Raw genomic sequence first — 94,906 nt, 5'->3', positions numbered from 1 at the left:
TTTCTCGTCATAGACGTTGCTGCCTGAATAAAATAGTGTGGCTAACCCGGGGACGGGCAGCAACACGTGCTGCCCGTTTCACTCAGTGAGACATGATGTTTTCAGAGAACCACTGACGCCATTCAGCGGTTTTCTCAGCACGCAGTTGCGGGTCAGTATTGATAGTGGCATCCCACTGCGCCGCCGTAGTCAGCATGCCGGGCAGCTTCGCCAGATCCGGATCGATATGGGCGTTGGTTACCGTTGGACTACCACGATAGATTTTCGCAACCTGCTCCTGAATTTCTGGCTTGAGGGCGATATTCATGAACTTGTAGGCCAGCTCGCTATGCCGGGTGCCTTTGTTGATGCCGATAGTATCAACACCGAGGATCGCACCCTCTTCCGGGACCGCCAGCTTAATATCGACCCCTTCAGCAATCATGTTGTAGGCATTCATCGACAGCATCACCTGCACCGGCGTTTCTCCGGTTGAGATTAACTGCTGACTGTTAGCGTCATCGGTATAGAAAGATTTGATGTTGGGCATCAGCGCTTTCATTTTCGCCTGGCCCTGTTCCCAGTGCGCCGCATCGGTGCCAGCCAGTCTGGCAGTAACGGCGATAATATGGCTGGGATCCCAGTCAGGCAGCGCCAGTGTGCCTTTCAGTTCCGGGCGCCACAGATCATTCCAGCTCGCGAAAGCTTCGCCTTCAGGCACCAGGTCCGGACGATAGCCGATGGTATAGACATAACCCCACACACCCAGGTGAAACGGGCTGACTTTGGCCTGCTGCACCAGATTGACCGCGTTAGGGATCTTGCTCATATCGAGCTTTTCAAATAACCCGCTGTTAGCGTACAGGTAGCCGACATGCGCGGTGGTGAAGGTCACATCGGTTTCCGGCGAGCCGCCCGCCAGTTTGGCTTTGTTCAAACGGTCAATAGTCCCGCCGGTGACAAACTGCACTTCTACACCGGTTTCTCTGGTAAATTCTTTGGCAATTGTTTTTTCGATCAGATCTTTAAAATTCCCACCCCAGGTGCTGACAATCAGCTTATCTGCGGCCACCGCATTACCGGCACTCAACATACCTGTCGTCAACAACGTTAAGGCACAAATCTCACGCAACATATTCTCGTCCCCACTGAATAGAATGATTGTTGTAGATGCTTTGAACCACTGTCGACGCCCTTACAGCGCGCTGCGCCAGAATGGTGCGAAAGTGGGACCCTGGTGTGAAAATGATAGTGCCGGTGTGGCGTACTTCGGTAAAACAGCATTTCCCTCGCCGTTGCGTCGGAATTTCTGACGCTACAACAAGCGCTGTGGTGCAGTGGATTTCCTGAAGCAGCGGTAAGGCAGAAGCGAAGAAGCGTGGGGGCAGAAACGGATGACACCAGGCTGAATGGCATGATAAATGCATTATATTTCCTGCTATCAGAATGACTGGCATGACATGATCGCGCCAGCAACACAGGAGAACCTGTATGCTTAGTCGCATTACCCAGCGTCAGCTGGAATATTTTGTCGCTTCCGGGGAGGCGGGCAGTATTATCGGAGCATCAGAGCGTATCCACGTTTCGTCTCCGTCTATTTCTGCCGCCATTACGCATATTGAATCTGAGCTTGGCGTACAGCTGTTTGTACGCCATCACGCGCAGGGAGTGTCGCTCACCACTATCGGTCATCAGGTCTTGAAAGAGGCAAAGCTGATCCTGGAGCAGATGTCCAACCTTTATACCATTGCTTCGGAATCACTGAATCATGTGCGCGGTCCACTGCGTGTGGGCTGTCTCGATACCCTGGCTCCGATGCTGACGCCAGAACTGGTGTTTGGCTTTGGCCGCGCTTTTCCTGGCGTGCGCGTCTCTCTGGTGGAAGGCAATCATGAGCAATTGCTGAAACAGTTGCGTTCCGCCGATATTGATATTGCGCTGACTTATGACCTTGTCCCGGCCAGCGATATCGCGTTTCAGTCACTGGCGCGGCTGCCGCCCTATGTGATGGTGGGTGAGCATCATCCGTTTGCCACTCAATCAGCAGTGACGATACAGGACTTAGCTGCCATGCCAATGGTGCTGCTGGATATGCCCTGGAGCCGCGAATATTTTCTTGGGTTGTTTAGCGAGGCGGGTGTAACGCCGGATATCGTAATGCGCTCGAGGAATATTGAAGTGGTGCGCGCCATGGTGGCGAATGGCATCGGCTTCAGTATTGCTAACGTACGGCCAAAAGCGAATCTGTCACAGGATGGCAGGCGCGTGATTCGTGTACGACTGGCAGGGGTGAATAAACCGATGTTGCTCGGTTACGCCACGGTGGCTCAGGTTCAGCAGTCGATGGCGGTGAACGCATTTGCGGAGCGCTGCCGGATGTTTATTTCGGATCAATATATTCCCGGCATGGCGGCACCCAGCTATTTTGATCCTCAGGTCGTTAAAGTGGCTTAAGGTATTCTGCCCATCGTTTTCACCATGGGCGTTTATTCAGTAGCCGCGCTCCGGGAATACCTGATTCAGCACCGGCTCACCACGCGTAATCCGCAGAATATTATCCGCTACCTGGCGTGCCGCGGTAGCCGGGATTGCGACCGAGGCCAGATGTGGCGTAATCAGCACATTATCCATCGCCCATAGGGGATCTTCCGGCGGTAGCGGTTCACGATCAAATACGTCCAGGGTGGCTTCCGCAATCTGACCACTGCGTAACGCCCGGGTCAGCGCGACCTGATCGACGATCGCACCGCGCGATACGTTGATAAAAGCGCAGCCTTGCGGCAAGCGTGCCAGCCGTTCTGCGCTGAGCAGACCATGTGTTTGCGGCGTTAATGGCAGCATGACAACCAGAATATCGCTGCTGGCGAGAAAATCATCCAGAGCCGCCATGCTGTAGCTGCAGGTTATGCCAGCGAGGGATTTCGGCGAACGTGACCAGCCGCGCACATCAAAGCCCTGACGTGCCAGCTCTTGTGCAGCACAGGCACCCAGTTCGCCTAACCCCAGCACACCGACACGTACACTGGACGGCAAACGCGGATGCAGGTAGTACCAGCGGTGCGCACGCTGCGCACGTTCAAAGGCCGGAATATCGCGTGCGTAGCGCAGGACAGCAAACAGCACGTATCCGGCCATCATGCGCGCCATATTGGGATCGGACAGCCGGGTAATGGGGATATCCGGCAGATCATCACGTCCTACCAGCGAATCAACTCCGGCACCAAGATTAACCAGTAGCTTAAGATTGCGATAGGGCGCAAAAAAACCACGCGGCGGTTTCCACGCCAGCGCGTAATGGACCGTATCAGCATCCTGCACCTGTTCAGGACGACAAAGAGTAATGCCGGGCAGCAGAGGTGCCAGTAAGGCTGACCACGCTTCAAAGCTATCGAATTCGCTGTAAAACACTAATGTCGTCATCGGTTATCCGTCCTGATAAGTGCGACCAGCGCATCAATGGCCAGTTCATAGCCCTGCACACCCAGTCCGGCAACCACACCGGTCGCCGCTTTTGACACCATAGAGTGATGGCGAAACGACTCGCGCTGCCAGATGTTGCTCATATGTACTTCGATGATCGGGCCATCAAACATCAGTAAAGCATCCAGAATCGGCACCGAACTGTAGGTTAACCCGGCAGCATTGATGATCACGCCATCCGCCTGCTGACGCGCCTCCTGAATCCAGTCAACCAGCACACCTTCGTGATTGCTTTGACGAAACTGCAGCCCGATGCCATGCGACTGAGCACGTTGCTGACAGCGCTCACCGATAGTGGCAAAACTTTCCCTGCCATAAGTGCCGCTTTTATCCATGCCGTAGAGGTTAGCGTTCGGTCCATTAAGGAAAAATATATGCTGTGACATGCTATCTCCTGACTAAACATACGGACGCGTAGCGGCCATCGCCGGATGCGCATCAAAACGCGCGAACCAGGCAGCGGTCAGCGGATGTGTTGCACGCCAGTTCAGGCTGGCAAAACGGAAGTCGAGATAGCCAAGCGCACAGCCGATGGCAATCAATCCGATATCCCGGGGCTCAGCGCTAAAATGTACGACCTGACGTTCGATTTCTGCCAGTGCGGCATCAACCTTCTCCAGCTGGGCATCCGCCCAGCGTTGCCACTGCTTGTCCACCGGACGTGCACTACATTCGTAACGCGTCAGCAGCGCGGCATCAAGCAAACCATCACCCAGCGCCTGACGCGTCAGACTCATCCAGCGCACCTCACCCTCTGGCGGTAACAGCGATCCCTTAGCATATTCATTGAGATACTCGCAAATAACCCGGCTGTCATACAGGCACAAACCATCACTGGTACGCAGTGCCGGCACTTTTGCCAGCGGATTGAATGTGGCGATGCGCTCATCTCGTTCAACAGGATGCGCCGCCGAGTCCAGACGTTCGATATTGTCTGCCAGGCCAAGAAGATGTGCGCATACCATGACCTTACGAACGTAAGGCGACGTTGTTGCGTAATAAAGTTGCATCAGACGATCTCCTCTGGCGCTACCTGCAACAGAACCTTACCGATATTCGCGTTAGCTTCAAGGATACGATGGGCTTCTGCGGCGGCGGCTAACGGCAAGATGTGATGAATGGTTGGTGTGATTTTGCTTGCGGCCAGTAAAGGCAGCAGATGAGTACGAAGACATTGTGCCAGTCGCGCCTTTTCCGTGGCGCTTTGTGGCCGCAGCGTGGATGAGGTCAGGATCAGCCCGCTACGCATGACCTGTTGTAAGTCGAGTTCGATTTTTGCCCCCCGCATAAACGACAGGCTGACGTGGCGCCCGCCTGTTGCCAGCACGCTGAGATTGCGCGCCACATAGTCGCCGCCGACATTATCCAGCACAACATCTACACCGCGCCCCCGGGTTTCTTCAGCGATCACAACGACAAAGTCTTCACTGTGACGATCAATGGCTCGCCAGACGCCAAGTCTTTGCAGCGCCGCGATTTTATCCTTGCCACCGGCCGTCGCGATGACGCGCGCACCGTGAGCCTGAGCCCACTGAATGGCAAAGGTGCCCACACCGCTGGCGGCGCCGTGAATGAGCACCGTTTCACCCGATCGCAAGCGACCGAGTTCAAACAGATTGTGCCAGACGGTAAACGCGGCTTCCGGCACACCGGCAGCCTGCGCGAGCGACAGGTTTTCAGGCACCGTCAGACAAAGGTCGGCTCGCGCCAGGCAATATTGTGCATAGCCACCGCCGTTCAGCAGCGCCATCACCGGCATGCCAGCAGTAAGGCTCTCTACACCCTCCCCTGCAGCCGTCACGATACCGGCCGCTTCCAGCCCCAATACATCGGTTACACCGGGCGGTACGGGCTGGCCAGTACGCTGCAAAATATCGGGTCGGTTGACGCCGGCAAAGAGAACACGAATCAATACTTCCCCGGGGCCTGGCTGTGGCACCGGACGCTGCACCTGTTGCAGAACATCGGGGCCGCCGGGCTGATGCGCAATGACTGCGCGCATTGTTGCGTTCATTTAAGCTTGTCCCTGGTTTGCAGCGGGAAAAGCGCATACGCCTTCATCATCAAAAGTTACACCAACGACGCAGCCTGGCGGCCAGCGCGTCAGCGATTCAAGGCCGGACTGGCGTGCGAACAGCGTGGTGTTACCAAGGGCTGGCACATCCAGATGAATATCAACATGATCGCCCTGGAAAACATGGGTAATCACGGTCGCACTCAGGTGTGCCTGTGGGCCAAGCTGCGCGAGCTGAATGTTTTCCGGACGGACATAGACATCCAGACGTTCTCCCATCGCCGCCTGAACCCGTTCAGTGGGCAGCCGCAGCACATTACCGCCCAGCTCCACAATGGCACTATTATCGCGGCCCGTATACTGTCCGGGCAGAACGTTCACATCCCCCACAAAGCCCGCAACAAAAGGATCGCGCGGACGGCGATAGATTTCATCCGGTGCGCCGATCTGACGTACATGACCAGCTGACATTACCACCACGCGATCGCTCATGCTCAGCGCTTCGCCCTGATCATGGGTAACAAAAACGGTGGTGACGCCGAGCTTACGTTGAATCGCCTTCAGTTCGACCTGCATTGACAACCGCAGACTCTTGTCCAGCGCAGAAAAAGGTTCATCCAGCAACAGTACCTTCGGGCGGATGACCAGCGCACGCGCTAACGCTACTCGTTGCTGTTGACCGCCCGATAATTCACGCGGCTTACGATGTCCATAACCGGCCAGTTTCACCAGCGCCAGCGCCTGTTCCACACGTTCGGCAATTTCCGCTCTCGGCACGCCGCGCATACGCAGACCGTAACCGACGTTTTTTTCTACCGTCATATGCGGAAACAGCGCGTAATTCTGAAATACAATGCCGATCTCACGTTGATACGGCGGAATCGCGGTCACCAGCTCGCCATCAATAAAAATTTCCCCGCCATCTGCTTCGGCGAAACCGGCCATTAAATTTAACAACGTGGTTTTGCCACATCCGGACGGGCCGAGGAGCGTAATAAACTCCCCCTCTTCTATGGTCAGAGAAATCTTGTGCAACGCAGTGGCATCGCCAAAACGTTTAAGGACGCCATCCAACTGAACGGCAATGTTGGCCTTATTCGGTACGGAATGAATCTGCCCGGACGGTGGGAATGTGGTCACTTCTGCACTTACCATAGAATCTCCAGAAAACGGGGCTATTAATGCGTGCGACCAGCATACGGCTTACGCGTACATTACGCGGTTAGTGCTTCCTGAAGCTGGCGTTTGGAAAAGTTAAAGCAGACGAAAATGCATGCGACTGTCATGCCCGGGTTACTGCTCACTGGCTCATCCATACTGCCAGACGACGTAACATGGCATCGCAGGCCTCTAACTGCGCGATAGTAATAAACTCATCAGGTTTATGTCCCTGCGCCATGCTGCCAGGGCCGCAAATGACACCGGGAATGCCGGCCTGATCGAACAACCCGCCCTCAGTACCAAAAGCCACCGTGCTGAACGCGCTGGATCCTGTCAGATAAGCGATCAGCTGCGCCGCCGGGCTGTCTGTCGCGGTGTGTAGTCCCGGATACCCACTGATCGGATAAAAACGAATAGCGCTGTCCAGACTGACAGCGCGCATCTGTGGCAGAAGTTCACGCTCTGCATAACGTGACAGGTCATCGACAACGTGTTGCGCGTCATCCTGCGGTAAAGTACGGATCTCAAAATCAAACGTGCACTCAGCCGGGACGATATTCAGTGCGCTGCCACCCTGAATCGTACCAGTCTGAACCGTGGTAAACGGCGGTTGAAAACGGTGGTCCTGATGTTCCGGTGACGCCAGGCGTTCGCCCGTCACGGTAAGCCGATGGATCAGTTTCGCCGCATATTCAATCGCATTTACGCCATGCGGTGCGTAAGCTGAATGGCAGGCGGCGCCTTTGACTTCACAGCGCATACCCAGCTTGCCTTTGTGACCGAGTACCGGTTGCAATTCGGTGGGCTCGCCGATCAGACAGATGGCCGGCTTCTCAGGACGCTGCGCCAGCCTATCCAGCAATGTACGGACGCCGAGACAACCCACTTCTTCATCATATGAGATCGCCAGATGCAGAGGTTGCTTCAGAGGAGAGGCCAGAAAACCCGGAACAGCCGCCAGCATACAGGCGATAAATCCTTTCATGTCAGCTGTGCCGCGCCCGTACAGCTTCCCGTCGCGCTCAGTCAGCGCAAACGGCGGTACACTCCAGGCTTGTCCATCCACTGGCACCACGTCACTGTGACCAGAAAGCATCACGCCGCCGTTACCTGTGGGGCCGAGCCGGGCATATAAATTGGCTTTACTGCGCCCGGCATTGTGAATCAACTCACAATGGACACCCAGATCAGTTAAATAGCGCCAGACAAAATCGATGAGCGCCAGATTAGACTCGCGGCTGGTAGTATCAAACGCCACCAGCTGCTCAAGCAGTTTTCGACTGGTCAACATGGGCTTTCCTCAGGCTTTATTCGTCGCCAGGCACGCCGTAGCCCGGCGCTCGCGTAGGATCCAGGGCTCGCGTCACGTAATCCTGCATCTGTGGCTGGTAGGCCAGCCATAACCGGCTCAGTGCTGCAACAGGGTCGGCATCGCTCCAGTCAACGCGCAGGTCGACAACGGGCCATACCTGGTCGTCAACGATCTTAAGCGCTGCAGAGTGTACCGGTCCCGCTTCCCCCCCGGCCTGTATGCCAGCCTGCAGCGCCGCCAGCAGTCGTCCGGCAAGATGCCCCTGCTGCTGCTCAAAGACGTTCACCATTGCCGTAATGACATTCGGGTTCGCCAGCAGATTACCTGCAGCGATACAATTTGCACCGCTTTGCGCATTGTTGATGCCCAGCGTCTTATCCCCGCTAAAACTGGCGGTCTGACCATCAGCAGATAACACCGTTACCTGACGATACTGAGCGTAAGCATCACTTGCGAGTCCGGCTTTCAATGCGGCTTCGGCCGATTCGCCCAGTTGTAAAAGGTTGAGGATCTGCGGCCCCAGCGCCGGCAAAGTGATATTTTGCGTCGATACCGCGCCGGTTGCGGCACGTAACCATGGGCAACGCGCACCCACCGCAATGCTGGAAGAAGTGATAGCAATGCCCATCTGTCCGGTTTGCGCGCAACGCCCTGCAATCGATAACGTCATTGTCTCAAGCTCCTGATTGCGGCTGCCAGTCATCCGGGATGACAGCGATTACATCAATCTCCATCAACCACTGCGGCTGGGCGAGCCCGGAAATAACCAGCCCGGTAGAAATCGGGAATACGCCTTTCAGCCATCGACCGACTACCTGATAAACCGGTTCGCGATAACGGGGATCAACAATGTAAGTGGTGGTTTTGACAATGTGCGAGAGGTCGCTGCCAGCTTCCTCCAGCAGCTGCTTAACATTCTTCATCGCCTGTTCCGCTTGCGCCGCCGGATCGCCAAGCCCTACCAGATTACCGTTGAAATCAGTGCCGACTTGTCCACGTACATAAACAGTGTTACCAGCGCGAACAGCCTGACAAAGATCGTTATCCAGTGACTGGTTAGGGTATGTTTCTTTGGTATTAAATTTGCGGATACGGGTATGTGTGCTCATGTCTGCCTGCTAAGAAAGTAAAATTGACTTTCCAGGGTATACAGCGCCTGGCGCAGCAGATAAAACAGCATTAGCCGAGGTGTTGCTTTAGAAAATCCGAAGGAAGATAAAAAGATTGAGGGCTGGTACAGGCAGACAGCGCCGGCAAGTCATATCCCCGCTGCCTGCGGAGGGTCAGGCAGGGGATGAAAGATCAGTGGCAGAGTTGGGCCAGCTCGTCGTCGGTGAGGCCGGTTATCGTCATCACGGTATGACGATCGAGACCATTCTGCAGCATGGCACGGGCAATTTTTAGCGCTTCTTCTTTGCGCCCTTTCTCAATACCGCGTTTTTCACCCAGCTGGATACCTTTTTCGATGCCCTTCTGTTCAAGCTGCTGTGCGATGGTCATCAGTTCGTCTCCATGTTGTGGCACCCGCTGTGCCAGTTCACGTACAAAGGCTTCTGCGTCTGATGTTTCGCCTGCCTGTACGAGGTAGTTTATCAGCGAAACCAGCTGCTGTCCTGTCATGTGTTCTGTCAGCAGCAGAGTTGCCAGCCTGTCCAGCAGATCAGCCAAATCGCGTCGGTGAATGTGTTTCTGCAGCAAGGTCAGCGCCGCCATACTGCGGTGGCACATAATCTCATCATCAGGAATGACGGTCACATCAACCAGCGGAAAATGTCCGCAGTAAAGCTTTTTAGCCAGCGCCGGATCGTCAAAGTCGTCCAGCCAGCGGGTAGACCAGGGATACGGGCTGCGTCTGCCGGTATAAAACAGTACTGGAATCACCAGTGGCAACTTCTTATGCCCCGCATCCAGATGACGCTGCATCGCGGCAACCGCGTACCGCAACAGACGGAAGGCCATATGTTTATCCGGCGTGGACTGGTGCTCAATGAGGACATGAATCCAGGCATCACCAGAACGGGTTCTCAGGCTGTAAAGCACATCGCTGAAGTAAGGACGCAGATGTTCTTCAACAAAACTGCCCGATTCCAGCTTCAGCGTAGTGAAATCACAGACGGCCTGAAACTCAGCTGGCAAGTGCAACCGCATAAAATCCCGGGCGGTTTCCGGATGGGTAAGAAACTGCTTGAACGCCAGATCATGTGGCGTTGGGGTGACATTTTTTCCGCGCGTTGATTTCCTTTCAGACACACCTTTCTCCTTCATGCTTGTGGACATCATCAGATATCCAGTGGATTGTAACGCAACGCGAGGAATCTCAGCTGGGTTACCGACCTTTGCTGAACATGTTTTACTCTTCTTCCACGATGGCTATCGCCACAGAAGTGGCCTTTACGCTGATGGCCAGCCTGGCATTTTTAGCGGGATCTGCGTTGTCATCCATTCAACAAAACTGCGGTGTCGGATTCCGGGATGCACATCCTGGCGCCAGAGCAAATGTACCGGACGCGGCGCAGGCAACTTGTCCTCCAGTAACACAACCAGCTCGCCTGCGGCTATATCCTCAGCAAGCAACAACCAGGGTTGCAGAATCAATCCGGCACCAGAAAGCGCGGCTTGCCGCAGAGCCTGACCGTCATTACAGCTGAAGGTCGCACTTTCCGGCCAGATCAGATCATCGCCGCTGCGCCAGGCGTTACGTTTGTTCCAGTTACTGTAACGAAGACAACGGTGTGATTTTAAATCCTCGAGGCTTTGCGGTGTGCCATAACGGGCCAGATAAGCTGGCGCGCCGGCAATCACCATACGGTAATCACCTATACGCCGGGCGACCAGCGGCGTATCTTCCGGCAGTTCACCCACACGAAACACAAAATCGAAACCCTCAGCAATCAGATCCACGAAGCGATCGCTCAGTTCAAGCTCAATACGTACTTCCGGATACTGCTGCTGAAAGTCGCTACACAGGGCGGCGATAACACAACTTCCCAGCGTGGCGGCGGCGCTGATACGTAAACTGCCTGCCGGAAAGCGGCGCAGACTCTCTATCCGGCTTTCAGCGCTGTAAAAGGCAGACAATATCTGAAGACACTCTTCATACCAGGCTTTACCGGCTTCCGTCAGAGTCTGATGCCGGGTATTTCGCTGAAGCAGTCTGGTTTGCAGATAGTTTTCCATCTGAGCGACGGCTTTTCCCACCATCACAGCAGAGATATCCAGTTGTTTTGCCGCTTCACTGAAGCTTCCGTGTTCGACCACGACCACAAAGATTTCCATCCAGCGTAATTTATTCATGATGACTAACTTTAAGTTTCGAATAATTAAATTTTTCGACCATTTATTCGGGGAATGCAATCTATCAGTATGCAATCAGGTTAACTGTAATGGAGCGGAAAAATGAGAGTGATGATAGTAGGAGCCAGCGGCACAGTGGGACGCGCCATTGTTGAAAACCTGGCGCAGGATCATGAAATTCTCTGTGTCGGGAAAACGCGGGGCGATCTGCAAGTAGAGCTGACGGATGAGGCCAGCGTGAGAGACCTTTTTGCCCAAAGCGGCAAGGTAGATGCGGTGATTTCAGCAACCGGTAGCGTACATTTTGGCCCGTTACATGAAATGACCAGCGAGCAGTTCAACCTCGGGTTGCAGGATAAACTGATGGGCCAGGTACGGCTGGTGCTGACTGGCCAGCACTACCTTACCCCCGGCGGCTCATTTACCCTGACGACAGGGATCCTGACCCGGCATCCGATCCGCACTGGTGTAAACGCTACGACGGTGAATGCCGCACTGGAAGGCTTTGTACTGGCGGCAGCAAACGAATTGCAGGGATTGCGTATCAATGCTGTCAGTCCGACAGTACTGACCGAGGCGCTGGATAAATATGGGCCTTTCTTCCCCGGTTTTGAAAGCGCCTCAGCGAGTCGCGTGGCGCTGGCCTATCGCCGCAGTCTGGAAGGTATTGAAACCGGCAAGGTATATCGCGTCTGGTAAGAAAAAACGCACTGAATGCGCAGTGCGTTTACGTTGTTTTCAGGCATCAGAACACGCCATCACGCCTCTCCCGGTGGCCTGATGGTGGCCATAAAAGGAGCTTTAAATGAGGCGATGCAGGACCTCACCCACCGCATTAAACAAATGATCCAGTTCGGCTGGCGGGGTGGTAAACATCGGGCCAAACTGTAGGGTATCCCCACCAAAACGCACATAAAAACCTGCTTTCCACAATGCCATACCAGCGTCAAATGGCCGCACAGTGGCATCACCACCACGCGGGGCCAGTTGAATGGCGCCCACCAGGCCACAGTTGCGGATATCCAGCACATGAGGACAGTTGCGCAGCGCGTGCAGTTTATCTTCAAAGTGAGGCGCCAGCTCCGCGGACTGTTCAATCAGGGATTCATTCTCCAGTAATGACAGCGTGGCCAGTCCGGCAGCACAGGCCACCGGATGAGCGGAGTAGGTATAGCCGTGTGCGAACTCTACGGCATGCTGCGGTAGTGACTGCATCATAAAGGTGTTATAGATTTCATCACTGGCAACCACACCGCCGAGCGGAATGGCCCCGTTAGTTACCTGCTTGGCGAAATTCAGTATATCGGGTGTGACGCCAAAATATTCTGCGCCGCTCCAGCGTCCCAGGCGGCCAAAGCCGGTAATGACTTCATCGAAAATCAACAGGATGTTGTGCTGTGTACAGAGTTCACGCAGACGCTGCAAATAGCCCTGGGGCGGAATGATTGCCCCGGCAGAACCGGAAAGGGGTTCAACGATCAGCGCAGCGATATTGGACGCATCATGCAGTTCGATCAGTCTGAGCATTTCATCGGCCAGCGCCACGCCCCCTGTTTCCGCCATTCCGGCGGTAAACGCCATGTCGGGTTGCAGCGTATGAGGAATATGATCAACGTCCATCAACTGGCCGAACATTTTACGGTTGCCGCCAATACCACCGAGACTGGTGCCAGCAATATTAACTCCATGATAGCCCCGGGAGCGGCCAATAAGTCGGGTTTTTGTGGGCTGTCCTTTGATACGCCAGTAGGCACGCGCCATTTTCACCGCTGTATCTGTGGCTTCTGAGCCTGAGCCAGTGAAAAAAACATGGTTGAGATCGCCAGGCATCAACTGAGCGATTTTATCGGCCAGCTGGAAAGAGAGGGGATGGCCGAACTGGAAACCCGGCGAGTAGTCCAGAGTGCCCAGCTGCTGCCCTACGGCATACTGAATTTCTGTTCGGGTATGGCCAGCGCCGCAGGTCCACAGCCCTGACAGACTGTCAAATATCCGTCGCCCTTTATCGTCGGTCAGCCAGCGGCCTTGCGCAGCGACAATAAAACGCGGGTCATGCTGAAAATTACGGTTAGCGCTGAAAGGCATCCAGTGCGATTTCAAATTCAGTGAGGCGGTATTAACAGTGTCAGACATGGGATTTCCTCCGGACGGGTGTAGGAAGAGTTTGCATCCAACTGTTGATGAAGTTAAACGCCGGTAAACACAACGTCAGCGATAACATTTCTCCCCTTGAGAAAAAACAAAAGGTTGGCTCAGGGCACGAACCCTGAACTCAGATTAATGCGCATCTTAATAATGGCAAGCCAATGCCCAATGCCGTCACTTCTCCGGAACAGCAGGTTGGCAGATATTTTGCGATCTGCCTGTGAGCCTTATAAAAATATGCCAGTCATACAACGGGTATAAATTGTGATGGCTGAAAAGCATATTGCCACAGCGAGTAAAGATCAGGTGACAGTCTGCTTATCGTTGCGTGAGACACATCATCAGTCAGTGTAGCCGCCGTGTCCCGATCTTCTGACAAGCGGATGCAATCGCCGTGCTACAGGTCAATCATCGCTATCAGCAGTACTGATTACGAGCCTTAAAGAAGATAAGGGTAGCGCCATGACAGCCCTACCCTTATTTTGGATTTTTTCGACAATGAGGGTTATTTGCGCCTTTTACGGCTCGTCTGAGATACCCGACGATAGCGTTGTCATAATACTCAGCCTTTCATTAAAGCTTATTTTATACACCACCGGTAGGCTGATGATTTACATCTTTCCTGATCTTTTCAGCCAGTATAATTTGCGTCAGAGAGACAATAACAGAAAAGATGACAATATACTCAATTGAGGTCAGTAAGACATCTGTCATGCCATATAAAAGCGTAGACAGGGCTGCAATAGTAACCGGGTTGAAGAAAGCGTATTTCCTCGCCGCATCGACAATATGAACCCAAAAGAAAAACAACAAGATCACTACGCCACCCACGCCAAAAATAGAGGCATACTGAATAAATTCATTATGAAGATGAACATTCAGGAAAGTAATAGCATAAGAATTTGAGTTCCCATGTTCTTTAAGCCAGGAAACAATGAATGCGTTGCGTTGCTCCTGTGTCTGACCGAAAGGCGCATTTTCAAAGGCCAGAATACCTGAACTCCACATCGTGAAGCGTGAGCCTAAAGAGGTATGGTCATTATTTTTTTGGTAACTCTCAAATTCATTTACTGTAAGTTCCACGCGTTTTTCTATGGTTTTGTAAGAAAGACCCAGACAAATGGTCAGCGCTATGGCAATTCCGGCAATAACTTTAAAATTGCGTGAAAGAAAAAACAAGCGCAACGTCAATACAGCTAACAGAAGCGTATGAATAGCCATAGCCGCACGCGTCTGTGTCAGAAAAATAACGTACAACGACAGGGGGGCCATTATAAGAAAAAGCACTCTGTAAAAACGCTGATGGGACAAATTCACGACGAGTGTCAGTAGCGCCAGCGTGAATGCAGAGTAAGCATAGGCGGTCATCGTTGCACGATTAATACCAAGCACAATACGTTCTGTAGACGTAGCGCCCTGGATAAACGCATAGACACCGCTGCTGATAAAGGCCGCTCCCATTGATGCCAACGCCAGCTTGCGCAATGTTGACCTCGAAAAATAGTTAGCCTGCAAAATGCACAACAAGTAACTCAGGGTTAAAAAGGCGAGTATCATGCGCTTACCAGCAGTAAACAGCATTTCATGCTTAACGGTGGTATGCATTTGAGCATAAACCGACCAACCCAGATAAACACAGCCAAGCAGGAGAAAAGCCAGAGGAATTTTGCTACTCTGCAGATAACTTTTATAGTTCCTGAATTCCAGTAACAGACCTACAATTGAGATGTAGCTGAACCAGTAAAAAATCACACGGGCCGTTTTTTCGTGAACAAAAGCAGCAGGAAGAATACAAAAAGCGGTCGCAAGGGCCAGAAATGCCAGCGCCTTTCTGGTAGTGACATTACCGGGAAGTGAAATCAACATTAATATTGTCTCTGTTCAATTTTAACAAATTTCCTGACAAATAAGCGCCAGTGTGCGTTCTTAATTTTAACCAGTAAAGGACGATTTTTCCTTATGATTTTTATCATCTGCGAACGTTTTTTTTCCACATGTTTTCGCTTCGCCAGCTCGTCTTCACTTACCCAAATTGTTGAGATTTCGCTCAACTCCGAATGCAAACCAACCGGAGGAACGACTGCTTTAATATTAACGACGCCATATTCACGTATAAATGTCCAGCGATCGGCCTCAAGCCAGACAGGAAACAAAAACTCCGCCAGTTTAGCTGCAGCAGCCAGGTTTATAATATAAGCATGAGTAAAAACAGCTTCAGTAACCTTCACAACCTTCAGGCTTTTATTAATCTCAGCACAAGGTTTCGCAATATGTTTATTGACTTCGCTCAGTAACATTACCTCAGGTCGGTCGCTTCTATAATTAGTGTACCAGCTCAGAACCTCAGGTAAGTTTTCAGTAAGCTTAACATCATCCTCCAGAATTAAAGCAGTATCAATACGCTCAGAAACCATTTTCTTATAGATATAATAATGGCTTAGAGCGCATCCTATCTCACCCCTTGTCATACCCGATGAATAAACAGGATGAATTAATTCCTTCAACGCTTCAGGAGATAAAATTCGGCCGTCAATTGCAGGTACTATCTCAGCCTCAATATTAAGATAGCGGCACTGGTGAAGAATGTTTTCACGACGAGAAATGTCTTTTTCAAGATTTACAATAAAAGTTTTCAATTAAAATCCTGTACAGCAGCAATACTGACCATATAAAAATCACAAATAAAAAAGTAGGTGAGATAAATTCATTTATATCCGGGCTATAATATATCCTACAGGTAGCCGAATGAAAATAAATTTTTCGTTCTTATGAGAATAAGCGAGGCGAAGGCCTCCGACCTGCAATCCCTGGTTTCGCTCAATGCTGGCAACATCGTCACTGCCTTTTCCTTTCGCCGAAACGCCAGACAGAGGTAAGCGCCAGAGTAAATTGATGCCAGAAGGAGCCAGCTTCAGGGCCCATTGAACAATACAGGTCTGCTTTTCTTTTTTGTCAGCCTAAGCGCCTGGGTTTGCAGCTACACCTTTAACGCATACCTGCTCCGCACTCATCAGAATAGCAGAACGCCATGCTGAGATGAGTTATCCACAGAAAATGGGGATAGCCTGTGCATGAATAAGTATAAATACATAGATCTCGCGGATGATGCCGCTTTCTCAGCCACCGCAAGAGCCTGTACAGTCGAACCTTCAGTCAGAAAGAGGGACGTCATTCCACCTCCGGGAAGTGAGAATATTAAAAATATAAAAATCAATAGGTTAATAAAATATCAGAAAAATAATAAAAAATAGCTTGCTATCTAATTGCGCGATATCTATATTCATCCCCATCAGGACAACACAGGGCATGTCGCCCACCCATTTAAATAGCACACTATATTATAGCCAACAACATTAAGAGCATAACATCATGAACATGAAGAAAACTATCCTGGCCGCTATTCTGGCAACCGTCTCTGCAGGCAGCATTGCCGCTCAGCCACAGGCTGATCACCGTGTGCAGGCGTTCCTGAATGCCCTGAACGGCAGCGGCGGCACACCGATTGAGCAGCTCTCACCACAGGCAGCCCGCCAGGTACTGATTGATGCCCAGAAAGGCGCGGCGATGCCCGCTGCGGACGTCACGGAAAAAACCATTCAGGTTAACGGTAAGTCGATTCGTCTGAACATCGTGAAACCGAAAGGCGCTACCGGCACCCTGCCCGTCTTCATGTTCTTCCACGGCGGCGGCTGGATCCTCGGGGATTTCCAGACTCATGAGCGTCTGGTGCGCGATCTGGTGGTCGGCTCCGGTGCGGCAGCGGTCTTTGTGAACTACACCCCATCCCCGGAAGCGCATTTCCCGGTAGCGATAAATGAAGCCTATGCCGCTACCCGCTGGGTCGCTGAGCACGGTAAGGAAATTGGTGTGGACGGCTCCCGTCTGGCTCTGGCCGGGAACAGCGTCGGCGGAAACATGGTGGCTGCCGTAGCCCTGCAGGCGAAGCAACAGAAAACTCCGGCTATCCGCTATGAAGTGATGCTCTGGCCGGTGACCGATGCGAACTTTGATAACGGTTCTTACAACCAGTTTGAGAACGGCTATTTCCTCAGCCGCAACATGATGAAGTGGTTCTGGGATGCGTACACCACCAAAGAGAGCGAGCGTAACAACATCCTGGCTTCCCCGCTGCGCGCTACCGCGGAGCAGCTGCAAGGTCTGCCGCCGACCCTAATCCAGACCGCCGAACTCGATGTGCTACGTGATGAGGGCGAAGCCTTCGGTCGCAAACTGGACGCCGCTGGCGTGGATGTCACGGTCACTCGCTACAACGGGCTGATTCATGATTACGGTCTGCTGAATGCTCTGAGCAGCGTGCCGGCCGTGCGTACCGCGCTGCAGCAGGCATCAGAAGGCCTTAAGTCCCATCTTAAATAACAGAACAGCAAAGCCGGGCCCTGTATACCGGGACATACGGCCTGAAACCCTGACAGATAACTGAACAGAACAGTAAGGAACAGATTATGAAAAACGTAAAAATCATCGCCGCCGCCCTTGCCCTCATCGCTACTGGCAGTTTTGCCCAAAGTATCAGCGTCACCGCCGCCACCCTGAGCGACGCGGAAGCGAAAATCGCCCGGGAGGCGCAGGCCGCCGGGGCATCCTACCAGATCACCGAAGCCTTTAACGATAACCGGGTCCATATGACGGCGCAGTTACAGAAATAATGCGGAAGGTAAAGCCGGAGCAGACATCATACCGCCGCACATTTTATGTCGCATTCAGGGGGTATGCTGCCTGTTCCGGCACGTTAACTGCAACCCGATCGGCCAGGTAAACCAACCAGCAACGCATACCAACAGAAGGAAGCAACATCATGAACTTTATTACCACTAACGACGGCACTGAAATTTTCTACAAAGACTGGGGTTCAAAAGAAGCACAGCCTGTTATGTTTCACCACGGCTGGCCGCTCTCATCTGATGACTGGGATGCACAAATGCTTTTCTTCATCTCGAAAGGTTATCGCGTTATTGCCCATGATCGCCGTGGCCATGGCCGCTCAGCGCAGGTTTCTGAAGGTCACGACATGGATCATTACGCAGCCGATGTCTTCGCCGTAGTGGAAGCACTCGATTTGAAAAATGTTATCCATATTGGCCACTCAACAGGTGGCGGCGAGGTGGCTCGCTACGTGGCGAGGTATGGTCAGCCTTCTGGCAGAGCCGCCAAAGCTGTATTGGTTTCTGCTGTCCCGCCGCTGATGGTGAAAACCGAAACGAATCCGGAAGGCCTGCCGCTGGAGGTGTTTGATGGTTTTCGCGCTGCTCTGGCGGCAAATCGCGCCCAGTTCTTCCGTGATGTTCCTGCCGGTCCGTTCTACGGCTTTAACAGAGAGGGCGCGGTTGCTCAGGAAGGCGTGATTCAGAACTGGTGGCGCCAGGGCATGATGGGCAGCGCAAAAGCGCACTACGAGGGGATCAAGGCATTCTCAGAAACTGACCAGACGGAAGATTTAAAGGCTATTGATATCCCTGTTCTGGTATTGCACGGCGATGACGATCAGATCGTCCCCATTGCCGACTCGGCGCTGAAATCGGCCAGCCTGTTGAAGAATGGCTCACTCAAAGTCTATCCTGGCTACTCGCACGGTATGCTGACAATTAATGCCAATGTGCTGAATGCCGATCTGCTGGCCTTTATTGAATCATAAGGACGCGGCCAGCCAGAACAGGATAATGTGTGGCGCACAGAAAATACCTGAACCAGAGCCCCTTTCGGATAAAGAGGGCTCTGTTGCCTTGTCCGGGCAGGCTACTGCCTCTTTTGCACCACCCAGCCAGCTACTCTGCCGTTCCTTCAGCCTTCATCTTATCAATGACAGCTTTGATGGCCGCATCCAGCTCAGCCTGATAAGTGGCCGGAATGCGGGAAAACTCATAGGCCACCAGACGTTTTTCCGCGTCGATTTTTTTACGGGCGAATTGTTTGTTATCGCTGAAGTGGCAAAGCTTTTCAGTGACTGCTTTTTTTACCGGCTTCGCTGGCTTGAGGCTGTTGCTGGCCGCCCGGAAAAAATTCATGATCTTCGTTTTGGTGAGAGGATCGTCTGCCTCAGTCAGAGTTTCTTTGCCGATACGTTCGCGCACGCTGGCGACAATCTCGTTGAGATCGACGTTCCTTGCGTTAGCGTTATCGGCTATCTCAAGTAATAACTGATAATCTGTTATCGCAAGATCGCTTACCGAAGGAAACACGGAAATCATCGCATCAGGCACCGCTGCTGCCTGAAAGGCGCGGGTGATCTTTGCGGCAGAAATACCTTCAGCTTTAGCAATTTCGGTCTGGCTCATGCCATTGGCATACATCAGCTCAAGGCGTTTACCCAGTTCGCGAAGCGTATGCTCTTTGGCCGTCTGAATATCGACTGCCAGCTGACGGGCATCGGCCAGGTCAATATTTTCTCTGGTCACCAGCACTTCAAAAGGAGTGCCATTATAGAGGCAGGCTGCACGCCGGCGGGAACCATCCAGAATTTCAATCCGTCCATTCACTTCCCGGCCAATTGCCGGAAAAAATTGCTGTAATTTGATGGTACGGGAAATATCGCCAACGGATTCAGGCGTAAGTAATGACTGATCGCGGCCATTGACGGAGGAGTTGATGTAGGTCTGCGTTTCAATGTCATCATGTAAGATTTTTGTCAGGATAAAACGTGCTTCTTTACCTGACTTCAGGACAAAAACGCGCGCGCCTTCACTCTCACTGAGCATTTTGGAGAAGTTAGAATTACCCAGGGTACGGCCCATTTTTTTCATGACTTTGCTCATTTAATACCCCTTATAAACTCAATCCTTTTAAATACCGCCTGAGTGAAACGTTCAGCCTCGCGTTTAGCATTCTTGAGCGCTTCGGCGCTCCCCGGATAAGATTGCGGATCGGCGCTGACAATGGTATCGAAGGTTTCCCCGCAGCGTTCAAAACCATCGAGACGTGGCAGCACGGCATCAAGAATGTAAGAGGTAAAGACATCACGAGCCAGCCCATGGGTCATTTCATGGTCACGCTTGGTGGTCATTTTCGACATAAAGCCGATATTGCCTTTGATACGCGGATTTATCCCCTCCTCCTCCAGCTGCTCAAGCATTTCTGGCAACCGGGTCAGGTATTTCAGCGTTGAATGAAAATCGACCTGTGCCGGTGGTGTGGGGGTCAGCAGCAAGTCGCTGGCAGCAATGGCATTCAACATAAAAGCATCAAGGTGGGGACCGGTATCGATAAAGATGAAATCATAATCGTTGCCTACACGATCAATAATATTGCGGCGCAGGACGTCGGAAGGCAGCACGCCGGGCAAGTGTTCACGAACGAGCTCATTCCACTGACTGGCAACAAAACCATCATCAATGGAGGCCGGAATAATATCTACGCCCGGTATAATGGTTGGCTGGATAATCTCGTTATGCAACTGCTCAGCATCCAGATCGTTCAGCATTGCCTGTGCGGCAGTTTCCATAATGGAACCGATACTGTTGCTGTGGTTCAGAAACATAGTGCTGGATGCCTGAGGATCGAGATCAATCACCAGGTTACGCAGATCATATTGCAGCAAATCAGGATGAACCCGCAGGCCATGTGCCAGGGTGACGGTGCTGACGGTTTTGGATACCCCGCCTTTAAGATTGACCACAAAGATGACGAAAGGGCCTTCCCCCTTGTGCAAATCGCGATACTTTGGCACCTTTCGGTGGGCATAGATATCCACCACGTCCTGAACGGTAAGCGCGTAATGTTTCGTATTCCCGGCATCTTTTTTGCCAAACTGATGGCCCTTTGCTTCCATCTCTTCAATCGCCTGCTCGACTGCACGACGACTGAGTTTTGGCATATTGGCCACGGAGTTGCGGGTGAAGGTTTGATAGTAACGGTCGAGACCAAACTCATGACGTTTATCGATAATGTCATCGCTCATGCTGCGTAACATGGCATTCGCCCTGCGGGCAGTTTCATCTACACCACCATAGTTACTTCTCATTCCGTTACTCCCTCCGGCAAATTTTTCTCCAGTGTACACATCGTTTTGCTGTGTGCAACATTTTTCGTTTTTCAATAAAAAGTTGTACAGAGAAAAAATACTTTTAACGGTAGGGCGTTACGCAGATTACTCATTCAATATAGTGAAAGGGAGTAAAAATGAGAGCGTAATCACGTTGAGATCAGCGGAAACTGTAAACGGTTGACAAAAGAACAGACGGGCGGTGAGAACAGTCTGAGCTGAAAGTTATCGGTCATATGCTGTTTTGTCAGATCTTACCTGAAAGGTTATCAGTCATATGCTGATAGTGAGTATTCGCCAGCAACGGAAAGGCATCATGACGCTCTCAGGTCTTTCTTTACGACACAAGGTTATCGGTTATATGCAAATGGTTTCCAGTTGTATGCCTGAACATCCGCAGAACGTTACCAGAATGGTGTTCAGAACAAGGTAACACAAAGCATAAAGGTTATCAGTCATACGCTAAAGTTATTAGTAAGATGCCTGGTCATCCAGAATTTTCATAGAAAAAATCTTATTATTCATTGGATTAAATCCTTAAGTGTTCAGTGGCGGGTTCACATTGCAGGAAACAGCGTCGGCAGAAGGTTATCAGTCATATGCTACCCGGTTGCCAGCCATATCCGTCGGCTGTGCATCCGGGCGGAAATTCTAAATTTGTTTCATCTGCTTAGCGCTGAAAAGACACGATCAATTAACCAATAATATCAATATGTTACCGTAAATTCCGGTAAAAAAGGGGCTTCACTTCCGCGTAAAGGTTTCCAGTCGTATGCTGAATCAGCCAGCAATTCAGATGCTGAGCCACGATATAGTTATCAGTCATATGCAAATCGGAAGATAAACGGGATAAAAGTTATCAGTCGTATGCTAAAAAGCGCTGATAAAACACAACACACTGGCTGATGAAAGGGAGAATCGCTCTCACAGAACGATCCCCCATCACCTAACAGTTTGAATTTAAACTCTAAAAATGAATGGTTACTACTCGTATGCGCTAACCGACAGCAGAAGAGAGGGCCCTATCTGGCGTCCAGGCTGATCAGTATTTTCGCAATCTCTTCTTCGGTAAAGCCGGAGTCTTTAAGTTTACTGATCTTAGCAATCATCTGTTCATCAACCACTTGTGGTTCAGACGTCTCATCATTTGTGAACGCGAGGGTCTTATCCGGCACCAGGCTGGGGTTTCTTTTCGTGATATTGAAATAAACCGAACGGCCTCGTTTGAATTCACTATACTCCAGATAATTGATTTCTTTCAGTTCTGACAATGCCTTACGTACGATATGATTCTGGTAAGCGATGCGGGACTTCAGTCTGAGGCGTTCACGTAAACGCTTCATAGAAACCGGAGCCGGGTTTTTGGGCAGGCTTTCGATAAAAGTATAGAGCGCCTGGGCAGATTCTTTCCGGGGCAGGTGATCGATGGCTTTCAGTCGAAGGTACACTTTATAATCCATCTGGTAAAGATCAGCCAGTCTCGGGTCTCCCTCGATCTCTACCTCATTTTTAGTCAGGCTATAGTGAGCGCTGTTCACCAGCCCGGTCGTCAGTGAACCGGTATCATTACAGAATTGTATCGTTACTCCGCGCAAACGCATGAGAGATTCATCAATGCGTTTCTTCATATCCTTGTTAGAACGCTTTGAATCAAAACCACAATTTTGCAGGAATTTCGTGAACGGCAGTTTCAGCTTGCCGATAAAAGTGCCATTGTCGTAGATGGAACGTATGATACCAAGCCAGACCCTGAAGTCTGTAGCCATGTCGAGACGTTCAGAACGGATAGAAATGTCTTTGTATCCTTCTCTCTTCACCACCTCGAGGTGATAAAGATCCTCCGTCGCATCGACGGTAGACTTCACGGTGTTTACCGAGTTTTTTGACTTCGCATGAGCGGTGTTGGGAACAAAGAGGCCAAGCCGCATCAATGCGACCGGTTGTACCGTTGCATTAGCCGTGGGATTCAGGTGGATAAGTTCACCCGTTTTTTTGTTCACTTCCTCAGTCATACTGTCTAAGTTATTGACTTTCTTAGCCATAAACAAGGTTCGCTTATCAACAGGTAAATTTGGCTCTGCATATAACCGATAACCTTATCAGCATATAAGTGGAAATCAAAGCGCATCTGACTGATAACGTTAAGCATATGACTGAAAACCTTTGAGCATATGAGAAAAAACTTTCTGCATACGACTGATAACCACGATCAGCCTTTAAGCCAGATGTAGCAAGGCCTGCGGGGACGCGGGGATCTTTTGGGTTTTTTATGGATCTCTATAGGATCGTATTAAGATCTTACTACTGGATCTATCCTGTGAAAAATGTGGAAAACTCAAAAATTTAACGCAACACTAGCCGCACTCTTCAGGCGCATCCTGAGTAAGCCTCTGTGGTTCTTCTTTCTGCATGAAAATGTCAGTTTTGATGACCAAATCATCAAATCCCGAGAGAACCTGTTTGCTACACATAAGGCCGCTACGAACTTATGAAACTTCCAGCCTGCCTGTTTACCTGAAGGGCATACAGACCAGTGAAAACGAAATAGCATGCTGCATTACCCTTTTTATTGTATAGCCAATCCATGCCGAGTCCTGAGTTACCGCTCAGTTATACACAAAATTACCCGTGGTAATTTCATATTTAACTTATTGATTTATAAGAATAAATTTAAATAATTTCAGATTGAAATTCCCATAATTTCCCCTTGAAAGAACCCAGCTGAAACTGAATCACCAACAATCAAACAGAGGAAAACAGAAATTGGTGTTTGCTGACGATGAATCATCAGACAGCAAAAATGCCCTGCTCTCTTCAGTAAAAGTACGTAGACAGAAGGTGAAAAGCGCAAAAATTTCCCAAAGAACTTTCATGTTTAAATGCATGTTTTACAAAAATTTTTCATCATAATTTCAGGCTGAAATTCCCGTTGACCACATTGGGCCATAACCTTTCGTTTCTCTGCCAGTTCTCATCCTGAAAGCAGGTTTAACAGGAGAAGGACTGGCAAACTGGAGAACATAACGCCGGTGCAGTCATTAATAAGACCCAGGAAATAGGGAACTGAACAAACATCATTAACACTCAATCCTGTACATGAAAATCAGAAATACAGAATGCTTATGATCTCAACAATAGCCAAAAAAAGGTTTCCTCTGCCCCCAGACATCAGCAAACCGGAAATACGAGAAGGACACAGTTACGATGCGCAACTTGCCGAAGACTTCCCTGATTTACGTTGCCAGCTGGAGCATGCCAGTCCAGTTCGGCGAAAGCATGATGAAAAGGCCAGAGACAGTGTGAACTGGCTACCGCTAAGTGAGTTACCCGACCGACTGAAGACTGTTACGAAAAGAGCCCTACCTTTCGACGGTTATTTAATTACGCCGACAAAAATATCTTATGCGATGTTGAAAAGCATCTTACCTTAGGCCCGCCGACTCGAGGGTTTGAAGCTGAAAGGTTCCTGCCCTTACCGCGATTAAAAGACAGTAATCACACTCCCCGCACCTACAAAACAGAACAGGGTCTACAAGACGTTGATGCAGACAGTGCGATGCTGGATGTATTACTGCCAAAAACAACCGGGCTTAAAGCAACTGAATCCGGTCATCCCCGTGGTGCTGTCATTGAATATACCAACATTATCCTGAAAGAGATGGGTAACGACTCTCCGGCACGTATCGCTGCTCATGCTCATCGTCAGCCTGCAACAGACCAGCCTCCGTTAGCCGCCTTGCAGCAACTGAAGACGCAATACAGCGCATCGCTGTATGAAGGTCCAGAAAGCGCCCTGATAAGGTGGGCGATGGAAACATTTAAACATCAGACGAACGAGTATCTGTCGCTACTCCCACCACCTGAAGGCTTTATAAGAAATCCAACAAACCGGGATGCGCTGTCTGAAAGGAAAAAGGCGATCCATCTTTACAGTTCAACACTGACATCACTGATCAGAAAAGTGAAGCCGGATGATTCCACGCTGACTATTCTGCAAAAAATCGCTGCGCGGAATCAGACTGATAGAACCTTCAGCTACGCGATCAACAAATCTTATCGCCCTTTGGAAATGATAATGCATCGTAAAGGAGACTGTGTCTCATTTTGCCATCTTATAAAATGCTGGCGGAAGCTTGTGGACGCAATGAAATCACCACTGTTGATATAGATAAGCCTTTTGCATTCACGGTCGATGAAAATGTTGACATACCGGGGAGCCAGCCAGGTGAGGAAATGCGCTTTGCTCGTCACACGATTCTCTGTATCGCAAACGTGGAGGGACAGAAACATTATTTCGACCCGGTAGTCGGTAAAGCAGTCAATCCCGAACATTACGGAAAATCACTTGCGGACTATCTCCTCTGACAACTCTATGTCAGCAGAAACGGGAACGACAGTCGCCCGTTTCTGCTGAGCGATACATACCAGTTAATCCCGCTTCGTAATTGCGATGACCTGATGCAATAGATGGGAGAATGCCAGCGTCTGCACAGGGCACAGATGAAGAATCGCAATATTCATCGCTGCTGATGGAACCGTTCTTCATATCGCGCCACTTAAAAAGCGATGAGCAAGAGCAGGAGCCTTGTTGATGAAGACCAGACTTACACTGTTACTCCTTTTAATCCCTTTTTCTCAGCCTCAGGCTTACTGTTTCGAGCAGGCTGGTAAAGCGTTTCACATCTCCCCTGGCCTGTTGAAGTCCATTGCTATTCAGGAATCAGGCCTGAAGTACAACGCGATCAACACAGCAAATCGCAATCGTACAGAAGATATCTGCATGATGCAGATTAACAGCGTGCACTATTCCCGTTTGAAAAAACTGGGCGTGACGCGTGAACGTCTGTTAAAGGAGCCGTGTCTCTGTGTATACACCGGCGCCTGGGTGCTGAGTGGGTTGTTCAAGCGTTATGGCAAAAGCTGGGATACCGTAGGAATGTATAACGCCGGGCCGGCGGCATCGCGCAAAGCGCTGCGGCAGAAATATGCGAACAAGGTCAAGAATATTTACGAAGGTATGGACGCACCCGTTCCTCTGGCTGGTATCAGCGGAATGACGCCCTGAAGAGCATTTTCCATGAGGCGTTGACCGGGTTCCATTCTGCGCCCGGTCAGCGCTCCTGATATTCGATAATATCCTCATCCTGACCTTCTTCCAGCTCACGCAGCAGGCGATAAATTTGAGCGACAGCTTTCAGCGTCTCACGGGAAACAAATCCGCCTTCCTCAACATCGCGCCAGAGAGTACGGGTAAGCCATATATAGCGAACGACCGGCACCTCCTGCGCTTTTGCCAGAGAGATAATCTCCTGAGCATCTTCTTCCTGAGCCTTAAAGATCACTTTAGGCAGTGGCGTCTCCTGGGGGTCATAGAACAGACCGATAGCGAAGTGGGTAGGGTTGACCAGCACCACATCTGCCTTCGCAACCTCTTCAGGCCGTCGTTTTTTGATGGGTTCATTGACAATCTCCATCGCAACCTGTTTACGATGGTTTTTGGCGTGGGGATCCCCTTCGCTCTGTTTGTATTCGTTGCGAATATCGTCATGACTCATCCGATTTTGTTTCAGCCAGAAGAAACGCTGAATACCGAAATCAAGCAGGCTGAACAGCAACATTGCGCCAAATAACAGGCGACTCAGAATATGCAGAAGGGTAAGACTTCCCTGCCAGAATCCTTCCAGTGACCCTGTAGCCAGTTGTGATATTTCATTCAGATGGGGTTTTATCTGCATCCAGAACAGACAACCCAGCACTGCAGCCTTCACCACGCTTTGCAGGAGTTGCACAATCTGCCGCACAGAGAAAATTTCTTTAAATTTATTCAGCGGGTTCAGGGCGGTAAATTTGGGCTTTGCCGCTTCTGGCGCAAAAAGCACACCAAACTGAAGCCAGCCACCGGCGATACGCAGCAGGATCACGCTCATCAACGTTATGGCCAGAACAGGAAGCGCAACCTGAGCGGCAGCACCGGCGACGCTTTTAATCGCTGCGGGAAAATCCTGCTGGATGCTTACGACGGGCAGTGCAACGATGTCGGTCAGCCGGGCCATAGTGCTTTGCGCCATGGCAAAAATAATTTCTGTCAGTCCCACTCCGATAAGCAATTTTGTCAGATCCTGGCTCTGGCTAATCTGCCCTTTTTTACGAGACTCTTTCAGCTTCTGGGGTGTGGCCTTCTCTGTTTTTTCTCCACTCATGGCGATTCCCCGTAAGTCATCACGGGCTGCAGCACAGGTATTAAATCGCGCAGGGCAATCAGCTGCCCCTCAGCCAGCCAGTCGAGCATGGGTAAATAAAGGATTAAAAACAGTATACCGGCCAGGCATTTCAGCGGTGGTGTCAGCGACGAAGCCTGGAGTTGTTGACTGTACAGACTGATAATGCCGATCAGAAAATCAATAAACAGCAGCACCAGCACCAGCGGGCCGGCAAACAGCACAATATTACTGAACATGTTGCCAATCAGCTTAAGCAGCTGGGCATAGCCCTGTTCGGTTAACGGTGGAAACCATTTGCCCACGGGCCACAGGGTATAACTGTCCCAGAGCACCTGGGTAATCAACTTCAGGCCGAAGCTCAGGATCATCAACAGCATAAACCACTGCAGTAACAGATGACCCAGCGGAGTAGCATCAGGTCCCAGCGTAGGGTTAATCTGTCCACCCACCAGTGCACCGCGCTGGTTATCAAATAACGCCCCCACAGATTCGAACAGCCAGAACGGCATAGCCAGCAGCAGGCCCACCAGCAGACCAATCATTACCTCTTTCAGAAGCAGGGCAACCAGCAGTGTGCCGTGCGTCATGACCGGCTCCAGCTGCGTTGCAATGTGCGGCGTGACAAACAGCCCCATGGAAATAATCACGATGGTACGGATCATGCCTTTGAGCATTGTGAAGCTGAACACCGGCGTCAGTAACAGGCAGGGAAAGATGCGGGCGATACCCATACCCAGCGCCAGGATATGATGAAACAGACTGTCTAACAGAGACTGAGCCATGTTTATCCCTGGCTGGCGATCATGGTAAAGGCGGAATTGACCAGCGCCAGCAGCTCGACACCAATCCAGCGTCCGCTTATTGCCAGTGCGCTGCCTACCGCAATCAGCTTAATGGCGAAAGGCAGCGTTTGATCCTGCAACTGCATGACGGCCTGAATCAGCGAGACAATAATTCCCACCAGCACGGCCGTCAGCAGAGGCGGCGCAGAGAGCATCACGACTAACAACATGCCCTGTTTAAACAAATGGATAATTTCCATCTTTCCTCCGGTCAGGCATAGCTGTAAAACAGCCCATCAAGCAAACGCACCCAGCCATCGGCCAGCACAAACAGCAGGATCTTTAACGGCAGCGAGATGGTCATCGGCGAGACCATCTGCATCCCCAGCGCCAGCAGGACGTTAGAGACAATCAAATCGACGACGATAAAAGGAATGAAAATCAGAAAGCCGATTTTAAATCCGGCTTCCAGCTCCGACAGAACAAAGGCCGGGATCAGCAATAACCAGTTATCCCGATCGGCAATGGCCTCTTCTGCCATTTTTTTCGGCCACATGCGCAGGCTGTTTTCATGCAGATGCGTTTCAATATCCGGATTGGTATTCTTCTGCAGAAAGCCGGTAATGGGCTGCAGAACAAAACTCAGACTACTGCCGAGCTTCTCCGCACTCTCTGTTTCGATGGGGCGTTCCTGAACGCGGGAGTAAACGCCACTGAATACCGGGGCCATGATGAACAGCGTGGCAGCCAGCGCAATTGCATACAGGGCCATATTGGGCGGTACCTGTTGCACACCCAGCGCATTGCGCGTCAGGGTCAGCACCATGGCGATCTTGAGAAAGCTGGTGGTAATCATAAATGCCAGCGGCAGCAGTGACATGGCACCAATAAACAGGGCCAGCGTCAGAGGATTAAGCGTACCGATTTCACCCATCATTACTCTTCTTCCACAACTAAAGGCGCATGGCTTAACAGCGTGACCACTTCAAAGCCCAGCCGCCCTTCCACATCGACCAGTTCACCTTTTGCGACCGGGAAATTACCGTGACACAGCAGTGCCTCACCCGGAATGACATGTTCTACAGTCAGGGTACAGCCTGGCGCCAGCTGACGCAGTTCTCCCAGGGTCAGACGCAACGAACCGCAGCGAATGGACATCTCCAGCGGCAAATCCTGGAAGGCGCTGCCTGAAGCGGAGTTACCGTGCGCGCTGCTGTTGAACTCCCCGTCAGATAAGGGAGGCTGAGAATAGGACATAGGGGACTCCTTGTAATCGGAAAGGACAAAAGTTGTGGGCGCGCTATCCGGCTGTAACCGCCCCTGTATCAGCAGTGAGCCCAGGCGCAGCGCACCCGTGCCACAAGGCTGGAAATCGCTGGATGGAGGTAACAGCAGATCACCGGGCTGCAGGGCAGCGAGCCGGGCTGGCGTCAGGATGATATCCGCCACGCGCAGCGGGACAGTCAGCGGCAGCTCAGCCGGCAGCGGTTGCAGAACCGGTTGCCAGTCAGCCTGCGCAAACCAGTGCTGCAGTACAGCAGGCGTCAGAGCCAGCAGGCTGCTGTGTTGCTCTTCTTCCAGCGACACCCGGCAAACAAACAGCACCGTCTGCTCTTCCGGGAGCGGCTGGGTTGCAGCGCTGAGTGGTCCCCAGCAGGTTTGCAGCGTCGGGGGAAGCTGCTGATTGAGTAAACGCCAGTACCAGTCGGGCAGCTGAACGTCTGGCTGATGCAGGGGAGGGCACTCTGCCAGCAGATGCAGTAGCGGGTTAGGTGTTTGCAGCGCAAAGCTGCCTCCTGCGCACTGAAAGCCTGGCCAGCGGAGATCGTACCTGCCCCGGGCAGGAAGGAGAGTGATGACACCACAGCGTTCACCGTGCTGAAAGAACAGCTGTCGCCCCGTGCTGAACTGGTTTTGCAGCGCAACAGATTGCCGGGCACGCTGCGGCAGCCGTAAAGGTCTTCTCATGCCAGTGCCTGTTGCATAAAGCGTAGTAACACGGGTTTGCCCAGACGCTGCTCCAGCGAACGCCCGCAGAGCCACTGCGTACCTTTCACCAGCGGCCAGGCCTGCGGCGTAAAGGCGAGAGCAATATCCCAGCCGCCACCGGTCAGGGCATCCAGGGTAGCCTCTACCGGCCCGAGCTGTGGCAGCAACAACGTCATGGCGGCAGGCAGGGGACCTGCGTCCATTACCGACTGGGCCAGTTGAGGCTCCGCAGCATGCCATACCGGCGGTGTCGTCACTCCCTGCGGCTCTGCTACCGGTTCCTGGAGATCGGGCAGTTGGCTGGCGAGCAATAACGGCACCGGTGTAAGGATGGCCCCGTTTTCTGTCCCTGGCGATTGCCCCAGCAACGTCTCAAACAGGGCGCTGTCATTCTGGTTAGCCTCTCTGTTTTGTGTCTGTCTGGCGGCAGTAAACAGGCTGAGGGAGCCCGATGTCGGTGCAGTAACGGTTTCGCTGCGTGAACGCACGGGTGCAGCAGGGGGAGCATTTGGAGCTGGGTTCTTATGCACGGGCACTTTCATTTTCTTCTCCTTCTGCCACCTTTTTCATCTCGTGCAGTTTTTCCAGTGCTTTCTGCTGGAGCATCAGCTGATGAGCGGCGGCATCGAGCTGTCGTTGTAACTGCGTTTTTTCATCCAGTAACTGGTTCAGTCGCTGTTGTTGCATCAGGATGGCCTGAGCATCCTGACGCTCCTGATGAAGACAGGAACGAAGATCTTTTACAGAGGTTTGCGCCAGATTGTGCAGAGCCTCATAGCTTGCGCGATGGGCATCCTGCGCCTGCGTCAGCCGGACCTGCTGCTGCTCGATACGCTGCTGATGTTGCTTAAGCGTCCGCACCAGGCGTTGCTGTGCGCGTTCCAGACGCCCCAGGCGGCGCTGACGCAACGGAAGCAACGTGGCCGTGATCGCCAGTAGCGGCTGCGGCGCGGCGGGCATGCTGTCGTCAACCGGGCGAAACTTACGGTGCATGACGGCTCACCTCTGCCAGTGATTTCAGTGTCGATGCAAACTGTTCGGGCGCATGATTCCCCTGACGCAAAAACGCGTTGATCTTGTCTCTGACATTGACCGCGGCATCGGTCAATGCATCGTTCCCGGGCTCATATTCACCAAGGCGGATCAACATCTCTACCTGTTGCCATGCGGACATCAGCTGGCGGACACGGCGGGCATCCTGCTGATGCTCCGCGGTGGTCACGTTGCTCATGGTTCGGCTCAGGCTGGCGAGAACATCGATAGCCGGATAGTGACCCTGCTCCGCCAGTTTGCGTGACAGGACGATATGCCCGTCTATCAGGGAGCGGACTTCATCAGCAACAGGATCGTTCATGGAGTCGGCTTCGATAAGCACAGAATAGAGCGCTGTTATGGATCCCTGATTGGTTTTGCCTGCTCGCTCCAGCAGGCCGGGAAGCAGCGTATAGACGGAAGGGGGCAAACCCCCGCGCCCCGGTGGCTCCCCCAGCGCCAGGCCGATTTCGCGCTGGGCACGGGCAAAGCGTGTCAGGGAGTCGATAATGAGCAGTACGGACTTTCCCTTATTGCGGAATGCTTCTGCGATGGCGGTGGCGGTAAAGGCTGCACGGGCACGCTCCATACTGGTTCTGTCTGAGGTGGCACATACCATCACCGTACGCTGCCGCAGCTCACCCACCAGTTCATGGTCAAGGAATTCCCGCAATTCACGGCCACGCTCGCCAATCAGGCCAAACACGATCACATCACAGGGGGTATTACGCGCCAGTTCCGCCAGTAAGGTAGTTTTTCCGCATCCGGCCCCGGCAAACAGCCCTACGCGCTGACCCTGGCACAAGGTGATCAGCCCATCAATCGCTCTGATCCCGGTAGGCAACGGACTGTCGATGCGCGGACGATCCGTCGGACGAGGGGCTTCGTTCAGGACATTTTCTCCGCTAAATCCCTGATCGGCTTCTGCCAACGCGCTCAGGCTCTCCTCATCGATAGCGCGACCAAAGCCATCCAGCACACTGCCGGGCAGCGCATCTGTTACACGAATGCGATGTGGCACATAAAGCGGTTCTACCAGCGCCCCCTGGGCGATGCCGTCCAGCGATCCCAGCGCCGACAACAGCACATTGCTGGGATTAAAACCCACCACCTCTGCCAGGATGCTGCTGTTCGCGTTGCGATAAATACGGCACAAATCACCCATACGTGCTCCCGGCAACTGACTCTCCAGCAGGATGCCGCTGATGCCGGTAATACGGCCACGCATTTCCAGTGCATTTAAGCGTTCAAAGGCTTGCAGACGTCGGGTACGCCACTGAGCAGGAGTGAACATCGTCATTACCATTTCACCGTGACATTGCTGCGTCCGGCAAACTGCACCTGGCTGGGGGTAATGGCTACCAGGCGTAAGCCGTCTTCTTCATCACCGATAAACAGGCGCCGTCCGTTTTCGGTGACAATATTGGCCCGCGGGCCTGCGGTAATTTGCACAATGCGGAAGGGCAACCTGACTTTATCTTCAACCGTGTTATTATGCAGCGAAACCCCGATATCGTAGTCCTGGTGCAGCGTTTTCAGCAGACGTTCAAGCTGCTGGCGCTGTTGCTCATCGAGACGTCCTTCAAGGATGACCTCATCCTGATGGCGTACCAGGGCCACGTCGCGCTGCAGATCGCGCTCCCGCAATAAATGGCTGAGGCGTTCAGAGAGCAGGGTGCTGTCTGTCAGGCGGGGTTTTACCGGTTCGCTGTTGCTCTCCGGGCGGGCATAACCCGGTTGTAAGATCCAGCTGGTCACAGTGATCATCAGCAGCAACATCATCGACACGGCAGCAATACGTGCCCAGCGGGGGAAAAGATGGTGAGACGCTTTGCCATCAGGCAAGGGAGTCGGCGTGGGCGCGACAGACGTTTCATCCTTTTCCTCTGCTTCCACAGCAAGGGGAGGCACAGGCGAGCTGGCGGGCCAGGGCATATCCGCAGCCTGAATCATCAGCACCACCTCTGCCAGCCGGAACGGGGTATCGGGCGTAATCTCCACGATCTCTGCCAGCTCGTGCCCGGTGATTTTTCCTTCGGCGGGTAACAGTTGCCACTTGTCATGCTGGAAGCGTAATTCCGCATGACAGGGCGCGATGTCCTTATCATCGAGTAGCAGATCGCACAGCTCAACGCTGCCAATGACCCATTGTTGTCCAATTAACGGTAGAGCCGCGCCTTTTTGCTGACCCGTCAGCACTCTTAACTCATGCATGCATGGCTCCTTCGGCGGCATAAGCCTCATCGTCATTCGCAGGGTTAAGATCGATATATCCCATGATGTTAACGGGCAGGTTGAATTGCAGTTCAGCAAAGGAGATTACCGGCACATGATTGAACTCCTGTTCGATCAACTGGCGCAGCGGACTGCGTAAATCCTGGGCGGTTAACATCACACCGGCATTGCGGGCAAAAGGTGGCCAGATGGCGCGCAGTTTTTCCAGCAGCAGGGTCTGCTGATCGGGATCGAGAGCGAAAAAGGTTTCACTTTGCGTCTGACGCAGGCTGTCGCGCAGTATTTCTTCAACTTCCGGTGTGAGCAGCCATACCATCAGACCCTGTTCGCTGACATGTTCACGGCAAATATGCTCTTTCATATCAATACGTACCTGATCGATAAGAATATTGATATCACGCTCATGCTGGCCGTGAGCAATGAGCGACTCAGTGATCTTACGCAGTGAGCGTAGCGGTATGCGCTCAGCAACCAGCCGGCGCAATACTGCGGTCAGACGGGTAACAGGGAACTGACGCTGAAATTCCTGCGCCAGTTCGGGCTGATCATTTTCGAGCCAGCGCAGGATCACCGTCGCCTCTTTCAGGCCGAGGAATTCTGCACTGCTGGAAAACAGCGTGTGTTCCAGGCGGGCCAGCAGCAGCTGATCGCTGGTCCAGGCCATCACATCCGGCTGCTGGAGTAAGGGATGAGAAGCGTCCAGCCATATCCAGTGCTGTTCCTGACGCTGAACCTGTCCCTGTGCCACCGTTTCATCGCCTGCCAGTTGCGTGCCCCAGTGATTGTCTACCACCATTTTCGGGCTGATAGTCGCTACCAGCCGGGGGATTTCATAGACGTTAAAGCGAAACTCATCCTCTGCCAGCTCCGGGTTGTACTCAATCTCGAAGCGCGGCAGCGTAAAGCCGTAGCGATCAACAATGCGGTTACGCACTTTGCGAATTTCCTGTAACAAGGTCACAATTGCCGGATCGTTCTGTCGGCCGGCGGGAAAACTCAACAGATATTCACGGGTTGCGTCAAACGCACGAATATCTTCAAGGCCGTTTTCCTCGGGAGGAATTTCCACGCCGGCTGTGGGGGCGGCTTCCTGCTGTCGCCGGGCAGACCAGATTTGCCAGCTGCCGCAGGCGATGGTGATAAGCCCCAGAATAAAAAAGATCAGCGTTGGCATGCCGGGCAGCAGACCAAAACAGAACATGCCCACAGCGGACATAATCCAGGCTTTCGGCTGGCTGGCGATTTGAGTGGTGATCTCACGACCTATGTTGTTTTTACCCGGGTCATCATCACCAGACGACACGCGGGTGATCATCATCCCGGCGGTCAGTGAGATGAGCAGGGCAGGGATCTGGGCAATCAGTCCGTCACCCACCGTCAGAATACTGTAGACGTGCAGCGCCTCGCCGCCGGTCATTTCCTTCTGCAAAATGCCGATCGAGATGCCGCCAATCAGGTTAATAAACAGGATAATCAGCGACGCAATAGCGTCACCTTTAACGAACTTCATCGCGCCGTCCATGGCACCGAAAAGCTGACTCTCCTTACCGAGATCCACGCGCCGCAGACGCGCCTGTTCGCTGTCAATCAGACCGGCACGCAGATCACTGTCGATGGACATCTGCTTGCCGGGCATCGCATCCAGCGTAAAACGTGCGGCCACTTCCGCTACGCGCTCGGAGCCTTTGGTGATCACCAGAAAGTTCACCAGCGTCAGGATCATAAAAATGATGAAGCCGACCGCCAGGTTGCCCCCGACGACAAATTCCCCGAAGGCGGCCACGATATGACCTGCGTCCTGCTCCAGCAGGATCTGGCGCGTGGTAGAAATCGACAGCGCCAGGCGGAACATGGTAGTGAGCAGCAATACGGCGGGAAAGGGAGAGAACGCCAGCGGGTTAGGCAGATACATGGCCAGCACGATTAACAGACATGACGCACTGATATTAATGGCGATCAGCGCATCGATCAGCGGCAATGGCAGCGGGATAATCAGCATAAACACCAGCGCCAGCGCAAAGAGCGCGCCGACAATTTCGACACGTTCAACCGCCATGGTTGCGACGCGATTCAGGCTATTTATCAGGCTACTCACGATGATCTCTCCGCTTTACCGATGCTGCATAGCTATTTGTTTCTTTTCCCAGGAGGCGTACTGCGTGGTCAGGCTTCGTAACATGTTGAAGCCGTCATGCTGCGTTTTTTCATCGCGCCAGAGAGGCGGAGGCAGGGTTTCTTTCATCAGACGCAGCAAGGCATTCAGAAACCATGACTGTGCCTGCGTTCCGTTGCCTACCGCCAGGGTTGCGAGCTGGGTCAGCTCGTTTGCATAAACGCCGTTTTGTGCCAGATGCACCATCTTACGTGCCAGCATGTCGCTGCTGAGCGTTGTTACCGGCTGACGTTGAGAAACGTCCGTCATCAGACGCTGACTCCCGGCGAGAATGGAATTGATGTTGCCGAGCAACTTCAGGCCGTGCATGACCTGACGCAGTGCCGGCGGTGACATCGAAGGAGCCAGCGCCGCGATATCCTCAGCCAGGGCGCGTTGCAGGGTATGGAGCGCCTGATTCGCTGCGCCGCCGCCAAATTTTTCCATAATGGAATCAAACAGATGAGCAGGAGACTGATAATTGATCACTGAGCCGTAATAGAGCTGACGCATCGTTTTTTTCATCGTCGGGTCCTGAGTGAACCGGGCGATAACTTCTGCGGTGTTGCGGCCAGCGACGATCTGCTCTCCGTACGTTTCATTGAGTGACGCCCGGGCCGTCTCTGCCTGCTGTAGCAGCGGATCTTCTGGCAGCGCACCTGCCTTTTCCTTTTCGCCAATCAGCAATTGCAGCAGTGTGTCGGCCATAACGGGATCGCCATCGCTCACGGAGAGCAACGTTTCCGCATCGTATTGTTTCTGCGGGGAGGATTTTTGCAGTGTTTGCTTCAGCTGGTTCAGTTTTTCACGCTGCTGGCGCGGCTGATAGCTGTTCAGCAACTGATACAGATTCTGGAGCTGGGCAATCTGCTGAATCGCCTGCCGCTGATTAACTTTGGATTTTTCCAGCGTTCTGCTGCGGAATTTACTGCGCGCTTCGTTACGACTCTCATGCAGGGTACCCACTTCTTCCTGCGCGTCCGTGGCGATCTCCTGCGCGGAGCGAACCCGATCGGGCTGTGCTGTTCTGGAGACAGGAGATTCCTGCCTGAGCACGTTGCCGTTGTTCATCCAGTGATTAAGGGAGGGTGGCCTGACGTTCATCATAACCTCTATCAGGTGGCTGGTGTCTTTCTGGGTATATTTCGGTCCCACCGGGTTCCCGGAAAGTAAAAAAAAGTTTGTGCCGTAAATCGCAGCACATCAGAAACGAATTTTGCCGAAATATGCTCAGATAATTCCTGGTATGGTTTTTAATTAAATAAAATCAGTAAATTACCTATTAATCTTCGCTGGCATGGTCTTTGCTAAACGGAAACTCATCTACCTGAGGAGATATAAGATGAGTGCTGTTGCTGAATTAGAAACCATGATGCCTTCCGCCCTGCTGCCATCAATTAACTGGGAAGCGTTGCTCCTGAAGAATAAAAAGAAGATTTATTATTTTATTCGTCGGCGAGTCAGTAATCTGTCTGATGTAGAAGATTTGCTGCAGTCCACCTGTGTCGAAGTACTGACACATAAAGCCCGTTTTTACGGGGCATCCTGTCCTGATACCTGGATTTTTGGTATTGCGATGAATCTGGTGAGAAATTATTACCGCAGCCGTACGCATAGTTATCTTCACCAGTCCCTGGATGAGGACATTCTGGACGCTTTATCCTGTTCTGATTGTCCTGCCCGGGAAAATGAGTATCGCGACTTACTGCATAAGGTGCTGGTCAGTATGAACGCGCTACCCGAATCATCGCAGCAGTTGCTGAATATGGCGCTGGATGATGATTTAAGTTATCAGGACATTGCCGAAATCATGGCGATTCCGGTTGGTACTGTCCGCTCGCGATTATCCCGCTTACGACAGACCATTCGTGATGACGTTGGTGTATTCCATTGTTGAAAGCTGGCAGTGATACCTCTGCAAAGAGCCGTACCTCACCGTATTTAACCGCACGGATGTTGCTCACGGCAGGCTGTTCTGTCCGGATTAAAAATGCCATGCAGGAGAGTCATTAACCTGCATGGCGCTGAATAGCGGATACTGAAGCACTTTACGAGTTGCCCGCTTACTTACACATTAATGCTTCTGTCTGTGCCTGTGTCATACGCTTCTGCGCCGCTCCGCGAAACCTTTCTTCTGCCGCTCATGATGTAATAACCCGCCAGGTGTCAGTGAATAAAATTCACTTATTTTCTGGCATGGTTTAATTTCCATAACCAGTTTTATATTTTCTTGGTTAGTTTTACTTATTAATAATTTCCACAAGTGATTAATAAATGACAAGGGAGCTGAAGCGGATGAGGGAATTTCATAGGAATTGTCCCAATTAATTGGCATATAAAGAACTCCTCGGATGAGCGGAGTTCTTTATAACGCAGAAAAAATATGATTAAAAAAGAAACTTCCCATACGGAAGAAAACAGTTACTATAATTTTAATGATTAACGTCTTATAAACCAAAAAAGATGATCTGTGTCGCACAAGACTCAACGCTTTTTTTGCCAGATAACAGGGGGGATGAAAATTTAAAAATAAATAATCAAATAAAATACATAGGTTTAATGTGGCTTGTGTGGGTGGGCCTCTGTTATTAAAGAAGTATAAGACTCTCTTAATAAAATAAAGACGCTAAACCAATAAAATCTCAATTTATTTTTCCTGCCATCATGCTGTTTTTGCTTATCCGGACCACCATATTCATGGTGCAAACATTTATTTACAGCCCAGGTGGGTATTTTTCTTATTGTCAAACTTTTCTGGACTGTTAATTTATTCGCCAGTCTCTGGTCCTGCTTCTTTCAGGAGAAAAACTGTTGTTATTTTAATAAGTGTGATTTTTGACACGCGTTACTTAATATCTGTGGGAGAATAAAATGAACAGCCTTCAGGCGGAAAAAAGAAACACTACTGGTATAAGTAAAGGTTGGGCCGAGCCGGGCAATGCGTGCCTTCCGCTGCCGATTTATAACGATGTTGAAAGAATGCTGTCCATGCTGGCTCCTCTGGATATGGATATTGTGGTGGAAGGAGAAACCGGAACAGGGAAAGATACTTTCGCTCAGCGCCTCTACCAGGCCGCCGGTGTGAAAGGCGCTTTTGTTCCGGTGAACTGTGCGGCCATTCCGGAACAGTTGGCGGAAAGCGAGCTTTTTGGCGTTGTCAGCGGCGCCTACACCGGCGCCAGCCATACGCGTGCAGGATACATAGAAAGCGCCCAACAGGGGATGCTGTTTCTTGACGAAATTGACAGCATGCCGCTGACCCTGCAGGCAAAATTGTTGCGGGTACTGGAGACACGTAGTGTTACCCGCCTGGGCTGTACGCGCGCCGTACCGCTGAAGTTTCGCGTGGTGGTGGCTGCCCAGCGTCCGCTGAGCGAGCTGGTTGCCCAGAACCGTTTTCGTCAGGATCTCTATTTTCGCCTTTCTACGGTCAGGGTCGAGTTGCCTACCCTGCGCAGCCATATTGAAAGCATTATTCCCCTGTTTCGTCATTTTACCCAGCAGTCAGCGCTGCGTCTGAAGTGTCCTTTGCCGCCCATGCCTGTTGAATTGACCGAAATATTGTTAATGCACAGCTGGCCTGGCAATATCCGCGAACTGCGCGCGGCGGCAGAAAGGTTTGTCATCGGTCTGCCGGTGATCGTGCCGCCGGTCGAAACCGGTAAAGTCAGTGGGCGGTTGAAAGACCGTTTGCGTCGTATTGAGTCCTGCCTGATTGAAGACTGTCTGGCCAGACACAAAAATCGTGTGGTCAGCGCCGCTCATGAACTGGGGATCCCCAGACGCACGCTGTACCAGCGTCTGAAACTGCTGAATGTGGAAAATTAATTTTTCGGTAAGCGCGGAACTGCTGGTTTTCTCCTGTTACTCACTTTTCGGACAGTGTGAACGCACTGAATGATGACTAACCGAGAGGATATGATTATGAGTGCAGGCGGCGTAGGTCTTAATAACATCACGACAGATTACAGCGCTTACAAACAGGATTATCAGACATCCAGCTTTACCAAAGAGATGCAGGATGAAAATAATCGCATGATGAAAGAGTCGATGGCGATCACCAAGTTTAACAACCAGAACTCTATCAACAAAATGCAGATGGATGCGATGTCTCAGCAGGCCAACGGCATGGTGGACTCGTTCTCGAAAGCCAGCAGTAACCTGGCCCAGAAGGCCAAAATCGACCTGGCGTAACCTTGCTATCCGGAGCCACGTTCGTGGCTCTCTCATTTTTGGGGCCGATACCATGACGATCAGTCCATTATCTCCCAGACCGGAAGTCATCCTGGAAAGCCCGACTGGGCTGGACGGGTTGCAGCCTGATCAGCAGGATGTGCAATGGTTTGCTGCGGAAATGCAGCCGCAGGCGTTTGAACATTCCGCAGATAAAGGCAACGTGTCAGAAAATCTGATGGAGCAACTGGCCGCGAGCTTCGGGCGGATAGACGAGAAGAGTGATAAGGTGGCAAAAGTGTTATCGGAGACGGCGAATTCAACCAATCCGATCGACCTGACCCGCGTCAGTTCTACGCTCTCCTCTTACTATCTTGAAAGCCTGATGAACGCCAAAGTGATTTCAAAAACCGTTCAGGGACTGGAAAAACTCACCAACCTGCAGTGATACACCGCTGATGAAACAGATGAAATATGCACTGTTACTGGTGATGCTGTTTTTACTGACCGGCTGTGACAAGCCGGTCATTCTGCATACCGGTATTAATGAAAGTGATGCCAATGAAATGCTGTCAGAGCTTTCAAAGTACCACATCGATGCCCGCAAACAGATAGACAAAAATGGCGTAGCGGTGCTGGTTAATCAAAACGATCTCGATCGCTCAGTACAGATCCTGAATGCCAGAGGACTGCCGCATCGCGCGCGTACCAACATGGGCGAGGTCTTCCAGAAGAACGGCATTATTTCCAGCCCGATGGAAGAGCGTGCGCGCTATATTTATGCGCTGTCGCAGGAAGTGGAGTCGACGCTGGCCCAGATTGATGGCGTTGTCGTTGCCCGGGTACACGTGGTGTTGCCGGAGCGCGTGGCGCCGGGCGAGCCGGTTCAGCCTGCGTCTGCCGCCGTGTTTATTAAATATCTGAGTTCGCTGGATCCGGACAGTATCGAACCGCGTATCCGCCGTCTGGTGACCACCAGTATTCCCGGCCTTAACGGCAAAGGGCCTGACGCTGTCTCAGTGGTCTTTGTGCCGGGAGAAGCCTACCAGGATCGGCGCGAGTTTGTCACGCTGGGACCTTTTATCCTGACGACAGACGAGTACGGCACGGTAAAAACCCTGTTTTTCACTCTGTCGGGGCTGTTATTGCTGCTGGTGCCGCTTTTCCTGATGCGCGGAAAATTACTCTCTGCGTTGCCTTCCCGCAAAGCCGCCGCGCTGAACGGATCGCGTGAGTCCTGATGCTGACGCAGAGCCTCACGGCGGTTGACGGGCTGCGCTGGTGGAGTGGTGACTTTATCGAGGTCGTGCATCCCGACTGGCATACTTTGCCCTTTTTCACGCTGGAGGCTGAAAGCCGGCGTGCGCTGTTGCGCGCCGATCCGCCAGCCCTGTTACCTTTGCTGGAAGTCACACTGATCGCGCCGGAAGAGCTGCCTGACTGGTTAGCGGCGTGGCTGGCGTTACCGGAAGCACGCCGTCAGCTGGCCCTCTGGTTAGCACTGGCGGTGATTACCCCTGCTCAGGCCCCGGTACTACCCACGGCGTCACTCAAACTCTGGTGCCAGCGTCTGCATAAAGCGCTGCGTCCGTCACAGTGGGCAGGCGGGGAATATCCCGTTCCCGAAGCGCTGCTGCGACGGAGCCTGACACCCGGCTGCTGGCAGCGGATCCGTCTGTTGCTGCCCGCAGCGGCTGTCGAACAGGCGGAAATGCATGCGCTGCCGCTGTTACCAACCGAAAAATGCAACCTGTTATGGCAGGCCGTGATCTGGCAGGCCTGTCGGGAGGAGAGCCAGAATGTGGATACAGAAACGCCTGACGCTGGCTGATCCCGCGTTACTGGCCGGTGAAACGGTGGTTACGCGCGATGTTCTGGCGCGTCAACGCGAGGCGCGAGATTGTCTGGCAGAGGCCCGGCAGCAGGCGGAACATCTGGTGGAGCAGGCCCGGGAGCAGGCGGGGCTGATCCTTGCACAGGCGCAACAGCAGGCCACGCAGCTGCTGGAACAGGCCCGGCACCAGGCACAGCTCAGCGCAGAAGACGTGCGCGCGCAGGCGGAAGCGGCGTTTATCGCGGAAAGTCAGCATTTTTTTGACCAGTGGCAGCAGCAACAGCAACGGCAGCAGCATTCGGTTGAGGCGGAGTGTGATGCCTTATTACAGGCGGTGCTGAGTCAGCTGCTGGGCGAGTGTCCGCCATCAACACAAATCCGGGCGCTGTTACGCCAGCTGCAACAGGCAACGCCGCCCGGCGAAGCGTGTCGGCTCTGCGCGCCCGCCTCGCTGCTGGATGAACTGCAACAGATGTCGCTGCCCTGGCCGCTGGAGCAGGATGACACGTTGCCCGCAGATGCGCTCTGTTTGCGTGCCGACTCCGGTGAAATGCGCATCCGCTGGCACACGCTGCGTCAGCAATGTATGACGCTGTTAACAGAATAATTCGCTGCTGCGCGGAACCGCTTTCCCCGTCAGGTTACGTAGTTTCTGAGTGGTTAACCATGAGGAAACAAAGATGAGTATGACAAACCTGGCGAACCTGCAGCAGCGTCTGACAGATAACTTCGCTGAAAAATACAACGAAGCCTTTTCCAATACGCTCCGGCGACAATCGCAAAACGGAATGGTCACCCCCCAGGATATGTATGCCTTTCAGATGGACATGCTGGCGATGAATACCGCCAGTCAGATGTCCAGTCAGGCATCCAACATTAATTCTGGTATCAGTAAAGCCATTATCAACGCGATTAACTGAGCCCGTGCAGGAAGCCCGTGGCTTCCTGCTTCTGTCATCACCCGCAGGATTATCCTCTTGTCTGAGGTTAACAAAAGGAAGAAGACGTGTATTCAGTCAAACACGCTGCCGCTGTCGCTGTCTCCCTGGTATTAAGCGGCGCGCTGACCATATTTTCTGCTCAGGCGCGTACGCCGGAGGAGTGGAAAGACGGGGCGTATGCTTATTCTGCCCAGGACACCAGCCTTGAGACGGTATTAAACGATTTTGCCAACAGCCATGCCGTGCAGCTGCGGATGGGGGAAATGACCGGCGCTGAAAGGGTATCAGGGCGGCTGCGCTCCAGCAGCGCCGAGGCGTTTCTTAACCGACTGGCGCTGGAGCACCGTTTTCAGTGGTTTGTGTATAACAACACGCTGTATGTCAGCCCAATGTCGAAGCAGGAATCACGCCGTCTGAAGCTCAGTAAAGATGGTGCCAGCGGCCTGAAGCAGGCACTGGAAGGGATCGGGTTGCTGGAGCCGCGTTTCGGCTGGGGAGAAATCCCTGAACAGGACGCAGTACTGGTAACCGGTCCGGCAGAATATGTTTCTCTGATCAGTCAGTTCAGCGAAAACGAAAAGCAGAATAAAGCTGATAAAGAGCTGATGGTCTTTCCACTGAAATATGCCTCCGTCTCTGACCGACAAATTCGTTACCGGGACAAAACTTTGCTGGTGCCGGGCGTCACGACCATTCTGAATGAACTGCTGGGGCAGCAGAACCCTAAATCGGCCAGCGGCGTGCAGCAGCAGGAAAGCAGTAACGGCAATCCCATGATGGACAGCTTTATGGAGCAGAACGACAGTATTCTGGCCGATTTGGCCCGACGCACCATGAAGCCAAACTCGGGTTTGCTGAAAGAAGAGTCTGACGATTTCAAACCCATGGTATCGGCAGATGTGCGTAATAACGTGCTGCTGATCCGCGACGATCCTGCCCGGCGCAATGTCTATCAGGCGCTGATTTCACAGATTGATATCCCGAACAAACTAATTGAAATCAACGCGCTGATTGTTGACGTGGACCGCAGTGAACTCTCCCGTCTCTCCGCCAATCTGCTCGGCAGCTTTGGTAATGTAACCGCCGGTTCCTCCATGCTGGGCGGCAGCAGTACGCTTTTTGTCACGGATTTCCAGCGCTTTTTTGGTCAGATTCAGGCGCTGGAAGGAAAGGGGAATGCGTCGGTTATCGCCAACCCCTCGGTACTGACGCTGGAAAACCAGCCCGCGGTGCTCGACTTCAGTGAAACGGCGTATTTGCAAAGCATCGGCGAACGTGTCGCCGAAGTCACACCGATCACTGCCGGTACTACGCTGCAGGTGGTGCCGCGCGCCCTGACAAACAAAGATCGGGTCTCTATCCAGCTTACCGTTGATGTGGAAGACGGCAAGCTGAGCCGCGATCTGGAGGGCGAACCAGAGGGCACGCGCCAGGCGAAAGTGAGCACCCAGGCACTGGTAGAAGAGAAAAATACCCTGGTGATGGGGGGCTTCAGCTCGCGTGAAACCGGCGATCGCGTGCGCCGTATTCCGATACTCGGCAGCATTCCCTTTATCGGCAAGTTCTTCTCCTCCACCAGTCAGGTCACTTCCAATCGTGAGCGGTTGTTTATTATTTCGCCTCATCTGATTGGCGATCAGGTTGACCCCTCACGCTATGTGGATCCGGAATTCCGCGGTCAGATTGCCGATTCGGTGCAGGAGATGCAGCGCCGTCAAAAATTCAGCGCCATGAAGGGGCCGCTGGAACGGGCGATGCGCGATCTGGCGCAGAACCAGGTGCCGCAAGGTTTCAGCTCCGGTGGTGAGGGGCGCGGCCTGATCAACCTGTGTGGCATCGCGCCCGGCCTGACGGTCGATGCCAGCCGTAATCAGTGGTACAGCAAGGGAGCGCTGCAGATCAGCGTCGGTGTCATCCGCAATGTCACGGCAAAACCGCAGCGGTTTGATGAGTCGCTCTGCCGTGGCGGCGGGGTACTGGCCGTTGCTGCCTGGCCCACCACCCAGCTGGCACCCGGGCAGTCTGCTGAAGTGTATGTGGCGTACGAGATCCATGCGGGTCTGCGCCGTAGTCGTCAGTCTCTGCTGACCCCATAAGGAGACAGAATGAAGTCACGCTTACTGGTTTTTCTGTTACTGGTTCTCACCCTGAGCGGGTGCGCCGGACAGATGAGAGGGGGGTGCCAGGATGTCAGTTGTCGACCGTTATCCGATTACAAAAAACTGACTATCTGGTGGCCAGAAGATATGCGTAACAGCGATGACGATTATACCCGCGTCGCCATGTATTAAATTCGCCGGAATGGTGTCCGGTACTCTTAACTAACCTGAGGAGTCTACATTATGCTGCCATTAGCCTCGAAAGCCCTGACCCTGACCAATAGTCCCGTCGGGAATCTGTTACATAGCAATATCCTGGGATCGCCTACGCCGTTAAAAAGTCTCGCCAATGAGGTGAAAGATAACCTGATTGATAAGCTGGCGAACGCGATCCTGCAACAACTGTTAGGGGGGAATCAAAATCAGCAGTCTGGCCCCGGCAGTTTTGGCGGAGGAAATAACGTCAATGGTCCGGGCGGTTTTGGTGGCTCAAATGGCCTTAACGGTCTGGGCAATTTCGATGGCGCAAATGGTCCTAATGGACTGGGCAATGCGCAGGGCGGTGCGGGTCCCTTCCAGAGCGGTAATCTGCTGGATCAGCTGATTTCCCAGGTTCTTTCCCAGTTAATTGGTGACTCATTGATGAAACAGCTGCAGCAGGGGCTGACCGATCCACAGAACCAGAATGCTTTTAATCAGGGGGCCACGCAGGGACTGGGTAGTCCGCAGCCGGGTGGTCAGTCGATGCCCGGATCGTTCAATTCACCAACCGACTTCACCCAGGCGGGCAATGCGGTAGGCAATGCGGTGGGGAATGCCATGGGGAACCAGGCGCTGCAAAATGCTGGCGCGGCGATGGATGCCCTGCGCGAAGTGAATCCGGCAGATGCCAAAGGCAAAAGTTATCACACCTTTGATCGCGGCGACATGCCAGCGGCGACAGAGGTGTGTAAGTTTATGGATGCTCATCCGGAGATTTTTGGTAAATCCGATCAGGCTAACTTTGAGAAAGACATCAAAGACGGACGTCTGAATGACAATGTCATCGATAAGTTTATGCAGGCGAAAAACATGCTGCAGGATGCCATCTCCGGTACGCCGAATCCGGCTTTCCAGGACCCATCCGTGCTGCGTGACGCTCAGAGTTTTGCCGGACAGATCGGAAAAAATGCCGTTGAGAACCCGCCGGTTGTTGCCCCAGATGTGCCTGCCGACAAGCATTTCCTGCTTGCACAGGCGTAAGGGAGCTTTCAGATATCGCCCGGCGGGACAACCACGCCGGGCTTTTTTATGCGGTGAGAGGCGACTAAGTCTCCGTCGGAATTATAGATGTACAGATTCTGATTAAATAAATGAACGAGAGGTGTTCAGCGCTGTAACGGGGATAACGACAGCCGGACTCTGCCATAACATAACCCACGCTATGGCAGAGAAGATGAAAACCAGTTGCAGCCTGTTTCAGTAGGGTTAGCTGCAAAGCTGGCATTATCTACCGTCTGTGCTGAAACGCTTTACGCATTGCCAGGATAAGAAATCGCGCCGCTCATCAATTTGTTTTGAATTAAATTCGAGCGGATTGACGCGGATGATTGAGCCTCAGGGGTGACCGGAACCGGACGCGGGGAAGAGGTATCTTCCGGGGTGTGAGTCGTCTCCGAACCTTGCACCTCTCTTGGGGTGCGACCGGTAAACTGGTTATATTTATCTACGATCTTCATATCGCCCAGCTGACCGAGCATACCGCCTGCCATTTGCAGGCGATAACTGACTCCCCCGAACAAAAGGTTTGTTGTTTTTGCCACCAGTTCTTTTTGCAGATCCGTATCGACACCATAACCAAAAATGCGTGACAGATTTGAGTTCAATGCTAAGCCGCCCCCTAATCCTGCAGTTTGCGCCAGATTCTCAAGCTTAAAGTTATTACCCACACCTCTCAGCATATTGTATGGGTTAATGGATTTACCAAGTTCTATCGCACGGTTAGCGCCATTAGTGAATACCTGCTGCGTTATTTTGGTATCTTTTAACGCCTGATACTGTTTTTGCCACTCACCATCTTTCAGCCCCAGGAGATATTGAGGACCGCTAAAGACACTATTTTTATTGACAAGATAATCTCCGACCCCCCCAGCCAATACCGTCAACCCGGCATCAATAGCTTTTTTAGCTGTTTCGTTAGGGATGAACGATGCGCCGATATTAATCAGATTACGCGCATCAAAACCTGATGGCCCATAAGCAAACTTCTTTAATGTCTCGTGGCTATTTTTGCTTTCTAAATAGTCTTTCACTTCAGACATCAGATTCTCTTTATCTCCCGCCAACCATGTGACATCTTTTCCGGTCGATTCCAGAAGTTTATCGCCCCAGGCTTTTAATACCCAGGCAGTTACGCCTCCCGTATCACCAGCATGTTCTTCCAGGCCAAATCTGGCTGCAAGCGCGGTATTCACAAAACCTGATGCAGCAAAGGGTATAGCTCCCAGAGATCCTTTAGCAAATACACTGATATCGTCCAGCCATGCTCCTTTTGACATCACCTCGGCAATACTGTCTGCGGTTTCTCCCATGATGGTCAGCGCTTCAGCCCGATCCTGAATCAACTTATTCATCTGCGGATGCGCTTCAACATCCGGTGATCCAAAATATTCCGCTAATTTCGTCTCGACTCGGGCCTGATTTGAAGCTCGTCCGCTTAATACATTACCCTCAGTAACTTTTTGTTGGCCTGAATTAATGAGCTGCTCAGCCTGCAGTTTTAAATTTTGTCCTTTTTTAATAGAAGCCTTACCTTTCGCTTCGCGCTGTTGTAACAAGACCTCTGCGTTGGTGATCTGCTCGGTGACTTCCTCTATCTTATGCTCCGATATCTTTCCTTTTCTGTCGCTTGTGAGCACTTCTAATTGTTCTTTTAACTCATTCCGATGCCTTTGCACTGAGGCTAATAAAGCTTCTCCCGTTTCAATCAGTCTTCTGCCTTCGCTGTCAAGCCTCACGCCTTCCTGAATCTGCTCGTTTCCCTCCGATCGCATCGTGTCCCCGCGATTCCGCAACACTTCCTCACGTGATACAGACACCCTATCGTGTGGTATGACGGTCACAGGAACCATTTCGGTCGCAGTATTTGCTGCCGGTTGATGTTCCTCTTCCGGAGCCAGGGAGAGCATAGAAGCCGCATGACTGTGGGATAACGGGTTAGGACTGGAGATGCTACTCATTGTAAGATTCCTCTGTATACATTAACCGCTCCTCTGGCTTGATATCGACTAACCGCTGTCCGACTCAATGCGCCATTGCCGCAAGGATGCTATTACTCACCCTGGCGGCAGGAGAAAATTAAAAAATGAATGTCACTGAATAAGTGACAGCAGAAGAGGTTTAGTTGCCTGGATAAATGAGATCGATCTCACAAAAAGGGACGGTGTTTCAGGTAAACGGACAGTCAGTACAGGAAGTAAGGCACGGCGCCATCAGACTCTCTGAACCAGAAAGGGGAAGAACCGATGGCCAGGATCCCGGGGAAAGGGGTTCTCGACTGCGATTGCCCACAGGGGGGACCGTCCCGGCGGCCACCCCTGCGATATAATTAAAACCAGGCTTCCCACATGGCGCCAACGTTAAATGAATCGAGACGGGTATCTTCATTACTGCCATTAACGCGCGCAGTGTGCTCGTTATCCACCTCGCCGCCGGTGACGTAGAAGCGCAGCATCGGACGGAACTCGGGGCCCATGCCGATGGAGATGTTCTGCGACAGGGTCAGCTTCCAGCCTTTGTTTTCGCCGCCGTTATCATAATCCACCAGCTGATAACCCGCCTCCAGCCAGGTGGAGTGAACGTCATTCCAGAAATACATGGGGCGAACAATCGCGCCATAGTTGGTGCGGTTATCGGTATCCACCGAGCTGTTATCATAATCATGCCAGGCCAACAGATATTCGACCTGCGCCTGCGGGGTAAATTTATGGCTGCCTTCAAAACTCAGGTAGACTGAACTCAGATCGTCGCTCTTGTTAAACACGCTGTTATCGGAGTTATGGGAGTAGCGGGCAATGACTTTATTGACGCCGCTGTCATTGCTGTGGCTGAGCACCGCGCCACCCTGCCAGGCTTTCAGGCGATCGTCGCCATCCACCGCTTTGGAGTCAAAGCCATAGTTGGCGTACAGCTCCAGATCCAGTGGGCCAACCTGCATACCGTGAATTTTTGACGTCAGCGCGTAGTTACCTTTGTCACCGGTTCCTGAGCCGCCGGTACAGGTGATACGTGACGGGTTGGATTCATCGGACATCACTTCCGGGCTACAGGATTCGACTGCTGCCACGACAGCAACGTCAAAGGCTACGCCGCCGATGTCAAAGTTTCTGACCCCGGCGCCCTGACCGTCGTGGTTCATCCAGAAATAGTCGTTGATGCCCTGTTGTGGACGCTGGTGGAAATCACGTCCGGCCCAGAAGTAGGCGTTCGGGTTGGATTCCAGCAGATTGGTCACCCCGGCGTAGGCTTTTTTCAGGTTCACCTCATCGCCCCAGTGATCAAACATCACGTTAACATCCCAGATAGCGCCGTTATCGCCCTTAAAGGCTTTAGAAAGCTGGAACTCACCGCCATTGCTTTCATTGCCGAGACGACCAATGGCGGATGCGCCGTTGTAAGAGCCATCTACCGCCACATATTTCTGGTCAGCGCCCTGATAATGCGCACCATAACGGGCATAGCCGCTGAAATTAATGCCGAAAGGAATCGCCATATCTGGTGATTGCGCGGTGCTTTCCGGCTCGGTAATCACATCCGCTTTTTGATTAACGGCAGCATCAATTTTGGCCTGACGCTCAGCCAGCGCTTTATCTACCGCTCTGGCTACGATTTCATCAATTTGTTGCTGAGTGAATTCCTGTGCGAGCACAGAAGCCGGGCAAAGAGCGGCAATAACCGCCATTGCTAATGGAAGTTTATTTAACGTATTCATGGTTATCTCAATAATTAAGTTACTTTTTTCAGCTAATAACCATCACGTTCTGGTCTGACAATAAATGCCGCCATCACCAAAACAAGCTGAATTTATATTTTATCTGCCGCCAGTTAATGACGCGCTTATCGTGTCACTGTTGGCGCCCCAGAGGTATTGCATTATTAACGCTGATAAAGATGAATAATCTCCTCAGTTAATTCACGCGCCAGTAATGAAGTCATTAAATGATCCTGGGCATGCACCATAATTAACGTCATCGGCTGGCGTGCCTCGCCGGCATCCTGTTCAATCAGTTTGGTCTGCATATGGTGCGCCTGACGGGCATAACCATCCGCTTCCTTCAGCAGACGCGTCGCCAGGTCGAAGTCACTCTGACGTGCCGCCTGCAGCGCTTCAAAACAGAGGCTGCGCGACTGGCCCGCATTCACGATAATTTCCATTACTGCGTCTTCTAATGCGATCATCATTTACTCACTCTTTATCAAAGCCATTATGCGCGGCGGTAGCGGCAAACCATTCGCCACTCTTTTTAATGGTGCGTTTCTGGGTCGTTAAATCCAGTTGTACAAAGCCATAACGGTTTTTATAGCCGTTGCACCATGACCAGTTATCAATAAATGTCCACATGTGATAACCCAGACAATTACAACCTTCACTGATACCTTTATGCAGCCATTTAAGATGCTCAGCGACAAAGTCGATGCGGTAATCATCTTTAATCTGGCCGTTCTCAATAAAACGCTGCTCGTTTTCGACGCCCATACCATTTTCAGAAATAAAACAGCGTGGGTTGCCGTAATTCACACGCAGATTAGTGAGGATGTCGTAAATGCCGGGCTCATAAATTTCCCAGCCGCGGTAAGGGTTCATTTTACGGCCGGGCATTTCGTAATGATCAAATAACCATTCCGGCATAAAGGGCGCATCAGGGTTCACCGCGCTGCCGCGGCATTTTACGCGACGGGGCTGATAATAATTGATGCCGAGTAAATCGATTTTTCCTGCCGCAATCAGTGCTTTATCCTCAGGCTGACAGAGCGGGAGCTGGGCATATTTCTCCAGTAGCGCCACTAAATCTGCCGGATATTCGCCGCGTAAGACCGGATCCAGGAAGCTGCGGTTAAACAGCAGGTCGGCATGATGCGCCGCCGTCAGGTCAGCCGGATGCTGTGAACGGGGATAGGAAGGCGTCAGGTTAAGCACAATGCCTATCTCGCCCTCATACTGACCCGCCCGCCAGCCGCGCACCGCAGAAGCATGCGCCAGCACCGTGTGATACGCCACTGTCGCGGCGCGTTTGAAATCCACTACGTTCGGATAGTGGAAGTCGTACAGATATCCCCCCTCTACCGGTACGATGGGTTCATTAAAGGTGAACCAGTGCTTCACCCGATCGCCAAACAGTTCAAAGCAGACCTGGGCATAATCACTGAAGGCCTGTACCACTTCGCGGTTTTCCCAGCCGCCTTTTTCCTGCATGACGCGCGGCATGTCGAAGTGAAACAGGGTGATAAAGGGCGTAATGCCCTGCGCCAGCAGTTCATCGATCACCTGGTTATAGAAGGTGACCGCCTCCAGGTTAACCGCTCCGGTTCCTTCCGGGATCAGCCGTGACCAGCTAAGCGAGGTACGAAAGCTGTTGTGGTTCAGTTGCTTCAGCAGCGCAATATCATCGCGCCAGTGGCGATAAAAGGTAGAGGTATCATCAGGGCCGATGCCCTGATGAAAGCGCCACGGCTGCTCGGCATACCACAGGTCCCAGGTGGTCTGACTTTTACCGCCGAGCTGGCTCGCGCCTTCCGTCTGCAAGGCAGAGCTGGCACTTCCCCACCAGAAGTTATCGGGAAACTGATATTTCATCGACTTTTCTCTTGTTAGTTACTGACAGGCTGCGTTACCGGGGCATTAGCCTGCGCTTTTTGCTCTTCGGTTTTCAGCAGGGAACGTTCATAAGCGCGCAGGAACGGCAGGTACATCAGTGCCGACATCACCATGCAGATAATGCACATCACCACCGGGCTCAGCGTCCAGTTAGCGGCCCAGGAGGCACCGATAGGCGCGGGGGTAGTCCAGGGCGTCAGGGAAACGACCTGGGTCAGCCAGCCCAGTTTGGTGGCGGTCCAGGCCAGTATCGCATTGACCGTCGGTACAAAAATAAAGGGGATGAACAGCAACGGGTTCATGATAATGGGCGCACCAAACAGGATCGGCTCATTGATATTAAAAAAGCTGGGTACAACCCCCATTTTGCCAATGGTACGCAGGTGGGTAACGCGACTGCGTAACAGCAGGAAAGCCAGCGGCAGGGTGGAGCCGACACCACCAATCAACAGGTAGTGATCCCAGAAGCCCTGCAGATAAACATGGGGCAGGGCAGTACCGGCTGCCAGCGCCGCCTGGTTAGCGGAAAGGTTGGCCATCCAGAACGGATTCATGATGCCGGTTACAATCAGCGCACCATGGATACCGGCAAACCAGAAAATCTGACACAGCAGGACCGAAAGCAGAATGGCTGGCAGCGAATCTGATGCGGAAACCAACGGCTCCAGCAGATGCATAATCGCCTGGGGCAGGATCATACCGGCCTGCGCTTCGATAAACAGGTTCAGCGGATGCAGCGTACCGATAATCACCAGCACCGGGATCAGGATCTCAAACGAGCGTGCCACGCCAGTCGGTACTTCTTTTGGCAGACGGATGGTGATCTTGTTCTGTTTCAGCCAGGCGTAGATGCGGGTGGAATAGATGGAGGTGATCAGCGCTGTAAAAATCCCCTGCCCGGAAAGATACTGCGTAGAGATTTTGCCGTCCGCATACGGGGCAGCCACCAGTAAAAATGCCATAAAGGCCAGCAGACCTGACATAACCGGATCAAGGTTAAACTGACGGCCCAGGCTGGCGCCTATTCCCACTGAGATAAAGAAGGTCATTACCCCCATACTCAGATTGAAGGGCAGCATCAGCTGTTCACGATATGCCTCTGAAAAATCCAGCCAGCCGCGCGCAAAACTGTTGGTGGTTTCCGCCGCAAAAGGAGGGAAGATAAATACCAGCATAAACGAGCCGATAATCATGAAAGGCAGTGCCGCCGTAAAGCCGTCGCGTATGGCGATCACGTACTTCTGCTGCCCCAGACGCCCGGCGAGCGGCGTAATGGTTTGTTCAATAACAGTAACCATGGACTGATATAACGAACTCATAATGACACCTTTTTATTGTGCCGCTTCAATCAGCGACAGAGCATAATCAAGCACCTTATCACCACGTTGCATTCCATAGTCCATCATATCAATGGGTTGTACCGGAATGCCGTGCGCGGCAGCCTTTTCTGACAGCGTGTTTAACATGTACTTCACCTGAGGACCGAGCAGCACCACCTGATAGTGTGGAAACTGTGTGTCAAATTCGGCAACACCAAACGCCTCAATCTGCACCGGGAGACCGCGTTCCTCAGCGGCATCTGACATCTTTCGCACCAGCATGCTGGTGGACATTCCTGCGGAACAACACAACATAATCTTGTACATTGAGACCCACCTTAAGATGTAAGCAAAGTTTTCCAGGCTGATTGGATATCATGAGGAAACCGATTTCCATAAATGAAAAAAAGAAGTGTGATAGCGTTCAATATTTCCTTCGTATATGGCGGAATTACGCGATTCAGGTCACGTATTTGGTGGGGTTGACGCTTTTCTGGCGCACAAATGGAAATTCGGTTTCCATAAAAAACGGAAACGGATATACTTCGAAAGGTGAAAATTTAAGCTGAATCAGTATCAGGGATTACAGGGAGAGACCCTGTCAGGGGTAAATAATGGCAACTATCAACGATGTATCACGTTTAGCTGGGGTGTCCAAAGCCACAGTCTCGCGAGTGTTGAGCGGCTCACGCGGTGTAAAAGAAGCCAGCCGGCAAGCGGTACTCAAGGCGGTTGAAGAGCTAAATTATCGTCCCAATGTTATTGCCCAGTCGCTGCTCAGCCAGACAACCGGCTGCATTGGGGTCATTTGCGCGCAGGACAACATTAACCAGACCACAGGTTATCTTTACGCACTGGAAAAACATCTCAGCCAACATCAGAAACATCTGTTGTTGCGCTTCGCCAACACGAAAAGCGGCGTGATGAGTGCGCTGGAAGAATTAAGCTACGGGCTGTGCGACGATGTACTGATTATTGGCGCCCGCTTTCCGTTGAACATCACCCAGGATAACGTGATCCTGGTGGACTGTATGGAGAGTGAGAATGAGTATGCCAACAGCATCCGGTTCGACCACGCCTTTGCCGCCGAAACGGCCTGTAACTACCTTATCAGTCAGAAACGACGCCATATCGGCCTGATTCATCCCTATGGAAACCGTTTTGCCGAACAGGTTTTACTGGGCTACAAACATGCGCTGGAAAAGAACTTTTTGCCCTTTAACCGCAATCTGGTGTTTATCGACTCAACTTCCCCATCGGTTGCCTTGCAGGAACTGATGAATAACGCCAAAACGCTTAACCTGAATGCGTTACTGGTGGCGGATGAGCAAGAGGCGCAGCGGGTAATCCCGCAACTGCAGGCATTCAATAAATCCGTTCCGGATGACATTATGGTTTTCAGTCTGGCGGGATCGCTGCATTTACCGGGTGTACCTACCATTCCGGCCATTGAGTATTCGCTGGATATGATGGCGGCCCGGGTGGCCAGCTGGCTGAGCGAGAAAACGCAAAACGTGCTGGGCTCCTGCGTGTTGCGCGGCGATCTCTTTATCCCGGAAATGCGCAAGCGCTGAGCATACAGCCACTGAGCAATCACGATGCAGGTGAAGCTGCCCTCGTGATTGCTGCCTGTGAGGCTGGATATCATTACCCGTGATGATTTAACAAAATGATTTCTCAGCCTGGCTGAAGCTTTATCATTCACCTGATATAACCAGTCCGTTTGTCGCTATGCGCTTTTATTGCATGACCTTCGCCGACTGCCTTTCATTATTTTTCGACTCATGTCGGGAACTGCTGTTGCCCCGGGAACACTCAGGTTATTCACTTTAACCTTATGGAGAAACTCATGTTCCCGGAACTCCCTGGCATCTCATCTCAGATCAAAAGTAGCGAGCCCCACTCAGTGAAGTTGTGGGAAGCCATGCCGGGTCGGCATCGTGGCGAAACTGTTCAGGTTTCGCCCGTTCAGATGAGTGAGTTAAAAACGGCTCAGAACGTCATCGATCTCGTCAAAGAGACACTGACAGGAGGAACGGGGAATCAGAAAACAGACTATATTCTGACCCGGGGGGAGAGTTATCAGCGTGCTGTTGCCGCTCGTCACGTGCGTGACAAAGACTTCCAGGGGGATAATCAGGCTATTGTTAAATCAGCCTTAGCCGCACTGGGAGGCACTTGTGGTGAACAGTCGGCTCTGGCCATGGCGTATTTATCTATGATGGACCTGAAGCGCCCCATTTATACTTACGCGGCAGCTAACCACCCTGATCACCAGTTTAATGTCATTGGTGATTTGCGTGAGCCGCGTCAGGCCGTCATTGTCGATTCATGGCCGGTTTTTGCCCGGGCGCATCTGGCAGATAATGCTCAGTTCCAACCGGACAGCCAGCGGATACTGGACGTTCATATGCCGTCTTCGGTGCCTAAAATGGCAGAGGAGGCATTCGGTGAGGTTGTACCGCTCAGCAATGAACGTATATTGCATATTAATCAGCAACATCAGACACCTGCTTATAACGAAGTGCTGGAAAGTCCGGAAAGAATCAGACTGCAGGGGCGTATGCATGCCATCCGCAACCTGGGTGTCCGTTATCAGAATCGGGATAATGAGGCGGAAATACTGGATAATATTGTCGATCGCGCTTTCTACGAACGACACGCACTGGCTATGCAGCAAGCTCGCCCCCTTTTCCCTGACGGGGAGGATCACTGATGATAACTTCCCGTGCATTTGATCAGCTGATGCAGCCGCTTTTACGCTACCTGAACGTCAGCGCACCCATGCTGTCAGAAAACCAGGGCATCAATATCGATTTTGAATATGCAAGTATCCGGTTCACCCCCCTGAGTCGGGATGAACTGTTAATCGTTGCGAGTCTGGGGTGTCTGCCAGCGGAATATGATAATGGGCTGGCCTGGCGGCTGCTGAGTCAAAATAGTTTTGACCAGCCAGCTCCCGCGATTACCCTGTCAGTTCAGGGAGATGAAAAAACGGTGTTGCTGTGGAGTCGTGAACGCTTTGTGAATCTGGATGGCAATACGCTGATTACCCTGTTTGAACGTTTGGTCGATCAGATAAACGAGACGATAAGGGTAATTTCCCTGCGCTGAACCTGTTTTTTCATCACTCCACTGCGGCTTTTCGTGGGGATTTTCACGGAACCTGTCAGCGAGGTCACGAGCCCGGCCGGACAAATACGTTATCCTGCAGAGTCAGCGATCATCGCTTTCGGGAGGTGTTGATGCATTACGTTTCTGATTCGGAACTGGGCTATATGGCTTCAGCCAGGCGTTTTTTTCCGGCAGAAGCGCTCAGGTTTGATGAAGCCTATCGGCGGGCTTATCTTCCGCTGATCAACCCCGGCCATCCGGCGGTAATCGCCGCTTCTGGAGGGTATGAGCTGGGCCGCTATTCACAGCGTCGCTACTCTCTGGTCTTGCCTGTTGCTATGGACGCGCTCGAGAGTAGCACGGTATTCAGCGATCTGGACCGGGAGTTCAGGCAAAGCAGCTTCGCCGGTGCCATAGCCTGGGAGGCGATGGCACAACGGCGGTCGCTGGTTCATGTTACCCTTTGTCGCGGATTTTCGGAGCAAGCGCTTCCCGCCCTGACAGACAAACTGAATACGTGGGTTAAGCATACCCGCAGGCCAGGTTATCGTGTCGGTGGCCCCTTCGCCGGGACAATCAATACCGGCAGGATCTACTTTAAAATTTATCCGGAAAAAAGAGAGGGCCGTAATCTCTTTCATACCCTTCAGGACAGGGTCGATGGTCAGACAACCAATCTCTGGCTGGCAGGGTATTACCACTTTCAGGATGAACCAGACGCGTTGCAGACAGCGCATCTGGCCAGCGTCATTGAAAAATACGCCGACGAGACGCTTTTCACCGCCACAGCCAGAGAACTCTGGTTACTGGCGTCGAATGATGACCTGGGGATTTCCGGAGAAGTGATGTACCGCTTTCTGTTTGCCGAATAATCCGGGCAGCCAGTGGCTGACCAGTGAGGTACAAGGCTCTGGTCAGAACAATCTGTCATTTATCTGTTTAAACCGAGACGGGGTAACTGGTCAGTCGGGTACTGGCAAACCTGTGGATCATCAGTAAGGTTGGATCAGCCACCCGGGGGATCTTCTCTGCACCAAACCACAGCGGGTTTGCCGGACATATGGAACCGCAGATATAAGCGGGGATACCTGCAAAATTGCTACTGGCCGGCCGGTGAACGTGTCCTGTCGCGATCGCCATGGGTTTACAGGGGGGATGGACGAACATTTCTGCCATCTCCTGAAGGCCGCCACACATAATGCGATCCATTGCAGAGATGCCAGTTTCAAATACATGATGATGTAGAAATAACAGCGATACGGAACCACTTTCCGCGTATAGCTGCTTTTCGAGCCACTCAAGGTGGCCGGTAACGCTACCAGCGGCGCTGCAAGTGACGGTTGTATCAAGTCCTGTCAGCCGCAGCCCTTCCATGTCTGCGACGAAATGCAGTGCCTCTCCGGGGGCATCTTTTGCCCAGGGATGATTGCTCCAGGTTGAACGCATCGCAACCCGATCATCTGAATTCCCCGGCAGGATAAACGTCGGCTATGTTTTCACTCGTAACTGGGCGGCAATATGTTTATCACCTTCATGCCAGCCATCATCGATCAGGTCGCCGGTAACGACCAGCGCATCCGGGTTTACCTGCGCCAGCCACTCAAGAGCGCGTTCAAACCGCGCCAGATTGTCATTGTCAGAGGAAGCATGGATATCAGAAATCTGAGCAATAAGCATGTGTTCCTCCTCATTTCCTGGATAAGCAACACCCTGTAAAGGTGAAGCTCAGTGAGTCGCGGTCATTTATTACGTATGATCATGCTCTTTTCTGAATATACTACGCTATTCGCAGGAATGTCTTTATTTAAAAAGCACATAGCACCAATAGTAACATTATTTCCAATATTGATATCACCAATAATGCAGCTGTGCGCGCCAATATCCACATTATCACCGATCACGGTTTTGCCGTTGACACTGCCGGAATCCTTTCTGCCAATGGTCGTATTCTGCCGTAACTTAACATTGCGTCCGATAACGCATTCTGCCCGGATAATAATGCCGACGTAATGGCTGATTTTCATTCCCGGAGCAATAACAGCTTCCACGCTGATATCTGCACCATATTTCTGCAGCAGTCGGTGATTGATTTTTCGGGCCCATTTCCGCAGGCGTGGGGAAGGGCGCGTGTGCATGTAATTGGCCAGTCGCCACCAGAAATAAAATTTCTTTTTATAGCTGAACAGGACACGGTGTAACACTTTGAACCAGGAAAATTTCTTTTTTCCGTCCTTATGAATAACTTCTAAACGGAGACACTCTTTAAAATGGTCCCAGGCATCTGTATAAGTAAAAACAGCATGACTGTTTTTACAGGCCGGCGAACGCTCTGTCATAACTACCTCTGGGCTGGTTTTAAAACAGCATGATTTTAAAAGGTGCTGTTTTTAGCAAAGCGCTGAAAAAGCACTTTAATCATCTTATTTTTTGGCCATAGAAGACGTTGATTTCTATTTCCTGTCCCCTCAATTGCCGATGGGCTGTTACGCTTCTGTACAGGAATGATGTAAATAATAGCCAGGGAAGTTCGGAGGTGAAGACGCCACTACTATTTTTGATAGTTTCAGGAGGTGGGAGAATGTGCTATTTTAAAAGGTTAGATGTGCATAAATCCTTTCTTATTCTAAAGCTGTTTATTAAAAATCATCAAAAAACAGACAGCTTTACCCGCACCGAAGCTGTATTCAGCGTTACGTACCCCTTTTCTAAAGTTAATGCCTGGTATGCCGATAAACCGGGTATCGATCGCAGCGTGATCGATACCCGGTTATTTTGCATCATTTCATTGAAACTACAGCTTTTTCCTTCCCGTTAAGCGTTACGGCTTAAACGGGCGCAATTGTTTTTGCAGGAATCATTATGAAAATAAAAAATTTTAGTATTGGCACTCGCCTGGGGGGAGGGTTTTCTTTGATCCTCATGCTGGTGATTATTATGGCAGGGGTCGGCGTAGGCTATATGGACGGAATGCTTAAACAGGCAGACGAAGTCACGGATGATTATCTGGTCAGGGAACGCGTAGCAACGGAATGGTTGTCCATTATCGACACCAATGCCGCGCTGGGTCTGTTAGTAATGACATCAAACGATCCGGAACTAAAACAGTTTGCAGCGCAAAAAATGAAAAAAAATTCTGAGCGCGCCAGCGTGGTGCAAAAAATCCTGACGCAAATGGTAACGACTGAGCGAGGAAAACAGCTCATACAAGTTATTAATGAAAAGCGAAAATTAAATACTGCTGCGCGCGCTGAGGCCATGAGACTCAGCGAAACGGGTGATGCGCTGTTATTAAATCAGCATGTTCATGAACAGCTGTTGCCCGCCATGCAGGCTTATTCTGACAGTGTCAGGGCGGTCGCGGATACGGAAAAAGAGCTGATTGATAATGTCGGAAACACGATGCAAAGCAATGGGATGTCTGCCATGCGCGCCTTTATTATTCTGGGGATGGTGGCGGTATTGCTTGGCGCGTTGATAGCCTGGTTTATCACCCGCAGCATTACCCGCCCGCTGTTATCTGCGGTGCGTGTTGCACGTGAAGTGGCCGCCGGCAATCTGGCAACCAGGGTGGTGGTTAATTCCAGCGATCAGCTGGGGCAGTTGTTACAGGCGTTAAGTGATATGACCGTTAGCCTGCGTAAGACCGTACGGGAAGTGCGTCAGGGTGCCGACAATATCACGCTGGCTGCCTCGGAGATCACCAACGGCACCCATGATCTCTCTGCCCGCACCGAAGAGCAGGCCGCCAGTGTAGAACAAACCGCTGCAACGCTTGAGGAGCTGACGTCTACCATCGGCAATACCGCGGGCAACACAGCTCAGGCACATCAGTACGTGACGCAAACGACGGCCATCGTGAAGCATAACAGCGAAGTGATGAATGAAGTCTCGACGCGGATGCAGGAAATTTATGATTCCTCATTTAAAATGTCTGACATCATTCAGGTCATTGATGGGATTGCGTTTCAGACGAACATTCTGGCTCTGAATGCTGCCGTGGAGGCAGCGCGTGCCGGTGAATCCGGTCGTGGCTTCGCGGTAGTTGCAGGCGAGGTACGTACGCTGGCACAGCGCAGTGCATCCGCCGCGCGGGAAATCAAAGTGCTGATTGATGCCTCTGTCGCCCGTGTCGCCTCCGGCCGTGAACTGGTGGAAAAAGCGGATAGCGGGATGAGCGAGATTGTCGGCAACGTGCGAAACATGGAACAGCTGATCAATGAGATCACGCAGGCCAGTCAGGAACAGCGAGACGCCGTAGGTCAGATTAACAGTGCTATGGGGCAGATTGACGCCACGACACAACAGAATGCCTCACTGGTTGAACAATCTGCAGCGGCAGCCGAAGCCATGCAGCAACAGGCGCAGGCGCTGCAAAGTGTGGTCAGTTTGTTCAGACTTGAGGGTGCCGGTGCTGTTGACCCCTCCGTTGCGCAGGCAGCATTGCAGCCTGCGGCAAAACCGGCACCACGGCCGATGGTAATGCAAAGCAAGAAAGCTGTACTTAGCACCACTGAAAACTGGGAAACGTTCTGACGTATCTCTTACCTCTGAACAGACAGCTTTTTAGCCTGATCGCCGGGAAATGGTGACAGGCACCAGTGCTCCTGCTATAAAGCAGGCGCACTGACACCACTCCTCTGGATGTGACCGTGTCACTTCATTGCGAAACAGCGTCACCGGCAATCGGTTCTTTAATCCTGTATAACCGTTAGCTTTTACCCGGCTATCTTGCAAAATCTGATTAATTTTCAGGTCGGGTGGTCCTGTGTGGAGACGCTTTACGGTTCTGGTTTTCCCAATATGAACAAGTTATGTATCCAGCATGCAGGTTACCCGGTGCGCATTTTTCGCCTTTGATCCTGAGAAAATGCTACCTGAGGTTTATGTCGAGAAGGAGTACTGGGTTACCCGGGTTCTTCTCCAGTTAAGCCAGTCCGGGTTCAGGGGAGATTTTGTTTTTAAAGGCAGCACGGTGATATCCAGGGTCTCTGGCATTATCAAAAGGTTTTCAGGAGATGCTGATCTGGCCAGGTACGACAATCAGTGGCGGAACGGTAATCAGATTAAAACCTGCATGCGAGCCGCTGAGCAGACGATTTCTGTCGGGCTGAGGTATGTCAGAAAACCCGGTGAGTCTAAAGGAAGCCAGTTCCGGAAAGTCTGTTATAAGTTGGTAAAAGTTATGTTTACGTATATAAAAATGGGGCCCGCAGGCCCCACGCTGATTTCATCAAACGTTTAATAAAGATTATTCAGGCAGCGCGTAAACCACCACCTGGTCGCCCACCTGATCCTTCAGGATAGTATTGCCGCCCGCGACGAAGGCCACATATTGACGGCCTTTGTACTCGTAGACTGAAGGATTCGCCACCGCAGGCGCTTCCACCTGATCGGACCAAAGCTCTTCACCGCTCTCAACCGAGTAGGCGCGCACTTTGGCATCCATTGAGGCGCCGATGAATATCACTCCGCCCGCCGTCACGGCCGGGCCGCCGATGGTAGGTGAACCCCAGTTCTCCGGCATAAAGAAACCATACTGCTGCGATGCGCCAACCGGACGACGCCATTTCACATCGCCCGTATGCATATCCAGCGCCACGATTTCACCAAACGGCGGCTTCCAGCACGGCATACCCAGCCAGTTGTTCGCCACCAGCAGGCGCATGCCGTACGGGGCGCCTTCCTGCGGCGCGAAGCCGCTCTCGTTGCCTGCGTTTTTGTCCGCTTTATCGTAATCTTCGCGGCTGTAGAGCTTAACGTACTGTACGATATGTGAGGTGTTCACTATGGCAATCTGTTTCAGCGGATCAAACGCTACCCCGCCCCACTGGACACCGCCAGCGCTGTCCGGATAGGTTAGCGCTCCTTCTCCTTTGGTGGTTGGCGGTGTGTACATTCCTTCATAGGTGAGATTATCCCACAGACGAGAACACTGGCCAGCACCCACTATATCCGCCAGCTTCCAGATCTCCGGCTTTTTCGATTGATCGAGCAGCGGCGCGGGTTTGGTCGGGAATGGCTGGGTTGGCGAAAGTACTTCCCCCTTTACCGAATCATCGCCCTGCGGGACAGGACGCTCTTCAATAGGCCACACATCCTCCCCCGTCAGGCGGTTTACCACAAACAGGAACCCCTGCTTGGTGGCCTGAACCAGAGCCGGGATCTGTTTGCCGTTTACGGTGATATCCATCAGCGTTGGCGCTGAGTTAATATCGTAATCCCACACATCGTGATGCACCCACTGGCGAGACCAGACTACTTTACCGGTGTTGATATCCAGTGCGGTGGTAGAGGTGCCGAGCGGAATAGGATCGACACGGTTACCGCCCCAGTAGTTGGGGGACGGGGATGAGACGGGGAGATAGACCAGACCGTTCGCCTCATCGGCAGACATATGCGTCCAGACGTTGGCCGTTCCGGTGCGTTTACGGATTTCAGCCGGGATCGCTTCAAAGGTCCATTCACGCTCGCCGGTCTGAGCATTGATTGAAAATACGCTGCCCGGAGGCGCTTCGGCATAGGCCCAGTCTTTGCCGGCCCAGCCGACGAGCAGATGGTTGCCGACCACGGTTGGTGGCTGCAGGATGGAGAGCGGGAATTTAGCGTTTACCGTATTCCACTGATTCACATTCAGCACGCCGTTGTCCGCAAAGCCGCTGCACGGCTTGCCGGAATCGGCGTCCAGTGCGTAGAGCTTGCCATCAACGGTGCCCATATAAACGATCTTCTGGCAGGCCTCCCCGGCCACCGCGTTCTTTGCCTGCCAGTAGGAGACGCCGCGATTTTTCAGCACCGGCTGGGTCAGTGCCTGGCGTGGCGATTTAGTATCATAGTGCCACTTCTCTTTCCCGGTGCCCGGGTCCAGCGCAATCAAGCGGTCGAAAGGCGTACCTATGTAGAGCGTATCGTTAGCAAAAACAGGCGTTGCTGACCAGACGGTAGCGGGTGTTTCCCCTTTACCATCCGAAACGTCGCCGGTATGAAACTCCCAGACTTTTTTTAACTTGCCGACATTTTCCGCCGTGATTTGGGTCAGCGGGCTGTATTTCTGCGCATTAAGCTGACCGTGAAAGCTGTCCCAGGTGGCGGCGGAGGGCACCAGCGGCGATGACGGCTGTCTGGCCGACGCCACTTTCTGTCCCTCACTTTTGCTGGTAGAGGCATTCTCGGTGGTTTCCGTGGTGCCCGGCGCTTGTTGATCCGCTGCATCCACGTTGAGTTCTTCCTGGGTCCCCTGAGAGGCCTCAGTGGCTTTATCCTGCGCCTGCAGCGTGAACGGGGCAACAAGCAGCGCCAGCACCGTCATGCTGATTTTCATTAATGGATAGTGTTTAAGATTATACACGGGTGGCTCCTCAGGCTTTGACGCGTTGATTGTGACGGGCGGAATTGCTGCTCAGCGCAATCAGGCCAATCAGGCCGACCACCATGGCTGCCGTAATGAGGTACTGGTGCAGCAGCGCGGCCGCAAAACCAATACCAGACAACACCAAAAGGGTGACAATAATCAGGAAAATGCGCGCTCCGCGGCCGGATGCAGCACGCAGAAGAAAGGTCAGTACCGCCAGCACCGCGCTGGCGATGGCCACGCCCAGCGCACCAATGGTACCGGTGACGCCGGTAAGCGGCGTCAGCCAGGCGTATAACGCCACCGCGAAGCCAATTGCCGCAGCCAGCAGCAGCAAGAGGCTGCCGGTGCGTGAGGATTGAGAGTGCAACATACCAGGAAGTCCCCTAAGAAAAATGAACAAGTCATAAATATGGCGTAGTAGCGGGCTTATGCGGCAATTAATCGTACCGGTAATAACAGATGTGAAGAACAGCGGCATAATTCACTAAACATCACAGAGTATAGAAGAGGATTTTTGGAACGTTTTAACGTCTTCAGAATAAGCAATGCCTTGCAGGCTAAAGCGCTGAATGAATCATGGCTATTTTCTGACTTGCGATGCTAAGAATGGACAGGAGCGGAGCGACAAAACGGCATGGGCCAGCCTGGCCTGCCTCCTGGGTATGGCTTGTCGGGATGATAACCACGCCTGCGACTGATGGATAGCAGGCAGATTTTTGCGGTGGGGCTGGCCTGTTCGCTGAGCGCGGACGCTCTGCTTGAACGGCTGGGCTGGGAGAAACTGAACGAAATGCTACTGCCCTGGCTTGCAGTCGCTGCCGCAGCTCTGATCTGGCAGTCATCCGCAGCTGGTATGCGGCAGACAAAAGCGAAAGAATCAGTGACTGACGTCTGAAACGTCCGGCTTAATAGTCAGATCCTCTCTTAAAACGCAGTAACAGCTCTGTAGAAATATCGGCATGGAAATCTCCACTCCCTGTAAAGGATCCTGAGCCGGGAGGCTATCTATGATGCGGGGGTTGGCTCCAGTCTTCAGTTCGGATGCCGGGAATACGCTCGAACTCATGCAGGTTATTCGTCACAACAATCAGACCGCGGCTGCGGGCATGGCCTGCAATCATTTGATCGTAAGGACCAACCGGTGTCCCCTTACGGGCCAGTTCTGCGCGAATCTGGCCCGTGTGGACTGCAGCCAGCGCGTCATAATCCAGCACATCGAGGCGGGACAAAAAACCTTCAACAACCGCAAGATTACGTTCCGGTGCCTGACTTTTTTCCGCACCGTAGATCAATTCCATCAGTGTGACAGTGCTGATACACATTCGGGCTGTATTAAGGTTAAAGCGCGTTCTGACGTGTTCAGGTTTATTCTTGATCGTGAAAATACAGATATTGGTATCAAGCATGAACTTTAGCATCAGAAACCTTCCCGCTCCTGCTCTGCGGGTTGCTCTCTTGTACTCATAAAATCAGCACTGACGTTCTCACCGTCAAACCAGCTGTCCCAGGATTCACCGACCGGCGTTATGAGCCTGCTTCGGCCTACAGCAATGATTTCCACGTTTTTGATCCCATCGGGGAATGAAATGGATTTAGGCAACCTGACAGCCTGTGTCCGGTTACTGAGAAACAGTGTTGTCTGCATGCTTGCCTCCTTTATCGGGATATACAAAGGGTATATCCATTATGTGAGGCAGCCACAGATATGTCAAAAGTCTGTATGTAAGGCACATATAGCTCTGTTCCGGGAAGATAGGAAGCCCGGGCATGTTTGTGATGACGAACGATGAGGTAAACCTGATGCGCCATGAGCCCAGAAAACCCTGAAGTGAATTCCGTGACACCACGACTTATTACGTCACCGTGGCCATCGTCCTGATAATACGCTATGCCCGAATCTGTCAAATGCAGCCCTGAATTCTGACAGTAGCGCCGGGATACAGACCAGTTGCCGTACCAGAAAAGCACTTACCTTCGTCATGCCGGCTATGCCCGTTCGCCAGTGGCTTTTCCGGTATATCACTAATCCTCTGATTTTTAATATCTCGCTTACCAGAGACGCTGTTGTTAGGGTAAAAGCTAATAATATCAGCGAATTGAGGAGCGCACGGGGTTGTGATAGATTGTCTTCTGTACAGAGAAACAGGCTGGCCACGCCGTAAGGTGGCAGGGAGCTGAACCGGTAATATGCCGGATTCGGCAAAAGAAAACCCCGAAAATCCTCCGAAGTTTAGCGACAAACGAAGATTAACGGGGTTTACAAGGACTTCTGCGCAGAACAATAAATCCGCGCAGGGAGAGTATAAATTTATGCTCAGAGAAAAACAATCCAGACTGTGCTTAGTCCGCCCGTGCAATTCAGGTGTCAGCTTCAATTCAGTCGAAACAGATTTGCCGTCTGATGAAAACGGCGATCACACCATTTTTCAGCGAGCAGAACCCCGCTTTGTACCGTCATCAGAGGTAATACGGCCGCGTTTTTGTCGACAGTTGATGAAAAAAGCCCGTGCATACGTGTTCAGTTATCGCTTTCATATAAAAATGCTGGTGATGTGTATGCGTGGTGTACGGAAAAGTAAACCGAGGCCAGAGTTACTACAGGCAATTCACGTCCTCCTGCAGGGAATGTGTTTCTATTACAATCCCCTGACCAATTCCGTAGACCGATCTTTTTCAGAGCTGGCAATGGAATGCGGGCTCGCAACGGTCTCCAGAAACGGCACGGTGAGCATATCCCGGGTTACACGGGCAATTCAGGCTCTTGAAAAACAGTTCGGGTTTATAGTTCGCGGAGCAGCGGCACGGATCTATTTCACCCCTGAGTTGTTCAAGGCTCTGCGGATACGTCCCGATCATCTTCGTGCAGCGCGGCGTAAATGCGAAAGGCAGCAGAATAAAAGGGGAACGCTGTGATGAAGCAGAACACCCCGACAAGGCACTGGAGCCAGCTGAGTACAGAGGAACAGATTCTTTTCTGGCAGGATGTGGATGCAGGCAAAACCACCTCCTTCCTTGTGCCCGTTAAAAAGAAATTTACCCGTCACGTTCGTGGTAACCATTCGACGCGCCCGAAATGTGAAAAGCCGGAGTGGTTTCGTCCGGCGCGTTACAAGCAGCTGGGCGGACAGCTCGGCTACGCCTATAACCGGCTGGTAAAAAAAGATCCGGTATCGGGTCAACCCCGGCTGCGTATGCGCATGTCGCTGCATCCCTATTACATCACTCATCGTCAGCAGGCAGGCCGGAAGAACCATTTCAAACCGGAAAAAGCCCGCTTACTCGATGCATCATGGCCCCTCTGGATCAGCTTCTGTGACGCTGGCAGGCATTCGGTGGGCATGTGCATAACCCGACTCGCGCATGAGGTGAGTCCTAAAGACAGCAAGGGTAACGTTATCCCCGAAACGGCCGTGACAGTGAGCCGTATGTCGCGACTTATTGCAGAACAGGTCAGATACGGCGTTCTGGCTGTATCGGATGAGAAAGCATGGGATCGTGAGTCCGGACAGTGGTTCCCCAAATATGTCTGGCTTACCGATACCGCCTTTCGCATGCTCGGCGTTGATATGGAAAAGCTGGCGAAAGAGCAGGAAAAAGCGCTGCGTAAAAGTGAAGAGCGTCGCCAGCTGATTGCAGAAGGCATTATCTCCGGTGATGAAGTCATATCGGCTCACACGGCACGCAAACGCTGGTATGACAAGAAGCGGGCCGACGCGCTCAGATTTCGTCGCGAGAGAGGGGCAATGCGCAAGCGCGCCAGTCTCCTTGCGAAATTACCGCAGGATATGCAGCTTTTCGAAATGATGAAGCATATCAGGAGAACGATGCCGGCCGGTGAAAGTCTGTTCTGTAATAACGATCGGCTTGAGCAGCTGGCCATCCACCAGCTCTGCCAGATGAATCTCTTCATGGCCAGGGAAGCTCCTGCCTGACGATATTCCCCTGAACCCGCTGCTTTTCACGCTGCCCCTTAAACGGGGCTTTCGTCGTTGTTCTGAATGTACCGCGACCGTCCGCTGTGGACGTCTTACCGGCAAAAGGGTGTCCGCAAAAGCGTTTTATAGAGAAAAAACAGCTGTTATCGACTGTAAAAATTTTTATTCACAATAATCCGCAATGGTATAACAGCAAAGGTCGGCAACCGGGAATCAAATAATCCGGAAAACAGTCTTACACCCTTTTTTATATGTCTTCTGACTGAAGTCAGAATGATCTTTGTCACTCCCGGCGCTGTGGATAACACCGGAACAGGATACAGCTCCTGCCGGCAGGGAAAGGTAATATATTAGTTACATCATCCATATTCAACATTTAACCCACAACAAGCGAGCCCAACCAAAACCCTGCGTCCCTCCCCGACAAAACCCTGAAACCCGAAGCTGTACCTGAAACCCGGTTGCCCCCACTGAACAGCCGCCCCCGCCCGGGCCGGAGGCCCGGAACAGGAGTGGCTTTAATGAATGATGTAACTACAAGCTACATCATGGCTGTCAGTATCATGCCGGGAAGATCGGATTACACGCTCGTAAGCGGCTGAACGCCGCTAACGCGGAGATACGCCCCGGCTGCGGCTACGCCTTGTCGTGACCACTCCGACCGCGCACAGACACCACAGCATCGCTTTTAGCGGGTCTGGCCTGGCAGGGCGAAGGTCAGGTCAGGCAGAACCTGTCAGAACGGAACCGGCAACGCCGGGCTACCGGCACCCCTTCAGCAGTTGTCGCCTCCATGACGCTGGCGCGTCATTCAGAGAGCCGGCTGCGCACTGCTCGCCAGCCTGAATTAATTTAAGAGTGAATTCTACGGAAGTATTATGTCCGCTGTGTGCCAGAAGCGACACTGGCGATTGTAATCTGCTTCAAGACCACCACGAGGCGATTTTCTTTTGCTACTCACATGGACTCGGTAAAACGGCCATTCTTCCGAACTAAGCTGAACAACGAAAAAAGCCGCCCAAGAGGACGGCTATAAACCTTTCAGTTTTGCCCGTTCAGGCTTTCACCTTCACAGACTCCGGCACCTTAAAGGAACCAGTTGATCAACTGCAATACAGCCGCAATTAAGGTCAGAATAGCGATAATCAGCTCAATCATTCCCCGCACCTCCATCTCTGTGGCGCGTAGGTTACTAGGCAGTCCCCTTTCCTCTAATCCACCCATCCGGCTATGCCATTCACTTTGCTAAAAGAAGAATTTCACCACGCTGCCGCCCAGGCTTCCGGGTGCGAAACCAGAAGAGGGCTATACCTTAGCTGCCTGCTTGCCGACAGTTCCGGTACTGTTCACTACCAAATTCAGTTTTGAAGAGCTTGATCGGGCTGCGTTCAGAGGCGGTTTCACGTAGTTTTACTTCCTTAGCTGGCCGCATTATAAACGGTAAATGCTGCTTATAGAATACTCATTTGCAAGGGTAGGTCATAAGACGTATAATTAACCCGCTAAAAGAAGAATTTCACCATGCTGTACGCCGGATGCCCGCGAAGCATCACAGGCTACAGAGCAGATAACCCGCCTTGAGCGGGTTTTCTGCTTTATGAGGCCGCCGCCAGGCGGTTTTTTTATGCCCTTCTGCCGCCGTTCGGTAAAACGCCCATTCTGCCGAATCAAACATAAAAAATTACCGAATCCGGCGACTTATCCACCGTTTCTGTAGATAACGCTATATGTGGTGTCCGCGCCAGCTGCCTGGCAGACTACATATGCTGCCCGTAGCGGACAGCATCAGAAATCAGAGAGGATAGGCAACACGCTTACCTGACGGGAGTTTTACACCAATATACAGCTCTCCGCCCAGCGCAGTGACATAGCGTTTCAGTGTGGACAGACGTGGATCGTTATCGGGATTTTCCATGCGGGCAACGGCGGGTTGCTTGACGCCCAAAGCCGCAGCCAGTTCAGTCTGAGACATCTGCAGCTCTTCGCGCATTTGCGCCAGGGTAACTTCCCGGATCATTTCTTCTGCCCGGGCCTCGATTTTTTCACGGCGTTCCGGGCCAACATCGTTCAGTAATTCGGTTAAAGTAGCCATTACTTTCCCTCCAGTTTCGCCAGGTGAGCCGTGTACTCATCCTCAGCGATCTTGATATCGCTTTCTTATCTCACCTTTCTGTCCGTGGCAGATCGCTCTGGCAACCGCATGGCGGCTTTCTCCCCGGTTAGGTTGGGTCAGAATGCGTCTGCGGTAATCTTCATCATCAATATAATTAAGCAGATACAGTGTTTTGTTGATGCGCCCCACTTCAATGATTGCCTGAGTCAGTCCGGATGGTCGTTCACTTTTCAGCAATGAACGGACCAGCACTGAAGTCTGTACTTTGCCCAGCTTAAGGGAGCCTGCGGTCCGGATCATTTCGTCCCATTGAAGGACTATTTTTCGGGGATCTGATTGGCCTCTGGCAATATCATTCAGCACGCCATAGTCGGCATCATGGTCCATTCGCTGGGCGAGGAAGGCATGAAGGTCTACGCTTCGATGACCCCACTGCAACGAATGGCAGATACGGCGGAGATCGGGGCAGTAGCCGCCTTTCTTGCATCGTCGGACAGCAGTTTCATGACCGCCAGCGAGGTCGCCGTTGACGGTGGTCTGGCACAACTCTGACTCCCTGTGTCCCAGAGGGTTCCATCCAGGTGTTCGGAACCCCTGGGGCGAAATAAACTGAAGGAAAATATATGAGTTACGCAATCATTGGTTTCGGCCAGATTGGCCAGGCCCTTGCCAGAGCTTTTGCCCGCAGTGACATAGACGTGTCTGTAGCAACCACACGCGCCCCGGAAAGCTTTGCATCCACCGCCGCCGCGATCGGATCCGGTATTATTCCCCAAACCCTGACGGAAGCGGTCAGGGCGGACGTCGTTTTTTTGGCTGTCCGCTTCGAGGCACATCGGGAGGTCGCAAAGGCGCTGACGAGCTGGAAGGGAAAGACCATCATCGACGTGACTAATGCCTACGGTGTGTCCCCTGAGGAACTGGGAGGACAGCCTTCTTCCAGATTCGTCGCGCAGGCTTCACCGGAGGAAGACTGGTCAAAGGATTCAATCATTTGGGTGCATCTGTCCTTGCACAAGATCCGGCCGTCCAGGGTGGCAGGCGAGTTGTGTTCCTGGCGGGCGACGATAACTCTGCCGCTGAGGAGGTTGGTGTGCTTGCGCAAAATCTGGGTTTTGCGCCGATTGCGCAGCGACAGCGACTGTCCTGACGCTGGCATCGTTATGGGTTCCGTTCTGGCCTCTACCCTTAACGACAAAATACCCGGCACGTTGAAATAGCATGCCGGGAGTTTACAAATGATATGCCTGAAGCCAGCAGCTTATTTTACCCAGTCTTCCAGTACCAGGTCCGGCACCCGCGCAAACTCCCGCGTATTATTCGTCACCAGGATGGCGCTGGCGGCAATGGCATGCCCGGCAATCGCCGTATCGTTGGGGCCGATTGGTGTGCCGGCCACAGTCAGTGCGGCCTTAATCTCCGTGGTGGCATCCACGGCGGCACGATCCCAGGGCAGAATGGCATCGAGGCGGGCGCAGAAGGCGTCAACCAGCAGAGCGTGGCGCGGTGAGGCTTTTTTCCCGATGGTGCCGAAGCGCATTTCAGCATAGGTGACAGCCGAGACCACGATCCGGTGATTACGCAGCACTGCCTGTTCCAGCCGCTTCAGCACGGCTTCAGGTTGCTCACGCATGATGAATGAACAGATGTTAGTGTCCAGCATAAAGGTCTTGTTCACAGGTTAAATCTTCCCTCATCACTGACAACGTCCTCACGCTCCGCCATAAAATCAGGGTCGGCTTTTTCAAGCTGCGCGAACGAGCCCCATGTCGGCCGGACCGGACGCAGGATGATGCTGTCCCCTTCCCGGACGATCTCCAGCTCGCTCACCCCTTCAAAATCCAGATCCCGGGGAAGTCGAATGGCTCGGTTATTGCCGTTTTTGAAAATAGATACTGTTCGCATTTTTTTATCTCCCGCCCGTGTGGGCTACCGGAAAACCTTAAGCATATGCGAAGTATATGTGTCTTTAGGTTATTTGCATAGGGTAAGTATATGCAGATGATGGATATATGAATATGTTGACCATATGCGGATGACAGATATATGCATAGGTAATGCATATTTTGATTTCTTTCTTTTTCACGGAAGATCCGGAAAAAGGCAAAACCGGATCTTCTTTATGGCCCACGGGGCGCAGCGGCCCAAGAAAACAAGATGTAGTATTGTTATCAGCTAACGGTGACGCTATATGTTGTGTCCTACCCCCGTTCCGTGACCCGGCGCGCTGCACCGGAAAACGCCGCTTTGCTTATTATTTACATTTGCACTGGTGCACGTATGCAGCAGCGTTAGTGGTTCACTTATTGGTTTATTTTGCAACCTTATCCGTTCTGCATACAATTGAAGTGTCTTTTAAAATTCTGAACAGTGAACAGCCGGCTTTAAAGTAATGATAAGAGGATCATACGTCATTATCTTCACGCAGCGGCACAATCAGCATATCGGTATGCACCTTGCTGATTAACTGACGCGCTGACGATACCAGTTTGCTCCAGAAATCCTGATGATGTCCACAGACGACCAAATCAACTCCGTGCTCTTTGACCGCATCCTCCAGAATACGGGCAAAATCGCCTTTGCCAGCCAACATTTCGCTGACGGGATACTGTGCTGAATCAGCAAGGATCTTCAGAGCCTGTTGGATTTTCTGCGAAACATACTCTTGCGTATAACCGAGGTTAGCATTCATCAGACCGGTATAAATATCAGTAGGGCCCACATCAACGTGTATCAGGGAAATCCTGGCATCATAAGGTCGGGCCAGCGAGACGGCTTTTTTCACCAGTAACCGGCTCTCAGGAGAGAGATCTACAGCAATCAAAATATGTTTATAAGTCATAATATTACTCCTCTCACACGCCCCGAGCAGCAACCGGAGTCATCCGTCAATCAGGGACGTGATAAAAAGCTTGCTATGCTTATTTTTTAAGCAATTGATCAGGAGCAATTAATGCTGTTAGTCAAAAAAACAATCGTATTGGGTTACTGATCGGCACTGCGTCATCCGTTAGACAGCATGCGATGTGCTATTACGGTGATAATGCCCGGATTCGGTTTACACTACTTACAAGTGGTTTGGACGGACTTTTTTAACCACGCGCAGCAGGGTTAAAAAAGCCCGCGCGTAGCGGGCTTCGGTTACTACTGCACTCTCGCTCGTTTGGATTCTGCTGCGCCAACCAGTGACGCCAGCGGGATATTGAACATTTCATGTAGGTTACGGATCATCGGCAGCGTCAAAGTACGCTTATTGTTCAGCACTTCATAGACGCGGTTCGGGCGTCCAATCGCCGGCACCAGGTCTTTCGCCGTCAGCCCATCTGCTCCATGCGGAATTTAATCGCCTCTACCGCCTCAGGCGCTTCAATCGGATAGTGTTCCTGCTCGTATTTTTCGATAAGCAGGATCATTACTTCCAGAAAATCCCCGGCTTCAGTCCCCGGCTCCGGCTCATTGTCGAACAGTGGGGATACGGCTGCCAGGGCTGCCTTATAATCTGCTTCGTTGTGAATCGGTTTAATTTTATAAGTCATCACATATCCATCGTGTTTGCGTCTATCTTGTCGTATTCAGCGTGTGTTCCAACAAACTTAATGTAGACCGCCTGGAATCTGTAAGCCACTACGATAATCAGCCCGTAGTGATTGCCCTTAATATCAAACACTACCCGATTATTACTCAGAAAATCGGCTGTCCTGTACTTGTTCTTAATATCCTGTGGCGTTTTCCATTGGGCCTTACTAACCTCATCTACCCACGCTTTTAGAGGCTGCTCCGCCTGATTATATGTTTCCCAGAATCGTTGGAGAGATGCGCGATATAATTCGCACTGCCTTTCCTTGATATCCCATATTGGACCCAAGTTGATAGTCCCATCTGGGGACTTCAAGAGGTGAGGCGCTGTTTTTGTTTTCATATAGATGGGTAAATACCAGGATATGTATTCAACCTCTACTTATTAAAATGTATCTTTGGGAAAGTAGCTTTACGGAAAGCAATAACCTGAGGGATAATCCGGGCAGATTTCAAACCTGAGCACGCTCTGCTGAGGGCACCATTCACCCTGATAAGGACACCGATGACTGACCCGATTGATGACAGCCTGCTGCCGCGCGCCTTGCATCTCTCTTCGATAGAGGCTCAGGATACGTTTGCCCTGGCGGCGATCAACGGTAGCCAGCCATTGAATCCGGCGCAGGCCTACCTGATCGGTCTCTCGTCCTCCGCCAGCCGGCAAACGATGGGCTCTTTCCTGAATATCGTGGCGAAGATGCTCGGCTTCAGCTCCCTGCAAAGCTGCGCCTGGGGCAGTCTGCGTCGTCACCATATTCGGGGCCTGCTGGAAATGCTTTCGGTCAGTGGCCGGGCACCCGCCACCATCAATACCTATCTGTCTGCCCTGAAAGGCACCGCCCGCGAGGCATGGATGATGAAGCAGATGGATACCGAAAGTTGTCAGCAAATTCTGGCCGTACGCGCCGTCCGGGGAAGCCGATTAACCCGTGGCCGGGCGCTGGCAGCCGACGAAATTCACGCCTTGTTTCGCAGCTGTGAACAGGACCCCGGCTGCAAAGGCCCGCGCGATGCCGCGATGCTGGCAGTGATGCTCGGCTGCGGTCTGCGCCGTTCGGAAGTGATCAACCTGGATTACGCCAGCATTCTGCATCAGGAACAGGCGCTGGTGGTGCGCGGCAAAGGGAATAAAGAGCGGCTGGCTTTTATGCCGGATACGGTCCGGCAACGCATCCATCTGTGGACAGAAACCATCCGCGGCGAACTGGACGGGCCATTGTTTACCCGGATACGTGCCGGTGACGATGTCACTTTTCAGCGCATGACGCCGCAGGCGGTGTATCACATTCTTGGTCAGCGTCGGGTTGAAAGCGGTATAGATGAATGCGCACCGCATGATTTACGCCGCACATTTGCGACTATGATGCTGGATAATGGCGAGGATCTGATCACCGTCCGGGATGCGATGGGTCATGCCAGCGTTACCACCACGCAAAAATATGACCGGCGCGGGGATGAACGTTTACGGAAGGCGGCGGATAAGCTGAAATTTTAAGAGCCTCTTTCGCCACTTAACAGACTTTTCGTCAATCAGAGAACCAGTAGTGCTTATACCCTGCACCCATAAAACCTTATAAGTGCAACAACATTCGGGCTGGAAGAAAACCAGACCAATCTCGTTGATTACGGGATGTAATTATAATTAAGTCTGATTAACTTTGCACCAGTAAAAATTGAATTCGTGCACTCCAGCCATGAAAAAAATTTCCATTCACAAATAAAAGCGAGGTTAAAAATATATTACTCGCAACATTATTCCTGACGCCGTTCTTTTTTATGAGAAATATAAAGGCTTAACACAAGTAAAAAAATCAAATTGTTTTTACCTGCCAGTAAGAAATTTCTGATTGATAAGGTAATATCCTTCTTCGCACTTGCTTACGTAAAATTTACACTCAGTTTAATTAATAGTTCAGACGAAGATGTCGAATACAAGGATGTTGGGGGCGCTCAGCGCCATATTTCTTTCTTCATATACAGTTGCTGCGCCATTAACACCGGGCGACCGTGATTACATACAGAATCAGCAGCAACAGCGTGTGCAGCAGGATCAGCAGCAGCGCGATGCACTGTGGAATGCTGCCGCCCCGCAGGGCATGGCCGCTGAAAATTCCGGTTCATCCAGCCCCTGTTTCCCTGTAAATCACATCATGATTCTTTGTGACGCTGATATCAAAAAGCCAGCAACAGCACATTACTACGCCCTATATTAACCATTGTCTGAACTTAACAGAAATTAATGCGCTGATACATGACATTTCAGCCTGGTATATGCAACGCGGTTATATCACCAGCCGGGCCTTTTTAACGGAACAGGATTTGTCCCAGGGTAAGTTAATTATTCCGGTACTGGAAGAAAAATTAGAGTCTATCCGGATCGACGGAAAACATTCACGTATGCTGAAGATGGCCTTCACCAGGCTGGAAGGGAATATTCTGAATCTGCGTGATATTGAACAGGGCATGGAACAAATTAACCGGGTACGCCGTACACCAGTTCAGATTGAAATTCAGCCATCCTCCAGGCCCGGTTAGATGACTTAGTTGAAGGGTTGCCAGATGCCTATAATCGCTTCCTTGAGATCCTGAAAGCAGAGGATCGAATAGATCCAGACTTTTATTAAGTGACAGATATCCCGCCCTCAAAGGCTGGGTTTTTTATCTGTTGCTCAGTCAGTACTTAAGCCGAGTGGGAGAAAGAACCATGCCTAAAGAAGCGGTGTTCACGATGAAGCTGGAAAGCTCCCTGCGGGAAGACTTTATCGCCGCAGCCAAAGCCAGCGACAGACCGGCCTCTCAGGTGGTACGTGAACTGATGCGGGAATACATCAGGCGTCAGAGCGAGAGCCGGGCTTACGATGCTTACCTGGCGCAGAAAGTGGAGAAAGGACGTCAGTCCATCCGGTCAGGTGAAGGAGTGGATAACGAAGAGGTTGAAAGGCTCTTCGCAGAGCGGCGGGCCAGAGTGGCAGATAAGGCATAAAGGTGCGCTGGGTGTCGGAGGCACTGGATGACCGTACAGCGATATGGGATTACCTGACAGAACGAAATCCGCAGGCCGCAGCGGAGATGGATGAGCGGTTCAGCGAGTCGGCTGCCCTGCTGACAGAGCAGCCGCTGATGGGTGTGCCGGGAAAGATAGTCGGCACGCGAGAGCTGATACCGCATGAACATTACCGGCTTGTGTACGAGCTGGATGAAGACACTGATACCGTCTGGATAGTGACGCTGATCCACACAGCCCGGTGGTGCTGGCCGCCGGTATCGCCGGACATTCCGTAATCCGTCTGTGAGCCGGACTATTCGTGCCCGGCAGAACATGGCTGTTCAATGCTGCTTCTCCCCGGCCATTAGCCATAATGCAGCGTGATTATGCGCACTCCCGCCTCTGCCAGGTAATGAATGATGATGGAAATATGCAGGGATCTGGCGGTAAACTTGTTGAAACATCAATTAAATCTACAGATGTCAGACCTGCCTTCGCCTCTACATTCCGCTGACATAGCCTCCGTCTACAGGCAACGTAACACCTGTTATGTACTGCGCAGCATCGCTGCACAGAAAAATGGCAGCACCTGTCAGGTCATCGGCACGCCCCCAGCGTTTTAAAGCCGTACGTTGACAAATATGCTCCGCTGCTGAGGGGTCGCTCCACAAAGGACGCGTCATACTGGTCTTATGATAGCCAGGCGCTATCGCATTTACCCTGACGCCCTGAGGTCCATAGCGATGGGCCAGAGCCCGGGTCAGACCGGTTACGCCACTTTTACTGGCACAGTATGCAGGCACCAGGGCATCAGCAAGGTAGCTCAACATTGAAGCCACATTCACAATACAACCGCTGCTTTCAAGCAGCCTGGGTATAGCAGCCTGGCTGAGTCGCATTACGCTGTTCAGATTTACATCCATCACCTGCATAAACACAGACTCTTCATATTCTTCTTCGGGACGCGCAACACCGGCGGCGTTGATAAGCACATCAAGTTTCAGGAGCGAGGTGAAGAGCGCTGAGACCTGCGCGCTATCACTGACATCGAGCTGCCGAAAATCAATCGCTTTATCTTCAGCACGCTCCCGACAGTCCGCCAGCTTACTGGCAGAACTGCCTGTCGCTATTGTTGTTGCTCCCAGTCGGCTGAAGCCCCGGGCAATCTCCAGCCCTATACCGCTGGTACCGCCTGAAACCAGCACGGTTTTGCCTGCAAACATATCAGGAAGAAAACCGGATAAAATATCGCTCATATTTTTTCCTTTAAATCTGGCTCAGCACAGCTGCTTAAGTACGGCGACGACCTTTTCAGGCGTAATTTCAACCGCTTCGTTATAGATGATTTCACCCGGTCGGCATGCACGCATGGCAATGCGTTCAAGACTGCCAGGATGAGGATCCTTTATCCCCAGCTGTTGCAACGTAACCGGCAAGCCGATCTTTTCGCAGAAGGTTTTAACCTGCAGGTAAAAATCATCAGGGACATGCTGAAGCTTCAGTTCAGCCAGTACCCCGACAGCCACTTTTTCGCCATGCAGATAATCATGCGTTTCATCCAGTTCACACAGGCCATGATGGATGGCATGAGCCGCTGCCACACCGCCCGACTCGAAGCCAATACCGCTGAGCAGGATATTGGCTTCGATAATGCGTTCGATGGCCATACCCACGCGCTGTTCCCGGCATTCTGCCAGCGCCTGCTCTCCGAATTCAAAGAGCGTCTCCAGACACTGCCGGGCAATAGTCCAGGCTACCGGCAGTCCGCGCATGCCAAAAGAATTGTTGCTGTTACTCAAACGGCAAGCTTCCGCTTCGCAGAAAGTAGCCAGTGCATCACCCATGCCAGCCACCAGAAAACGGGGTGGAGCCATCGCAATCAGCCTACTGTCCACCACGACCAGATCTGGATTGCGCGGCAAGAACAGATCGTAATCAACCCTGCCATTTTCCTGATAAACTACAGCCAGCGCACTGCAGGGAGCATCCGAGGCTGCAATCGTAGGCACGATGATACTGGGGCTGCGGTGATACCAGGCAACGGCTTTCGCGGTATCGAGCACCTTTCCGCCTCCCACGCCTACGATGACGTCGGCCTGATAATGTTCAGCCCGTTCTCTGAGGCGCAGAATCTCCTTTTCAGTACAGTCGCCACTGTGACGCTCGGTGAACACATCCGCCAGATTTGCGCAGGCATCCCGGACCGGCTGATGCAGGGTATCCCAGATGCCGCGATCAATAATCAACAGCGAACGTTGTCCGAAGGTGGCAATTTCTTTTCCGAGAAGGCGTAAAGCACCTTCGCCCTGTATGTAGCGGCCCGGGAAACGCGCACCTTTTATTCTCTGCTTGTTTTCATCACCAACAGACATAGCCACCATCCGCAAGTACAATTGAGCCTGTCATCAGGCTGGACGCTTCACTCGCCAGGAAAAGTACGACGGAGGCCACTTCTTCCGGACGACCCATACGCTGCATCGGCGTACCGCCGACCCAGTATTGATGCATTTCAGGGCTATCATTGACGTAAGCGGTCATTTCAGTCGCGATATAGGTTGGCGCTACGGCATTAACGCGCACTCCGCGCCCTGCCCATTCAGCAGCCAGCGACCGCGTAAGATGATGTACGGCAGCTTTTGAGGCGTTGTACTGAGATTGTTCCTGTGGACGGTTGACGATAAACCCGGACATTGACCCCACGTTCACCACCGTTCCGCCTCCTGCCTCCAGCATCGCTTTACCAAATGCGCGGCAGCACCAGAACACACCGTTCAGGTTAACATCAATCACCCTGCACCAGTCACTGTCGCTCATGTTTTCTGCTTTTTCACAGATGGAGATGCCTGCGTTATTCACCAGGATATCTACCCGCCCGTAACGTTCAACCATCTCTTTACTGATGGCATTCACGACGTCAGGCTGCGTAACATCCAGCGTGTAGCTGTCAACCTGATACCCTTTTTCACGCAGTCCGGCTGCGGCTTGTTCTGCGCGCGCGCTGTCGATATCGGTTATCGCCAGCCGGGCGCCAGCTTCACCCAGCGCATCCGCAATGGCCAGGCCAATACCCCGTCCCGCACCGGTAATAACCGCCAGTTTGCCGCTGACGCTAAATTTTTCCAGGTACATGCTATTCCTCTCTGAAGATATTAATGACCGCCGAGCGCCAGCTCATCGAGTTGGTCATAAAGCGCCTGGCTGTTGAAATAGAGTTGATTGAAAATCGGCTGCATTTTCTGATACACCGCCTGCCAGGCGGGATCCGGATGAACCTCTTCGCTGTATTTTACGAAGCGTTCGGCTGCAGATTGCGGCGTGTCGGCATGTCCCACAGCGGCAGCCGCCAGCGCAGCGCAGCCCAGAACGCTACATTCCGCCTCTTCCGGCACCACAACCGGCACGCCATAGATGCTGGCTTTGATTTTCAGCCACAGCGCCGAGCGCGCCCCGCCGCTGGATGCGACAATACGCTCCAGCTTCTGTCCTGTAGCCTGCTCCATCACGCTGATATGTCGTGCCGCTGCAAAAGCCACACCTTCCATCACGGCCCGGTGCAGTTCGGGTAACCGGTGATTAGCCGCCAGGCCAAAGTATTGCGCTCGCGCATTGCGATGTTCACCCAGCCTTTCACCCGTCAGGTAAGGCAGAAAGAACAGCCCGCGTGAGCCGGGCGGAGCCGTCTCTGCAAAAGCATTTATTTCGGCATAGCTCAGCTTATTCTCATGCAGGGCGCGACGCGCCCAGCGCATGCCGTCTCCGCCGGTTTCCAGCAGCACAAAAGGCCCCCAGTCACCCGTGCAGGTGGCGACATTCGATATCTCCGGGTCCAGTAGCGGTTGTGGTGTAATCGTCGTAATGATGCAGGACGTGCCGGTGACATCCGATCCCAGGCCCGGGCGCGATACACCGGAGCCCAGCAGCGCCATGGGATAATCGCCTCCGCCGACAAGGACCGGAGTACCTGCCTGTAAGCCCAGCGCCTGCGCCGTGGCGGGTAACAACGCTCCCAGCACCTCACCCGCCTGACGAATGGGCGGAAGGAGATCGGCCCGGATGCCAAGTCGATCGAGCATGGCACCAGACCAGTCGCCTGTTGCCGGATCCATCATAAAACTGCAGGATGCTTCGGTGCGGTCCTGTGCCAGTTCACCCGTCAGCCGGAAATTGATGTAATCTTTGGGCATCAAAACAACGACGGTACGCGCCAGGGCTTCCGGTTGATTATCGCGCAGCCACTGCAGCTTGAACCCCGGCCATGCGGGTGTCGCCGGGTTACCGCTGTCCTGCAGATAGACTGAAGGTGCAAAGCGTTTTTCAAAATCACGCACCTGTGGCGTAGTGCGTTTGTCATTCCACAACATGACAGTTGTACTGACCAGCTCACCCTGAGCATCAAGTAATACGGTGCCGTGCATCTGCCCGCAGGCGCAGATCGCTGCGATGCGGGATGCGGCATCCGGATGCCTTTCCATTAATGCCTGTACACTCAGTCTGACGCCCTGCCACCAGTCGGCTGGTGCCTGTTCGGCCCAGCCGTACTGCGGCACATGCTGCTCATGCTCTTTGCTGGCGATATCAATAATTTTCCCGTCACGGTTTACCAGTGCGGCCCGGGCGCTGCCGGTACCGACATCGATCGCAAGGTAGTAATCCTTATTCATGAGAAACTCCTTAACGCTTCAGCCAGCCGGTACCTTTTTGCAAAAGCATGGCCAGTACAATGATCACCCCCATGCATACCTGCTGGTGGTATCCCGGGACATTGATCAGATTCATGATGTTGCCAATGACACCGAATACCAGCACACCCAGCAGCGTGTTGAACACGCCACCACGGCCGCCCGCAAGACTCGCGCCACCAATCACAACCGCCGCGATCACATCCAGCTCAGCGCCTACGCCTACGGTTGCTGAACCCACGCCCGAGCGGCTGGTAATAATGACCCCTGCCAGCGCAGCCAGCGCGCCTGAAATGGCATACACAGCCAGCACATAACGCGCTACCGGAATGCCCGAAAGGTGAACCGCCTCTTCATTGGAGCCAATGGCTTTCACCAGACGACCAAAACGGGTCAGATTAAGAAGAACGCCTGCGGCAATAAATACACACAGCATCAGAACGCCCGGCAGCGGCACGCCGAAAATACTGGAGGTGCCGAAATCCGTGATGGACTCTCCCGCCTCTGCCATCATGACCGGCTGGCCATTGGAAATGATCAGCGCGAGACCGCGCGCTACTGCCATCATGGCAAGCGTCATGACAAAAGGCTGAAGGCGCAGGTAGGCCACAAGAAAACCGCTGACAAGCCCGCACAGCATGCCCGCCGCCAGCACCATCGCGACCGAAACGCCGGCGCTGTAGTGGTTAACGATAACGGCGGACAGCACACTGCCCAGCGCGGCAACCGATCCGACAGAAAGATCGATGCCGCGCGTCAGAATCACCAGCAACATACCAACAGCCATGATCCCTGTTCCTGACACCTGGCGAAGCACGTTCATGATGTTGCGCTCGCTGAGAAACGATGAGGACAGGGAGGCAGCACACATCACCAGTAATATAAAAATAATTGCCGTGCCGTAACGACGAAAAAACTCACCGGCGTCAAAATGGGCTTTATGCCCGCTGGAACTGACTGACAGGGAACTCATCAGAAATTCTCCGCATGGGAAAGAGAAGAGCGATTGGTCATCGCCATGGAAAGCAGATTTTCTTCGGAGTAGTCAGCAGGCTGCAGTTCGCCGCAGATTGCCCCCTCCGACATCACCAGCACCCGATCGCATAAGCCAAAAAGCTCCAGATGCTCTGAGGAAATAACAATGACTGCCATGCCGCTCCGGGCAAGTTCGGCAATGAGCTGATAGATTTCACGTCTGGCGCCTACGTCAACGCCGCGGGTCGGCTCGTCCAGGATGATCACCTGCCCACCAAGGTTGAACCATTTGGCGAGAACCACCTTCTGCTGATTGCCGCCTGACAGCGATGACACCGGAGCATGGAGCCCTGCGCTCTTCAGCCGCATCCGCTGCGCCAGTTTGCTGACCACTTCATGCTCGCGGGCATGCTGAATAAAACCCAACGGTGCCATCACAGCTTTGTCATTAGCCATGGTGACGTTCGCCCGAACAGGCATATCGAGCACCACGCCCTGTCGCTTGCGGTCTTCCGGCACCAGCGCAATTCCGGCTTTTACCGCCTGTTGTGGCGTACGTAAGGAGACCTTCTGACCGTTCAGGTAAACAGTGCCGCTGTCGCTACGATCGGCACCAAAAATCAGACGCGCTACTTCAGTACGTCCCGACCCCACCAGGCCTCCGAGTCCGACAACTTCGCCCGCATGTACGCTGAAGCTGACATCGCGTACTTTGCGACGGGCATTCAGCTTCTCCACGCGCAGAACTTCCTGCCCTTTTTGACGGCTGTCATGATCGGTAAACAATTGATCGACAGGCCGACCTACCATCAGTTTGATCACTTCAGACATCGTGGTACTGGCAGGGCTTTCAGTGGCGACCCACTGCCCGTCTTTCATGATGGTCATGCGGTCGGCGATACGGAATACTTCATCCAGGCGGTGGGAGATGTAAACAATAGCGACCCCAACACTTCGGAGATCATTGATAATAGCCAGCAGACGGTCAGCGTCCTGGGTGGACAACACCGCAGTCGGCTCGTCAAATACAATGACGCGTGCATCCTGTGAGAGCGCCCGTGCAATTTCCACGATCTGCTGATGTGCGACAGAAAGGTCGCCCACAATAGCGGAAGGATTAATGTCAAAACCCAGCCGGCGCAGGATGCTGCTCGCTTTGGCGCGAAGCTTCGGCCAGGAAATAAAGGTCGGTAAATCGTGCAGGAAAATGTTTTCAGCAACCGTCAATTCCTGCGCCAGCGCCATCTCCTGATGAATCAGCGTAATCCCTCTTGCCATCGCGGCTTTGGGACCTTTTATCTGCACCGCCTCGCCATTATCGTAAACAGACCCGCTGTCAGGAGCGTGCTCGCCGCCGAGCACACGCATCAGAGTAGACTTTCCGGCACCGTTCTCGCCAAGAAGTGCATGCACTTCGCCGGCGGCTAACTGCAACTGCGCACCTTTAAGTGCATGGATACCACCAAAGGTTTTGGTAATATCCCGCAGTTCAATCAGTGGCTGAACCATAATTCTGTTCCCCGGTAGAGGGGGCGATATCACAACGCCCCGGACAATCAAAAGATGGAGTCGGCTTTATAAAATTTGTCTACATTCTCCTGGGTGACTGCCGCCGGCTTCGTGTAATAAACGCGTGGGAAACCCTCGGCCAGTTTGTCCTGCAGCGCCTCGACACCGAATTGAGCAGCCAGTGTGCCGATCTGGTCCGGGTCGTTCAGACCGGTCGCACCATATTTTCCTTCCTTAATAAGCCGGTACGCCTCTTTTTGTCCATCAGCCGCTGCCAGCAAAACCACTTTATCTGCCTTACCGGCAGATTCGAGCGCCTTGCGCGCGCCCAGCACCATGGAGTCGTTTTCACCCAGCACGACATTGATATCGGGATGCGCTACAAGCAGATCTTCCATCGCCTTCAGACCGCCTTCCTGCGTCCAGTCCCCCCATCCCTGCCCCATAATCTGAAAACCGGCTGACCCGCCCTGTTGCAACTGCGCTTCGGTAAGACCGCGTATGACGCCGAGACGGCGCTCCTCCCCGACCACATTGCCTTTCGTTCCTGAAATCAGTGCGATTTTGATCGGTTGGCCCTTCATTTTGTTGGCCAGCCAGGCCCCGGTCAGTCTGCCGTTCTGATCATTCGATGACTGAACCAGTGTGATGTACTGCGCGCGTGAATTGAGGGCGCTGTCGAACACAATGACCTTCACACCTGCCTTGCTGGCCGCATTAACGGCTGGCACCAGACCTTCAGGATCGCGGGGGTCGATCAGCAAAACGTTAATGCCTTTAGCGACCATATCTTCCACATCGCTAATCTGTTTGGACATATCGTTGCGGCCGTCAGAAGTCGTCACTTCACAGCCCATCGCTTTGGCTTTTTTGCTGGCGGCATCAAGTGCCGCGGCGTAATAAGGCGCACCCAGCGTAAACATTGAAATGCCCACCAGACAGGAATCGGCTGCTCGTGAGCTACCGGCGAATAAACTGGTAAGGGCAAGGGCATAACAGGACAGTCGGTAAGGCAGTCGCATGATGTTCTCCTGAGGCACCCGGGAAAGGTTCAAACCCGAACGCTTGTCATTATGTTGGTCTGTCATTCACCTTTTTACGTATTATTATTACCTATGATTAAATAAATAAAACGGTAAATAGCTATTTTTTGCTCAAAATCACAAAATATTAACTTTTATTCATCTGCATACTGTGATTAAAAATACCTATCGTGTACTTTTATTACAAAACAACACAACAGGAGTCACTTCCGATGAAATGGGTAGAACCAATTGGCTGTCAGGTTGACCTGCAACAGGGGCTGATGCATAACGCCACCGGACACTATCAAAAACGTCTCAGCGACCTGGATGGTCTTTATGCAGATGAAGAGGCGTACAAGGCGCTGCTGGACCGTATAGGTGATGCAGTGGTTTACGAAGTCACGGAATGGCGCCCGCAGGTGCGAAATGGAGACATGATTTTTGGTCTGACACGCATGAGCCCGGGCCAGGTCGGCAACGAATTTTTTCTGACGCGTGGCCATATTCATGCCGTCGCTGATCGCCCGGAAATCTATTTCGGACAACGCGGCGAAGGACTGATGCTGATGGAGTCGCCTGATGGTGAAACCCGAACAGTAGAAATCAAGCCGCAGACGGTGTGTTATGTCCCGCCGTACTGGATCCACCGCTCGGTCAATACAGGCAATAGCGATTTCGTCATGTTGTTTGCCTACCCGGCTGACGCCGGACAAGATTACGACATCATCGCACGCTCGGGTGGCATGCAAAAACGCGTCATTGCCAGTGACCATAAGGGCTGGACGCTGGTCGATAATCCCGCGTGGCAGGCCCGCACTACTGAAGAAGTTAACCGGTTGTTCAGTGCAACCGATACGGAGGTAGTGTAATGAATCCGATATTTGAGCTTATCCACGCAACGGGTGTTGTTCCGGTTATTGCGATTGAACGCGCCAGGGATGCGCTGCCGCTTGCAGACGCACTGCTCGAAGGCGGTCTTCCGCTGGCTGAAATTACCTTCCGCACCGCAGCCGCGGCAGAGGTCATTGCCACTCTTACTCGTGAACGCCCGGAGCTTCGGATTGGGGCGGGTACGCTGTTGAACGAAGAGGCGGTAAACCAGGCAAAAGAGAGCGGCGCGACCTTTGGTCTGGCGCCGGGATTCGACCCGCGGGTGCTGGATGCGGCAGTAAAATATGGTCTGGATTTTGCGCCGGGCATTATGACACCGAGCGAACTTTCTATGGCAGCGTCGCTCGGGCTGCGTGTGATGAAATTTTTCCCGGCGGGCATTGCCGGCGGTCCGGCTGCGCTCAGTGGCATCAATGCGCCGTTCTCACACCTTGGGCTGCGCTTTATTCCGACGGGTGGCATTACTCAGGATACGCTGGGCGACTGGCTGCGCCTTCCGCAGGTGCTGGCTGTGGGAGGCACCTGGATCGCTCGCAGCGAAGACATTCGTAACGGGAACTTCACAGAAATCACCCGCCTTGCCCGCGCGGCGTGTCAGCAGGTTCAACAGATCCGGGAGCAGGCATAATGGCTAAATACACGCCAGCAAATCGGCCAACGCTCTATTTCATTGGCGTCACCACCAGCAGCAGTTCCATTATGAATGTCTTCCCGGCCTGGGCAGATCTGCTGCACCTTGGCGACGTCACCATCAAGGGTATCGATTTTCCCCCCGGAGCACCGGCGGAGCATTATCGTGAAGCCGTGGAATTCATTAAACGGGACCCGCTATCACTGGGTGCGTTAGTGACGACCCATAAAATTGATCTGTTTAATGCCTGTCGCGATCTTTTCGACAATACCGATCCGTTGGCGTCTCTTCTTGGCGAAACCAGCTGTCTGGCGAAGCACTGCGGCAAACTTCACTGTTATGCTAAAGATCCGATTTCATCTGGCCTCACGCTGGAAGGCTTTCTGCCAAATGATGCTTTTCATGATAATCGCGACGTACTGATATTCGGTGCCGGTGGTGCCTGTATCGCTATTAGCTGGTATCTGATGCAGCCTTCGCGCGGAAAAAATCGCCCGTCACGCCTGATTGTCAGCGACCGTAGTGAAAAACGGCTGGCAGAACTGAAAAACCTGCATCAGCAATTCGATCCGGCTTTTCCTGTCAGCTATCACCTGGTGCAAACCTCTGCAGAGAGCGACATGTTGCTGAGCGCCCTTCTCCCCGGTTCACTTGTTGTGAATGCTACCGGCATGGGTAAAGACCTGCCGGGTTCGCCGATCAGCGACAATGCCCGTTTTCCTGAAAAAGGCCTTGTCTGGGAACTCAATTACCGCGGTGAGCTGATCTTCCTTCATCAGGCGAGAGCACAGCAGAAAGCTCAGCAGTTGCAGCTGGAAAATGGCTGGAACTATTTCATACATGGCTGGACACAGGTGATTGCCGAAGTATTCGAACTGCCCGAGGGGGCTGTCGCGAACGAGGCTTTTAACGCGCTGTCCGACTGCGCCGCCCGCGTTACCGGACAGGGGAAACAATCATGAATCGTATTCTTGTTACGCCACGCTCACTCACCAGCGGCGGTCATCCGGCCCTTGATATGCTCACGCGCGCGGGTTTCGAAGTGGTATTGTCCGAACCGGGCAAGCTGCCAGATGAAGCCTCTCTGCTCCATTATGTTGAAGGTTGCGTTGGCTGGCTGGCGGGTGTCGAACCGGTATCCGAAAAAGTGATCGATGCTGCACGTGATCTGAAAGTTATCAGTCGTAACGGCGTAGGCGTCGATAACCTGCCGGTAAACAGGTTGCGGGAACGTGACATCTGTCTTTGCACCGCTGATGGTGCCAATGCCTCGGGCGTGGCTGAGCTGGCGATTGCGCTGATGTTTGCCAGTCTGCGACATATTTACATCACCAGCAGTGGAATTAAGCGAGGCGAATGGCCACGTGTTCAGGGTAATGAGTTTCGTGATCAGGTACTGGGAATTATCGGCTGCGGGGCTATTGGCCGTGAGGTAGCACGCCTGGCCTGCGCGCTTGGTTGCCGTGTGCTTGGATTCGATCCGATGGAACCTGAACTGGGGCTGCCCGCCGATCGTTTCAGTTATGCCTCGCTTGATGATATCTGGCGGCAGTCAACCATGATCACCCTGCACTGCCCGCCTCCACGCGATGGCGCAACGCTGATTGGTGCAAGTCAACTGGAACAGATGCAACCCGGCACACTTATTGTCAACACGGCACGGGCCGGGCTGGTGGATGAATGCGCGGTGATCGACGCGCTGGACTCAGGAAAACTGACAGCCTATGCAACCGATGTATTCAACGAAGAGCCCCCGCAGTCACTGGCGCTGGCAGGCCATCCGCGCGTGATCGCGACCAGTCATATTGGCGGTTTTACGCGGGAAAGTGTTGATCGGGCGACGGAAATCGCGGTGATGAATATTCTGAAGGTGCTGAAGGAAAAATCTTCATGGCGGTAAATCTCAGCGCGATCGCTTTTGATGGAACACTGGCAGAGAGGTTAAGGCGTACCCAGCCGCCAGTCCGCGGGGTAGAGCTTTTCTGGCTGGGGCAGGCTGGTTTTATTTTGCGAAATGCAGAGCACTGCGTGGTTATCGATCCTTATCTGTCAGACTCGCTGGCAGAAAAATATCGGGGGCGACCTCTGGCTCATACCCGGATAATGCCCGCGCCGATCCAGGCGACAAGCCTGACCAACGTGACACATATTCTCGTGACGCACCATCATACCGACCATATGGATGGTGCCACACTGGCACCTTTACTGAATGCATCGCCCGATGTGCAACTGATCCTGCCGCGCGCTGCCCTGACATTAGCGTCTGAGCGCATTCCGCTCTCCGGCGCAGAAAACATCACTGGGGTGAACGCAGGGGAAAGCTTGCAACTGGCATCCGGGCTTTCCGTTCACGTAGTCAGAGCCAGCCATGAAACGCTGGAACAGGACGATGCGAAAAATTACCGTTTTTTGGGCTATGTTATACAGATGGGCGGCATTACGATTTTCCATTCCGGTGATACAGTGCCTTTTGCGGGACAGGTTGAAGAACTGGCGCCTCTGGCTATCGATCTTGCATTACTACCGGTAAACGGACGCAGTGAGAATCTCCGCGCTCAGGGCATTCCGGGTAACATGAGCGCAGATGAAAGCTTACTTCTTTGCGTACAGTGTAAGATCCAGTATATGATCGCGCATCATTACGGGTTGTTTGATTTCAATACCGCTGATCCTGCCGCTCTCGATATGATGGCCCGTTCGGTATCCAGGCCTTCACTGGAACGCGCCCGATTACAAACCCGTTATTTACTGGAAATACCCCTGTCTGCCGAGAGAAATGAATGACTCAGGATCACAGCCTTGTTAGGGAACCGCAGCAAAATTTACTGGAAGTAATCCGCAATTTCCGTCCTGATTTACGCAAATCTGACCGGAAAGTCGCTGACGTAGTGCTGGATGATCCACGCCTTATTTTGAGCGATACGGTAGCTGAACTGGCTGCCCGGGCAGAGGTCAGTCAACCAACAGTACTGCGTTTTTGTAGCGCTATTGGTTGTAGCGGCTACCCTGACTTTAAGTTACGACTGGCGCAAAGTCTGGCGCTCGGCATGCCTGCAACGCATTCAGAACTTGAAGGCAGCGACACACCAGACCAGATAGTGGAAAAAATTTTTGATTACACTCTGACGAGTCTTGACTGGGCACGCTATCACCTTGATAAGGTAGCCCTGAGCGATGCTATCGATTTGCTGACTGCCGCCAAACGAATTGATTTTTTTGGCTTTGGCGCGTCAGGCATTGTCGCCAGGGACGGGCAACAAAAATTTCCGCTGTTTGGCGTACCCTGTGCAGTTGAGGTGGATATGCATCAGCAGATTATGCAGGCATCAATGATGCACCCGGGTGAAGTCTGCGTGCTTATCTCCAACACCGGCTCGACCAGGTCATTAATGGATGTGGCGCGCACCGCGAAAGAACGTGGTGCTTCGGTTCTGGGCCTGATTGGCTCAGCGGATGCCCCGCTGAGAAGCTACTGTGACGTGGTGCTGGTGGTTGAAACGCTGGAAAACACCAGCCTGTACACGCCTATGACATCCAGAATCGCGGCGCTGGTTGTCATTGATATCCTTTCAACGGCTGTGGCACTCCGTCGCGATACGAACGAAGAGCATCAGAAGGCGTTCATTGCCATGAAACAACGACTCAATGAAGCGCGGTTTAACTGATACCACAGAAAACGGCTGCGTCATTGGTGGGACAACTGTACATTTTGATCCTGAAAGCAAAGTGCCCGTGGTAACGGCTAAATATGGTGACAAATAAAAGGAATGTTATTTGCGAATATGCGCTTAGTTCTCTAAATGACGTTGTTAGCTTTGCAAAGTTTGTCAGCTATGCAGAAGATTTGTCCCAACTGAAAGAGTTGTTTGAGGACGAACAAAGCAGAAATAATTACCAGCAAACATGGTTTGAGTTGGAAATGGTCAACGCGCTCGCTCTTTCAGAATGGGAAAATGAAGGACGTCCTGTTGATTGGCGGTCTCGCTGGGAATCAGACTATAAACATGATGCTTCCGAACTAATAGCTGAGTTACTTGGTTCCTTGAAGTAAATATAAAACCCCAGCCAATCGGCTGGGGTTTTTACTTTACAGGTCCGTCGGTTATGTCTCTTCCACCAGCCGGACGATCAGCTACCCCGGCGCGGTGGCAAACCTTGAGATATACAGCGCGGATTTCGGGCGGCAGATACTGACTATCGTGCAGGACAAGGGAAAGCTGGACCGGGTGGTGCCGGTGGGCGAGCGGGCGCTGTGGTGGCTGGAGCGCTATATCCTTGATGTTCGTCCGCAATTGCTGGCGGGAGCGGACTGCAAGGCGCTGTTCGTGGCGATGGACGGTGTGGCGGGGCTGACGGCGAACGGCATAACCGGCGCAGTGGCGCCGTACCTACGAGCGGCCGGTATCGACAAGGGGAGCTGTCATCTGTTCCGGCACGCGATGGCAATGCAGATGCTGGAGAACGGGGCGGACCTGCGCTGGATACAGGCTATGCTGGGACACCGCAGCATAGAGAGCACGCAGATATACACCCAGGTGAGCATCCGGGCGCTTCAGGCGGTGCATGTGTCGACCCATCCGGCGGATGCAGGCAGAAGATAAAACTGACAGGGACGAAAACAATCGCCATAATGACACCACAACCGACACCACAAAAGGAGTGCAGGATGAGCACAATCCACTTCAGGATAGATGACGAAACCAAACGTCTGGCGATGCAGGCAGCAGAGCGTAAGAAGTTGAGCCTGACAGAAATCATGCGTCAGCGGGCCGAAGAACTGGCAGCAGAAGAGCGGCAGTATCAGGACAGTGAACATGATGTCTGGCTGGAACAGCAGATAACAGAGGCGTTCAGCCGCTATGATGCCGGTGAAGGCAACTTCATCAGCGACGATGAAATGAACCGTCATATGGATGAGCTGAAAGCGCAAGCAACGCGGGGCAGGCTGTGACATTATCCGTTCAGTGGGAAGCGCAGGCACGGACAGACAGGGAAGCCATCTTCCGTTACCTGTATCAGGAAGCGGGCCTGCCGGTCGCCAACGCAACAGACGATAAGTTCGTTGGCATGGTCAGTATCCTCAGAGAAAATCCGCTGGCAGGCACGAAAGCCGGGAAAACGACGAAACAGCGTAAACTGGTGGTTCCCCGCTTCCCGTTCATTATCGTCTATGTGGCTGAAGAGACGTCGGTTCGCATTCTGCGGATACTACATACATCCAGGAAGATAACCAGCCGCTATCTGAAAAGTTAGCCCGTCCTCTGTGAGCCGGTTACCGGGATCGGGACATCTTTAGTCGCAAAAGCAACAGGGAAAGAGTGATAGCGCATATTTATGCGCATCAGTCTGTTGTCTGCATACCTTTGTGTATTAACTATGACAGCGCCGGAAAACCGGTACGTAGGACGCTAATAAGCATGAGGACCATCCCGTCTTCCCGATCCCAGTAATGGTGAAATAGGGTTATCAGAATGGCTTTGAAACACAGGGAGATTAAGTGGTTAATAAAAAGAAAGGAAATGAGACTCCATCGAAGATCGCCTGAATAAGCCTGAAGCTCAGAACCGCACTCCATTTGACATTCGCGTAGCAAAGACCCCACATGTATGCGAGAGACGCAGGATAAAAATGAATGAAAGCTGACTGGTATGAACTTCCAGATGTTTATACGTACTACATAGATTCGATGATCGGGGTTCGTTTACAGGCTGGATGTGCTTCATGAAAGAAATACATATGCCTGGTATATGTAGATGCCAGACATATGCAAACGTTCATTCTGTCTGAACGTAACGTTAAAAGCGGATAGCCAGCAGGAAGTTAACAACGTTGAAATATTTATCAAATAATTTGGCTATCAGGTGCAGGGCTATGCAGACAGGGCTCAAAAGCAGCTAAATAATTTTTATTTAGCTGCTTAGGATTACGATACATGCAGGACATTTACGGCTTATCGTAATCGGTATAGGCATTTTGCAGCACAATATGGTCAGCAATATATTTGGCGTCGTGCCATACGCCATAAATAAAGGAGGATGCCCGATTAACCAGGTTCGGCAGACCGAGAAAGTAAATGCCGCGCTCGGCAGAAATACCGCGTTTATGAAGTGGCAAACCATTTTCATCAAATGCATCGACCTGCAGCCAGCTAAAATCAAATTTAAAACCGGTTGCCCAGATGATAGTGGTAATTCCTGCCGCCAGAAGATCTAACTGACGCAGCGGATTCTTAAGGCATTCCGGATCCGGTAGCAGCGCCCAGGCTTCCGGCTCAGGCGGTAAATCCAGGCCGTTGCGCTCAATATACGCATCGGCGTCGCGTAACACATCAAAATAAGCTTTATCGCCTTCTGCAATATTCTCAGCCAGCCCATCAGCGAAAGACAGTACGTTGTTATTCCAGCTTTGGGTGACGCCCACCAGAGTAATGCCCATATGCGCCAGCCGGCGAAAATCTACGGTTTTTCCGCCTTCATAACCGCTTACCGCAAAGGCGACATGCTCTTTTTTTGGCTTAATTTTCACCTCATCCCACAGGCCCAGCGCACCCAGCCACCAGCAATAATCGCGATTACGATAGGAACGCGGCGGACGGTAATGCTCGCCAACGGAAAGATAAACGTCACGCCCCGATTTTCTCAGCTCTTCCGCAATTTGCGTACCTGATGCTCCGGCACCGACTACCAGAACATTGCCTGCAGGCAGCTGCTGTGGATTCTTATAGGCTGAGGAGTGGATCTGTTGCACATGCGCGCTTTCCGGCACAATCGGCGGGAAAGAAGGCTTCTGGAACGGCCCGGTTGCTGCGACAACATTTTCCGCTTCAAATTCTCCCATCGAGGTGATTACCTTAAAGCCAGTGCGGCCAGCCAGACGCGTCACCTGATGGACTTCTACGCCGGTGCGTATTGGCGCATCAAGCATCCTGGCGTAATCTTCGAAATATTGCGCCATACGCTCTTTCGGCGGAAATGCTTCCTGAGAAAGATTGTCAAATTTCAGCGATGGGAAACGGTCATGCCAGGCCGGGCCATTGGCAACCAGCGAATCCCAACGCTCTGAACGCCAGCGTTCCGCAATGCGATTACGTTCTAAAACAACATGTGGTACACCCATCAGCGACAGATGCTCGCTCATTGCAATACCCGCCTGACCGGCACCGACAACCACAGTATTAATTTTTTCTGATGACATGTGAAATCCCTGCATATAAACGACCCCGATCGTTTTCAGTGCTGATAATAATCAGGTGTCGTGTTAATGATAATCAGACTTTTTAAATGCAACGCTTAGGAAAATAAAAATCACTGGGATATAAATTAGCGACCGGATTCGACATTCAATATTTTCCCTAACCCAAAAAATTTATTGGCGATAATCAGCATCGAAGCCGTAACTACAATATAAATTACCGATAATGCAGATAAAGTAGGATCGGCAAATTCACGGACATAGTTGTACATCGCCACAGGCAACGTCTGGGTCATTTGTGTAGTAATAAACAGTGAGGCCGTAAATTCATTAAATGAAAGAATGGCCGCAAATAACCAGCCACCGAAAAGACCGGGTAATATCAGCGGCACAGTGATCGTCCATACAACACGTAACGGCGAAGCACCAAGGCTGGCCGCAGCCAGTTCAATGCGCTGCTCAAGGTTTTTCAGCGACACGTACACGCTGCGTAATACAAATGGCAGCACCAACACGATGTGGCAGAAAATAACCAGCGGATAACCACGACTGAGATTAAGCTGCGATACCAGCATCAACAGACCCAGGCCAATCGTGAAATGTGGAATAAACAGCGGCGACAGCAGGATGCCTTCCAGCACCTGTTTACACGGAAAGGTATAACGCTCAATGGCAATCGCCAGCGTCGCACCGATAATCACTGCCAGTGATGAGGCCCAGAAAGTGACGATCAATCCTGAGTAAAAACCGTTACGGAAGTCGTCATAATTTACCGCACGTTCAAACCAGCGCAGCGACCACCCTTTTGGCGGAAAAAACAGCACGGAAGTGCTGCTGAAGGAAGAAATAAACACCACGATGGTCGGCAGCAGCACGAAAATCAGAATGGCAATCACGAGTAAGCGTCCGGCCAGGGTAATCAGTTTATCATTCATCGACCGTGTCATTTTAATGCTCTCCCATCGCATGCAGGAATCGGGTCATGCGTTTTAACGCCATCAGTAGCATGATGGTCAGAAGTAACCCGGCAATGCTTAACGCGGCAGCGAACGGAAAGTTCATTGACGCGAAACCGAGCTGATAAACCATGGTTGCTACCGTACTGACGCGCCCGCCGCCGATCAGCTGCGGCGTCGCGAAGGCGCTGAAGGTCCAGGCAAAAGCGGTAGTCAGACTGGCAACAATGCCGGGAACTGACAGCGGAATGGTGATCGTCAGTAGCGTGCGCACCGGACCGGCACCCAGACTGGTTGCGGCTTTTTCATAATCGGGGTTGATGTGTGATAAAGCGGTAGCCAGCATCAGCACCATAATCGGCATCGTGACGTGCACCAGGGCAATGACAACACCGGTCTGGGTAAACATAAACTGTAAAGGCTTACTGATAATGCCCAGCATCAGCAGCAGACTGTTTAAAAAACCGCTGTTGCCCAGAACAATAATCCATGAATAAGTGCGTACAACCTCACCAAGAAACAGCGGCGTAATGGCAATAATTAAAATGGCGGATTTAATCCATGCGGTGCGCGTACGTACCAGTGCATAGGCCAACGGATAACTCATTAACAAGCCAAACAGGGCCGTTTTTGCGCTCAGCATTACCGTGTTGAAAAAGGCATCGGCATAAATGGGTTTCAACAGGCTGTTAAAGTTAGCCAGAGTAAATCCGCCTACATCCAGCGAGCCAGGGATATAGGCTCGCATGCTGAACTGCATCACTGAAAACATGGCGACAACCAGCCCGAGCGCGGTCAGCGTGGCGGGTATAATGAACCAGGGTAAAAATGTCGGTTTTCTCGTCATAGACGTTGCTGCCTGAATAAAATAGTGTGGCTAACCCGGGGACGGGCAGCAACACGTGCTGCCCGTTTCACTCAGTGAGACATGATGTTTTCAGAGAACCACTGACGCCATTCAGC

99 protein-coding genes and 5 pseudogenes are annotated in these 94,906 nt (G+C 52.3%); 46 read left to right on the top strand and 58 right to left on the bottom strand.

Annotated features, from left to right (window positions below):
• Nucleotides 1-82 precede the first annotated feature (82 nt).
• Entirely contained in the window at nt 83-1,114 is a 1,032-nt protein-coding gene (locus tag E0E17_RS20150) for an ABC transporter substrate-binding protein (protein ID WP_130835951.1), read from the bottom strand.
• A 356-nt stretch (nt 1,115-1,470) separates the two neighbouring features.
• On the opposite strand from E0E17_RS20150, the gene E0E17_RS20145 reads away from it, so the two are divergent.
• Nucleotides 1,471-2,433: a LysR substrate-binding domain-containing protein gene (locus E0E17_RS20145; protein ID WP_130835950.1), complete on the top strand. Its 963-nt coding sequence runs from the start codon at nt 1,471-1,473 to the stop codon at nt 2,431-2,433.
• A gap of 36 nt (nt 2,434-2,469) precedes the next feature.
• Here E0E17_RS20145 and E0E17_RS20140 read toward each other — a convergent pair whose 3' ends face one another.
• The 10 genes from E0E17_RS20140 to E0E17_RS20095 all read right to left on the bottom strand — a co-directional run bounded on the left by E0E17_RS20140 (nt 2,470) and on the right by E0E17_RS20095 (nt 11,240).
• Nucleotides 2,470-3,399, bottom strand: coding sequence for a 2-hydroxyacid dehydrogenase (locus tag E0E17_RS20140; protein ID WP_130835949.1), 930 nt, complete (start codon nt 3,397-3,399; stop codon nt 2,470-2,472).
• Nucleotides 3,396-3,845, bottom strand: a complete 450-nt coding sequence (locus tag E0E17_RS20135; RefSeq protein ID WP_130835948.1) for a type II 3-dehydroquinate dehydratase — start codon at nt 3,843-3,845, stop codon at nt 3,396-3,398. Before E0E17_RS20135 ends, E0E17_RS20140 begins: the two co-directional genes overlap by 4 nt.
• Before the next feature lie 12 nt (nt 3,846-3,857).
• Nucleotides 3,858-4,469 carry a glutathione S-transferase gene (locus tag E0E17_RS20130; RefSeq protein WP_237680856.1) on the bottom strand — a complete coding sequence of 204 codons (612 nt, stop codon included), beginning with the start codon at nt 4,467-4,469 and terminating at the stop codon, nt 3,858-3,860.
• Nucleotides 4,469-5,473 carry an NAD(P)H-quinone oxidoreductase gene (locus E0E17_RS20125; RefSeq protein WP_130835946.1) on the bottom strand — a complete coding sequence of 335 codons (1,005 nt, stop codon included), beginning with the start codon at nt 5,471-5,473 and terminating at the stop codon, nt 4,469-4,471. Before E0E17_RS20125 ends, E0E17_RS20130 begins: the two co-directional genes overlap by 1 nt.
• Nucleotides 5,474-6,628: an ABC transporter ATP-binding protein gene (locus tag E0E17_RS20120; protein WP_130835945.1), complete on the bottom strand. Its 1,155-nt coding sequence runs from the start codon at nt 6,626-6,628 to the stop codon at nt 5,474-5,476. It lies immediately after the preceding gene.
• A gap of 145 nt (nt 6,629-6,773) precedes the next feature.
• The gene (gene argE / locus E0E17_RS20115; protein WP_130835944.1) at nt 6,774-7,925 is read right to left on the bottom strand and encodes an acetylornithine deacetylase; all 1,152 of its coding nucleotides are present in this window, start codon (nt 7,923-7,925) and stop codon (nt 6,774-6,776) included.
• Nucleotides 7,926-7,941: 16 nt separating this feature from the next.
• A complete protein-coding gene (locus E0E17_RS20110) occupies nt 7,942-8,616 on the bottom strand; it encodes a DUF1028 domain-containing protein (RefSeq protein WP_130835943.1) in 675 nt (224 codons plus the stop codon).
• Between the two features lie 4 nt (nt 8,617-8,620).
• Entirely contained in the window at nt 8,621-9,055 is a 435-nt protein-coding gene (locus E0E17_RS20105; RefSeq protein WP_130835942.1) for a RidA family protein, read from the bottom strand.
• Between the two features lie 193 nt (nt 9,056-9,248).
• Nucleotides 9,249-10,196, bottom strand: coding sequence for an Rpn family recombination-promoting nuclease/putative transposase (locus tag E0E17_RS20100; RefSeq protein ID WP_237680855.1), 948 nt, complete (start codon nt 10,194-10,196; stop codon nt 9,249-9,251).
• Between the two features lie 141 nt (nt 10,197-10,337).
• Nucleotides 10,338-11,240, bottom strand: a complete 903-nt coding sequence (locus E0E17_RS20095; RefSeq protein WP_207302112.1) for a LysR family transcriptional regulator — start codon at nt 11,238-11,240, stop codon at nt 10,338-10,340.
• Nucleotides 11,241-11,342: 102 nt separating this feature from the next.
• Between E0E17_RS20095 and E0E17_RS20090 the strand changes: the two genes are divergently transcribed.
• Nucleotides 11,343-11,939 (top strand): short chain dehydrogenase, encoded by a 597-nt coding sequence (locus E0E17_RS20090; RefSeq protein WP_130835941.1) that lies wholly within the window; start codon nt 11,343-11,345, stop codon nt 11,937-11,939.
• Between the two features lie 102 nt (nt 11,940-12,041).
• On the opposite strand, the gene aptA is transcribed toward E0E17_RS20090, so the two are convergent.
• The 3 genes from aptA to E0E17_RS20075 form a co-directional block, all read right to left on the bottom strand.
• Complete coding sequence (aptA, locus tag E0E17_RS20085; protein WP_130835940.1) at nt 12,042-13,373, bottom strand: omega-aminotransferase AptA; 1,332 nt, start codon at nt 13,371-13,373, stop codon at nt 12,042-12,044.
• Nucleotides 13,374-13,970: 597 nt separating this feature from the next.
• Nucleotides 13,971-15,251, bottom strand: coding sequence for an O-antigen ligase family protein (locus tag E0E17_RS20080; protein ID WP_130835939.1), 1,281 nt, complete (start codon nt 15,249-15,251; stop codon nt 13,971-13,973).
• Nucleotides 15,251-16,021, bottom strand: coding sequence for a glycosyltransferase family 25 protein (locus E0E17_RS20075; protein WP_130835938.1), 771 nt, complete (start codon nt 16,019-16,021; stop codon nt 15,251-15,253). Before E0E17_RS20075 ends, E0E17_RS20080 begins: the two co-directional genes overlap by 1 nt.
• Nucleotides 16,022-16,760: 739 nt before the next feature.
• On the opposite strand from E0E17_RS20075, the gene E0E17_RS20070 reads away from it, so the two are divergent.
• From E0E17_RS20070 to E0E17_RS20060, 3 genes are all read left to right on the top strand, one after another.
• The gene (locus tag E0E17_RS20070; protein ID WP_439654648.1) at nt 16,761-17,762 is read left to right on the top strand and encodes an alpha/beta hydrolase; all 1,002 of its coding nucleotides are present in this window, start codon (nt 16,761-16,763) and stop codon (nt 17,760-17,762) included.
• An 86-nt stretch (nt 17,763-17,848) separates the two neighbouring features.
• A complete protein-coding gene (locus tag E0E17_RS20065) occupies nt 17,849-18,052 on the top strand; it encodes a YdgH/BhsA/McbA family protein (RefSeq protein WP_130835936.1) in 204 nt (67 codons plus the stop codon).
• Between the two features lie 149 nt (nt 18,053-18,201).
• Nucleotides 18,202-19,038, top strand: coding sequence for an alpha/beta fold hydrolase (locus E0E17_RS20060; protein WP_130835935.1), 837 nt, complete (start codon nt 18,202-18,204; stop codon nt 19,036-19,038).
• A 130-nt stretch (nt 19,039-19,168) separates the two neighbouring features.
• Here E0E17_RS20060 and E0E17_RS20055 read toward each other — a convergent pair whose 3' ends face one another.
• The 3 genes from E0E17_RS20055 to E0E17_RS20045 form a co-directional block, all read right to left on the bottom strand.
• Nucleotides 19,169-20,155 carry a ParB family protein gene (locus E0E17_RS20055; RefSeq protein ID WP_130835934.1) on the bottom strand — a complete coding sequence of 329 codons (987 nt, stop codon included), beginning with the start codon at nt 20,153-20,155 and terminating at the stop codon, nt 19,169-19,171.
• Nucleotides 20,152-21,360 (bottom strand): AAA family ATPase, encoded by a 1,209-nt coding sequence (locus tag E0E17_RS20050; RefSeq protein ID WP_130835933.1) that lies wholly within the window; start codon nt 21,358-21,360, stop codon nt 20,152-20,154. The genes E0E17_RS20055 and E0E17_RS20050 overlap by 4 nt, the downstream gene beginning before the upstream one ends.
• A gap of 1,043 nt (nt 21,361-22,403) precedes the next feature.
• Entirely contained in the window at nt 22,404-23,423 is a 1,020-nt protein-coding gene (locus E0E17_RS20045) for a RepB family plasmid replication initiator protein (protein WP_130835932.1), read from the bottom strand.
• A 1,304-nt stretch (nt 23,424-24,727) separates the two neighbouring features.
• On the opposite strand from E0E17_RS20045, the pseudogene E0E17_RS20665 reads away from it, so the two are divergent.
• Nucleotides 24,728-25,069, top strand: a pseudogene (locus E0E17_RS20665) (PipA/GogA/GtgA family type III secretion system effector); the annotation flags it as partial.
• A gap of 903 nt (nt 25,070-25,972) precedes the next feature.
• Nucleotides 25,973-26,446 (top strand): lytic transglycosylase domain-containing protein, encoded by a 474-nt coding sequence (locus E0E17_RS20030; RefSeq protein ID WP_130835929.1) that lies wholly within the window; start codon nt 25,973-25,975, stop codon nt 26,444-26,446.
• Between the two features lie 46 nt (nt 26,447-26,492).
• Here the strand turns inward: E0E17_RS20030 and sctU are convergent, their stop codons facing one another.
• Genes sctU through E0E17_RS19975 form a run of 11 tightly spaced genes read right to left on the bottom strand, consistent with a single transcriptional unit; the run spans nt 26,493 to nt 36,899 of the window.
• On the bottom strand, nt 26,493-27,581 hold the full coding sequence (gene sctU / locus E0E17_RS20025) for a type III secretion system export apparatus subunit SctU (RefSeq protein ID WP_130835928.1): 1,089 nt from the start codon (nt 27,579-27,581) through the stop codon (nt 26,493-26,495).
• Nucleotides 27,578-28,384, bottom strand: coding sequence for a type III secretion system export apparatus subunit SctT (gene sctT, locus E0E17_RS20020; RefSeq protein ID WP_130835927.1), 807 nt, complete (start codon nt 28,382-28,384; stop codon nt 27,578-27,580). The genes sctU and sctT overlap by 4 nt, the downstream gene beginning before the upstream one ends.
• Nucleotides 28,385-28,386: 2 nt before the next feature.
• Nucleotides 28,387-28,644 (bottom strand): type III secretion system export apparatus subunit SctS, encoded by a 258-nt coding sequence (sctS, locus tag E0E17_RS20015; protein ID WP_130835926.1) that lies wholly within the window; start codon nt 28,642-28,644, stop codon nt 28,387-28,389.
• Nucleotides 28,645-28,655: 11 nt separating this feature from the next.
• On the bottom strand, nt 28,656-29,321 hold the full coding sequence (gene sctR, locus E0E17_RS20010; protein WP_130835925.1) for a type III secretion system export apparatus subunit SctR: 666 nt from the start codon (nt 29,319-29,321) through the stop codon (nt 28,656-28,658).
• On the bottom strand, nt 29,321-30,352 hold the full coding sequence (locus E0E17_RS20005; RefSeq protein WP_130835924.1) for a FliM/FliN family flagellar motor switch protein: 1,032 nt from the start codon (nt 30,350-30,352) through the stop codon (nt 29,321-29,323). The genes sctR and E0E17_RS20005 overlap by 1 nt, the downstream gene beginning before the upstream one ends.
• Entirely contained in the window at nt 30,349-30,861 is a 513-nt protein-coding gene (locus E0E17_RS20000; RefSeq protein ID WP_130835923.1) for a type III secretion system HrpP C-terminal domain-containing protein, read from the bottom strand. The genes E0E17_RS20005 and E0E17_RS20000 overlap by 4 nt, the downstream gene beginning before the upstream one ends.
• A gap of 34 nt (nt 30,862-30,895) precedes the next feature.
• Nucleotides 30,896-31,366 carry a hypothetical protein gene (locus E0E17_RS19995; RefSeq protein ID WP_130835922.1) on the bottom strand — a complete coding sequence of 157 codons (471 nt, stop codon included), beginning with the start codon at nt 31,364-31,366 and terminating at the stop codon, nt 30,896-30,898.
• Nucleotides 31,356-32,711, bottom strand: coding sequence for a FliI/YscN family ATPase (locus E0E17_RS19990; protein WP_130835921.1), 1,356 nt, complete (start codon nt 32,709-32,711; stop codon nt 31,356-31,358). Before E0E17_RS19990 ends, E0E17_RS19995 begins: the two co-directional genes overlap by 11 nt.
• Nucleotides 32,705-33,619, bottom strand: a complete 915-nt coding sequence (locus E0E17_RS19985; RefSeq protein WP_165446276.1) for an FHA domain-containing protein — start codon at nt 33,617-33,619, stop codon at nt 32,705-32,707. The genes E0E17_RS19990 and E0E17_RS19985 overlap by 7 nt, the downstream gene beginning before the upstream one ends.
• Nucleotides 33,612-35,735: a type III secretion system export apparatus subunit SctV gene (gene sctV / locus E0E17_RS19980; RefSeq protein ID WP_130835919.1), complete on the bottom strand. Its 2,124-nt coding sequence runs from the start codon at nt 35,733-35,735 to the stop codon at nt 33,612-33,614. The genes E0E17_RS19985 and sctV overlap by 8 nt, the downstream gene beginning before the upstream one ends.
• Before the next feature lie 15 nt (nt 35,736-35,750).
• Complete coding sequence (locus E0E17_RS19975; protein WP_130835918.1) at nt 35,751-36,899, bottom strand: HrpJ domain-containing protein; 1,149 nt, start codon at nt 36,897-36,899, stop codon at nt 35,751-35,753.
• Nucleotides 36,900-37,134: 235 nt separating this feature from the next.
• Between E0E17_RS19975 and E0E17_RS19970 the strand changes: the two genes are divergently transcribed.
• From E0E17_RS19970 to E0E17_RS19920, 11 genes are all read left to right on the top strand, one after another.
• Nucleotides 37,135-37,689: an RNA polymerase sigma factor gene (locus tag E0E17_RS19970; RefSeq protein WP_130835917.1), complete on the top strand. Its 555-nt coding sequence runs from the start codon at nt 37,135-37,137 to the stop codon at nt 37,687-37,689.
• Between the two features lie 974 nt (nt 37,690-38,663).
• Nucleotides 38,664-39,620, top strand: a complete 957-nt coding sequence (locus E0E17_RS19965; RefSeq protein WP_130835916.1) for a sigma 54-interacting transcriptional regulator — start codon at nt 38,664-38,666, stop codon at nt 39,618-39,620.
• 96 nt (nt 39,621-39,716) lie between these two features.
• The gene (locus E0E17_RS19960; protein WP_130835915.1) at nt 39,717-39,986 is read left to right on the top strand and encodes a hypothetical protein; all 270 of its coding nucleotides are present in this window, start codon (nt 39,717-39,719) and stop codon (nt 39,984-39,986) included.
• A gap of 52 nt (nt 39,987-40,038) precedes the next feature.
• Nucleotides 40,039-40,413 carry an EscF/YscF/HrpA family type III secretion system needle major subunit gene (locus E0E17_RS19955; protein WP_130835914.1) on the top strand — a complete coding sequence of 125 codons (375 nt, stop codon included), beginning with the start codon at nt 40,039-40,041 and terminating at the stop codon, nt 40,411-40,413.
• A 10-nt stretch (nt 40,414-40,423) separates the two neighbouring features.
• Nucleotides 40,424-41,206 (top strand): type III secretion system inner membrane ring lipoprotein SctJ, encoded by a 783-nt coding sequence (gene sctJ / locus E0E17_RS19950; RefSeq protein ID WP_130835913.1) that lies wholly within the window; start codon nt 40,424-40,426, stop codon nt 41,204-41,206.
• A complete protein-coding gene (locus E0E17_RS19945; protein WP_130835912.1) occupies nt 41,206-41,796 on the top strand; it encodes a hypothetical protein in 591 nt (196 codons plus the stop codon). Before sctJ ends, E0E17_RS19945 begins: the two co-directional genes overlap by 1 nt.
• A complete protein-coding gene (locus tag E0E17_RS19940) occupies nt 41,765-42,406 on the top strand; it encodes an HrpE/YscL family type III secretion apparatus protein (RefSeq protein WP_130835911.1) in 642 nt (213 codons plus the stop codon). The genes E0E17_RS19945 and E0E17_RS19940 overlap by 32 nt, the downstream gene beginning before the upstream one ends.
• 73 nt (nt 42,407-42,479) lie before the next feature.
• Nucleotides 42,480-42,719, top strand: a complete 240-nt coding sequence (locus E0E17_RS19935; protein WP_130835910.1) for a hypothetical protein — start codon at nt 42,480-42,482, stop codon at nt 42,717-42,719.
• Between the two features lie 86 nt (nt 42,720-42,805).
• Nucleotides 42,806-44,836 carry a type III secretion system outer membrane ring subunit SctC gene (sctC, locus tag E0E17_RS19930; RefSeq protein ID WP_130835909.1) on the top strand — a complete coding sequence of 677 codons (2,031 nt, stop codon included), beginning with the start codon at nt 42,806-42,808 and terminating at the stop codon, nt 44,834-44,836.
• Nucleotides 44,837-44,845: 9 nt separating this feature from the next.
• Nucleotides 44,846-45,031 (top strand): HrpT family type III secretion system protein, encoded by a 186-nt coding sequence (gene hrpT, locus E0E17_RS19925; RefSeq protein WP_130835908.1) that lies wholly within the window; start codon nt 44,846-44,848, stop codon nt 45,029-45,031.
• Nucleotides 45,032-45,082: 51 nt separating this feature from the next.
• On the top strand, nt 45,083-46,081 hold the full coding sequence (locus E0E17_RS19920; protein WP_130835907.1) for a hypothetical protein: 999 nt from the start codon (nt 45,083-45,085) through the stop codon (nt 46,079-46,081).
• Nucleotides 46,082-46,350: 269 nt separating this feature from the next.
• On the opposite strand, the gene E0E17_RS19915 is transcribed toward E0E17_RS19920, so the two are convergent.
• The 6 genes from E0E17_RS19915 to E0E17_RS19890 form a co-directional block, all read right to left on the bottom strand.
• Nucleotides 46,351-48,057, bottom strand: a complete 1,707-nt coding sequence (locus tag E0E17_RS19915; protein WP_130835906.1) for a serine--tRNA ligase — start codon at nt 48,055-48,057, stop codon at nt 46,351-46,353.
• A 368-nt stretch (nt 48,058-48,425) separates the two neighbouring features.
• Entirely contained in the window at nt 48,426-49,808 is a 1,383-nt protein-coding gene (locus E0E17_RS19910; RefSeq protein WP_130835905.1) for a carbohydrate porin, read from the bottom strand.
• A gap of 164 nt (nt 49,809-49,972) precedes the next feature.
• Entirely contained in the window at nt 49,973-50,275 is a 303-nt protein-coding gene (locus E0E17_RS19905; RefSeq protein ID WP_130835953.1) for a PTS lactose/cellobiose transporter subunit IIA, read from the bottom strand.
• 7 nt (nt 50,276-50,282) lie between these two features.
• Nucleotides 50,283-51,671, bottom strand: coding sequence for a glycoside hydrolase family 1 protein (locus E0E17_RS19900; protein ID WP_130835904.1), 1,389 nt, complete (start codon nt 51,669-51,671; stop codon nt 50,283-50,285).
• Nucleotides 51,672-51,685: 14 nt separating this feature from the next.
• The gene (locus tag E0E17_RS19895; RefSeq protein WP_130835903.1) at nt 51,686-53,011 is read right to left on the bottom strand and encodes a PTS sugar transporter subunit IIC; all 1,326 of its coding nucleotides are present in this window, start codon (nt 53,009-53,011) and stop codon (nt 51,686-51,688) included.
• A 12-nt stretch (nt 53,012-53,023) separates the two neighbouring features.
• Nucleotides 53,024-53,338 (bottom strand): PTS sugar transporter subunit IIB, encoded by a 315-nt coding sequence (locus E0E17_RS19890; RefSeq protein WP_130835902.1) that lies wholly within the window; start codon nt 53,336-53,338, stop codon nt 53,024-53,026.
• Between the two features lie 287 nt (nt 53,339-53,625).
• On the opposite strand from E0E17_RS19890, the gene E0E17_RS19885 reads away from it, so the two are divergent.
• The 4 genes from E0E17_RS19885 (at nt 53,626) to E0E17_RS19870 (ending at nt 56,997) form a co-directional block, all read left to right on the top strand.
• Nucleotides 53,626-54,585, top strand: a complete 960-nt coding sequence (locus E0E17_RS19885) for a LacI family DNA-binding transcriptional regulator (protein WP_130835901.1) — start codon at nt 53,626-53,628, stop codon at nt 54,583-54,585.
• A 275-nt stretch (nt 54,586-54,860) separates the two neighbouring features.
• A complete protein-coding gene (locus E0E17_RS19880; protein WP_130835900.1) occupies nt 54,861-55,727 on the top strand; it encodes a hypothetical protein in 867 nt (288 codons plus the stop codon).
• A complete protein-coding gene (locus E0E17_RS19875) occupies nt 55,727-56,125 on the top strand; it encodes a CesT family type III secretion system chaperone (protein WP_130835899.1) in 399 nt (132 codons plus the stop codon). Before E0E17_RS19880 ends, E0E17_RS19875 begins: the two co-directional genes overlap by 1 nt.
• A gap of 131 nt (nt 56,126-56,256) precedes the next feature.
• Entirely contained in the window at nt 56,257-56,997 is a 741-nt protein-coding gene (locus tag E0E17_RS19870) for a hypothetical protein (protein WP_130835898.1), read from the top strand.
• Nucleotides 56,998-57,064: 67 nt separating this feature from the next.
• Here the strand turns inward: E0E17_RS19870 and E0E17_RS19865 are convergent, their stop codons facing one another.
• The 3 genes from E0E17_RS19865 to E0E17_RS19860 all read right to left on the bottom strand — a co-directional run bounded on the left by E0E17_RS19865 (nt 57,065) and on the right by E0E17_RS19860 (nt 58,461).
• Complete coding sequence (locus E0E17_RS19865) at nt 57,065-57,571, bottom strand: metallophosphoesterase family protein (RefSeq protein WP_337587011.1); 507 nt, start codon at nt 57,569-57,571, stop codon at nt 57,065-57,067.
• A 42-nt stretch (nt 57,572-57,613) separates the two neighbouring features.
• Nucleotides 57,614-57,802, bottom strand: coding sequence for a metallophosphoesterase family protein (locus tag E0E17_RS20565; RefSeq protein ID WP_337587010.1), 189 nt, complete (start codon nt 57,800-57,802; stop codon nt 57,614-57,616).
• 62 nt (nt 57,803-57,864) lie between these two features.
• Nucleotides 57,865-58,461, bottom strand: a complete 597-nt coding sequence (locus E0E17_RS19860; protein ID WP_130835897.1) for a serine acetyltransferase — start codon at nt 58,459-58,461, stop codon at nt 57,865-57,867.
• Nucleotides 58,462-58,703: 242 nt separating this feature from the next.
• Between E0E17_RS19860 and E0E17_RS19855 the strand changes: the two genes are divergently transcribed.
• The 3 genes from E0E17_RS19855 to E0E17_RS19845 all read left to right on the top strand — a co-directional run bounded on the left by E0E17_RS19855 (nt 58,704) and on the right by E0E17_RS19845 (nt 61,367).
• The gene (locus E0E17_RS19855) at nt 58,704-58,940 is read left to right on the top strand and encodes a hypothetical protein (RefSeq protein ID WP_130835896.1); all 237 of its coding nucleotides are present in this window, start codon (nt 58,704-58,706) and stop codon (nt 58,938-58,940) included.
• Between the two features lie 44 nt (nt 58,941-58,984).
• On the top strand, nt 58,985-60,658 hold the full coding sequence (locus E0E17_RS19850) for a methyl-accepting chemotaxis protein (RefSeq protein ID WP_130835895.1): 1,674 nt from the start codon (nt 58,985-58,987) through the stop codon (nt 60,656-60,658).
• Nucleotides 60,659-60,947: 289 nt separating this feature from the next.
• Nucleotides 60,948-61,367: a nucleotidyl transferase AbiEii/AbiGii toxin family protein gene (locus E0E17_RS19845; protein ID WP_130835894.1), complete on the top strand. Its 420-nt coding sequence runs from the start codon at nt 60,948-60,950 to the stop codon at nt 61,365-61,367.
• A gap of 6 nt (nt 61,368-61,373) precedes the next feature.
• Here the strand turns inward: E0E17_RS19845 and E0E17_RS19840 are convergent, their stop codons facing one another.
• Nucleotides 61,374-63,470, bottom strand: coding sequence for a pyrroloquinoline quinone-dependent dehydrogenase (locus E0E17_RS19840; protein WP_130835893.1), 2,097 nt, complete (start codon nt 63,468-63,470; stop codon nt 61,374-61,376).
• Between the two features lie 10 nt (nt 63,471-63,480).
• Nucleotides 63,481-63,846: a hypothetical protein gene (locus E0E17_RS19835; protein ID WP_130835892.1), complete on the bottom strand. Its 366-nt coding sequence runs from the start codon at nt 63,844-63,846 to the stop codon at nt 63,481-63,483.
• 327 nt (nt 63,847-64,173) lie between these two features.
• On the opposite strand from E0E17_RS19835, the gene E0E17_RS19830 reads away from it, so the two are divergent.
• On the top strand, nt 64,174-64,371 hold the full coding sequence (locus E0E17_RS19830) for a hypothetical protein (RefSeq protein ID WP_207302111.1): 198 nt from the start codon (nt 64,174-64,176) through the stop codon (nt 64,369-64,371).
• Between the two features lie 106 nt (nt 64,372-64,477).
• Here the strand turns inward: E0E17_RS19830 and vapC are convergent, their stop codons facing one another.
• Together vapC and vapB (E0E17_RS19820) are read right to left on the bottom strand one after the other, a co-directional pair.
• Complete coding sequence (gene vapC, locus E0E17_RS19825) at nt 64,478-64,894, bottom strand: type II toxin-antitoxin system tRNA(fMet)-specific endonuclease VapC (RefSeq protein WP_130835891.1); 417 nt, start codon at nt 64,892-64,894, stop codon at nt 64,478-64,480.
• Nucleotides 64,894-65,121, bottom strand: a complete 228-nt coding sequence (vapB, locus tag E0E17_RS19820) for a toxin-antitoxin system antitoxin VapB (protein WP_130835890.1) — start codon at nt 65,119-65,121, stop codon at nt 64,894-64,896. The genes vapC and vapB (E0E17_RS19820) overlap by 1 nt, the downstream gene beginning before the upstream one ends.
• 542 nt (nt 65,122-65,663) lie before the next feature.
• On the opposite strand from vapB (E0E17_RS19820), the gene repA (E0E17_RS19815) reads away from it, so the two are divergent.
• A complete protein-coding gene (repA, locus tag E0E17_RS19815) occupies nt 65,664-66,389 on the top strand; it encodes a plasmid replication initiator RepA (RefSeq protein ID WP_130835889.1) in 726 nt (241 codons plus the stop codon).
• Nucleotides 66,389-67,408 (top strand): plasmid replication initiator RepA, encoded by a 1,020-nt coding sequence (gene repA, locus E0E17_RS19810; RefSeq protein WP_130835888.1) that lies wholly within the window; start codon nt 66,389-66,391, stop codon nt 67,406-67,408. Before repA (E0E17_RS19815) ends, repA (E0E17_RS19810) begins: the two co-directional genes overlap by 1 nt.
• 1,795 nt (nt 67,409-69,203) lie before the next feature.
• On the opposite strand, the gene E0E17_RS19805 is transcribed toward repA (E0E17_RS19810), so the two are convergent.
• Together E0E17_RS19805 and E0E17_RS19800 are read right to left on the bottom strand one after the other, a co-directional pair.
• On the bottom strand, nt 69,204-69,503 hold the full coding sequence (locus E0E17_RS19805) for a helix-turn-helix domain-containing protein (protein WP_130835887.1): 300 nt from the start codon (nt 69,501-69,503) through the stop codon (nt 69,204-69,206).
• 48 nt (nt 69,504-69,551) lie between these two features.
• Nucleotides 69,552-69,899 (bottom strand): annotated as a pseudogene (locus tag E0E17_RS19800) (Tn3 family transposase); the annotation flags it as partial.
• 12 nt (nt 69,900-69,911) lie between these two features.
• On the opposite strand from E0E17_RS19800, the pseudogene E0E17_RS19795 reads away from it, so the two are divergent.
• Both E0E17_RS19795 and E0E17_RS19790 read left to right on the top strand, forming a co-directional pair.
• A pseudogene (locus tag E0E17_RS19795) lies at nt 69,912-70,076 on the top strand (SDR family oxidoreductase); the annotation flags it as partial.
• Nucleotides 70,077-70,147: 71 nt separating this feature from the next.
• A complete protein-coding gene (locus E0E17_RS19790; protein WP_207302110.1) occupies nt 70,148-70,744 on the top strand; it encodes an NADPH-dependent F420 reductase in 597 nt (198 codons plus the stop codon).
• Nucleotides 70,745-70,785: 41 nt separating this feature from the next.
• On the opposite strand, the gene E0E17_RS19785 is transcribed toward E0E17_RS19790, so the two are convergent.
• Together E0E17_RS19785 and vapB (E0E17_RS19780) are read right to left on the bottom strand one after the other, a co-directional pair.
• Nucleotides 70,786-71,202 carry a type II toxin-antitoxin system VapC family toxin gene (locus E0E17_RS19785; RefSeq protein ID WP_130835886.1) on the bottom strand — a complete coding sequence of 139 codons (417 nt, stop codon included), beginning with the start codon at nt 71,200-71,202 and terminating at the stop codon, nt 70,786-70,788.
• A complete protein-coding gene (vapB, locus tag E0E17_RS19780; protein ID WP_021312767.1) occupies nt 71,199-71,429 on the bottom strand; it encodes a type II toxin-antitoxin system VapB family antitoxin in 231 nt (76 codons plus the stop codon). The genes E0E17_RS19785 and vapB (E0E17_RS19780) overlap by 4 nt, the downstream gene beginning before the upstream one ends.
• Nucleotides 71,430-71,581: 152 nt before the next feature.
• On the opposite strand from vapB (E0E17_RS19780), the gene E0E17_RS19775 reads away from it, so the two are divergent.
• Nucleotides 71,582-71,917, top strand: a complete 336-nt coding sequence (locus E0E17_RS19775; protein WP_130835885.1) for a hypothetical protein — start codon at nt 71,582-71,584, stop codon at nt 71,915-71,917.
• A gap of 11 nt (nt 71,918-71,928) precedes the next feature.
• Here E0E17_RS19775 and uspA read toward each other — a convergent pair whose 3' ends face one another.
• The 3 genes and pseudogenes from uspA to E0E17_RS19760 all read right to left on the bottom strand — a co-directional run bounded on the left by uspA (nt 71,929) and on the right by E0E17_RS19760 (nt 73,371).
• The gene (gene uspA / locus E0E17_RS19770; RefSeq protein ID WP_130835884.1) at nt 71,929-72,366 is read right to left on the bottom strand and encodes a universal stress protein UspA; all 438 of its coding nucleotides are present in this window, start codon (nt 72,364-72,366) and stop codon (nt 71,929-71,931) included.
• A 302-nt stretch (nt 72,367-72,668) separates the two neighbouring features.
• Nucleotides 72,669-73,060: pseudogene (locus E0E17_RS19765) on the bottom strand (helix-turn-helix domain-containing protein).
• Entirely contained in the window at nt 73,060-73,371 is a 312-nt protein-coding gene (locus E0E17_RS19760) for a type II toxin-antitoxin system HigB family toxin (protein WP_237680857.1), read from the bottom strand. Before E0E17_RS19760 ends, E0E17_RS19765 begins: the two are co-directional and overlap by 1 nt.
• Nucleotides 73,372-73,605: 234 nt before the next feature.
• Between E0E17_RS19760 and E0E17_RS19755 the strand changes: the two genes are divergently transcribed.
• From E0E17_RS19755 to E0E17_RS19740, 5 genes are all read left to right on the top strand, one after another.
• Nucleotides 73,606-74,595, top strand: a complete 990-nt coding sequence (locus E0E17_RS19755; RefSeq protein WP_130835882.1) for a tyrosine-type recombinase/integrase — start codon at nt 73,606-73,608, stop codon at nt 74,593-74,595.
• 442 nt (nt 74,596-75,037) lie between these two features.
• Nucleotides 75,038-75,313 carry a hypothetical protein gene (locus E0E17_RS20495; RefSeq protein ID WP_237680853.1) on the top strand — a complete coding sequence of 92 codons (276 nt, stop codon included), beginning with the start codon at nt 75,038-75,040 and terminating at the stop codon, nt 75,311-75,313.
• Nucleotides 75,261-75,635, top strand: coding sequence for a POTRA domain-containing protein (locus E0E17_RS20490; protein WP_237680852.1), 375 nt, complete (start codon nt 75,261-75,263; stop codon nt 75,633-75,635). The genes E0E17_RS20495 and E0E17_RS20490 overlap by 53 nt, the downstream gene beginning before the upstream one ends.
• 169 nt (nt 75,636-75,804) lie before the next feature.
• Nucleotides 75,805-76,083: an antitoxin of toxin-antitoxin stability system gene (locus tag E0E17_RS19745; protein WP_130835881.1), complete on the top strand. Its 279-nt coding sequence runs from the start codon at nt 75,805-75,807 to the stop codon at nt 76,081-76,083.
• An 11-nt stretch (nt 76,084-76,094) separates the two neighbouring features.
• Complete coding sequence (locus tag E0E17_RS19740) at nt 76,095-76,382, top strand: type II toxin-antitoxin system RelE/ParE family toxin (protein ID WP_439654647.1); 288 nt, start codon at nt 76,095-76,097, stop codon at nt 76,380-76,382.
• A gap of 204 nt (nt 76,383-76,586) precedes the next feature.
• Here E0E17_RS19740 and E0E17_RS19735 read toward each other — a convergent pair whose 3' ends face one another.
• Genes E0E17_RS19735 through E0E17_RS19705 form a run of 7 tightly spaced genes read right to left on the bottom strand, consistent with a single transcriptional unit; the run spans nt 76,587 to nt 84,271 of the window.
• The gene (locus E0E17_RS19735) at nt 76,587-77,342 is read right to left on the bottom strand and encodes an SDR family NAD(P)-dependent oxidoreductase (protein ID WP_130835879.1); all 756 of its coding nucleotides are present in this window, start codon (nt 77,340-77,342) and stop codon (nt 76,587-76,589) included.
• Nucleotides 77,343-77,363: 21 nt separating this feature from the next.
• Complete coding sequence (locus tag E0E17_RS19730; protein WP_130835878.1) at nt 77,364-78,458, bottom strand: glycerol dehydrogenase; 1,095 nt, start codon at nt 78,456-78,458, stop codon at nt 77,364-77,366.
• Nucleotides 78,445-79,215, bottom strand: coding sequence for an SDR family NAD(P)-dependent oxidoreductase (locus E0E17_RS19725; protein ID WP_130835877.1), 771 nt, complete (start codon nt 79,213-79,215; stop codon nt 78,445-78,447). The genes E0E17_RS19730 and E0E17_RS19725 overlap by 14 nt, the downstream gene beginning before the upstream one ends.
• 20 nt (nt 79,216-79,235) lie before the next feature.
• A complete protein-coding gene (locus tag E0E17_RS19720) occupies nt 79,236-80,747 on the bottom strand; it encodes a xylulokinase (RefSeq protein ID WP_130835876.1) in 1,512 nt (503 codons plus the stop codon).
• 10 nt (nt 80,748-80,757) lie between these two features.
• Nucleotides 80,758-81,738 carry an ABC transporter permease gene (locus E0E17_RS19715; RefSeq protein ID WP_130835875.1) on the bottom strand — a complete coding sequence of 327 codons (981 nt, stop codon included), beginning with the start codon at nt 81,736-81,738 and terminating at the stop codon, nt 80,758-80,760.
• Entirely contained in the window at nt 81,738-83,249 is a 1,512-nt protein-coding gene (locus E0E17_RS19710) for a sugar ABC transporter ATP-binding protein (protein WP_130835874.1), read from the bottom strand. Before E0E17_RS19710 ends, E0E17_RS19715 begins: the two co-directional genes overlap by 1 nt.
• Nucleotides 83,250-83,296: 47 nt before the next feature.
• Complete coding sequence (locus tag E0E17_RS19705) at nt 83,297-84,271, bottom strand: sugar ABC transporter substrate-binding protein (RefSeq protein ID WP_130835873.1); 975 nt, start codon at nt 84,269-84,271, stop codon at nt 83,297-83,299.
• 233 nt (nt 84,272-84,504) lie between these two features.
• Here E0E17_RS19705 and E0E17_RS19700 point away from each other — a divergent pair, with 233 nt between their 5' ends.
• The 10 genes and pseudogenes from E0E17_RS19700 (at nt 84,505) to E0E17_RS19655 (ending at nt 91,049) form a co-directional block, all read left to right on the top strand.
• Complete coding sequence (locus tag E0E17_RS19700; RefSeq protein ID WP_165446274.1) at nt 84,505-85,143, top strand: glucose-6-phosphate isomerase; 639 nt, start codon at nt 84,505-84,507, stop codon at nt 85,141-85,143.
• On the top strand, nt 85,143-85,793 hold the full coding sequence (gene eda, locus E0E17_RS19695) for a bifunctional 4-hydroxy-2-oxoglutarate aldolase/2-dehydro-3-deoxy-phosphogluconate aldolase (protein ID WP_130835872.1): 651 nt from the start codon (nt 85,143-85,145) through the stop codon (nt 85,791-85,793). The genes E0E17_RS19700 and eda overlap by 1 nt, the downstream gene beginning before the upstream one ends.
• On the top strand, nt 85,793-86,758 hold the full coding sequence (locus E0E17_RS19690) for a shikimate dehydrogenase (protein ID WP_130835871.1): 966 nt from the start codon (nt 85,793-85,795) through the stop codon (nt 86,756-86,758). The genes eda and E0E17_RS19690 overlap by 1 nt, the downstream gene beginning before the upstream one ends.
• Entirely contained in the window at nt 86,755-87,696 is a 942-nt protein-coding gene (locus E0E17_RS19685) for a phosphoglycerate dehydrogenase (protein WP_130835870.1), read from the top strand. The genes E0E17_RS19690 and E0E17_RS19685 overlap by 4 nt, the downstream gene beginning before the upstream one ends.
• Nucleotides 87,687-88,580: an MBL fold metallo-hydrolase gene (locus tag E0E17_RS19680; RefSeq protein WP_130835869.1), complete on the top strand. Its 894-nt coding sequence runs from the start codon at nt 87,687-87,689 to the stop codon at nt 88,578-88,580. The genes E0E17_RS19685 and E0E17_RS19680 overlap by 10 nt, the downstream gene beginning before the upstream one ends.
• On the top strand, nt 88,577-89,461 hold the full coding sequence (locus E0E17_RS19675) for an SIS domain-containing protein (protein ID WP_130835868.1): 885 nt from the start codon (nt 88,577-88,579) through the stop codon (nt 89,459-89,461). Before E0E17_RS19680 ends, E0E17_RS19675 begins: the two co-directional genes overlap by 4 nt.
• An 83-nt stretch (nt 89,462-89,544) precedes the next feature.
• Entirely contained in the window at nt 89,545-89,847 is a 303-nt protein-coding gene (locus tag E0E17_RS19670) for a hypothetical protein (RefSeq protein ID WP_130835867.1), read from the top strand.
• An 88-nt stretch (nt 89,848-89,935) separates the two neighbouring features.
• Nucleotides 89,936-90,397, top strand: a pseudogene (locus tag E0E17_RS19665) (tyrosine-type recombinase/integrase); the annotation flags it as partial.
• 65 nt (nt 90,398-90,462) lie between these two features.
• Complete coding sequence (locus tag E0E17_RS19660; protein ID WP_130835866.1) at nt 90,463-90,747, top strand: damage-inducible protein J; 285 nt, start codon at nt 90,463-90,465, stop codon at nt 90,745-90,747.
• Complete coding sequence (locus tag E0E17_RS19655; protein WP_130835865.1) at nt 90,744-91,049, top strand: type II toxin-antitoxin system RelE/ParE family toxin; 306 nt, start codon at nt 90,744-90,746, stop codon at nt 91,047-91,049. Before E0E17_RS19660 ends, E0E17_RS19655 begins: the two co-directional genes overlap by 4 nt.
• A 690-nt stretch (nt 91,050-91,739) precedes the next feature.
• Here E0E17_RS19655 and E0E17_RS19650 read toward each other — a convergent pair.
• The 3 genes from E0E17_RS19650 to E0E17_RS19640 form a co-directional block, all read right to left on the bottom strand.
• The gene (locus tag E0E17_RS19650; RefSeq protein ID WP_130835864.1) at nt 91,740-92,990 is read right to left on the bottom strand and encodes a flavin-containing monooxygenase; all 1,251 of its coding nucleotides are present in this window, start codon (nt 92,988-92,990) and stop codon (nt 91,740-91,742) included.
• A 125-nt stretch (nt 92,991-93,115) separates the two neighbouring features.
• A complete protein-coding gene (locus E0E17_RS19645) occupies nt 93,116-93,922 on the bottom strand; it encodes an ABC transporter permease (RefSeq protein ID WP_237680851.1) in 807 nt (268 codons plus the stop codon).
• A gap of 13 nt (nt 93,923-93,935) precedes the next feature.
• The gene (locus E0E17_RS19640) at nt 93,936-94,790 is read right to left on the bottom strand and encodes an ABC transporter permease (RefSeq protein WP_130835862.1); all 855 of its coding nucleotides are present in this window, start codon (nt 94,788-94,790) and stop codon (nt 93,936-93,938) included.
• Nucleotides 94,791-94,906: the final 116 nt, after the last annotated feature.

The organism is [Erwinia] mediterraneensis, from assembly GCF_900604315.1.
Lineage (GTDB): Bacteria > Pseudomonadota > Gammaproteobacteria > Enterobacterales > Enterobacteriaceae > Pantoea > Pantoea mediterraneensis_A.
Note: the sequence above shows the minus strand (reverse complement) of the source record. Positions and strands in the feature narration are given on the sequence as shown.

Excerpts from the sequence above, each read along its gene's own strand:
- E0E17_RS20130 (WP_237680856.1), bottom strand. The coding sequence starts at position 4,469 with ATGCAACTTTATTACGCAACAACGTCGCCTTACGTTCGTAAGGTCATG.
- E0E17_RS19885 (WP_130835901.1), top strand. The coding sequence starts at position 53,626 with ATGGCAACTATCAACGATGTATCACGTTTAGCTGGGGTGTCCAAAGCC.
- E0E17_RS20495 (WP_237680853.1), top strand. The coding sequence starts at position 75,038 with ATGTTGGGGGCGCTCAGCGCCATATTTCTTTCTTCATATACAGTTGCT.
- E0E17_RS19790 (WP_207302110.1), top strand. The coding sequence starts at position 70,148 with ATGAGTTACGCAATCATTGGTTTCGGCCAGATTGGCCAGGCCCTTGCC.
- E0E17_RS20120 (WP_130835945.1), bottom strand. The coding sequence starts at position 6,628 with ATGGTAAGTGCAGAAGTGACCACATTCCCACCGTCCGGGCAGATTCAT.
- E0E17_RS20105 (WP_130835942.1), bottom strand. The coding sequence starts at position 9,055 with ATGAGCACACATACCCGTATCCGCAAATTTAATACCAAAGAAACATAC.
- E0E17_RS19870 (WP_130835898.1), top strand. The coding sequence starts at position 56,257 with ATGCATTACGTTTCTGATTCGGAACTGGGCTATATGGCTTCAGCCAGG.
- E0E17_RS19855 (WP_130835896.1), top strand. The coding sequence starts at position 58,704 with ATGTGCTATTTTAAAAGGTTAGATGTGCATAAATCCTTTCTTATTCTA.
- E0E17_RS20080 (WP_130835939.1), bottom strand. The coding sequence starts at position 15,251 with ATGTTGATTTCACTTCCCGGTAATGTCACTACCAGAAAGGCGCTGGCA.
- E0E17_RS19735 (WP_130835879.1), bottom strand. The coding sequence starts at position 77,342 with ATGAGCGATATTTTATCCGGTTTTCTTCCTGATATGTTTGCAGGCAAA.
- E0E17_RS19850 (WP_130835895.1), top strand. The coding sequence starts at position 58,985 with ATGAAAATAAAAAATTTTAGTATTGGCACTCGCCTGGGGGGAGGGTTT.
- E0E17_RS20005 (WP_130835924.1), bottom strand. The coding sequence starts at position 30,352 with ATGAGAAGACCTTTACGGCTGCCGCAGCGTGCCCGGCAATCTGTTGCG.
- E0E17_RS19995 (WP_130835922.1), bottom strand. The coding sequence starts at position 31,366 with ATGCACCGTAAGTTTCGCCCGGTTGACGACAGCATGCCCGCCGCGCCG.
- E0E17_RS20145 (WP_130835950.1), top strand. The coding sequence starts at position 1,471 with ATGCTTAGTCGCATTACCCAGCGTCAGCTGGAATATTTTGTCGCTTCC.
- E0E17_RS20030 (WP_130835929.1), top strand. The coding sequence starts at position 25,973 with ATGAAGACCAGACTTACACTGTTACTCCTTTTAATCCCTTTTTCTCAG.
- E0E17_RS19975 (WP_130835918.1), bottom strand. The coding sequence starts at position 36,899 with ATGATGAACGTCAGGCCACCCTCCCTTAATCACTGGATGAACAACGGC.
- sctJ (WP_130835913.1), top strand. The coding sequence starts at position 40,424 with ATGAAACAGATGAAATATGCACTGTTACTGGTGATGCTGTTTTTACTG.
- vapC (WP_130835891.1), bottom strand. The coding sequence starts at position 64,894 with ATGCTAAAGTTCATGCTTGATACCAATATCTGTATTTTCACGATCAAG.
- repA (WP_130835888.1), top strand. The coding sequence starts at position 66,389 with ATGAAGCAGAACACCCCGACAAGGCACTGGAGCCAGCTGAGTACAGAG.
- sctT (WP_130835927.1), bottom strand. The coding sequence starts at position 28,384 with ATGGCTCAGTCTCTGTTAGACAGTCTGTTTCATCATATCCTGGCGCTG.
- E0E17_RS19805 (WP_130835887.1), bottom strand. The coding sequence starts at position 69,503 with ATGGCTACTTTAACCGAATTACTGAACGATGTTGGCCCGGAACGCCGT.
- E0E17_RS19730 (WP_130835878.1), bottom strand. The coding sequence starts at position 78,458 with ATGTCTGTTGGTGATGAAAACAAGCAGAGAATAAAAGGTGCGCGTTTC.
- E0E17_RS20565 (WP_337587010.1), bottom strand. The coding sequence starts at position 57,802 with ATGCTTATTGCTCAGATTTCTGATATCCATGCTTCCTCTGACAATGAC.
- E0E17_RS19835 (WP_130835892.1), bottom strand. The coding sequence starts at position 63,846 with ATGTTGCACTCTCAATCCTCACGCACCGGCAGCCTCTTGCTGCTGCTG.
- E0E17_RS19710 (WP_130835874.1), bottom strand. The coding sequence starts at position 83,249 with ATGGTTCAGCCACTGATTGAACTGCGGGATATTACCAAAACCTTTGGT.
- E0E17_RS19830 (WP_207302111.1), top strand. The coding sequence starts at position 64,174 with ATGGATAGCAGGCAGATTTTTGCGGTGGGGCTGGCCTGTTCGCTGAGC.
- hrpT (WP_130835908.1), top strand. The coding sequence starts at position 44,846 with ATGAAGTCACGCTTACTGGTTTTTCTGTTACTGGTTCTCACCCTGAGC.
- E0E17_RS19915 (WP_130835906.1), bottom strand. The coding sequence starts at position 48,057 with ATGAGTAGCATCTCCAGTCCTAACCCGTTATCCCACAGTCATGCGGCT.
- E0E17_RS20060 (WP_130835935.1), top strand. The coding sequence starts at position 18,202 with ATGAACTTTATTACCACTAACGACGGCACTGAAATTTTCTACAAAGAC.
- E0E17_RS19775 (WP_130835885.1), top strand. The coding sequence starts at position 71,582 with ATGCATATTTTGATTTCTTTCTTTTTCACGGAAGATCCGGAAAAAGGC.
- E0E17_RS19860 (WP_130835897.1), bottom strand. The coding sequence starts at position 58,461 with ATGACAGAGCGTTCGCCGGCCTGTAAAAACAGTCATGCTGTTTTTACT.
- E0E17_RS19905 (WP_130835953.1), bottom strand. The coding sequence starts at position 50,275 with ATGATCGCATTAGAAGACGCAGTAATGGAAATTATCGTGAATGCGGGC.
- E0E17_RS19645 (WP_237680851.1), bottom strand. The coding sequence starts at position 93,922 with ATGAATGATAAACTGATTACCCTGGCCGGACGCTTACTCGTGATTGCC.
- E0E17_RS19720 (WP_130835876.1), bottom strand. The coding sequence starts at position 80,747 with ATGAATAAGGATTACTACCTTGCGATCGATGTCGGTACCGGCAGCGCC.
- E0E17_RS19700 (WP_165446274.1), top strand. The coding sequence starts at position 84,505 with ATGAAATGGGTAGAACCAATTGGCTGTCAGGTTGACCTGCAACAGGGG.
- E0E17_RS19875 (WP_130835899.1), top strand. The coding sequence starts at position 55,727 with ATGATAACTTCCCGTGCATTTGATCAGCTGATGCAGCCGCTTTTACGC.
- E0E17_RS19895 (WP_130835903.1), bottom strand. The coding sequence starts at position 53,011 with ATGAGTTCGTTATATCAGTCCATGGTTACTGTTATTGAACAAACCATT.
- E0E17_RS19955 (WP_130835914.1), top strand. The coding sequence starts at position 40,039 with ATGACGATCAGTCCATTATCTCCCAGACCGGAAGTCATCCTGGAAAGC.
- E0E17_RS19705 (WP_130835873.1), bottom strand. The coding sequence starts at position 84,271 with ATGCGACTGCCTTACCGACTGTCCTGTTATGCCCTTGCCCTTACCAGT.
- E0E17_RS19880 (WP_130835900.1), top strand. The coding sequence starts at position 54,861 with ATGTTCCCGGAACTCCCTGGCATCTCATCTCAGATCAAAAGTAGCGAG.
- E0E17_RS20150 (WP_130835951.1), bottom strand. The coding sequence starts at position 1,114 with ATGTTGCGTGAGATTTGTGCCTTAACGTTGTTGACGACAGGTATGTTG.
- sctU (WP_130835928.1), bottom strand. The coding sequence starts at position 27,581 with ATGAGTGGAGAAAAAACAGAGAAGGCCACACCCCAGAAGCTGAAAGAG.
- E0E17_RS19715 (WP_130835875.1), bottom strand. The coding sequence starts at position 81,738 with ATGAGTTCCCTGTCAGTCAGTTCCAGCGGGCATAAAGCCCATTTTGAC.
- E0E17_RS19650 (WP_130835864.1), bottom strand. The coding sequence starts at position 92,990 with ATGTCATCAGAAAAAATTAATACTGTGGTTGTCGGTGCCGGTCAGGCG.
- E0E17_RS19940 (WP_130835911.1), top strand. The coding sequence starts at position 41,765 with ATGTGGATACAGAAACGCCTGACGCTGGCTGATCCCGCGTTACTGGCC.
- E0E17_RS19675 (WP_130835868.1), top strand. The coding sequence starts at position 88,577 with ATGACTCAGGATCACAGCCTTGTTAGGGAACCGCAGCAAAATTTACTG.
- E0E17_RS19965 (WP_130835916.1), top strand. The coding sequence starts at position 38,664 with ATGAACAGCCTTCAGGCGGAAAAAAGAAACACTACTGGTATAAGTAAA.
- E0E17_RS19890 (WP_130835902.1), bottom strand. The coding sequence starts at position 53,338 with ATGTACAAGATTATGTTGTGTTGTTCCGCAGGAATGTCCACCAGCATG.
- E0E17_RS19945 (WP_130835912.1), top strand. The coding sequence starts at position 41,206 with ATGCTGACGCAGAGCCTCACGGCGGTTGACGGGCTGCGCTGGTGGAGT.
- sctR (WP_130835925.1), bottom strand. The coding sequence starts at position 29,321 with ATGATGGGTGAAATCGGTACGCTTAATCCTCTGACGCTGGCCCTGTTT.
- vapB (WP_021312767.1), bottom strand. The coding sequence starts at position 71,429 with ATGCGAACAGTATCTATTTTCAAAAACGGCAATAACCGAGCCATTCGA.
- E0E17_RS19985 (WP_165446276.1), bottom strand. The coding sequence starts at position 33,619 with ATGCATGAGTTAAGAGTGCTGACGGGTCAGCAAAAAGGCGCGGCTCTA.
- argE (WP_130835944.1), bottom strand. The coding sequence starts at position 7,925 with ATGTTGACCAGTCGAAAACTGCTTGAGCAGCTGGTGGCGTTTGATACT.
- E0E17_RS19690 (WP_130835871.1), top strand. The coding sequence starts at position 85,793 with ATGGCTAAATACACGCCAGCAAATCGGCCAACGCTCTATTTCATTGGC.
- E0E17_RS20065 (WP_130835936.1), top strand. The coding sequence starts at position 17,849 with ATGAAAAACGTAAAAATCATCGCCGCCGCCCTTGCCCTCATCGCTACT.
- E0E17_RS19725 (WP_130835877.1), bottom strand. The coding sequence starts at position 79,215 with ATGTACCTGGAAAAATTTAGCGTCAGCGGCAAACTGGCGGTTATTACC.
- aptA (WP_130835940.1), bottom strand. The coding sequence starts at position 13,373 with ATGTCTGACACTGTTAATACCGCCTCACTGAATTTGAAATCGCACTGG.
- E0E17_RS19745 (WP_130835881.1), top strand. The coding sequence starts at position 75,805 with ATGCCTAAAGAAGCGGTGTTCACGATGAAGCTGGAAAGCTCCCTGCGG.
- E0E17_RS19900 (WP_130835904.1), bottom strand. The coding sequence starts at position 51,671 with ATGAAATATCAGTTTCCCGATAACTTCTGGTGGGGAAGTGCCAGCTCT.
- E0E17_RS19680 (WP_130835869.1), top strand. The coding sequence starts at position 87,687 with ATGGCGGTAAATCTCAGCGCGATCGCTTTTGATGGAACACTGGCAGAG.
- E0E17_RS19990 (WP_130835921.1), bottom strand. The coding sequence starts at position 32,711 with ATGGTAATGACGATGTTCACTCCTGCTCAGTGGCGTACCCGACGTCTG.
- uspA (WP_130835884.1), bottom strand. The coding sequence starts at position 72,366 with ATGACTTATAAACATATTTTGATTGCTGTAGATCTCTCTCCTGAGAGC.
- E0E17_RS19920 (WP_130835907.1), top strand. The coding sequence starts at position 45,083 with ATGCTGCCATTAGCCTCGAAAGCCCTGACCCTGACCAATAGTCCCGTC.
- E0E17_RS19970 (WP_130835917.1), top strand. The coding sequence starts at position 37,135 with ATGAGTGCTGTTGCTGAATTAGAAACCATGATGCCTTCCGCCCTGCTG.
- repA (WP_130835889.1), top strand. The coding sequence starts at position 65,664 with ATGCCGGATTCGGCAAAAGAAAACCCCGAAAATCCTCCGAAGTTTAGC.
- E0E17_RS19910 (WP_130835905.1), bottom strand. The coding sequence starts at position 49,808 with ATGAATACGTTAAATAAACTTCCATTAGCAATGGCGGTTATTGCCGCT.
- E0E17_RS19685 (WP_130835870.1), top strand. The coding sequence starts at position 86,755 with ATGAATCGTATTCTTGTTACGCCACGCTCACTCACCAGCGGCGGTCAT.
- E0E17_RS20140 (WP_130835949.1), bottom strand. The coding sequence starts at position 3,399 with ATGACGACATTAGTGTTTTACAGCGAATTCGATAGCTTTGAAGCGTGG.
- E0E17_RS19640 (WP_130835862.1), bottom strand. The coding sequence starts at position 94,790 with ATGACGAGAAAACCGACATTTTTACCCTGGTTCATTATACCCGCCACG.
- vapB (WP_130835890.1), bottom strand. The coding sequence starts at position 65,121 with ATGCAGACAACACTGTTTCTCAGTAACCGGACACAGGCTGTCAGGTTG.
- E0E17_RS20110 (WP_130835943.1), bottom strand. The coding sequence starts at position 8,616 with ATGACGTTATCGATTGCAGGGCGTTGCGCGCAAACCGGACAGATGGGC.
- sctS (WP_130835926.1), bottom strand. The coding sequence starts at position 28,644 with ATGGAAATTATCCATTTGTTTAAACAGGGCATGTTGTTAGTCGTGATG.
- E0E17_RS19660 (WP_130835866.1), top strand. The coding sequence starts at position 90,463 with ATGAGCACAATCCACTTCAGGATAGATGACGAAACCAAACGTCTGGCG.
- E0E17_RS20090 (WP_130835941.1), top strand. The coding sequence starts at position 11,343 with ATGAGAGTGATGATAGTAGGAGCCAGCGGCACAGTGGGACGCGCCATT.
- E0E17_RS20055 (WP_130835934.1), bottom strand. The coding sequence starts at position 20,155 with ATGAGCAAAGTCATGAAAAAAATGGGCCGTACCCTGGGTAATTCTAAC.
- E0E17_RS20135 (WP_130835948.1), bottom strand. The coding sequence starts at position 3,845 with ATGTCACAGCATATATTTTTCCTTAATGGACCGAACGCTAACCTCTAC.
- E0E17_RS19755 (WP_130835882.1), top strand. The coding sequence starts at position 73,606 with ATGACTGACCCGATTGATGACAGCCTGCTGCCGCGCGCCTTGCATCTC.
- E0E17_RS20095 (WP_207302112.1), bottom strand. The coding sequence starts at position 11,240 with ATGAATAAATTACGCTGGATGGAAATCTTTGTGGTCGTGGTCGAACAC.
- E0E17_RS19960 (WP_130835915.1), top strand. The coding sequence starts at position 39,717 with ATGAGTGCAGGCGGCGTAGGTCTTAATAACATCACGACAGATTACAGC.
- E0E17_RS19865 (WP_337587011.1), bottom strand. The coding sequence starts at position 57,571 with ATGCGTTCAACCTGGAGCAATCATCCCTGGGCAAAAGATGCCCCCGGA.
- E0E17_RS19935 (WP_130835910.1), top strand. The coding sequence starts at position 42,480 with ATGAGTATGACAAACCTGGCGAACCTGCAGCAGCGTCTGACAGATAAC.
- E0E17_RS19670 (WP_130835867.1), top strand. The coding sequence starts at position 89,545 with ATGGTGACAAATAAAAGGAATGTTATTTGCGAATATGCGCTTAGTTCT.
- E0E17_RS19845 (WP_130835894.1), top strand. The coding sequence starts at position 60,948 with ATGCAGGTTACCCGGTGCGCATTTTTCGCCTTTGATCCTGAGAAAATG.
- E0E17_RS20045 (WP_130835932.1), bottom strand. The coding sequence starts at position 23,423 with ATGGCTAAGAAAGTCAATAACTTAGACAGTATGACTGAGGAAGTGAAC.
- E0E17_RS20050 (WP_130835933.1), bottom strand. The coding sequence starts at position 21,360 with ATGAGAAGTAACTATGGTGGTGTAGATGAAACTGCCCGCAGGGCGAAT.
- eda (WP_130835872.1), top strand. The coding sequence starts at position 85,143 with ATGAATCCGATATTTGAGCTTATCCACGCAACGGGTGTTGTTCCGGTT.
- E0E17_RS20125 (WP_130835946.1), bottom strand. The coding sequence starts at position 5,473 with ATGAACGCAACAATGCGCGCAGTCATTGCGCATCAGCCCGGCGGCCCC.
- E0E17_RS20070 (WP_439654648.1), top strand. The coding sequence starts at position 16,761 with ATGAAGAAAACTATCCTGGCCGCTATTCTGGCAACCGTCTCTGCAGGC.